Origin of the sequence: Aerosakkonema sp. BLCC-F183, assembly GCF_041929145.1 — a bacterium.
Lineage (GTDB): Bacteria > Cyanobacteriota > Cyanobacteriia > Cyanobacteriales > Aerosakkonemataceae > Aerosakkonema.
Map to the genome: position 1 here is coordinate 1 of NZ_JBHFNU010000061.1, position 115,343 is coordinate 115,343.

Annotated in this window: 98 protein-coding genes; 55 read left to right on the plus strand and 43 right to left on the minus strand. The window is 44.2% G+C overall.

All coding sequences use genetic code 11. The features are described 5' to 3' along the window. Positions 1 to 243: 243 nt before the first annotated feature. The 3 genes from ACE1CD_RS17275 to treZ (ACE1CD_RS17285) form a co-directional block, all read right to left on the minus strand. Positions 244 to 498: a type II toxin-antitoxin system ParD family antitoxin gene (locus ACE1CD_RS17275; RefSeq protein ID WP_374825696.1), complete on the minus strand. Its 255-nt coding sequence runs from the start codon at positions 496 to 498 to the stop codon at positions 244 to 246. A gap of 514 nt (positions 499 to 1,012) precedes the next feature. Next, positions 1,013 to 3,796 carry a malto-oligosyltrehalose synthase gene (gene treY / locus ACE1CD_RS17280; RefSeq protein ID WP_374825698.1) on the minus strand — a complete coding sequence of 928 codons (2,784 nt, stop codon included), beginning with the start codon at positions 3,794 to 3,796 and terminating at the stop codon, positions 1,013 to 1,015. Between the two features lie 54 nt (positions 3,797 to 3,850). Next, complete coding sequence (gene treZ, locus ACE1CD_RS17285; protein WP_374825700.1) at positions 3,851 to 5,701, minus strand: malto-oligosyltrehalose trehalohydrolase; 1,851 nt, start codon at positions 5,699 to 5,701, stop codon at positions 3,851 to 3,853. 848 nt (positions 5,702 to 6,549) lie between these two features. Here treZ (ACE1CD_RS17285) and ACE1CD_RS17290 point away from each other — a divergent pair. From ACE1CD_RS17290 to ACE1CD_RS17310, 5 genes are all read left to right on the plus strand, one after another. Continuing rightward, entirely contained in the window at positions 6,550 to 7,800 is a 1,251-nt protein-coding gene (locus ACE1CD_RS17290) for a glycosyltransferase (protein ID WP_374825702.1), read from the plus strand. Next, a complete protein-coding gene (locus tag ACE1CD_RS17295; protein ID WP_374825704.1) occupies positions 7,797 to 9,002 on the plus strand; it encodes a glycosyltransferase family 4 protein in 1,206 nt (401 codons plus the stop codon). Before ACE1CD_RS17290 ends, ACE1CD_RS17295 begins: the two co-directional genes overlap by 4 nt. A 326-nt stretch (positions 9,003 to 9,328) precedes the next feature. After that, positions 9,329 to 9,460 (plus strand): hypothetical protein, encoded by a 132-nt coding sequence (locus ACE1CD_RS17300; protein ID WP_374790072.1) that lies wholly within the window; start codon positions 9,329 to 9,331, stop codon positions 9,458 to 9,460. Between the two features lie 150 nt (positions 9,461 to 9,610). After that, positions 9,611 to 9,826, plus strand: coding sequence for a hypothetical protein (locus tag ACE1CD_RS17305; protein WP_374825706.1), 216 nt, complete (start codon positions 9,611 to 9,613; stop codon positions 9,824 to 9,826). 95 nt (positions 9,827 to 9,921) lie between these two features. Beyond that, positions 9,922 to 10,281 (plus strand): hypothetical protein, encoded by a 360-nt coding sequence (locus ACE1CD_RS17310; RefSeq protein ID WP_374790076.1) that lies wholly within the window; start codon positions 9,922 to 9,924, stop codon positions 10,279 to 10,281. Positions 10,282 to 10,750: 469 nt separating this feature from the next. On the opposite strand, the gene ACE1CD_RS17315 is transcribed toward ACE1CD_RS17310, so the two are convergent. Then, on the minus strand, positions 10,751 to 12,904 hold the full coding sequence (locus ACE1CD_RS17315) for a WD40/YVTN/BNR-like repeat-containing protein (protein ID WP_374825708.1): 2,154 nt from the start codon (positions 12,902 to 12,904) through the stop codon (positions 10,751 to 10,753). A gap of 88 nt (positions 12,905 to 12,992) precedes the next feature. Continuing rightward, positions 12,993 to 13,991, minus strand: a complete 999-nt coding sequence (locus ACE1CD_RS17320; RefSeq protein ID WP_374825710.1) for a hypothetical protein — start codon at positions 13,989 to 13,991, stop codon at positions 12,993 to 12,995. A 348-nt stretch (positions 13,992 to 14,339) separates the two neighbouring features. Between ACE1CD_RS17320 and ACE1CD_RS17325 the strand changes: the two genes are divergently transcribed. Next, positions 14,340 to 15,419 (plus strand): glycosyltransferase family 4 protein, encoded by a 1,080-nt coding sequence (locus ACE1CD_RS17325; protein ID WP_374825712.1) that lies wholly within the window; start codon positions 14,340 to 14,342, stop codon positions 15,417 to 15,419. Between the two features lie 20 nt (positions 15,420 to 15,439). Continuing rightward, complete coding sequence (locus tag ACE1CD_RS17330; protein ID WP_374790083.1) at positions 15,440 to 16,768, plus strand: flippase; 1,329 nt, start codon at positions 15,440 to 15,442, stop codon at positions 16,766 to 16,768. 58 nt (positions 16,769 to 16,826) lie between these two features. Here the strand turns inward: ACE1CD_RS17330 and ACE1CD_RS17335 are convergent, their stop codons facing one another. Genes ACE1CD_RS17335 through ACE1CD_RS17360 form a run of 6 tightly spaced genes read right to left on the minus strand, consistent with a single transcriptional unit; the run spans position 16,827 to position 22,694 of the window. Beyond that, complete coding sequence (locus ACE1CD_RS17335) at positions 16,827 to 17,777, minus strand: glycosyltransferase family 2 protein (protein WP_374825714.1); 951 nt, start codon at positions 17,775 to 17,777, stop codon at positions 16,827 to 16,829. Further along, positions 17,774 to 18,682 carry a class I SAM-dependent methyltransferase gene (locus ACE1CD_RS17340; RefSeq protein ID WP_374790087.1) on the minus strand — a complete coding sequence of 303 codons (909 nt, stop codon included), beginning with the start codon at positions 18,680 to 18,682 and terminating at the stop codon, positions 17,774 to 17,776. Before ACE1CD_RS17340 ends, ACE1CD_RS17335 begins: the two co-directional genes overlap by 4 nt. Positions 18,683 to 18,684: 2 nt before the next feature. Continuing rightward, positions 18,685 to 19,794, minus strand: coding sequence for a glycosyltransferase family 4 protein (locus ACE1CD_RS17345; RefSeq protein WP_374825716.1), 1,110 nt, complete (start codon positions 19,792 to 19,794; stop codon positions 18,685 to 18,687). Continuing rightward, a complete protein-coding gene (locus ACE1CD_RS17350; protein ID WP_374790091.1) occupies positions 19,784 to 20,911 on the minus strand; it encodes a glycosyltransferase in 1,128 nt (375 codons plus the stop codon). The genes ACE1CD_RS17345 and ACE1CD_RS17350 overlap by 11 nt, the downstream gene beginning before the upstream one ends. 15 nt (positions 20,912 to 20,926) lie before the next feature. Beyond that, positions 20,927 to 21,922, minus strand: a complete 996-nt coding sequence (locus ACE1CD_RS17355; protein ID WP_374825718.1) for a methyltransferase domain-containing protein — start codon at positions 21,920 to 21,922, stop codon at positions 20,927 to 20,929. Positions 21,923 to 21,977: 55 nt separating this feature from the next. Next, positions 21,978 to 22,694: an O-antigen ligase family protein gene (locus ACE1CD_RS17360; RefSeq protein ID WP_374825865.1), complete on the minus strand. Its 717-nt coding sequence runs from the start codon at positions 22,692 to 22,694 to the stop codon at positions 21,978 to 21,980. Positions 22,695 to 23,846: 1,152 nt separating this feature from the next. Between ACE1CD_RS17360 and ACE1CD_RS17365 the strand changes: the two genes are divergently transcribed. After that, positions 23,847 to 26,060, plus strand: a complete 2,214-nt coding sequence (locus ACE1CD_RS17365) for a GumC family protein (RefSeq protein ID WP_374825720.1) — start codon at positions 23,847 to 23,849, stop codon at positions 26,058 to 26,060. Positions 26,061 to 26,093: 33 nt separating this feature from the next. Here the strand turns inward: ACE1CD_RS17365 and glpK are convergent, their stop codons facing one another. Beyond that, complete coding sequence (gene glpK, locus ACE1CD_RS17370) at positions 26,094 to 27,593, minus strand: glycerol kinase GlpK (protein WP_374825722.1); 1,500 nt, start codon at positions 27,591 to 27,593, stop codon at positions 26,094 to 26,096. A 219-nt stretch (positions 27,594 to 27,812) separates the two neighbouring features. On the opposite strand from glpK, the gene treZ (ACE1CD_RS17375) reads away from it, so the two are divergent. The 6 genes from treZ (ACE1CD_RS17375) (at position 27,813) to ACE1CD_RS17400 (ending at position 38,033) form a co-directional block, all read left to right on the plus strand. Beyond that, positions 27,813 to 29,633: a malto-oligosyltrehalose trehalohydrolase gene (gene treZ, locus ACE1CD_RS17375; protein ID WP_374825867.1), complete on the plus strand. Its 1,821-nt coding sequence runs from the start codon at positions 27,813 to 27,815 to the stop codon at positions 29,631 to 29,633. Between the two features lie 400 nt (positions 29,634 to 30,033). Beyond that, positions 30,034 to 30,183 (plus strand): hypothetical protein, encoded by a 150-nt coding sequence (locus tag ACE1CD_RS17380; protein WP_374825724.1) that lies wholly within the window; start codon positions 30,034 to 30,036, stop codon positions 30,181 to 30,183. Between the two features lie 170 nt (positions 30,184 to 30,353). After that, a complete protein-coding gene (locus ACE1CD_RS17385) occupies positions 30,354 to 32,642 on the plus strand; it encodes an ATP-binding protein (RefSeq protein WP_374825726.1) in 2,289 nt (762 codons plus the stop codon). A gap of 54 nt (positions 32,643 to 32,696) precedes the next feature. Further along, entirely contained in the window at positions 32,697 to 33,137 is a 441-nt protein-coding gene (locus ACE1CD_RS17390; RefSeq protein WP_374825728.1) for a response regulator, read from the plus strand. Then, positions 33,134 to 36,937 (plus strand): GAF domain-containing protein, encoded by a 3,804-nt coding sequence (locus ACE1CD_RS17395; protein ID WP_374825730.1) that lies wholly within the window; start codon positions 33,134 to 33,136, stop codon positions 36,935 to 36,937. Before ACE1CD_RS17390 ends, ACE1CD_RS17395 begins: the two co-directional genes overlap by 4 nt. Before the next feature lie 7 nt (positions 36,938 to 36,944). Then, a complete protein-coding gene (locus ACE1CD_RS17400) occupies positions 36,945 to 38,033 on the plus strand; it encodes a response regulator (protein ID WP_374825732.1) in 1,089 nt (362 codons plus the stop codon). Positions 38,034 to 38,115: 82 nt separating this feature from the next. On the opposite strand, the gene ACE1CD_RS17405 is transcribed toward ACE1CD_RS17400, so the two are convergent. Next, positions 38,116 to 40,032 (minus strand): alpha-amylase family glycosyl hydrolase, encoded by a 1,917-nt coding sequence (locus ACE1CD_RS17405; RefSeq protein ID WP_374790109.1) that lies wholly within the window; start codon positions 40,030 to 40,032, stop codon positions 38,116 to 38,118. 335 nt (positions 40,033 to 40,367) lie between these two features. Here ACE1CD_RS17405 and glgB point away from each other — a divergent pair, with 335 nt between their 5' ends. Together glgB and glgX are read left to right on the plus strand one after the other, a co-directional pair. Further along, entirely contained in the window at positions 40,368 to 42,350 is a 1,983-nt protein-coding gene (gene glgB, locus ACE1CD_RS17410) for a 1,4-alpha-glucan branching protein GlgB (protein WP_374825734.1), read from the plus strand. Between the two features lie 539 nt (positions 42,351 to 42,889). Further along, positions 42,890 to 45,016 (plus strand): glycogen debranching protein GlgX, encoded by a 2,127-nt coding sequence (gene glgX / locus ACE1CD_RS17415; RefSeq protein WP_374825735.1) that lies wholly within the window; start codon positions 42,890 to 42,892, stop codon positions 45,014 to 45,016. Positions 45,017 to 45,365: 349 nt separating this feature from the next. Here glgX and ACE1CD_RS17420 read toward each other — a convergent pair whose 3' ends face one another. Beyond that, on the minus strand, positions 45,366 to 46,532 hold the full coding sequence (locus ACE1CD_RS17420) for a zinc-dependent alcohol dehydrogenase (protein WP_374790113.1): 1,167 nt from the start codon (positions 46,530 to 46,532) through the stop codon (positions 45,366 to 45,368). Between the two features lie 470 nt (positions 46,533 to 47,002). Between ACE1CD_RS17420 and ACE1CD_RS17425 the strand changes: the two genes are divergently transcribed. Next, positions 47,003 to 47,392 carry a nuclear transport factor 2 family protein gene (locus tag ACE1CD_RS17425; RefSeq protein WP_374790115.1) on the plus strand — a complete coding sequence of 130 codons (390 nt, stop codon included), beginning with the start codon at positions 47,003 to 47,005 and terminating at the stop codon, positions 47,390 to 47,392. Between the two features lie 5 nt (positions 47,393 to 47,397). On the opposite strand, the gene ACE1CD_RS17430 is transcribed toward ACE1CD_RS17425, so the two are convergent. After that, positions 47,398 to 47,814, minus strand: coding sequence for a hypothetical protein (locus tag ACE1CD_RS17430; RefSeq protein ID WP_374790117.1), 417 nt, complete (start codon positions 47,812 to 47,814; stop codon positions 47,398 to 47,400). A 181-nt stretch (positions 47,815 to 47,995) separates the two neighbouring features. Here ACE1CD_RS17430 and ACE1CD_RS17435 point away from each other — a divergent pair, with 181 nt between their 5' ends. The 3 genes from ACE1CD_RS17435 (at position 47,996) to mnmE (ending at position 50,277) form a co-directional block, all read left to right on the plus strand. Beyond that, a complete protein-coding gene (locus tag ACE1CD_RS17435) occupies positions 47,996 to 48,310 on the plus strand; it encodes a helix-turn-helix domain-containing protein (RefSeq protein ID WP_374790119.1) in 315 nt (104 codons plus the stop codon). Positions 48,311 to 48,528: 218 nt separating this feature from the next. Then, positions 48,529 to 48,792, plus strand: a complete 264-nt coding sequence (locus tag ACE1CD_RS17440; protein WP_374825736.1) for a helix-turn-helix domain-containing protein — start codon at positions 48,529 to 48,531, stop codon at positions 48,790 to 48,792. A 90-nt stretch (positions 48,793 to 48,882) separates the two neighbouring features. Further along, positions 48,883 to 50,277 (plus strand): tRNA uridine-5-carboxymethylaminomethyl(34) synthesis GTPase MnmE, encoded by a 1,395-nt coding sequence (gene mnmE, locus ACE1CD_RS17445; RefSeq protein ID WP_374825738.1) that lies wholly within the window; start codon positions 48,883 to 48,885, stop codon positions 50,275 to 50,277. A 326-nt stretch (positions 50,278 to 50,603) separates the two neighbouring features. Here the strand turns inward: mnmE and ACE1CD_RS17450 are convergent, their stop codons facing one another. Then, complete coding sequence (locus tag ACE1CD_RS17450) at positions 50,604 to 51,443, minus strand: sulfurtransferase (RefSeq protein ID WP_374825740.1); 840 nt, start codon at positions 51,441 to 51,443, stop codon at positions 50,604 to 50,606. A gap of 145 nt (positions 51,444 to 51,588) precedes the next feature. Further along, positions 51,589 to 52,023, minus strand: a complete 435-nt coding sequence (locus ACE1CD_RS17455; protein WP_374825742.1) for a DUF6220 domain-containing protein — start codon at positions 52,021 to 52,023, stop codon at positions 51,589 to 51,591. A 112-nt stretch (positions 52,024 to 52,135) separates the two neighbouring features. On the opposite strand from ACE1CD_RS17455, the gene ACE1CD_RS17460 reads away from it, so the two are divergent. From ACE1CD_RS17460 to ACE1CD_RS17510, 11 genes are all read left to right on the plus strand, one after another. Further along, on the plus strand, positions 52,136 to 52,831 hold the full coding sequence (locus ACE1CD_RS17460; RefSeq protein WP_374825744.1) for a LuxR C-terminal-related transcriptional regulator: 696 nt from the start codon (positions 52,136 to 52,138) through the stop codon (positions 52,829 to 52,831). 70 nt (positions 52,832 to 52,901) lie between these two features. Then, positions 52,902 to 53,945 carry a fused MFS/spermidine synthase gene (locus ACE1CD_RS17465; protein ID WP_374825746.1) on the plus strand — a complete coding sequence of 348 codons (1,044 nt, stop codon included), beginning with the start codon at positions 52,902 to 52,904 and terminating at the stop codon, positions 53,943 to 53,945. Between the two features lie 130 nt (positions 53,946 to 54,075). Continuing rightward, a complete protein-coding gene (locus ACE1CD_RS17470) occupies positions 54,076 to 59,124 on the plus strand; it encodes an ATP-binding protein (protein ID WP_374825748.1) in 5,049 nt (1,682 codons plus the stop codon). Positions 59,125 to 59,383: 259 nt separating this feature from the next. Continuing rightward, positions 59,384 to 60,595, plus strand: a complete 1,212-nt coding sequence (locus tag ACE1CD_RS17475; RefSeq protein ID WP_374825750.1) for an NAD(P)/FAD-dependent oxidoreductase — start codon at positions 59,384 to 59,386, stop codon at positions 60,593 to 60,595. Positions 60,596 to 60,942: 347 nt separating this feature from the next. Beyond that, a complete protein-coding gene (locus ACE1CD_RS17480; protein WP_374825752.1) occupies positions 60,943 to 61,737 on the plus strand; it encodes an SAM-dependent methyltransferase in 795 nt (264 codons plus the stop codon). A 50-nt stretch (positions 61,738 to 61,787) separates the two neighbouring features. Continuing rightward, the gene (locus ACE1CD_RS17485) at positions 61,788 to 62,975 is read left to right on the plus strand and encodes a cytochrome P450 (RefSeq protein WP_374825754.1); all 1,188 of its coding nucleotides are present in this window, start codon (positions 61,788 to 61,790) and stop codon (positions 62,973 to 62,975) included. A 23-nt stretch (positions 62,976 to 62,998) separates the two neighbouring features. After that, positions 62,999 to 63,859 carry a tetratricopeptide repeat protein gene (locus ACE1CD_RS17490; protein ID WP_374825756.1) on the plus strand — a complete coding sequence of 287 codons (861 nt, stop codon included), beginning with the start codon at positions 62,999 to 63,001 and terminating at the stop codon, positions 63,857 to 63,859. A gap of 74 nt (positions 63,860 to 63,933) precedes the next feature. Beyond that, positions 63,934 to 64,206: a hypothetical protein gene (locus ACE1CD_RS17495; protein ID WP_374825758.1), complete on the plus strand. Its 273-nt coding sequence runs from the start codon at positions 63,934 to 63,936 to the stop codon at positions 64,204 to 64,206. 114 nt (positions 64,207 to 64,320) lie between these two features. Beyond that, positions 64,321 to 64,704 carry a nuclear transport factor 2 family protein gene (locus ACE1CD_RS17500; protein ID WP_374825760.1) on the plus strand — a complete coding sequence of 128 codons (384 nt, stop codon included), beginning with the start codon at positions 64,321 to 64,323 and terminating at the stop codon, positions 64,702 to 64,704. A gap of 308 nt (positions 64,705 to 65,012) precedes the next feature. Then, a complete protein-coding gene (locus ACE1CD_RS17505; RefSeq protein ID WP_374825762.1) occupies positions 65,013 to 71,747 on the plus strand; it encodes an ATP-binding protein in 6,735 nt (2,244 codons plus the stop codon). Positions 71,748 to 72,300: 553 nt separating this feature from the next. Beyond that, positions 72,301 to 74,871 carry a glycogen/starch/alpha-glucan phosphorylase gene (locus ACE1CD_RS17510; RefSeq protein WP_374794201.1) on the plus strand — a complete coding sequence of 857 codons (2,571 nt, stop codon included), beginning with the start codon at positions 72,301 to 72,303 and terminating at the stop codon, positions 74,869 to 74,871. Between the two features lie 74 nt (positions 74,872 to 74,945). Here ACE1CD_RS17510 and ACE1CD_RS17515 read toward each other — a convergent pair whose 3' ends face one another. Both ACE1CD_RS17515 and ACE1CD_RS17520 read right to left on the minus strand, forming a co-directional pair. Then, complete coding sequence (locus ACE1CD_RS17515) at positions 74,946 to 76,055, minus strand: hypothetical protein (RefSeq protein ID WP_374825764.1); 1,110 nt, start codon at positions 76,053 to 76,055, stop codon at positions 74,946 to 74,948. 198 nt (positions 76,056 to 76,253) lie between these two features. Continuing rightward, entirely contained in the window at positions 76,254 to 76,421 is a 168-nt protein-coding gene (locus ACE1CD_RS17520; RefSeq protein WP_374794199.1) for a hypothetical protein, read from the minus strand. A 9-nt stretch (positions 76,422 to 76,430) separates the two neighbouring features. Here ACE1CD_RS17520 and ACE1CD_RS17525 point away from each other — a divergent pair, with 9 nt between their 5' ends. Then, positions 76,431 to 77,657 (plus strand): RNA-guided endonuclease InsQ/TnpB family protein, encoded by a 1,227-nt coding sequence (locus ACE1CD_RS17525; RefSeq protein ID WP_374825766.1) that lies wholly within the window; start codon positions 76,431 to 76,433, stop codon positions 77,655 to 77,657. Here ACE1CD_RS17525 and ACE1CD_RS17530 read toward each other — a convergent pair. The 5 genes from ACE1CD_RS17530 to ACE1CD_RS17550 all read right to left on the minus strand — a co-directional run bounded on the left by ACE1CD_RS17530 (position 77,635) and on the right by ACE1CD_RS17550 (position 82,286). Beyond that, positions 77,635 to 78,444: a hypothetical protein gene (locus ACE1CD_RS17530; RefSeq protein WP_374825768.1), complete on the minus strand. Its 810-nt coding sequence runs from the start codon at positions 78,442 to 78,444 to the stop codon at positions 77,635 to 77,637. The genes ACE1CD_RS17525 and ACE1CD_RS17530 overlap by 23 nt on opposite strands. A gap of 208 nt (positions 78,445 to 78,652) precedes the next feature. Further along, entirely contained in the window at positions 78,653 to 79,732 is a 1,080-nt protein-coding gene (locus ACE1CD_RS17535) for a DUF3419 family protein (protein ID WP_374825770.1), read from the minus strand. Then, on the minus strand, positions 79,710 to 80,450 hold the full coding sequence (locus tag ACE1CD_RS17540) for an iron-containing redox enzyme family protein (RefSeq protein ID WP_374825772.1): 741 nt from the start codon (positions 80,448 to 80,450) through the stop codon (positions 79,710 to 79,712). Before ACE1CD_RS17540 ends, ACE1CD_RS17535 begins: the two co-directional genes overlap by 23 nt. Positions 80,451 to 80,615: 165 nt before the next feature. Continuing rightward, complete coding sequence (locus tag ACE1CD_RS17545; protein WP_374825774.1) at positions 80,616 to 81,620, minus strand: fatty acid desaturase family protein; 1,005 nt, start codon at positions 81,618 to 81,620, stop codon at positions 80,616 to 80,618. Positions 81,621 to 81,788: 168 nt separating this feature from the next. Beyond that, positions 81,789 to 82,286: a DUF1648 domain-containing protein gene (locus ACE1CD_RS17550; protein ID WP_374794193.1), complete on the minus strand. Its 498-nt coding sequence runs from the start codon at positions 82,284 to 82,286 to the stop codon at positions 81,789 to 81,791. A 38-nt stretch (positions 82,287 to 82,324) separates the two neighbouring features. Between ACE1CD_RS17550 and ACE1CD_RS17555 the strand changes: the two genes are divergently transcribed. Then, positions 82,325 to 82,840, plus strand: a complete 516-nt coding sequence (locus ACE1CD_RS17555) for a GNAT family N-acetyltransferase (protein ID WP_374825776.1) — start codon at positions 82,325 to 82,327, stop codon at positions 82,838 to 82,840. Positions 82,841 to 82,919: 79 nt separating this feature from the next. On the opposite strand, the gene ACE1CD_RS17560 is transcribed toward ACE1CD_RS17555, so the two are convergent. Further along, positions 82,920 to 83,165 carry a hypothetical protein gene (locus ACE1CD_RS17560; RefSeq protein WP_374825778.1) on the minus strand — a complete coding sequence of 82 codons (246 nt, stop codon included), beginning with the start codon at positions 83,163 to 83,165 and terminating at the stop codon, positions 82,920 to 82,922. A gap of 199 nt (positions 83,166 to 83,364) precedes the next feature. Next, positions 83,365 to 84,279, minus strand: a complete 915-nt coding sequence (locus ACE1CD_RS17565; RefSeq protein WP_374825780.1) for a LysR family transcriptional regulator — start codon at positions 84,277 to 84,279, stop codon at positions 83,365 to 83,367. A 171-nt stretch (positions 84,280 to 84,450) separates the two neighbouring features. Between ACE1CD_RS17565 and ACE1CD_RS17570 the strand changes: the two genes are divergently transcribed. Continuing rightward, positions 84,451 to 84,735: a hypothetical protein gene (locus tag ACE1CD_RS17570; RefSeq protein ID WP_374794189.1), complete on the plus strand. Its 285-nt coding sequence runs from the start codon at positions 84,451 to 84,453 to the stop codon at positions 84,733 to 84,735. 115 nt (positions 84,736 to 84,850) lie between these two features. Here ACE1CD_RS17570 and ACE1CD_RS17575 read toward each other — a convergent pair whose 3' ends face one another. Next, complete coding sequence (locus ACE1CD_RS17575; RefSeq protein ID WP_374825782.1) at positions 84,851 to 85,513, minus strand: class I SAM-dependent methyltransferase; 663 nt, start codon at positions 85,511 to 85,513, stop codon at positions 84,851 to 84,853. A 371-nt stretch (positions 85,514 to 85,884) separates the two neighbouring features. Between ACE1CD_RS17575 and ACE1CD_RS17580 the strand changes: the two genes are divergently transcribed. Together ACE1CD_RS17580 and ACE1CD_RS17585 are read left to right on the plus strand one after the other, a co-directional pair. Continuing rightward, entirely contained in the window at positions 85,885 to 86,481 is a 597-nt protein-coding gene (locus tag ACE1CD_RS17580) for an HD domain-containing protein (RefSeq protein WP_374825784.1), read from the plus strand. Between the two features lie 35 nt (positions 86,482 to 86,516). Continuing rightward, the gene (locus tag ACE1CD_RS17585) at positions 86,517 to 87,614 is read left to right on the plus strand and encodes an ABC transporter ATP-binding protein (RefSeq protein WP_374825786.1); all 1,098 of its coding nucleotides are present in this window, start codon (positions 86,517 to 86,519) and stop codon (positions 87,612 to 87,614) included. A gap of 11 nt (positions 87,615 to 87,625) precedes the next feature. Here the strand turns inward: ACE1CD_RS17585 and ACE1CD_RS17590 are convergent, their stop codons facing one another. From ACE1CD_RS17590 to ACE1CD_RS17600, 3 genes are read right to left on the minus strand one after another with little or no spacing between them, the layout of a single operon-like run. After that, positions 87,626 to 91,612, minus strand: a complete 3,987-nt coding sequence (locus ACE1CD_RS17590; protein WP_374825788.1) for a response regulator — start codon at positions 91,610 to 91,612, stop codon at positions 87,626 to 87,628. Beyond that, the gene (locus ACE1CD_RS17595; RefSeq protein ID WP_374825790.1) at positions 91,605 to 91,994 is read right to left on the minus strand and encodes a hypothetical protein; all 390 of its coding nucleotides are present in this window, start codon (positions 91,992 to 91,994) and stop codon (positions 91,605 to 91,607) included. Before ACE1CD_RS17595 ends, ACE1CD_RS17590 begins: the two co-directional genes overlap by 8 nt. Then, entirely contained in the window at positions 91,985 to 92,203 is a 219-nt protein-coding gene (locus tag ACE1CD_RS17600) for a hypothetical protein (RefSeq protein WP_374825792.1), read from the minus strand. Before ACE1CD_RS17600 ends, ACE1CD_RS17595 begins: the two co-directional genes overlap by 10 nt. 236 nt (positions 92,204 to 92,439) lie before the next feature. Between ACE1CD_RS17600 and ACE1CD_RS17605 the strand changes: the two genes are divergently transcribed. The 4 genes from ACE1CD_RS17605 (at position 92,440) to ACE1CD_RS17620 (ending at position 96,110) form a co-directional block, all read left to right on the plus strand. Then, a complete protein-coding gene (locus ACE1CD_RS17605; RefSeq protein ID WP_374794182.1) occupies positions 92,440 to 93,603 on the plus strand; it encodes a GuaB3 family IMP dehydrogenase-related protein in 1,164 nt (387 codons plus the stop codon). Positions 93,604 to 93,914: 311 nt separating this feature from the next. Further along, positions 93,915 to 94,238 carry a thioredoxin gene (gene trxA / locus ACE1CD_RS17610; protein WP_190464556.1) on the plus strand — a complete coding sequence of 108 codons (324 nt, stop codon included), beginning with the start codon at positions 93,915 to 93,917 and terminating at the stop codon, positions 94,236 to 94,238. Between the two features lie 281 nt (positions 94,239 to 94,519). Then, a complete protein-coding gene (locus ACE1CD_RS17615; protein ID WP_374825794.1) occupies positions 94,520 to 95,587 on the plus strand; it encodes an LOG family protein in 1,068 nt (355 codons plus the stop codon). A gap of 328 nt (positions 95,588 to 95,915) precedes the next feature. Then, the gene (locus ACE1CD_RS17620; RefSeq protein ID WP_374825795.1) at positions 95,916 to 96,110 is read left to right on the plus strand and encodes a hypothetical protein; all 195 of its coding nucleotides are present in this window, start codon (positions 95,916 to 95,918) and stop codon (positions 96,108 to 96,110) included. Between the two features lie 198 nt (positions 96,111 to 96,308). Here ACE1CD_RS17620 and proB read toward each other — a convergent pair whose 3' ends face one another. The 5 genes from proB to ruvX all read right to left on the minus strand — a co-directional run bounded on the left by proB (position 96,309) and on the right by ruvX (position 100,528). After that, entirely contained in the window at positions 96,309 to 97,421 is a 1,113-nt protein-coding gene (gene proB / locus ACE1CD_RS17625; RefSeq protein WP_374794211.1) for a glutamate 5-kinase, read from the minus strand. Positions 97,422 to 97,711: 290 nt separating this feature from the next. Continuing rightward, positions 97,712 to 98,260 carry a YqeG family HAD IIIA-type phosphatase gene (locus ACE1CD_RS17630; RefSeq protein ID WP_374825797.1) on the minus strand — a complete coding sequence of 183 codons (549 nt, stop codon included), beginning with the start codon at positions 98,258 to 98,260 and terminating at the stop codon, positions 97,712 to 97,714. A 68-nt stretch (positions 98,261 to 98,328) separates the two neighbouring features. Next, positions 98,329 to 99,426 carry an endolytic transglycosylase MltG gene (mltG, locus tag ACE1CD_RS17635; RefSeq protein WP_374794178.1) on the minus strand — a complete coding sequence of 366 codons (1,098 nt, stop codon included), beginning with the start codon at positions 99,424 to 99,426 and terminating at the stop codon, positions 98,329 to 98,331. A gap of 9 nt (positions 99,427 to 99,435) precedes the next feature. Further along, positions 99,436 to 100,002, minus strand: a complete 567-nt coding sequence (locus ACE1CD_RS17640) for a DUF3727 domain-containing protein (RefSeq protein ID WP_374794177.1) — start codon at positions 100,000 to 100,002, stop codon at positions 99,436 to 99,438. 25 nt (positions 100,003 to 100,027) lie between these two features. Then, positions 100,028 to 100,528, minus strand: a complete 501-nt coding sequence (gene ruvX / locus ACE1CD_RS17645) for a Holliday junction resolvase RuvX (RefSeq protein WP_374794176.1) — start codon at positions 100,526 to 100,528, stop codon at positions 100,028 to 100,030. An 88-nt stretch (positions 100,529 to 100,616) separates the two neighbouring features. Here ruvX and ACE1CD_RS17650 point away from each other — a divergent pair, with 88 nt between their 5' ends. After that, positions 100,617 to 100,784, plus strand: coding sequence for a hypothetical protein (locus tag ACE1CD_RS17650; RefSeq protein ID WP_374794175.1), 168 nt, complete (start codon positions 100,617 to 100,619; stop codon positions 100,782 to 100,784). Between the two features lie 2 nt (positions 100,785 to 100,786). On the opposite strand, the gene ACE1CD_RS17655 is transcribed toward ACE1CD_RS17650, so the two are convergent. From ACE1CD_RS17655 to ACE1CD_RS17670, 4 genes are all read right to left on the minus strand, one after another. After that, complete coding sequence (locus ACE1CD_RS17655) at positions 100,787 to 102,091, minus strand: GNAT family N-acetyltransferase (protein ID WP_374825799.1); 1,305 nt, start codon at positions 102,089 to 102,091, stop codon at positions 100,787 to 100,789. A 364-nt stretch (positions 102,092 to 102,455) separates the two neighbouring features. Next, positions 102,456 to 102,896, minus strand: coding sequence for an HNH endonuclease (locus ACE1CD_RS17660; protein WP_374825801.1), 441 nt, complete (start codon positions 102,894 to 102,896; stop codon positions 102,456 to 102,458). Positions 102,897 to 102,905: 9 nt separating this feature from the next. Then, positions 102,906 to 103,166, minus strand: coding sequence for a hypothetical protein (locus tag ACE1CD_RS17665; RefSeq protein WP_374794172.1), 261 nt, complete (start codon positions 103,164 to 103,166; stop codon positions 102,906 to 102,908). 136 nt (positions 103,167 to 103,302) lie between these two features. Continuing rightward, complete coding sequence (locus tag ACE1CD_RS17670; protein ID WP_374825803.1) at positions 103,303 to 104,673, minus strand: NB-ARC domain-containing protein; 1,371 nt, start codon at positions 104,671 to 104,673, stop codon at positions 103,303 to 103,305. A 183-nt stretch (positions 104,674 to 104,856) separates the two neighbouring features. On the opposite strand from ACE1CD_RS17670, the gene ACE1CD_RS17675 reads away from it, so the two are divergent. After that, positions 104,857 to 106,197: a GTPase gene (locus ACE1CD_RS17675; protein WP_374825805.1), complete on the plus strand. Its 1,341-nt coding sequence runs from the start codon at positions 104,857 to 104,859 to the stop codon at positions 106,195 to 106,197. Positions 106,198 to 106,813: 616 nt separating this feature from the next. Here ACE1CD_RS17675 and ACE1CD_RS17680 read toward each other — a convergent pair. The 4 genes from ACE1CD_RS17680 to ACE1CD_RS17695 form a co-directional block, all read right to left on the minus strand. Beyond that, entirely contained in the window at positions 106,814 to 107,035 is a 222-nt protein-coding gene (locus tag ACE1CD_RS17680; RefSeq protein WP_374825807.1) for a type II toxin-antitoxin system VapC family toxin, read from the minus strand. Then, complete coding sequence (locus ACE1CD_RS17685; RefSeq protein WP_374825809.1) at positions 107,036 to 107,299, minus strand: hypothetical protein; 264 nt, start codon at positions 107,297 to 107,299, stop codon at positions 107,036 to 107,038. A gap of 216 nt (positions 107,300 to 107,515) precedes the next feature. Next, positions 107,516 to 107,812, minus strand: coding sequence for a type II toxin-antitoxin system RelE/ParE family toxin (locus ACE1CD_RS17690; RefSeq protein WP_374825811.1), 297 nt, complete (start codon positions 107,810 to 107,812; stop codon positions 107,516 to 107,518). Next, positions 107,805 to 108,038, minus strand: coding sequence for a hypothetical protein (locus tag ACE1CD_RS17695; RefSeq protein ID WP_374794164.1), 234 nt, complete (start codon positions 108,036 to 108,038; stop codon positions 107,805 to 107,807). Before ACE1CD_RS17695 ends, ACE1CD_RS17690 begins: the two co-directional genes overlap by 8 nt. Before the next feature lie 145 nt (positions 108,039 to 108,183). Here ACE1CD_RS17695 and ACE1CD_RS17700 point away from each other — a divergent pair, with 145 nt between their 5' ends. The 13 genes from ACE1CD_RS17700 (at position 108,184) to ACE1CD_RS17760 (ending at position 115,332) form a co-directional block, all read left to right on the plus strand. Beyond that, positions 108,184 to 108,402, plus strand: a complete 219-nt coding sequence (locus tag ACE1CD_RS17700; RefSeq protein ID WP_374825813.1) for an AAA family ATPase — start codon at positions 108,184 to 108,186, stop codon at positions 108,400 to 108,402. A 35-nt stretch (positions 108,403 to 108,437) separates the two neighbouring features. Then, positions 108,438 to 108,569: a hypothetical protein gene (locus ACE1CD_RS17705; RefSeq protein WP_374794162.1), complete on the plus strand. Its 132-nt coding sequence runs from the start codon at positions 108,438 to 108,440 to the stop codon at positions 108,567 to 108,569. Positions 108,570 to 108,662: 93 nt separating this feature from the next. Continuing rightward, positions 108,663 to 111,272 (plus strand): bifunctional aconitate hydratase 2/2-methylisocitrate dehydratase, encoded by a 2,610-nt coding sequence (acnB, locus tag ACE1CD_RS17710; RefSeq protein ID WP_374825815.1) that lies wholly within the window; start codon positions 108,663 to 108,665, stop codon positions 111,270 to 111,272. 60 nt (positions 111,273 to 111,332) lie between these two features. Next, entirely contained in the window at positions 111,333 to 111,575 is a 243-nt protein-coding gene (locus ACE1CD_RS17715) for a DUF433 domain-containing protein (RefSeq protein ID WP_374794160.1), read from the plus strand. Further along, positions 111,559 to 111,933, plus strand: a complete 375-nt coding sequence (locus tag ACE1CD_RS17720) for a DUF5615 family PIN-like protein (RefSeq protein WP_374794159.1) — start codon at positions 111,559 to 111,561, stop codon at positions 111,931 to 111,933. Before ACE1CD_RS17715 ends, ACE1CD_RS17720 begins: the two co-directional genes overlap by 17 nt. 174 nt (positions 111,934 to 112,107) lie before the next feature. Next, a complete protein-coding gene (locus tag ACE1CD_RS17725) occupies positions 112,108 to 112,524 on the plus strand; it encodes a XisH family protein (RefSeq protein ID WP_374825817.1) in 417 nt (138 codons plus the stop codon). After that, on the plus strand, positions 112,512 to 112,856 hold the full coding sequence (locus ACE1CD_RS17730; protein WP_374794157.1) for a XisI protein: 345 nt from the start codon (positions 112,512 to 112,514) through the stop codon (positions 112,854 to 112,856). The genes ACE1CD_RS17725 and ACE1CD_RS17730 overlap by 13 nt, the downstream gene beginning before the upstream one ends. Then, positions 112,856 to 113,197: a XisI protein gene (locus ACE1CD_RS17735; RefSeq protein WP_374794156.1), complete on the plus strand. Its 342-nt coding sequence runs from the start codon at positions 112,856 to 112,858 to the stop codon at positions 113,195 to 113,197. Before ACE1CD_RS17730 ends, ACE1CD_RS17735 begins: the two co-directional genes overlap by 1 nt. 18 nt (positions 113,198 to 113,215) lie before the next feature. Further along, positions 113,216 to 113,671: a DUF29 domain-containing protein gene (locus ACE1CD_RS17740; RefSeq protein ID WP_374794155.1), complete on the plus strand. Its 456-nt coding sequence runs from the start codon at positions 113,216 to 113,218 to the stop codon at positions 113,669 to 113,671. Between the two features lie 394 nt (positions 113,672 to 114,065). After that, positions 114,066 to 114,479 carry a XisH family protein gene (locus ACE1CD_RS17745; RefSeq protein WP_374825819.1) on the plus strand — a complete coding sequence of 138 codons (414 nt, stop codon included), beginning with the start codon at positions 114,066 to 114,068 and terminating at the stop codon, positions 114,477 to 114,479. After that, positions 114,467 to 114,808 carry a XisI protein gene (locus tag ACE1CD_RS17750; protein ID WP_374825821.1) on the plus strand — a complete coding sequence of 114 codons (342 nt, stop codon included), beginning with the start codon at positions 114,467 to 114,469 and terminating at the stop codon, positions 114,806 to 114,808. The genes ACE1CD_RS17745 and ACE1CD_RS17750 overlap by 13 nt, the downstream gene beginning before the upstream one ends. Before the next feature lie 25 nt (positions 114,809 to 114,833). After that, on the plus strand, positions 114,834 to 115,100 hold the full coding sequence (locus tag ACE1CD_RS17755) for a hypothetical protein (protein ID WP_374825823.1): 267 nt from the start codon (positions 114,834 to 114,836) through the stop codon (positions 115,098 to 115,100). Beyond that, positions 115,093 to 115,332, plus strand: a complete 240-nt coding sequence (locus tag ACE1CD_RS17760; RefSeq protein WP_374825825.1) for a type II toxin-antitoxin system HicA family toxin — start codon at positions 115,093 to 115,095, stop codon at positions 115,330 to 115,332. The genes ACE1CD_RS17755 and ACE1CD_RS17760 overlap by 8 nt, the downstream gene beginning before the upstream one ends. The last annotated feature ends 11 nt before the right edge of the window (positions 115,333 to 115,343 follow it).

Below are 115,343 nucleotides of genomic sequence, written 5' to 3' on the forward strand. Positions count from 1 at the left end.
TTGTTGTTTTTTTTGTTTGTGGTTGTTGGGGTGTCTGGTTTTTGGCGCTGGTTTTTAGTTGGGATTAAGCCCTTTTATAAAACATATAATAAGCGGGCTGACGCCCAACTACGTACCTGCATAGCAGCGCTAATCTTATAACTAGCAACTTGCGTTAATATCATCTTCGGTTACATCATTCGATAAAAAAATCATTTTATTATCTGCGTTTATCTGTTTACATCTGCGGTAAAAATTTAACCTCTAATTCCTACAGATAATCTTTCGCTCTAATCGTTCAAACGCAACTTCCAGAGGAAATTTTTCCCCTCGTTCCAATTGTGCCAGTCCGACATCTATTTTTTCGCGAGTTTCCTGTACCCACTGTTCGTAACCTCTGCTTTGTTCTTCCAACAAGCGTAATGCTGCCTCTATAGCCTGTTCTGGATTGGCAAAAATTCCCCGTTCAATTTGGGATTGGATAAACTGTTCTTGTTCTGGCTTGAGGGTAATATTCATCGCTTCTTGTTCCTGGTACTGAAATCATTTTCGCTAATTTTCTGCCATATAACCAGCTTACACGAATCAGATTTGTAGGTTAAGTTGAGGCACGAAACCCAACGTATTTGTTGGGTTGTGTCTTTTGGTTTTATGGTGAAAAATGTTTGTTGATGCAACAGATGTGTGCTAATTTTGTGCCATATAACCAGCTTAGACGAATCAGATTTGTAGGTTGGGTTGAGGCACGAAACCCAACGTATTTGTTGAGTTGTGTCTTTTGGTTTTATGGTGAAAAATGTTTGTTGATGCAACAGATGTGTGCGATGATGGTGGGTTACGGCACGGGAAGTTAAATTATTTGTTGAAAGTTTTGAATTTATCGCCCGTGCCTAACCCACCCTACGATTAGATAATTTTTGCTTATCAGTGCATTCGGTTGTATATTTGTAGGGGCGAAGCATTAGGGCGACTATCGATCGCTCAAAACCCTAGATTTTATATCCTAATGCTTCGCCCTCCCCTGACGCTGAGTTTAACTAATTAACAAAGCAACCGGGAAATGTTGCAAAGCTTGCCCAATTAATACTTTGCCATTAGATTGAATTGTTTGTGCAGTGATGGCATCTTTCCAGGCAGATGGCATTCCCTGCGGCAGTTCGATGCGAGTGTCTTCCCACACTTGTTCGCCAAGGGGAACTTCTTCTGGCTTTATCAGGCTGGTTAAAAAGCGGGGAGTGAGTGCGATCGCAACCTTATCTTCATATTTTCTCGCAAAAGCGACTACGCGATCGCTAAATTTTCCAGTCACCTCCAACGGGATATAATCACCTGATTGGAAAAGTTCGATATTCTCGTTTCTCGTCGCCAGAATTCTATTAATCAAAAACATCTTAATTCTAGCATTCGATCGCGTGGCAACTAAATCGGCAATTAAGCTCAGAATATCTTTCTCCGCCTTCTCTTTAATTTCTTTTAAAACCGCAACTCGCTCCTCAAAATTAACCGGACGGCGATTATCCGGATCGACGTGACTGAGATCCCAAAATTCCGTACCTTGATAAAAGTCTGGCACACCGGGAGCGGTTGCTTTCAGCAGCGTTTGGGATAGGGAGTTGAAGATGCCATACTGCGCGATCGTCTTTTGGAAAGGCTGAATTTCGGCGAGAAATTTCTCATCTTCCAAAACAGCATCAACAAAATCCATGTAAGCATTTTCGTAATCGGAATCCGGTCTTAACCATGCCGTGTGAACCTTCGCTTCCCGCACCGCTTTGATCGCAAAATTCTTCATGCGATCGTGATAGTCAGTCCCCTTTATTTCCCCGAAAGGATAAGTTCCGATCAGCGTTTGGTAAAAGAAGTATTCGTCATTCACATCCGGAATCAAGCGATTCTTCATTTTCTTTTTCTTGGCGCGATTCATTTCGCTCCATGCTTTCACTTGTTTTTCCCATTCTTCCGGTATTTCCGACAGCACATTAATCCTCGCTCGCACATCTTCGCCTCGTTTGGTATCGTGAGTTGCCGTAGCATTCATTTTATGAGGCCAAGTTTCTTGCTGCTTTTGATTGAACTCGTGAAAATCCGCAATTGAGATGCCAAATTGACCGGGATTGCCGCCAACTTCATTCAGAGATATGAGTCGGTTATACACATAAAAAAGTGTATCTTCTATCCCTTTTGCCATCAAGGGGCCAGTCAATTGTTGCAGCCGCATAACGAAGTGACGGCTCAGTTCCTTTTGTTCTGCTGTTAATGATTCTTCCTCTTCCAGCAGAAGTATCTTTTCGATAAAATTGAGTTCTTTTAGAAGCTGGGGTACGTGCCGTCTTGTTTCTTCCATCACTTCTTTGATATAGATGCGATCGGATTCTCGCAAACCATCTTGATTGATATAAGTTCGATAAACTGGGAACAGCGCCAGCACTTCCGAAAGCGCTTTTTGCAAACCGAAACGAGTAAAGTCATTGCCATATCGCGATTGACCGGATACTCGTTTCAGGAGTTGCGCCAGATTATCGACATCTCCTGCTAAGTTTCTTTCGACAATCAGCCGCTTTTTATCATAAAAAAGCTGTTCGTAATTGGTATTTGCCCTGGCAAATTTCTGGTAGATCTCAGTAAACTTCTCCTCATTCTCCTGTTGGCAGAATATGCCATTAATTTGGATCAAAAAGTCATAGCCGCTCGTTCCTTCGATCGGCCAGTATTCCGGCAAGTTTTCTTTCTGTTCCAGAATCTTTTCAACCGCAATGTAGATATCGCCTGTTTTTTCCCGAAGTCGTTTTAGATATTCCGTTGGGTCGTACAGTCCATCGATGTGATCGATTCGCAATCCGGTGAATTTTCCTTCTTCAACTAGATGGAAGATCAAAGCGTGGTTTCTGCGAAAAGCCTTGATTTCTTCTACTTTTACAGAAATCAGTTCGTTAACGGTAAAAAACCTTCTGTAGTTAATTTCTTCCGCACCCACTTTCCAGAAAGATAGGCGGTAGAATTGCTCTGATAGCAAACTATCCAGCGGGTTAAAGCTTTCTGGATTTCCCTTTTCGCCATTGAAGTATTCGATATTGCGATCGACAAAATCTTTAATAGCAGGATTCTCTGTGTAAAGTTCCCACAAAAGTCCTTTAGCAAAAGCTATCTGGTCGTATCTTTCCTTACCTTTGACTTCCGAAGGAATGTTTTTGATCAGATAAAGAATCCCTAGCATCTTGATAAAATCAGGATGCTGTCTGCCTCCCAATTCCCTTGCTAATTGTCCTAATCCATGCGTAATAAACTTGACATAAGATTCTATCCTGACGGGCAATTTTGTACTGTAGTAATTAACACTTAAACCTGTTTCGTCGTATTTAAGTTGAATCTCGCCATTTTCCAAAGCTTCTCCATAAAAACTTCCCATTAACGGGGCAAGCACTCGTCCTTTAATATCTTCATAAGGGTGATCCCAGTTAATATCGAAGTAATCAAAATACTCTGAATCGGGGCCATTTTCCAGCACATCCATCAGCAGCGAATTTTCGCTATCGTAAGCCATATGGTTGGGCACAATATCCTGCACCCATCCCATATTTTTGGCTTGCAATTCGCTGACTAGCGCTTCAAAATCTTCTCGCGTTCCCAGTTCCGGGTTGATTTGATTCGAGTCTACAACGTCATAGCCGTGCGAACTACCTTTTCTGGCTTTAAATATCGGCGAAGCGTAGATATCGGTAATTCCTAATTCCGCCAGATAATCAACAATTTGCGTTGCATCCTCAAAGTTAAATCCGGCATGAAATTGAATTCTGTAAGTTGCTGTAGGAATCCGCATGATAAATACTCCTAAATAATTTTCTTAGTAGGGTGGGCAATGCCCACCCCACAATCATTTAACTTCGTACACCACAAAACTTTGAGGTTTCATTATAACTTCTTTCCCCGCCTCCAAATTGTCAGGCAATGAAGCACCAGACCCCATCCACTTGCGATCGGAAGAATCCAAAATTTTCTGCCAGTTACCTACAGGCGGTGCAGCAGTAAAAGTAACATCTCCGAGATTGAAGTTTAGGATGGCAAATATCTGGCTGTCATCATTCCAGCGACGTAAAAACAAAATTTTGTCATCTTCGATACCAGATACCTCCAAACATTTCTTATCCAGCTTTTTGAGGGTGGGAATTGTCTGGCGCATCTGAATTAGTTGGCGGTGCAGTTCCCACAAAGCTTGGTGTTTTCCTTCTTTTCGCAGTTCCCAATTAAGTTTGCACTTGTTGAATGTGTCAGGACTTTGAGGGTCTTGCATTTCGCCTCGTCCTGCAAATGCTTTAAATTCTTCTGCTTTGCTCTTGCGGATTATTTCAATCAACTCCTCATCCGAATGACTGATAAAATAGAAAAACGGTGCTGATTCCCCGTACTCTTCACCCATAAACAGGAAAGGCACAAACGCAGAAAGGAAAACTGCACCTGCTGCTAATTTCAAACCTTCAAAAGCAACAAGCTGCGACAATCTTTCTGCCAAGACGCGATTGCCTATTTGGTCGTGCGTTTGCGAAAAAACGACAAATTTATATCCCGGTTCTTCTACAGAAGAACTACCGTGACGGCGTTTTCTGTGCGGTGCGTATTGCCCGGAATAGACAAAGCCTTCGCGGTAAGATTTTTCTATGTGGGATAATTTGCCGAAATCTTGGTAATATCGGTCATTTTCACCCGTTAGCAATGTGTGCAGCGAGTGATGAAAATCGTCGTTCCATTGTGCGTCTAAGCCATAACCGCCTATTTCTTTTGGTCGAATGGTGCGGACATCGTTTAAATCGCTTTCGGCGATGAGATAAAGTTGGCGACCTATTCGTTGGGAAACTTCGGCAACGGCGTCGGAGAGTTCCCGTAAAAACGGTCTGGCACCAAACTCTAGAATAGCTTGGATCGCATCCAATCGCAGACCATCTATATGATAATTCTCAAACCAATACAGGGCGTTTTCAATAAAATAGTTCCGCACGCCATCGCTGTATTGACTGTCAAAGTTCATGGCGTCACCCCAATCACCGCTATATTTTTTGGTGAAGTAGGGGCCAAAGTCTGCAAAGTAGTTCCCTTCTGGGCCAATGTGGTTGAAGACGACATCGAGTATTACCGATATGCCGTGTTGGTGACAGGCATCGATCGATTTTTTGAATGCTTCTGGGCCACCGTAAGAATTTTGGACGGCAAAGGGAAAGACACCATCGTATCCCCAGTTGCGATCGCCTGGAAATTGAGCGACCGGCATAATTTCGATCGCATTGATACCCAACTCGCGCAGATCTTTCAATCGCGGTATCATTCCCTCAAAAGTACCTGCATCGGTAAAAGTACCGACGTGCAGCTCGTAAATAATCATTTCCTCTAAGGGAACGCCAGACCAATTATTATCAGTCCAGGCAAATGTGCTGTGTTCGACAACTTCGCTGGGCCCGTGTACGCCTTGGGGTTGAAAGTGGGAGGCGGGATCTGCTCTTTCAATATTTCCTTCCAGTTTGTAATTATATAGTGTTCCGGGAGCGACACCCTCAACAGTGACTTTCCAGTACCCTTCCTCATCTTGCTGCATGGGAATAAGTCTTCTATCTGAAGAGAGAATTTGTACTGCTACCTCTTGGAGAGTGGGAGCCCATACACTAAATTCACAACGATCGTTGCCCACGTAATGGGAGCCTATTCTCACTCTTTGGGGGGATTGCTCTTGTGTCATAAAAATTGTGGGAATTTTAGATTAAAATTTTTCAGTTGGAAAAGCGGAAACTCAACAGTTTTCTTTACAGTAAAGAGACTTCTGAAAATCAGGCCGCATTTTCCGGTAGCTAACGGATTTGCCAGTAAATCGCACGATTAGCTGCCATGTGTCTACGATCGCATCATCCCACTTTGTAAGAAAGCGTCGTTCTCCCTCAAGATAGAGATCTGAGTGCAATAAATTTCTCTTTCCTGCTAAAATTCAACTGCGAACAAGACGCCCAGGCAATATACAAATAGGTTTCGCATTTCTTTGACTCTCCCACTATCCCCTAGTGTTTATATATACAGACTTGTCTTCTATCTCAATAAGTACTTATTTTGACGTTTAAGCTAGCCAGTCAGAGACAGGCAGAGTTAGAAGCAAAAAAAAGTCGGCTAATTCCTACTTTTAAGCTAAAGCAATTTCAAATAACTGTTTAATTCCCGTAATTCAAAGTCAGGGTGCGATCGCTACATCACTACTTATACTTAATTATACTTAGATCCGCACTCAGGGTATCTGCTTGGCCAACAAACGTCTGGCTTGATTATAAAGTTGATATGAAGACGGTGCAGAAATTTATAAATCCTTAGTGAAATCTCGTAGTTACCTATTCACTTATTCGGTAATTGCCACTAACCTATGTATTAACCCAGAAAGGAAAACATTTATATGGATACAAGTCGAAATGAGAGATTTACTTAAAGGCAGAGAAAATAACCTAGACTTGCAGACAAAATAAAAATTTACATCTATCCAAATACCGAAAGTTTAGGGCTTCCCAACCAATATAATCGCTCCTCCCTACATATCGGCACCTAATTATGATTAAGCCCGTTCTGACCGTTTTCTACCAGTTCAACCCTTGGCACAGCAGCATCGGCGGAATCCAAACTGTTATAAAAAATTTTGTTAAGTACGCTCCCAGCGAATTTGAGGTGCGGTTGGTAGGAACGGGCCACGAGGAGCAGCACCTACGTGTGGGTGAGTGGCACGAAGCAGAACTGGCGGGCAAGGCAATTCAATTCATGCCTTTATTCAATCTTAAAGATGACAATGTTAGAAAATTAATACCTACAACTATTAAGTACGCAGCTGCGCTGTTCGGTCGTAACCTAGCATCCGACTTCATGCACTTTCACAGGTTAGAACCGACATTAGCAGCGCTAAACTGGCCTGGAGAGAAAGCCCTTTTTATTCACAACGATATAAATAAGCAGATAAATTCTGCGGGTGGCAAAGATGCGATCGCATGGCGGTATTTTCCCGCAGCCTACTTTGCCCTCGAACAGCAACTGCTTGGCCAGTTTTCCCAAATCTTCTCCTGCAATACGGAATCGGCGCAATTATACCGTCAGCGCTACCCAGAGATAGCAGACCGAGTTAGCTACGTAAAAAACACAGTAGACAACGAAATTTGCTACCCCTTGACCTGGGACGAACGCCAGCAGGAAAGACGCCAGCTCGCTATTCGGATGGGGAAAACGGAAGATACGCAGTTCGTGCTATTTGCCGGTAGGCTGCATCCCCAGAAAGACCCGATCCTGCTAGTGAGATCTCTAGCCGCTCTCAACAATCCCAAAATTCACCTACTCATCGCAGGTGATGGAGATTTGAGAGCAGAAATACAAACAGAGATTTCGCGCTTGGGACTCTCTGAGCAAGTCACAATGCTCGGAGCAATAAACCAAGCCGAACTTGCACAGTTGCAGCGCCTTAGCAGTGTCTTCGTACTGACCAGCGCCTACGAAGGTTTACCAGTAGTCGTTCTCGAAGCACTAGCCTGCGGGACGCCAGTAGTGACGACCCGCTGCGGTGAAACCCCAAATCTACTTACCGCCCACAGCGGAGTGGTATGTGAGGAACGCACGCCAGTTGCAGTAGCCGATGCCTTGCGTCAAGTACTGCAAAATCCTGGCAATTTCCCAATCGAAGCCTGCGTCAAAGCCGCCGAACCATATAGCGCCAGCACTGTGGTGGGTGCCATCTACAACATTTTGCTACACCGCTGGCAACAGCGGAACTCATCCATTCGCCAAACGAATCAACAATCTTTGACAGGGGTTTCACTATGAGAATAGCTGTAATTGGTGCAAAAGGCTTGCCGGCAAAACAAGGTGGTATCGAGCATCACTGCGAAGAAATCTACACCCGCATGGTTGAAAAAGGCCACGAAGTCGATCTGTTCGCTCGCTCCTCCTATACTGGCTCGAATTCACTGCATACCTACAACGTTGGCGGCGTTCGCATCGTCTCCTTACCTTGCTTGAAAGCAGGCGGAATGGATGCGTTGCTGAGTTCCGCACTGGGAGCGATGGCTTCCCTTGGCAAAGAGTACGATATCATCCACTTCCACGCTTTAGGGCCATCCCTCTTCACCTGGCTGCCAAAATTTAGCACCAACGCCAAAATAGTCGTTACCTGTCACGGTCTAGACTGGCAACGCGCCAAATGGAATAAAGCTTGCAGTCATCTCATCAAAATGGGCGAACGCGCTGCCGTCCGCTTCGCCGATGAGATCATCGTCGTCTCAGAAGAACTCCGCTCCTACTTTAAGAAAACATACAACAGAGAAACAACCTACATCCCCAACGCCGCCTCAAACTTAGGAGAGTCAGACCCCAATTTTGCTTTCGGCACTTCCTTGGGATTGCAGCAACAGCGGTACATTATGTTTCTGGGCAGACTTGTTCCGGAAAAATGCCCCGACTTACTCATCAAAGCCTTCCAAAAACTCCAACCGCAGGGATGGAAACTTGCCCTTGTTGGCGGTAACAGCGATACTACGGAGTACTCGCAGCAGCTGGTCGATTTAGCAGCAAACAATCCCAACATCGTATTCACCGGTCAACTTAAAGGAGCCCATCTAGCAGAAATCATCCAAAAAGCTGGATTATTTGTACTTCCTTCTGAGTTGGAAGGATTACCCCTAGCGATGTTGGAAGCAATGCAGGAAGGTGTACCCGTAGTGGCGAGCGACATTCCCGTACACAAGCAACTGATCTCTAACAACCGGGGTGTGCTTTTCCCTGTTGGAGATTTACACTCCTGCGTTCGCAGCTTAGATTGGGCAATCCATCACCCACAGGAAATGGCGGTAATGGCTAGCAATGCCCAAAACTACGTAAAAGCCAACTTTAACTGGGATGGCATTACTGACGATACCTTGGGATTGTACAAAGCACTTTTGCACTGCGAAACCCCAGCACCAGTCCGCGAACGCAGATGGTCAATGTTGAGAAATATTCTCGCTAGGCTTAAGGTTAGTTGCGTCTAAGGTGTGTGTTAAACTGGCCGCGTATCTTTGCCGATTCAGATTAATGTATACTATCCAACTTGCGTCGGCATAAGTGTCGCTAGTTATTTTATCCTTTCCGTAATACCGATATAGTTCTCTAAATGTACTATTGAGCAGATTTTGACCTTTAGCAAGATTTACCCCTGTTAAAAAGGCGTACTGGATAATACCAGTACGCTTTCGTATTTTTGCTGACGATCGGCTGTTATGGATGGGATTTTAATTACCAAAACTTACTGATGCCAAATAAATTATTGTCTCATATTGTAATAATAGTAAACTGACTTAAACTCAGGGGAAACTATATGAAAGCATCTATAAAAAGGTTGATTTCCTTACCCTTGATGTTACTTTTTACCAGTTCTGCCTTCGTCGTTTTGGCAGTTTCGGTAGTCTTAATGGCAGCAGAATCTCTACTTTCAGAGGTATTGCCATAACATCCTACTTCTGGCAGATGACGATCGTCTCAAAGTTAGTTATGGGATGCAATCCTTCACAAGATCTTCACTTTTTTAACATTCAATATTAAAAAGCAGCTCGCTAGTAAGAGCTGCTACCTCAATCCTAGTAAAAACAAGGTTTCTGAGATGAAAGCTGCGATCGAACGACTGGCTTCCTTACCCTTAATGTTAATATTCACCGGTTCTGCCTTCGTAGTTTTGGCAGTTTCGGTAGTCTTGATGGCAGCAGAATCTCTACTTTCAGCAGTATTGCCACAAGCAAAAGAGCCAAAAAAAGATAGTTGCAACACAGGTGTAAGCCAAACAGGAGTAGCGTCAGAAGCATTCAGCAAAGCTATTTGAACAAAAATGTCTCTCCTGCGGCTTCTTTCTTACAGCAGATGTAGCTTATATAACAAAAAATCATCCTGATAGAAGGAAGTCTTAGGGATGAAAACATGAAAAGCGTAATTTTTGGCAGTTTATCCGTGCTGTTATTGTCTGCTGCTTTTGCACCAAACACACTAGCTCAACAAGCAGAAACTGCACGCTCCAGCGCAACTACAGGTAGTTCTGCTGCTACGACCTATAGAATCGAGCCTTTCAATCTGGCTTGGATGGCTTATCAAGGATACTTTCAGGCGCAGGGTATTCCCGCAGGTAGAACTTTGATCGCTGCTTTTAAGTCAGCAGATATTAGTGCCAGAGAGATTGTGCAAGCTGCCGCCAAGTCGGGTAGATTGCCATCCGAATTCTCGCCCGATAGTTCGTACTTGGGAGCGATGGAAATAACTTTGGGCAAAATAGCAGCTCGCTAGAAAAGTCAAAAGTTAAAAGTCAAAAGTCAAAAGTCAAAAGTCAAAAGGCAAAAGGCAAAAGTCAAAAGTCAAAAGTCAAAAGAAAATATTTCTTCTTTTACCTTACAAGGCTGTGACTGAGAACGGCCTTTTGACTTTTTGGGCTCCTAGAGCGCCAGTCCACTAGAATAAATTGACAAAAACAAGGAAATATGTATTGTGTAGGGGCGAAGCAAGAGGGCGACAGTCGATCGCCAGAAGCAACAATTTTTAAGGCAAACACTATAATGCCGACTTAAATGCTAGTTACAATATCGGAGCGAGATATTGGTATAGCCTAATTGTAGGTGACAAACATTTTTCTAGGGTGTTCGTAGGCAAAAGTTCCAACGGCACACTGAGAACGCCAGTAACTCTGGGAACGCTAAGAGAACTTTCTTTTGGCGTAAGAATCCCCAACTATAACGAAGTTTAGTTGGGGTGCGTTCAATTAACTACCCGGACTTCCGTAGTAGATACCATTGCCAGCAGTACCAATAAAGACCAAGCCATACTGCTGCCAACTCGCCTCCATTACCACCGGGCCATTACCAATGGGATTCTGCTGCGAACCGATACTCGTCCAAGTTTGTCCTTTATCGAGAGAACGGAAAATACCTTCTCCCACACCTGCAACTTTTCCATATACATAAAGTGCGGGAGTGGTACTTCCTGTCGGTGGCTTACCGAAGGCAAACAAACGTGCGCTTTCTACGGAGGGTAGCTTAGTAAAAGTATTGCCTCCATCTGTAGAGCGAAATAAACCGTTCCATTCCAGACTCAGCCAGACTTCACCTTTGGCACCAGGAACTGTTTTGAGCTTATCCAAAACCCATTCGCTCTTTGGCACCGATGAGTTGACAAGGCTGAAGGACGCGCCGCCGTCATTACTGCGATAAACTTTGCCGTCGCTGTAGTAATAAAACGTATTCCCATCTACTTTATCTGCGGCGAGAGGTTCGCCCCAATACCACGGCCCTTTGGGGCCATTGGGTAGTCCCGACACCGCACTCCAAGAAGCGCCGCCATCAGTTGTGCGTATAGCTTTACCTTCGCTGACGGCGACAACGAAGAGATTGGGATTATTAGCAGATAAAGCTAGGCGCAACGGCATCGTGTTCGCCGGAAATGAGGGAAACTTCTGCCAAGTCAATCCTCCATCGGTGGAAGTTGCGCCTGTAAAATTTGAATTCCATCTCGCACCGCCTACGCGCACTACGCGCAAAGGATCGCTCTCGCTGTAGGCAATACTAAAAGTATCCCGATTCGTGTGACTCCATTGCGAAATACCTGCCAATCTTGTGGAAGGATAAGCATTGAGTCCGTTATTGTGGTAAAATCCGTCTTGATCTGCTGTGCCACTCAACAAAACTCCTCCCTTCGGAGGCGCAGCTAAGGAGAAAACCACTAACTCTTCGTGTCCGGCTTCGTAGTTTGTCCAAATTACTGGATTGGCATTAATATTTTCAGTTTGCCAAATGCCGTTGCCGTCAGTTAACCATACTCTGCTGGGGACTTTTGGGTCAAATTCGATCGCAGATGTCCACACGGAAAACATATAGTCGTCCCACCAAGGAACGGTGTGCTTGAGAGATACTTTCATCTCTGTCCATGAGGTTCCGCCATCTGAAGTTCTATAGATTTTCGTAGATACTGACTGACCCAAAGCGACGATGACATCGTTGGGATTGCTGGGGTTGACAGCTAAAGCATTAAAGGAAGCTTCTTTGCTGTTCGGAGTAATGTTATTCCAAGTACCGTTGCTATATTTACTCACTCCAGATTGATGAGTTACGTACAAAATACCGTTGTTAGCAACTGCGATTCGCTGTCCTTGCTTTGGGCTGCCCTCGATTTTTTGCCAAGTAACGCCCGTATCGGTAGATTTGTAGATTCCGTCTCCATAAACATTAGCGTAGACCAATCCGGGCGATCGCTTGTCAAACACAATCCCCAAAATGCCAACACCTTCTGTCAGAGATGGCGAAAAAGAGGTAACTTTAGCCCATGTCGCACCAGCATCGGCGGATTTCCACAGCCCATCGTATCGCGAACCAAAAAAGATAATGTTTGAGTTAGCGGGGTTTACAGCTAATCTTATTCCTGCCCATCGATGATCTTCGTTACCCCCCATTGCTAAGTCTATGTTCAGTTTAGTCCAGGTTTTTCCGGCATCGGCGGACTTAAAGATTGTCCCTTTTAGCGGCAACTTTGGGTATTTCCCTGCTGCTATGTAGACTGTATTCGGATTGTTGGGATCGACTGCTAGTGCTTCTCCACCGTAGTAGTTTTCTTTGGATACGGGAAAGCTGTTATTTAATTGCATCCAGCTTTTATCTGTGGGATTCCAACGATAAAAACCGCCTACATCGGTGCGAATATAAACAAGATCTTGCTGTCGCGGATGGGGATAGACTCCGGTGACAAAACCGCCGCCGCCGATGGAGACGTTAGCCCAGCGATAGCCATTCTGCCCGGTAGTATACTTTGCTTGTGCGATCGCACTCGGTTGAGTTTGAGGCTGCGGCTTGCTGGCGGCACAGGTAGTGATAACGCCAAGACAAATCGGAATGACAGCCCATCGAAAATGTTTCAATAGCGCCATAATTTACTGAATATTATTGTGGAGTATCAACAACGTTAGCCGACAATTTTCGACTGCACTCACACCAGCACTGAAGTTTCGATCTCAATCAAACAGTACATCCGCTTTCTCGATATACGGCTATTTTGTTTCTGACTTCTGGTGCGAGGCGATCGTACTGATGCAAAACTTTGATCGGGCTGCCATCGTCGTTCCTTAAATATCCGTTGCTGTCAAACTGTAGTTTTTCCTCGTTGGTATAGTGCATGGTTAAGATCGGCCCGCGAAAATTATTGTAAAAATTCACTTTCTTAACTAAGCCTTGGTAAATGATGTAGTTATGCACGCCTTGATCGATTCCCCAAGAATGATATTTCAGTTGCACAAAGGAATCTATCATTGCTTTTAGGTAAGCCATTATAGCGTCTGTGCTGCCAATTGTTGTGCCGGAACAGGAAATACTTTTATCTGCTATCTTGGCAAGCGCATCTTCCCCAAACCCTTCCCTAATCCACTGTGCGTTCCCTTCGCTATCACCGATCGTTTTTTCTCCCTCCTCCAGAAAGCAATTCAAGCTACCATCCTCAAACTCAAAATCAAAGGGGTCGCCTTGAAATACGACATCCCTTACATCTGACAGCATCACATTAGCGTACTTTTCTCCGTATTTAGATAAATATAAGTAGTAAATCGCATATCTATTACATGACGGGACGTTTAGAAAATACTGAGCTACGCGAGCCTTGATTGAATCTTCGTTTTCTTTTGCTAACTTACTCACTCCTCTTAACAGCCAAGTATACAATCTATTGAAAGGATAAATATTTAGTAAAAGATAGGGATAAATTTTTTTATTTTGTTTGAGCTTTCCGCCTTGGCCGATGTAATAGGGCAGATTTATGTAAAACTCTTTAAAGGGATACATTTGTACGCCATATTCTTGAAGTAAGTCAATAGTTCTTTGGCTTAAATCGCAGTAAACCAAACAGATATCTCCTTGATAGCCCGTATTCTTGAGTGAAATGACGAAAGGCTTGATTTGCTCAAAATCATAAGTTTTTACGAATCCCAGTACCAAATTTTTCTTGTTCTTGTTAGTATTATTCATTGCCTTGTTAAAAGTAGGAAAGTTTTTATTTCAAACAATATAACACAAGCTTAACAGGTTGACACTGCTTTCCCGATAAGCGATCGCACATTGGCAGCGAGCGAGACGCGGAGTATCGCGATCGGGTAGAGTGGGCTGTAGAACTCTCAATCGCAGTGTCGGAAATTTTATTTTTTTTTAATCTAGAAAGGTGAAATATCCTGCTGGGATGGCTGAGGGGGTGGCGATGCGATCGGCTACAAAGAAAGGTGTGATTTAATATGAATTGTGCAAAAAAGAATCTATCAAAATAGGGATTCCCTAAAGATTGAAGATTTATGAAAAATTTGGCTTAAAAAGGAGAAGGCGTTGAAATATCATATAGCTCTAATTCGGGCGATCGACCTAGAAGGGATGGCGCGAGATGCCGAACAGCGTAAATGCCCCCGGCATATTATGTGGCAGCTAAGTCAACAGCTAGGTGCGACCATCCACAAACCAGCCGGAAATCCGGTACAACCAATAGATAAGATACGCGGGAAACTAGGATCGAACATTCCGGAACAGTGGGCTTTGGGTCGCGCACTGTCAGAGAAACTTACAAGCGACGATTTGATATTCTGTCCTGGGGAAGATGTCGGATATCCCGTCGCGGCACTTTGCGGTGCGAAACGCGATCGGCCCAAAATAGTCGTAATCGTTCACAATTCCGATCGACCCCGCACTCGTCTGTCCTTGAAACTGTACGGTTTGGCAGATAAAATTGACCTATTTATTACTCCGGCTCGCCTGCAAGCTGATTTCCTCCATCGTTACTTGAATTTGCCAGCAGAAAAAGTCTGGTTACTACCAGATCAAACAGATGTGAAATTCTTTACACCCGGTCCTGTTTCACCAGATAAGCGTCGTCCGATGGTGATGAGTGTGGGATTGGAACAGCGGGATTACGTAACTTTAGCAGCAGCGACAAAGGACTTAGACATCGATGTCAAAGTTAGCGGTTTTTCCACGGCAAAGCTAAAAGAAGAATACGCACGTCCGAAGTCGCGCAGATTTCCGAACGTTCTGCCGGAAAATATGTCCTGTCAGTTCTACGAATGGCCGGATTTAGTGCAACTTTATCGCGACGCCGACATAGTAGTAATTAGCTTGGTGGAAAATAAGTTTGCGGCTGGAATTCAAGTGATGCACGAAGCTTTAGCTTGTCGGCGTCCGGTGATTATAACCCGCACTCGCGGGATGAGCGAATACCTTGAAACTCCTGGTATTGTTACTACGTTTAATCCAGGGGATGTGGCGGGATTGCGAGAAGCGATCGTTCATCTTTTGAACAATCCGGAGGAGGCGAAAGCACAGGCGCAGCGCGGTCACGAATTGGTGTTAAAAGACCGCAATAGCGATCGCTTCGTGGAGGCGATCGCCAATCGATTAATTGAGATGGGATCGTAGAAGATTTTTCATAAATTAAAATGCTGAATAAATTGAAAGCAGCAATTGCAAAGCTCAGTCCCGAACTGCGTAGGATTATCGGCAGTGTAATCTGGTTGTCAGGCGATCGCATCTTACGCATGGGCGTCGGGCTAATTGTGACCGCTTGGATAGCTCGTTATCTAGGCCCAGATGGATTTGGTCTGTTTAACTACGCAACTGCTTTTGTTTCGCTATTTGGCGTGCTTGCCACTTTGGGATTGAATCAAATTGTCGTGCGCGATATAGTTCGCGATCCATCCCATAAAGACGAAACTCTTGGCACGACTTTTGTATTAAAACTCGCTGGTGGTATCCTCACAGTATTAGTAACAAGTGGAGCGATTAGCCTAGTCCGTCCTCATGACCCACTGACTCTTTGGATTGTGACAATTACGGCGTCAGTAACAATTTTTGATGCCTTCAATACGATTGATTTGTGGTTCCAGTCTGTAGTTAAATCAAAACATACAGTTATTGCCAAAAATACAGCCTTCGTTATCGTCACCGCGCTCAGAATTGCTTTGATTGAGATGAAGGCTCCTATAGTTGCCTTTGCTTGGGTACTTGTGGTGGAGAGCGCTTTGGGTAGCATAGGTTTGGCGATCGCGCACAAATTGGACGGACAAAATCTGCTCAGATGGCGTCCGAAATTCCAGCGGGCAAAAACTCTGCTCAAGGAGAGTTGGCCGTTAATAATTTCCGATTTAGCTATTATGATCTACGTGCGTATCGATCAGATTATGCTCGGTCAATTAATGGGCGATAAACCCGTCGGGATTTATTCAGCAGCCGTGCGAATAGCAGAAGTTTGGTATTTTTTTGCCAGCGCCATTGTCAATTCCGTAACTCCTGCAATTGTGCAAGCCAAACAGCAGAGTGAAACGCTCTATTACAACAAACTGCAAAAGCTGTTTAATTTAATGGTAATCATAACTTTCAGCATAGCCATTCCCCTGACGCTTATCTCAAAATTTCTCATTGTAGCTATATTCGGCGAAAAATATGCAGCGGCTGCTAGCGTGCTGTCAATCTACATTTGGTCAGCAGTATTTGGTTTTTTTGGGTGGGCAAAAGGAATTTGGATTGTGGCAGAAGGGCAGACAGTTTTTGCTTTAATTTCTACCTGTTGCGGCGCTACTATGAATATTATCCTGAATTTTTGGCTGATTCCGCTTTATCAAGAAGATGGTGCGGCGCTAGCATCGGTGATTTCCTATTCATTTACCGATTATGTGATGTGCCTGATTTATCCTCCGGCTAGAAAGCTAGGTTGGATAATGACCAATGCACTGACTTTCAATTTGTTTGCGAGAAGAAGCAGAGAATAGCAGACCTGTCTGGTCAATTCATGAATTGACTAGATAGGTCTGATGGTTAAGTCCCGATCTAAGCAGATCGACTGGTTGTATCCAAAACTTTACTTTTGACAAAATTCAACCCAGCCCTTACATAAATTTCCAGTTTTTCCGGTAACGTCACGGAAGAAAGATAACTTTGGACAAGTGGCTGATATTGCGCTTCGATACCTCCATTGGCTTGACAAACACCTATACCTGCCCCCATAAGACAATTAGTATAGTTATACAAGGATGGGAATTTCTCCCGTATCCAATAGGCGTGAAGAATTGAGATTCTGGCTGGTCGCAATTTGTCCTTAGTGGTAGCGTTAGCGTTATTACCGTGTATCCGATAAAAACCCAATTCTTTATACACGACAACGCCTTTACTCAGAAATAATGAAGGAAAGATTAGAAAGGTTTCGTTGAGCAAAGTTGACTGGTCTTTTTCGGGTATTGGTAAAATTTGTTGCAGGAGCGATCGCCTTGCAGAAATCCCGGAAGTAGAAGAGTAGGGAAAGTTTTTTCCCGGTTTGCCTTGTTTGGTTTTTTCTCGCAAATCGTACTCCTGAACTGCACCTGCATAGTTCTCAGGAATAGATTTATTGCCGGCAATATCCTTCAAATTGACATCCACAAATTTGAGGCGATCGAAACACCAACCTAAGTCTTCTCGATCGCCCAAAGCATTTACAACTTCTGCTACTTTTTCTGGCAAATAGAGATCGTCGGCATCCAAAAAACAGATAATATCGCCGCGACTGGCGGCAAATCCTGCATTGAACGCCGAAACTTGTCCGCCATTTGGCTTTAGCAATGGGATAATTTTATCCCCATAACTGGCGATAATTTCTCGCGAATTGTCAGTGGAACCATCATCCACCACAATTACTTCGGTGTGGGGATAAGTTTGCTTCAGTGCGCTGTCAATAGCATCTGGCAAGAAGCGTGCGTAGTTATGGTTGTTAATGAGGATGCTAACTAAAGGTTTATCCTTCATGTTTTACTTCCTTGAGGCTGTAAAAGTACCCACCACCAAGCGGCGTCCAAATCTTTCACAGATTTAATTGTATCGGGCAATGATTGCGTTGGCAGGGGTATACGTACAATATTTTCTTGGAGAATTGCAAAACCCGATCCTTGAACGATCGGATACCAAGATGGTAAGCGCAAGCGATTGCACCACCCATGAGTTTTCACGCATCGTCGCGACCAAGCTTCTTCGTCGTATTCCAAAAATTCCAGCCAATTTCCATCGACGGTGTTGTCATCTTTAATATGGAAGTGATCGCGCAAATCGACGATATGCAGGTGGATAGCTTCCGGTTTGGAAATCCGTCGCAATTCTTGAAATAGTTGCTGGGGTTCCCGAACGTGTTCCAGTACGGATTTGCTGTAAATTATATCTACGGAAGCATCGGGTAATGGCAGGTGTACGCCATCGTAATTAACGTATTCTAACCGACGCGCAATTTCGTTTAAATTGACATCGTTTAGATTGGCGGGAAGTTGTGGAAACTTGATGCGATCGGTCTCTATACTCCTCAAATAAATTACCAGTTCCTCGTATTCCTTCCCTTCCTGAAACGGAACCTTCATAAAAGGTTCTGTATCCACCATGAGCGATCGACTCGCTCCACCGAGTAGCATCAGAAAAGCAATATCGGGCGAGTTTCCCGTCCCCAACTCCAAACAGACTTTACCCTTGACAGGAAAGTTGCGATCGCCAATCAGTTGACTGTACCTTTCTAAGACACCAACTACTTGCGACGGAACGTGATCTGTCCCTCCTTCAAATTTATTTAAATTTCCTTTCAGCGATCGGACAAAATTACCTAACCAAGGCAGGTTATTCCATAGGAAACTGCGAACGTTAGTTTTAATCGTGGCAATTGTATTTGGCATAATTACTTATTCGCTGCAAAATTTTTCAAAACCTGTAATACGTTGTTAGCTATATGATTCCAATTCATGCGATTTTTCATCTTATCGCGTGCTTTCTCTGACATTGATGCCAACATAGAATTATCGGAGAGTAACGCGATGATGCGTTCGGCTAAAACGTCACGTGTAGGCTGAGGAATAACCACACCGGTCACTTCGTTATCGACAATTTCTGGCATTCCGTCTCGAGCAGAGACAATACAAGGAACTCCATAATTCATCGCCTCCAATAAAAAGACTGGGAAAGGATCGCAATAGGCAGGTGAAACTACTAAATCTGCGTTCAGAAACAAATCGCGCATATCCGAACGAGATGAAACATGACCGGGATTTTCAATACCATCCTCATTGAAGGTCATTTTTTTACCGACGATCGTCAACTTAGCATCGGGAAGTGCCTGTTTCACCTTTTTAAATGCAGCCAATAGTAAATCTCCTCCTTTTCTTTCAAAATCAGAACCGTTAAACAAAATTCGCTGACTGCCAAAGCTTTTCTCCCCTTCATAAGGTTCTTGAAAATTGGCGGAAGCACCTACAACTGTTATTTTTTCAGGTTCTATGCCGTAGTCTTCTATCAAAGAAGTTTTAACAACATTACTCATCGGAAAAATACGATCGGCGCGTGCATAAGCCTGACGTTCGCAGTCTAGCCAAAAATCAAGTTCTTTAGCGTTACTGAAAGGAGCCCAAGCCGACCAATTTTTCGCAGCCAGAGCCATAGTATAATCCAGGTACATCGCGTAAGGGATGTCGAATTTATCCCAAAATGGACAATACAAGGCAAATAGATGAAAAACTAAATCCGGTGTAAACTCAAGTTCTCTAATTTTCTGCTCCGTCTCTTGAGATTTTTTAATAAATGTTTGCTGATTTTTGCGAAAATATTTCTCGGCTGGCTTGAGGAGAAACTTAGGTAATAAGTTTTTGATTTTTTGCGATCGCCTAGTTTGGGTTAAATTACCTTGTGCTAAATACTCCAAGCGATCGACATGGACAGACATCGCTTTGAATAAAAGCTGATAGCGCTCTAAAAACAAGGCATCTCCAGTAACTAAAACCTTTTTAATTTCCATACTTTCGATCTCCCGAATGCGACCCAACCTGCAACACTTCTAAATACTGTGCGACAGCCTTTTCTAAAGAAAACTCAGCCGCCTTTTGTTGTAGCAATTTCGCATCTACGGGACGATCTAAAGTGCTGATAATTGCCTCTGCCATAGCTTCCGTATCCCCTACAGGTACTAGCTTTCCATACCGCCCATTCTCTAAAATCTCTGCTGGGCCACTTTTGCAGTCGGTAGAGACAGGGGAAGTTCCCGCCGCCATAGCCTCAATCAGTACAGTGGGTAGTCCCTCAAATAAGGAGGAAAGTACAAATACTGCCGATCGCGCCATGTAAGCGTAGGGATTCGCCACAAACCCAGGTAAAGCGACATTTTCCGCTACACCCAGTTCGCGCACCAAAGCCTCCAAGTAGGGGCGATCGATCCCCTCACCCAAGATTATCAATTTAGCCGGACGCTGGCTGTGTACTTTTGCAAAAGCGCGAATGAGTGTAGGAAAGTCTTTCTGCTTCTCTAAGCGTCCCACACCTAAAATTACTGGCGGCGAATCAGGCGCAAACCAAGGGTGTTGGGGGAATTCAGTTATTTTTTGGAAAAGCTCTGGGGTAACAACCGGATTGTAGATCGCTTTCATATTGTTTGCAGAGAAACCCAGATTCACCAAATCTTCTGCAACGCCTTGGGATACCGCCACAACTGCATCTGCCTGGGGGTAGAACCAGCGTGCCAAATAAGGGCCTATTCGTCTTTTTATACCTTGCGTTGTGATTTGAGATTCCCAGGAAAGAGTGTTATGTACGCTCACTACTATGCGGGTAGATACGCCAGCTAATTTGCGACTCCACAGAGCGATTAAATTAGTATCTTCAAAAGCGGTGAGTAGAGTTGTTGGTTGTGACTGGTGGAGATAACGTACAAAGGCAGGCATACTCAGTACCAGTCGTTTGTACCCCAAATTGACGACTCGCACCTCTGGCGGTATGAGAGCAACGAAAGGCCCTTCTGCCCTAACTAAAACTAAGTCTACATTTACACCGCGATCGACAAAACCCCCAATCAAGTTAACGATTACTTTTTCGGCTCCACCACCCGTGAGAGTGGGGTGAAAAATTGCCAGTTTGTCCACCCTTATTTCTCCTCTTTAATAATCAGGGGATACACCACCTCTAATGCCTTTATAAAGCTGGATCAATTCTCGGTCAGAAAGGACGCGATCGCTCTTTTTGCCCATAAAGTAATATCCCGATGCTGCATCGAATGTGCCCGGTTTGTCAACTAAGAAATAATCGAAGTATTTCCACCAAAAGGATGTAAACCGGGCGAACGCTGTCACCAATGCTTGTGCGGCTGTTGATTTGACAAAACTCAACAGAAAGTATTGATAAGCCCAAGCTAGTGCCATTCCCGGCCCGCAAACCACTCCACTAGAAACTTCTTCAAACTTCCGAAATAAACGGCGATGTCCTAAGTAGGTAAAGCGAGTAAAATCGTATCTGCCCATGTGAACTTGCTGCATGAATGGAGTTTCTGCATAAACTACGCCATTATCTTTGAGAACTCGGTAAATTTCTTCTACGCATCGTTGGGGATCGACAACGTGTTCCAGTACAGCTTGGGCAATTACGGCATCAAAGGAAGCATCGGCAAAGGGAATATCGTGAGCATCGCAGATTAATTGGGCTGTGGGGCCGAAAGAAACATCGCTGCCGACAATCTCTATTGATGGAACTGATAAGAGAGGTTCCATTCCTTGGCCTAATATGCCACCACCCAGGACGAGAACTTTGGGGGTTGGGCTTAGTTTTTGAACTTGAAGGGCAAACATTTCATAATTCTCTTTTGTCCTCAGATTGGCCGAAATTGCTGGCACTAAATTCATCAATAACCGTTGAATTTTTGTTTTCGGTTTGATGTTGAAAGTGGTACTTTCGTAATTAAGAAAATCTTTGAGGTTAAAAATACTGGCAGATTCATTTATTAAGACAGGTACGCCATCTATTACGGGAAATACGGTTTGGCATTCGTAATTGGTGCATTTTAATTTTTCGTTGGCTAAGACCAGTTCTGACTTGCAAACCGGACAGCGGAGCATTTTTTGTGTGGTTTCGGTTAGTTTTATTTGGCTATTTGTGGGCATATTCTCTCTCGATTCATTTGATTTAAAAGCAGGTGTGACAGGATTTATAATTAGGTTATGCTAAACTTTCTTGTTCTGGGTATTGGGCAAATAAACTCGGCTCTCGCGGTCGCATAGTCCTGGCAGAAAATGCGGCGGCGGAATAAAATATCCACAGGAGAGAGTTGACTTCTAAATTGGTACTTTCGGTGATGTTATACATAAAGAAATAGGTGACGTACAATAGCGGCCATAAATCTTCTGGGTCTTTAGTGAAACGCACCCAAGTAATTCCTCGGATGTAAGTTGATACCATACTGAGTACAAAAAACATCAGCCCCAGCAAGCCAAGTTCGGCAGCTACATTGATAAAGCCATTGTGAGCTTGGGAGACTCTGATGCGAAGGTAATCCCAAACAGCCTTTTCTCCTGCGCCACCGTCGGTGAAGAATGCTTGAAACCCGTAGCCTAACCAAGGACGTTGGCTAATGAGATTGATGGAAGCTTCCCAAATATATGTACGACCTGTGAGGGTGGGATCTTTACCCAGTTTAAATAGAAAAGGTTCCCAATTTTCCACCAAAAATGTCAGGACGCTGCCACCTATTAATATGATGGTAATTAAAAAAGGAACGAGTATAGAGCCGCTCGATCGCAAAGCTTTGTAGAGAGGGACAAGAGCGGTCAGGGTTAACATAATGAGCAAGGCGCTTTTGGAATTGGTAAGCTGAATCAGCAGAATCGCAATACCGAATACAGTCCACCATATGAAACGGTGTTTGCGACTGCCCAAGGCAACCAGTAAAATTGGTAGACCGTATGCAACCAGAAAGCGAGCAAAAATATTTTTCTGCAAAAAAGGCCCCCGCCAGCATCCCGCATTAAATCCGGTTTCTACTGCGGCTCCCCGGAATGCTAGGGAATACAATAAACTAAATACGGCGGCGATACCCACGGCGACGGCAAATATGCGGACTAGCTCTTTGACGCTAAAACGGGAAGCCAAGTACAGCCCAAACAAGGTTGTCAGCAACATTAATCTACCTTGTTTTTGGGATATGTCTGGAAAATCAGACCACATAAAAGAGCTAACAACAATTACCATCAAACCCCACATAAATGGGTCTCTTAAAGCCGGACGGATAACAGTTTTTAAGCGTGCTAGAAGTAGGCAAATAGTGGCTGCGTAAGTGAGATACCTTACTACTGAAAATATTTTGTCGAACGGGGAAGAAACTGAAGATTCTCCCGAATCGGAGCCATTGTAATAGCTTGCTATGCTTAATACTCCTGTGAAAACTAGCAAGGCGAAAATTGCTAATCTTTTTTCCAGTACTGGATTCACAACTTTAGCTGATGGTAAACGACTCTTAAACTCAACAATTTTTAAGATTATTTCTTGCTTTTTCAGTCCTGAGTCTGAGCTATAGGCCGGACAGCCGTCAGTCAGGAGTGGAATTATTCGGCACCACGATAACACAATATCGGGCAGCGTCACCAGGTACGCGCAATGGATTCTACCCACTCTGGGTGAGGGGGAAGCGAAGCTCGCACTGTAGCCTCTATGAGGTTGCTGAGGTTGCTTCTTATGTGTGCCAACAAAGGGGATAGACGGAGCGAACCCACGATCGATCGACTAAATTCTAGATTGACTGGATTAGACATCTCCTCCAAAAGAATCTCAAAGCGCAGGCAGGATGCCTACCCCACAATAATTTTTGAAGATGTCTATTGTACTGTATTCAGTTCGGACATATACAATAAAAGCATTACCAATGCAGTTAAAGTAGTTTTTCTCTAGGAATACGATCGCTCGCTACGCATAAATCAACTCATCTAGGCTGAGCCAAAAAGCTTACAGCCACAAGAATACCAGCATCCTACGGCGACCGTGCTATCTGTCCTTACCAAAAATTTCCAAACGTTCTCTCTCGATCGCACTTTTATGGAATCTACACAATACACCGAAGACATAGATCTTAAAAAATACTGGCTTATCCTCAGACGCCGCTGGCTGCCATCAGGTCTGGTATTTGTGCTTGTTGTTACACTCGCCACCGCAGCTGCGTTGATTAAAAAGCCCAATTACGAAGCCGCAGGAAGGCTTTTATTTAAAAAGAAAAATACGACTTCTTCGCTAGTAACCGAGGCGGGAGAAAAAATTGGACAATTGGATACTCTCAACATGATGAATACACCTGTGGATACAGAAGCCCAGGTACTTCTTTCGGTGCCAATTATCCAAAAGACGATCGAATCGCTCAACCTCAAAGATGCACAAGGTAACTTTATACCGCCCGCAGCCTTTTTAGTAGGGGTGGGTGTGAAACCAATTAAGGGAACTGATGTTTTGCAGGTTACCTATAAAAGCAGAGATCCCAAGCAAGCCGCAGATGCAGTTAACCAACTGATGAATGCCTACGTAGAGATGAATATACTCACAAACCGAGCTGAGGCGGTATCAGCTCGAGAGTTTATTGCTAAGCAGTTACCAAAAGTTCTCTCTACCGTTCGCGAAGCAGAAGCGGCTTTACGCAAATATAGAGAACAAAATAACATTGTGGCTTTGCAACAAGAAGCTATTATGGCTGTGGACGCTATCACCGGCATAGACAGACAACTTACCACGGCTCAGGCTCAGCTTGCAGATGCAACGGCGAGAGCTTCGGAAATTCAGAAAAAGATTAATTTGACTTCTCAGGAAGCTGTAAATCTCAGCTCTGCGAGTCAGTCTACGGGAGTTCAACAGACATTAGAAGAACTCCAAAAAGTGGAAGCTCAACTGACTCTGGAGCGAACTCGCTTTCAGGAAACGCACCCTCTGATAATTGACTTGGTTGATAAGAGAAATTCCCTCAAAGCTCTGCTACAGCAACGGGTAGGAGAAACTCTAGGCAAAGACATACCAGTATCTAACGGGAATTTACAATTAGGCGATGTTAAACAAAAACTGACTGAAGATCTTGTCGCTACAGAAGCGGAACGCTTGGGTTTGCTCAATCAAGTAACTAGCCTCAGTCGCGCCAGATCTGCTTACCAACAACGAGCTAGCGTTATACCCAAATTGCAACAGGGGGAAAAGGATCTAGAACGGCAAGTAGAAGCGGCTCAAGCTAGCTATCAGATTCTGTTAAAGAATTACCAAGAAGTACAAATTGCGGAAAATCAAAATGTCGGTAATGCTCGCGTGATTGAATACGCTAGCATTCCTGGAATGCCTGCTGATGATAAGAAAAAATTAATTATAGCTGCGGGAATTGTGGCAGGTGCAATGCTTTATGTAGTTACTGCTTTCCTTTTCGATTTGGCAGATCCATCGCTGAAAACTGCGAAAGAGGTGCGGGAAATATTCAAATATACCGTGCTGGGTATGATTCCTTCTTTTAAGAAGAAAATGCGGTTTCGCTTTGGCAAACAGGATGCGATCGTACCGCCACTTCCCGTTCAAGACTCTCCTCATTCCATTATCAGCGAAACTTACCGAATGCTTCAGGCTAACCTGAAGTTTCTCAGTCCCGATCGCCCTTTGAAAGTTATTGTCGTCACAAGTTCTGTTTCCAAAGAAGGCAAATCCACAGTTTCGGCTAATTTGGCGACAGCAATGGCGCAATTGGGACGCCGGGTGTTGTTGATTGATGGGGATCTGCATCATCCCATCCAACATCACATTTGGGATTTAACTAATGCGGCGGGATTGAGCGATGTAATTGTCGGTCAAACTGATGTGAAAACGGCTGTAAAATCGGTGATGGATAACCTCGATGTGCTGCCATCTGGAGTCATACCTCCCAATCCCTTGGCACTTCTGGATTCGCAGCGGATGACTTCTTTAATTGCAGATTTTTCCAGGGATTATAATTTCGTAATTATCGATACGCCTCCCCTGGTACTTGTGCCGGACGCTCTCAGTTTGGGTAAAATGAGCGATGGTGTTTTAGTAGTAGTTCGTCCGGGTGTTTTGGATGCTGTGAGCGCTGCTGCTGCTAAGAGCTTTTTGATGCAATCGGGTCAGAATATTCTCGGTTTAGTAGTCAATGGCGTGATTATCGAAAACGAACCCGACAGTTACTTCCACCACGCACGCGCATACTATCAGGAGTCTACCACCTCGAAAGCGCCTGCGTCGAGAACTGAGAACGTTAGTTCGCGATCGTCATAGCAGAGTCGGGGGAGAGTGGGGGAAAATTACCCATTACTCTGTCCAGTGTTTGGCTCTTTCTACTGCTTTTTGCCACTTTTTGTAGTTCGCTTGTGCTTGAGTGGCTCCTTCATCAGGGTGAAAAATTCGATCAATTTGGCGAGCGGCTGTTAGTGTTGTATAATCTTCCCAGAAACCTATTGCCAAACCAGCAGCAAAGGCGGCTCCTTGTGCGGAAGCATCGAGAATCACGGGACGTTCGACGGGAATACCTAAAACATCTGCTTGCAATTGCATTAAAAAGTTATTTTGACAAGCGCCGCCGTCTACTTTTAACATATTTATATTGGTGCCAATGTCTTGGTTAATGGCTTGTACGACTTCTTTGACTTGAAATGCGATCGCTTCTAATACCGCCCTCACCATATGCTCTCGCTGCACTCCGGCGGTAATGCCGAAAAATGCTCCCCTCGCCGTCATATCCCAGTGGGGCGCACCCAATCCGCTGAGTGCGGGAACGAAGTAAACGCCGTTATTATCGGCTACCCGTTGCGCCATCATTTCTGTATCGCTAGCGGCAGTAATTAGTTTAATGCCATCCCGCAACCATTGTATGCAAGCACCTGTGGTGAAGATACTTCCTTCAATGGCATAACCAACTTGATTTGTTTGTGTCCAAGCGATTGTGGAGAGGAGTTGATTGTGCGATCGCGCTATTTTATCCCCTGTATGAGCAACCAAAAAGCAACCTGTGCCATATGTGCATTTCAATAAACCGGGCCGATCGCATCCGTGAGCGAACAACGACGCCTGTTGATCTCCCAAAATAGCAGTTATCGGTATGGAATATCCTAATATTTCCGGTTGAGTGTAACCGAATAAACCCAAACTCGGCTGAATTTTCGGCAACAAATGAGCCGATATTCCAAATATTTCTAATAGTTTATCATCCCACTTTCTCGTTGTCAAATTCATCAACAAAGTGCGACTGGCATTGCTATCATCGGTGGCATGAACTTGTCCGCCTGTGAGATTCCACAATATCCACGCATCAATTGTGCCTGCTAAAATATTATTCAGGTCGATGGGTGGATATTCCCGTTGCATATATTCAAGTAACCAAGCTAACTTAGTTGCAGAGAAGTAAGCATCTAAAATCAATCCCGTGCGTTGATAGATATCTTCAGCATAACCTTGCTGTTTGAGGCGATCGCACATCGGTGCAGTCCGTCTATCTTGCCAAACTATGGCATTATACAACGGTCGTCCCGTCGTTTTATCCCACAACAAACAAGTTTCTCGCTGTACCGTTAGTCCTATGGCCGCTACTTCTGTTGCAGCTATTCCCGCTTTCTGCAAAGCAGTTTGCATCGCCCAACAGGTATCTTGCCAAATTTCTCTGGGGTCGTGTTCTAACCAACCCGGTTCCGGATAATATTGGGTCAATTCTTTGTATGCGGAATTGATGATTTTTCCGTTTTTATCAAAGATAATCGCTCTATTTCCGGTAGTGCCGAGATCGAGGGCGAGAATGTAGGATTTTGAATTGTTCATTAGAGGCTTTTGTTAAACGGATTGAATTGTAAGTGGGGTTGGGCAGAGTTCCGAAGGATATGCTTTCGGAATTATACCTAAAGAAAGAGGTTAAATATCTGTGTATTCGGGAAAATCGGCAAGAAAGTTTTCTGCGCCTGCGGTCTGATTGCTTGCCGATAACTTTGAAACGAGAATTCCTAAAAATATACTATGACACAAGAGCAAGCGGCATTGAGAATGAAAGTTGGCTCGAATTATCTGGGTAAGGGTCGTTGCGAATTTACTGTTTGGGCACCTTATCTTCAAGAGGTAGCTGTACAAATCATTTCACCAGAAGATCGCCTGATTCCGATGGTACAAGACGATCGCGGATATTGGAAAGTAACAGCTGAAGATGTTGACCCTGGCACGCTTTATTTTTATAAGCTGGAAGGTTCTCTAGAAAGACCAGATCCAGCATCGCACTTTCAACCGGAGAGCGTGCATGGGCCTTCACAGGTAGTCGATCGCAACACGATGCAGTGGAACGATCGCGAGTGGTCTGGCGTTCCCCTAGAGGAAATGATTATCTACGAACTGCACGTCGGTACGTTTACTCCCGCAGGCACTTTTGATGCCATTATTCCCCGACTCAAGGAATTGCAAGAATTGGGAGTGAATGCGATCGAAATTATGCCGATCGCGCAATTTCCAGGCAATCGCAACTGGGGCTATGATGGTGCCTATCTCTATGCGGTGCAGAATTCCTATGGTGGCCCAGAAGCATTAAAGGAACTCGTGAATGCCTGTCACCAGCAGGGTATCGCCGTAATTCTCGATGTCGTTTATAACCATTTTGGCCCGGAAGGAAACTACATCGGTAACTTTGGCCCCTTCTATACTGCAACTTACAAAACGCCTTGGGGAAATGCGATTAATTTTGATGATGCTCGCTGCGACGGTGTGCGTGATTTCTTTATCGAAAATGCGCTGTATTGGTTTGAAGATTATCACATTGATGCCCTACGTTTGGATGCAGTCCATGCGATTTACGATTTGGGTGCCAAACACATTCTCTACGAACTGTCGGAAAGGGTTGATGCACTTTCCGAACAGATGGGTAAGAAACTTTATCTAATTGCTGAAAGCGATTTAAATGATGTGCGGACGATCCGCGATCGCTCTTTAGGCGGTCATGGCATTCACGCTCAGTGGAGCGACGATTTCCATCACACCCTACACACATTGCTGACGGGTGAAAATATTGGCTATTACAAAGATTTTGACAAGTGCGAATATCTGGCAACAGCCATCAAGGAAACTTTTGTTTACTCCTGGAAATTCTCCCCCTTCCGACGGCGATATCATGGCAGCGATGCTACAGATTTTACCGGCCACCAATTTGTCGTTTGCATCCAAAATCACGACCAAGTAGGCAATCGAATGCTCGGTGAAAGATTGTCCAAGCTGGTTTCGTTTGAAGCTCTCAAATTAGCTGCTGGCACTCTCTTGCTTTCACCTAATGTTCCCCTCCTTTTTATGGGGGAAGAGTATGGAGAAGAAGCGCCTTTTCTTTACTTCGTCAGTCACACAGACCAAGCGCTAGTTGAAGCGGTAAGAAACGGCAGAAAGGAGGAATTTAAAGATTTTCACCTGGAAGGAGAGTTTCAAGACCCCTTCAGTTACGTGACTTTCTTTAAGTCTAAGCTGAAATGGCAAAAACGCCAAGAAGGGAAACACAAAGTTCTCTTAGAACTTTATCAGTCTTTAATTCAGTTGCGCCGGACGCTGACCGCTCTGAAAAAGCTAGACAAGCAAAATTTAGAGGCGTCGTGTAATGAAACAGATAAACTGGTGCAAATCCGTCGTTGGACTGATGAAAGTCAGGTATTTTATGTGCTGAATTTCAACGACAAAGAAGTTAGTTTTAAAGCTGCTGCTAACAGCGGTAATTGGAACAAGGTTCTAGATTCTGCTGATGAAAAGTGGATGGGTACTGGTTCCACTTTACCAGAACTATTTGCAGGGGAGGAGCAATTGACAATTCAGCCACAGAGTTTCGCACTATTTAGTTTGTAGTGGGGAGTAGGGTGCGTTACGGCACCTTACAATACTTTTAGGCTATTTGGGGTTTATGGTAAAAAATTTTCGCTTTTATTCACAGATGAATGCGATCGATTGGTTAAGATCGATGGGTTAAGGCACGGTTCTAACGATCGGTTTTTTCCGCTCAGTTATCGCCTGTGCCTAACCTACCCTACACTTGAATATAATTTTCAGCTGCAAACTGCTATATACCGCGCATTGAAATATGATATTATACAATAAGTTTCGATTGCTGACAATATTTAACCCCTAAAAATATTCAGATTGCCGAACCAGTACAGGCATAGTTGTTTTGCGTTTGGTTGTGTAGTGTACGGTTGCTACGGAGCGTAATTTACTGTACAGAGATAAGTAACTGGAGTTAAAATAGTTTATGAATGAAAATGAGCAAAAACTTTATGTAAATTGGCTTTTAGGGAAAAGAGGCGATCGCTTTGCAGGCAGCACGGCGAGTGGAGTCTATATCGGTTTGCGATCGCACAACCGTAGAAGTTTCCGTCCTCTACGGTGTCCGTATCAGTAAATATACGTAAATCGAACGAAGATATTTTAGTTAATTTTTGGGATCTTATTTATAATTAATACAGGTGAAAATTAATTGAGCCCTTGCTGTCAACAAAACTTTAATCATACAAGATGAATCATAGGAGAGCGATTAATTAGCTTATGTTGTCGAAAATAGGAGAAAATGATATGAAATTAACGGAGTTTATTACAGCTAACAATGTTAATTTAAATAATTGCGATCGCGAACAGATTCATCTTCCCGGTTCGATTCAACCTCATGGGGTTTTGTTTGTTCTCTCGGAGCCAGATTTGCAGGTGGAACAAGTCAGTAACAACACCGAGATATTTCTAGGCATTTCCCCAGATTCCCTGTTAGGCCAAAATCTCGCCATTTTGTTTGATGATGAACAAATTGGCAAAATCAAAAACTGCCTCAACGGCGATTTTGAAAATATTAATCCGCTAAAATTATCTGCTAAATTCGGCGATATAACTATTGAATTAGATGGGATTATTCATCGCGCAGATAGGGGGAAAATAATTTTAGAAATCGAGCGAACGGATAATCTAGAAGACCGCAGCTTTTTTGGCTTTCACAAACTGACAAAAAGTACGCTCACCAAAATGCAAAAAGCAGCCAATTTGCGAGATTTATGTACAGTTATTGTGGCAGAAATTCGCAAGATTACAGGTTTCGATCGCGTTATGGCTTACCAATTTGATGCCGATGGAGCCGGTACAGTAATTGCGGAAGATAAACCAGATGAATTGGAACCATATTTAGGATTGCGTTATCCGGATTCTGACATTCCCAAACAAGCGAAGCACTTATACACTCTCAATTGGTTGAGGTTAATTCCTGATGTTAATTACCAACCTGTCCCGATTGTCTGTCATACCCAAGATGGAGACAATTCTCCCCTCGACTTAAGCTTAAGCGTGCTGCGGAGCGTGTCTCCCATTCACATAAAATATCTCAAAAATATGGGAGTGGGCGCTTCTATGTCAATCTCCATAATTAAAAATAGGAAACTGTGGGGATTAATTGCTTGTCACGATCGAAAACCTAAGTATATTCCCTATTCTATCCGGACTGCTTGCGAATTTTTGGGGCAAGTGATGTCCTTAGAAATAACTGGCAAAGAAGATTATGAAAATTTAGATTATAAAATTCGCATCAAGTCGATGCAGTCCCAATTAATTGATGCGGTTTCCCAATCAGAAGATTTTACAGAGGTTTTGCTGGAAAACAGCACCACCTTATTAGGAGCGGTAGGTGCAGAAGGAGCCGCTATCTGTACGGATAAGGAGATAATTAGAATTGGTAAAAGTCCCGAAATAGTGCAAATTCAGAATTTACTGGCTTGGTTGCCAGAACGGTTCGAGCGGGACTTATTTGTGACAGATTCTTTACCTAAAATTTATCCCAAAGCTAAAAATTTTCAGGCAGTTGGTAGCGGTTTATTAGCTCTAGCAATTAGTAAAATCCGCCAAAAGTACATCCTGTGGTTTCGTTCCGAACAAATTCAATTGGTAGATTGGGCTGGCAATCCGAATAAACCCAATCGAATTGAGTCAGATGGCAGCTTAACTATTTTTCCCCGCAAATCTTTTGAGAAATGGCAAGAAACCGTTTACGGTAAGTCTTTGCCTTGGCAACCTTGGGAAATTGATGGCGCACTGGATTTGAGAAGCGCCATTGTGGGAATTGTCATGCAAAAAGCGGACGAATTAGCTGCGATTAACTTGGAATTACAACGCAGTAATAGCGAATTGGATGCTTTTGCTTATATTGCTTCTCACGACTTAAAAGAACCTTTGCGGGGTATTCACAATTACGCAACTTTTCTGCTGGAAGATTATGGGAATATTCTCAATGCGGAAGGAACGGAAAAACTGGGAACTATGGTGCGCCTCACCAAGCGGATGGAAGATTTAATTAACGCTTTGTTACATTTTTCCCGATTGGGACGACAAGAGTTGAATAGGGAGCATATCGATTTAAATAATTTAGTACAAATTGTAGCCGATCTGCTTCGCATTAGCAGTGACAAGAATCATTTTTTGATTCAAATTCCACAGAAACTACCGATGGTGCAGGGCGATCGCATTTTAATTGAAGAAGTTTTTACAAATCTAATTACGAATGCTTTGAAATACAATGAAAGTCCAGAAAAGTTGGTAGAAGTAGGTTTTCTGGACAACCATCCCCCAAATGTAAAGAATTTTATGGAAAATTCTCCAAATCAATTCTGGACTATCTACGTGCGAGATAATGGTATTGGGATTAGGGAAAAGCATTTAGATAGCATCTTCCGGATTTTCAAACGCCTGCACTCTCCTGGCAAGTACGGCGGCGGCACCGGTGCGGGGCTAACTATTGTTAAGAAGATTGTAGAGCGACACGGTGGTACAATCTGGGTAGAATCTAACTACGGGGAAGGCAGTACCTTTTATTTCACATTACCAAAATGAGCTTAAATTACTTAATGAGTCTTACAAAATGTTAAATATGCTAAGGGGAGAAAAATGATTTTAGTTGTTGAAGATAGCGATGAAGATTTTACCGCCTTGGAAAGGGTGTTAAAACAATCGTTATGTAAAACTGCGGTTCATCGGGTGCGGGATGGAGACGAAGCAATTGATTATCTCTATCGCCAAGGCCCTTACGCCAATCCGGAACAGTCACCCCGTCCCTCGGTAATTTTGATGGATTTGAATTTACCCGGAACTGATGGAAGAGATGTGATTCAACAAATCAAGCAGGATAATACTTTAAAAATTATTCCAGTTGTGGTGCTGACTTCTTCGTCTAATCCCAAGGATGTTAGAGATTGTTACCAGAACGGTACGAACAGTTATATGCTCAAGCCAATGGGACTGGAACAATTAAAATGTACCATAACAGATTTTTTGCATTATTGGCTTGAATTGGCAATTATACCAGATAGTAATATTAATCAAAAATGAGCGAGCGAAAAAGTGTTTTAATGATTGATGATGCGGCAGAAGATAGAACTGCTTATCGTCGCTTTTTAGAAAAAGCAAACACATATAAATATCGCTTTATAGAAGCTGAATTGGTGGCAGAAGGTTTGAGCTATTGTCAAGAGGAACTACCTGATGCGATTCTGCTAGATTTTGTACTGCCCGATGCAGATGGAGTGGAGTTTATCGAGCAACTGAAGTTACAAAAAAATTGTTCCCAGTTACCGATAATTATGCTCACCGGACAGGGAAACGAAGAAATTGCTGTCCAAGCGATGAAAAGCGGGGCGCAAGATTATCTCGTGAAAGGGAAATTAACGGCGGAAGTTCTCTGTCGCTCCGTTCGCAATATAATTGAAAAATTTGAATTAATTTATACATTAGAGAGACAACAGGAACAGGAACGATTAATTGCAGAAATTTCTCTGCGAATTCGTCAATCCTTAGATATACAAAACGTGCTGGATCGAACGGTAGTGGAAGTACGGCAGCTATTGAAGGCAGACCGAGTTTTAGTTTACCAGTTCGCTCCGGATATGAGCGGTAAAATTGTGGCGGAGTCGGTGTTGCCTCAATGGAACAGTTCTTTGAATGAGGATATCAAAGATACTTGCTTTCAGCAAAATAAGGCGGTAGAATATCAGGTGGGTAAAAAACGTGCGATCGCAGATATTTACACCGCCGGATTAACCGATTGCCACATTGAGCTTTTAGAAAAATTTGAAGTTAAAGCAAATTTGGTCGTACCGATTTCGATCCAACGTCAAATTTCGGAAATAACTGCTGGGGAAATTCCCCTAGATTCCCAACCATCATCTTATCTTTGGGGGTTACTTGTTGCTCATCAATGTTCCGATACCCGTGACTGGAAAACGTGGGAGTTGCATTTTCTCGATCGCTTAAGCGTACAAATTGCCATTGCCATTCAACAAGCTAGCGCCTTAGCGCAAGCAAAATTTGAACTGGCAGAACGACGCAAAGCCGAAATCGCCTTGGCACAACTCAACGTCGAATTAGAGCAAAGAATTGCCCAACGTACTGCCGAACTGACTTTAGTTAACAAGAATCTTATTCAAGAGATTGCAGAACATCAAAAAACAGAAGCAGCGCTGAATTTACAAATCGAACGTTTGAATAAAGTTTATCAATTAGTAGCTGCACTCAACAAAGCCAATACCCTAGAAGAGATCTATCAAATTGGCTTGGAAGGGATACAACAAGCTCTTAAAGCGCCTTGTGCTACGCTCATGAGCGTAGGTGCAAACCAAATTTTCTGCCATGAAGCTTATGCTGCCCAAAAACATAGCTGTCACAAACACATAGCAGCTTATTTTGAATCTTTCCCGGAACTGCTCAATGCTGAGAGAATGGTGCTTTGGAATCGTCAAGAGCGGCAGGGAATTACGCCGGAAATGGACGAGACGGGCACAAATGAAAAAATTCAAGCATCTGCCTGTTTTCCACTGCGTTATCAAAATAATTTCCTGGGCAAAATAGTCGTTTTATACACTACAGACCATCTGTTTACTAAAGACGAAATTAGATTGGCTAAAACTATCGCCACTTACGTCGCTACTACTTTAACGCGCAAGCAAGGAGAAATCGCTTTACAACGCAGCGAATCTCGCTTCCGGCGTTTGTTTGAATCTAATGTAGTTGGTATTGGTTTTGTCAGTATAGATGGGCAAATTATCGATGTAAACAATCATTTTTTATCCATGCTGGCTTACACCAGGGAAGATTTACAAGCAGGTAGATTGCAATGGGATAAGATCGCACCACCAGAGTTTGCGGAAGCCGATCGATATGTACTCGAAGAACTTCGGTCTACAGGCTCCCTGCTACCGCAAGAAAAAGAGTATCTCACTAAAGATGGTCGCCGCGTCCCGGTGTTGTTGGGTGCTGTGCAGTTGGAGGACGATCCGAATCAAGCAATTGCTGTGGTGTTGGATATTAGCGATCGCAAACGCGCAGAAATCGCCCTCCAAAAACAGTACGAACGGGAAAACTTGATTTTGACAATTACCCAACGCATTCGGGAAAACTTAGACCTAGAAACAATTCTGAATACCGCCGTAGAACAAATTCATCAAGTTTTGCAAGCCGATCGCGTCTTAGTTTATCGAGTTTTTCCTAATCGCAGCGGTAAAGTAATTGCTGAAAGTATCAGCCCGGTTTGGACTGGTCTTTTAAATCGGACTTACTCTGAAGAACTATTTCCACAATACCTATATGAAAGCTACCAATCCGGAAAAATATTTGCCAATTCTGACTTGGTAAACGATACCTATAGTGATTGTTTAAAAGATTTCATAAAAACGCTGCAAGTGCGATCGCAACTGGGCATTCCCATTATTCAACAACAAAAATTATGGGGTTTGTTAGTTGTCCACCAGTGTGCTTATGTTCGGGAATGGGAAACTTGGGAAATAGAATTAATAAAGCAACTGGCAGAGCAATTAGCGATCGCCATTCAGCAATCCGAACTATACCAACAAGTGCAATTTGAATTGGCAGAAAGAGAACGAGCTTTAGCAGAACAAAGAAAAATCAAAAAGGAATTGGAGGAAAGCAATAAAAATTTAGCAATCCTCAATAGCCAATTAGCTCGCGCAACTCGCCTCAAAGATGAATTTCTGGCTAACATGAGTCACGAATTGCGAACTCCTCTCAATGTGATTTTAGGAATGTCGGAAGGATTGTTAGATGAAGTTTACGGTTCTTTGACAGACCGACAGCGAAAAGCGATTATTATGCTGGAAAAAAGCGGTCAACATCTGTTAGATTTGATCGAAGATATTCTCGACCTTTCTAAAATAGAATCAGGCCAACTCGAATTGCAAATTACAAGAGTGCCTATACGGAATTTGTGCGATTCTAGTATAGCTTTTGTGCGCCAATTAGCCCAACATAAAAATATTAAATTAATTACAGAAATTACGGGCGATATCGATGAAATTCCGGTAGACGATCGGCGAATGCGCCAAGCTTTGATCAATTTGCTCACCAATGCCGTAAAATTTACTCCAGATCGCGGTCAAGTAACCCTAGAAGTTTATACCAGCCAAACTACGCAAACGATATCTTTTAAGGTAAAAGATACTGGCATTGGCATTGCCGAACAAGACATTGGCAAACTTTTTCAATCCTTTGTTCAAATTGACAGCAAATTGAACCGTCAATACGCCGGTACCGGCTTGGGTTTAGCTTTAGTGCGGCGCATTGTGGAAATGCACGGTGGCCAAATTTCTGTAGTCAGCGAACTCGGTCGAGGTAGCGAATTTACAGTTTTGTTACCCTACCAAGGCAATCTCAACGTCGAGCGAGATTTATCTATATTACCGAGAAACGATGCTCAGCGAAACTCAGAAATTATTAAGACTGGTTTAACTGCAAAAAAATCTCTATCTCCTTTGATTTTGTTGGTAGAAGATAACGAAGAGAATATCGAAACATTTGTTAATTATTTCCAAGAAGAAAACTATCAATTTGAGGTCGCTCGTAATGGCTTAGATGGCTTAAATTTAACCAAAAAACTTCAACCTCAATTGATTCTTATGGATATTCAAATGCCACAAGTAGATGGATTAACCGCCATTCAAATGATTCGTGACGAGGGGATAAATATTCCCATCATTGCCTTAACTGCCTTAGCCATGCCAGGAGACAAAGAAAAATGCTTAAGTGTCGGTGCAAATGAATATTTAACTAAACCTGTGAGATTAAAAAAATTGAAAAACCTCATCGATCGATTTGTTTATCCAGATGTCACAACAGAGTAAGATGGCCATGAATAAAACCCCGTCCATAATAGTAGTAGATGATGAGCAACATAACTTTGATGTTATCGAAATCTTGCTCTTTAAAGAAGGATACGATCTTCGTTACGCTTCCAGCGGTGACGAAGCAATTCGTCAACTGGAAGCGCAGCAGGCTGATGTCATATTGCTTGACGTTATGATGCCTGTATTCAACGGATTTGAAGTTTGCCGCACGATTAAAGCAAATCCCAAATGGCAGCATATCCCCATCCTCATGGTGACAGCACTAACTGCGAAAGAAGACTTAGCGAAAGGTTTAGAAATGGGTGCGGATGACTTCATTAGCAAACCAGTCAGTGGCATAGAATTGCGAGCCAGAGTTCGTTCTATGCTGCGGATTAAACATCAATACGATATGCTGCAAGAATTGCTGCAAGTTAAAGAAGCATCTCTGCAATTAAGAGAAGACATGGCATATGCGATCGTTCACGACCTTCGCAATCCTTTAGCAAGTATTTTGTTTGCTTGCGATATTTTGTCAATGGCCGATCTCGATCTAAAGCAAAAGAAAAGAGTCGATCGAATTGTTAGTTCCGGACAACGTTTAAAGTTCCTCATCGATAACTTATTAATCATGGCAAAAATCGATGCAGGGAAATTGGTACTTAACTGCACAGAAGTAGATTTATATAATATTGCTAAAGATGTTATTTCTGAATTTCAACAAATTGCTAATCAGAATCAAGTAAAATTAATTGCTCACCTGCCAAAACCGGGAAAAATATTTCACTTGGATGATTCTCTAATCCGAAGAGTTATCGATAACCTCCTCTCCAACGCCATCAAGTTTTCTCCCTCAAAAGGTCAAGTGGAACTAAAAATTGATTATCTTTCGGAAGAAAAATTTCAAATTCAGGTGAAAGACTGGGGCAAGGGAGTTAGTGAAGAATTGCGTCAGTCTATATTTGAAAAATACGAAGTCGGAGAATTGGCTAAAGGAGTAGCTCAAACTGGCTTGGGGTTATCATTTTGTAAATTGGTAGTAGAAGCGCATGGCGGTCGCATTTTCGTAGAAAGCAATCAGCCCAAAGGAGCAATTTTTACAGTGGAAATTTGACATTATAATAACATCGTAAAAAGGTTTCATCAAATGTTAATTACTGAAAATCTGAGAAGGTGGGCTTTTGCCCACCTTACTATTACCAAGCCCAAGCATCGCGCCATTTGACTGTGCCTTCACTGGCGACAAACCAGCGACGACCGACAACATTTTCTCGCAATGGCGATGTACCTTCGCGCAACATCGCGTACTTGTAAGAAATCAGTTTGCCGGCACTTTCATTAAAAGCAATTTCGCCAAACCAAGTGTTTTCGTTGATATATTCCAACTCGAAACCTTTGGCGATATCCCAGTTGCCTAACTCAGGACAATCACCGATGACGATAATCCTTTCACCGGGTTGAGTATTGACGCCGTTCAGTTGCACCCGCACGATCGTTTGTCCTTTGACTCGCTCTGCAACGTGACTGATAATAATCACTTCCTTCGACTCTAGATGCAAGTCATGCAAACACCCATCTTTAACTTCAAACTTGCGCCGCGATAAAACATCGGTATGTTCTCCATCGGGCAAATCTGTTTGTACCGATTCAATTGTCACAGGTTCGCCCTTATTCATCGCCACAAAACAGCGGTTTTCCCGATAACGTCGCACGTAACAATAAACATCGGGAGTCAGGTATTTTTGCCACTGACTCCCCAGAGAAATTGCCGGATTCAACCGCCGCAAACCAGATAGCAACCGTACATCCCGATAGACAGGCGTTTCCATATCCCAACTTTCCATCATCGGGCGATTGTAAGGATCGTTGCCACCATTTGTATCGTCGTGAAGATACTGTTCCGTGCCGTAATAAATGCAAGGAATACCGCGACTTGTCATAATCAAATCTATTGCCAATCGCAGCATATCCGGATCGGGATTCAGCGACTGAAACCGAGGCATATCGTGATTATCGATAAAGGTAATTAACTCGGTTGCCCCGTTGTAGCGAGAATCCATACTCAGGACATCTTGTATGAGATGAAATCCTCCTTCTGCTCCTTGCGCCAAAGCTGCCCGAATCGCTACGCAAAGACCAAAATCGAGAATTGTCATACCAGAGCAGTTGGCAAATTCGAGCGATCGCTCATTTCTGGGGTCGTTATAAATCCACTCCCCAAACACAAAAATATCCGGTTTGTGGTTTTGGATATCGGCGTTAAACTCCTGCCAAAACCAAATCGGCATATGTTTAACCGTATCCACCCGCAACGCATCGACACCTCGATCGAGCCATTGCTTAATCGCCGATTTGATGTAATTTCGATACTCTGGATTGTTTTCGTTGAAGGTTGCCAAACCTGCCAATTCGCAGTTTTGTACCTGCCATTCGTCTTCCCAGTTAGTTACTTCACCATAGTGGTGATACCAGTTATTTTTATCATCGTTGAAATCCGCAATCTTCACCCCGTCATCGTAAAGTTCGCCCTTCTTACCGCTGAAATCCGGATTGCTGTGGTTACACACAATATCCAGAATAAATTTCATCTTCCGTTTGTGCAATTCAGCAATCAACCTGTCAAAAGTTGTGTCCTTGCTTTCTTGGGTTTTGTTCAAAGAAGGATCTTCATCTTTTTTGATAAAGCGAGGATTAATTCGCTTGAAATCTTTAATCCAGTAGCCATGAATGGCGGCGCTATTCACAAATAATGCTTCCACTTGCTCGAACAGGGGAGTCAGCCATATCGCCGTGACTCCCAAGTTCTTTAAATAATCGAGTTTGTCGATAATTCCCTGTAAGTCTCCGCCCCAATATTTTCCCCAATCTTGTCCTTCTGGGTCGTAAAGTTCTGGGTTTGGCCCTTCGCTGTTTTCCGGATCGCCATCATGGAAGCGATCGACAACGATGAAATAAATAGTTTCTTGGCGAAATTCAATGTCTCTAGTATACAGAAACTCCAAATCTATATCAGTCTCTGTTTTCTGTTCGGTTACTAGAGTATCAATTTCTTTGTATTGATCTCCTACCTCATATTGAACGGTCGAACGTTGAGACGGCGGGGTTGATACCATAATATTCCTTTATATGGCTGTAGAAAGTATTTGGGTTGGCTTTTAAAGAAACACATTCTTGTGCGAGTATTACCTATTTTAGGGGGATTTATCTTGTATCTTAGGGTAGATATAATTTATTCCTCAGCCCAAATTTACGCTCATCCTTAAGCGGGATGTTTTTTTTCTAAATAGGAGAACTTACGCCCCAGATGAAACCATACTCAAATTTTCCTAAAAAATAGCATAAATACTACTTTTGAAAGAAAGCGATCGCTATCTGCAAATAAACGCGAACCGACCCAGTAAGCGTAATGCAAAATGGAATTACTCAAAAGATCGCGATGAGGTAAAACATGGTCGCAACTCAATTAGGAATCAGCACCGACCTGACATTATTCACCGAAGATGACGTTTATCTCTTCAACGAAGGCTCTCACTTCAACTTGTATGACAAATTGGGTTCTCACCCAATGACGCACAACAATGTGCAGGGAACCTACTTCGCAGTTTGGGCTCCCAACGCCGTTTATGTCACCGTAAAAGGTGATTTTAACGATTGGGGTCGCGATCGCAATCCGCTGAAAGCAAGAGGACTAACCGGTATTTGGGAAGGTTTTATTCCCGGCGTCAAAAAAGGAGATGTTTACAAGTACCACATCGTTTCCCGCAGCGGTTATGAGGTAGAAAAAGCAGACCCTATGGCGCTTGCTTACGAAATACCTCCCAAAACCGCATCTGTCGTTTGGGATAGCGAATACACTTGGAACGATCGCGAATGGATGGCAAAGCGCCGCCAACGCAATACCCTCAATGCGCCCATTTCCATTTACGAAATGCACATCGGTTCCTGGATGCGAGTACCGGAAGACGGAAATCGTTCGCTTTCCTATCGGGAACTCGCCCCCAAACTGACAGAATACTTGCAAAAAATGGGCTTTACTCACGTAGAATTTCTGCCCATCACAGAACATCCATTCTTCGCTTCTTGGGGCTACCAAGCTACCGGTTACTTCGCCCCCACCAGTCGTTACGGAACTCTGCAAGAGTTCATTTATCTGGTGGATTATTTGCACCAGAACGATATCGGCGTTATCTTAGATTGGGTGCCTTCCCATTTCCCTACAGACCAATTTGCCCTATCCTATTTTGATGGCACTCATCTCTACGAACACGCCGATCCGCGACAAGGATATCACCCGGATTGGAATAGCGCTATCTTCAATTACGGACGCAACGAAGTCAAAAGTTTTCTCATCAGCAGTGCATTCTTTTGGTTAGAAAAGTGCCACATTGACGGATTGCGAGTCGATGCGGTAGCTTCCATGCTTTACCTGGATTATTCTCGCAAACATGGCGAATGGGTAGCAAATCAATACGGCGGACATGAAAATTTAGAAGCAATTTCCTTTATCCGTCGTTTCAACGAAGCAATTTACGATCGCTTCCCCGATGTCATGACTATAGCGGAAGAATCAACTTCTTGGTCGATGGTATCTCGTCCCAGCTATTTAGGCGGTTTGGGATTCAATTACAAGTGGGACATGGGATGGATGCACGACACCCTCAGCTACATGAGTCAAGACCCCATCCACCGCAGATATCATCATCGCCTGCTTACTTTCAGAATGCTGTATGCGTACAACGAAAACTTCATCTTACCGCTTTCTCACGATGAAGTCGTACACGGCAAAGGGTCGCTAATTGGTAAAATGCCGGGAGACTATTGGCAGAAATTTGCTTCTTTGCGATCGCTCTTCGGTTATATGTACGCCTCCACCGCCAAAAAGCTACTATTTATGGGTGGCGAAATCGGTCAATGGAGCGAATGGAACCACGACACCAGCTTAGATTGGCATTTGTTAGGTTATCCCACCCACGCCGGTTTGCAAAAATGGGTGGCTGACTTGAACAAAATTTACCGAAAAGAACCGGCACTTCACGAACTCGACTGCGACCCCAATGGTTTTGAGTGGATTGATTGCAACGACTCCGAAAATAGCGTTGTCAGCTTAATTCGCAAAGGAAGTTGGGCGCTGGAAACAGAGGAATCCGAAGCACCTTCCGATCCAAATTCGTCAAAATCGATCGTCTTGGTAGTGTGCAATTTTACTCCCATACCTCGTTACGATTACCGAATTGGCGTTCCCACAGATGGCTACTGGAAAGAATTGCTCAATAGCGATGCTGGGGAATACGGTGGTAGCGGAGTCGGTAACTTCGGCGGTCAAAAAGCGCAGGAAATTCCCTGTCACGGACGACCCTATTCTCTCAATCTGATTCTACCGCCCTTGGGTGTTGTCTTCTTTAAAAACGAGCGAGCGATCGAACAAGATTAGCACTTAAGCAGCAGTCCCAAATGTAGGGTGAATTCATAAATTTACCCTACATTTCCGGCTGCTACGTCAGCCCTGAAAATTAAACACCGAAAAGTCCTTTCTCTTTCTCTTGACAAGCCAACCTGAATATGGTCAACCACTTTTGTATTCACAATTACAACTTGGCTGACAATAATTACTTCTTACGATAGAACCGAAAAAAAATATCGAGAGTTAAATTAAGTACAACTCATCGTTAGAACAAAAGGTTAGTCATCAACGGTCATTCTATCTCAGAGATTTTAATTATTAAACAGAATGAGCGTTTGCTCGTGTAGCCATCTCTGAATAGATTGTCTCTTTTCGTTGCTACCCTACAACTCGATTTGTTTCCTTCGCTTAAATTTTCAGTGCTTTATCCATAAAATAATCGCAAATTTCACCTTTGCAATTTCAGATTGAAAAATATTCTTCAATTTGAAATTGCAAATCTGAAATTTCAACTTCTTCATGCGCTAGCTGATTCTATCTGACTATCTTTTTTTCGTGAGTTTGCAAATATGCACCTAGAAGTCTGGCCCGGAAATGTATATCCTTTAGGTTCCTTTTGGGATGGCAAAGGCACAAATTTCGCCTTATTCACCGAAAACGCGACAGCTGTAGAAGTTTGTCTGTTTGACAAAGATGGCAACGAGAAACGCATCCCTCTGAGTGAATACGACAACCGCGTTTGGCACTGCTACATACCCGGAGTAGCGCCGGGACAACGTTATGGCTTCCGAGTGCATGGCCCCTACGATCCATCGCAAGGTCATCGCTTCAACCCCAACAAACTTTTGATCGACCCTTATGCAAAAGCGATTGACGGCGATGTCGTCAACGGGCCAGAACTGTTTGGCTACTCTTGGGAAGACCCAGCCCAAGACCTCTCTTTCAGCGAATTAGATAGCGCCCACCTCATTCCCAAATCGGTTGTAATCGACGAATCTTTTGATTGGGAAGGCGATACACTCCTGCGAACTCCCTTCCACGAATCGATTATTTACGAAGTCCACGTCAAAGGCTTCACCCAACTGCAACCGAATATGCCGGAAGAACTGCGCGGTACATATGCCGGACTCGCCCATCCTGCCAGTATCGCCCACCTTCAGTCATTAGGAATTACAGCAGTAGAACTGATGCCGGTGCATCACTTCCTAAGCTATCCCGGACATCTGCTTGATAAAGGACTGAAAAATTACTGGGGTTACGATTCCATCAATTACTTTGCCCCCTACTCCGGTTACAGTTGCGATCGAACTCCGGGGGGTCAGGTACGGGAATTCAAGGAAATGGTAAAGGCGCTGCACAAAGCCGGAATTGAAGTCATTTTGGATGTCGTTTACAACCACACCGGCGAAGGCAATCACAAAGGCCCCACCTTGTCGTTTCGCGGCGTAGATAACGCCGCTTACTATCAACTCTCGCCAGACGATCGCCGCTACTACATGGATTTTACTGGATGCGGCAATACCCTCAACGTCGGACATCCGCAAATCTTGAAATTAATCATGGATAGTCTGCGCTACTGGGTATTGGAATGTCACGTCGATGGCTTCCGCTTTGACCTTGCCTCCGCACTGGCACGCGAACTATTTTATGTGGATAGTCTGGCATCTTTCTTCACCATCATCCACCAAGACCCAGTACTCGCCGATGTGAAACTGATTGCCGAACCTTGGGATGTAGGAGAAGGCGGCTATCAAGTGGGTAACTTCCCCCTGTTGTGGTCGGAGTGGAATGGCAGGTATCGGGATGTCATGCGCGACTTCTGGCGCGGTGAGGATGGTAGTTTAGGAGAATTCGCTTACCGCTTGACTGGTAGTTCTGACTTGTACCAGACGAATGGGCGCAGTCCTTATGCCAGTATCAATTTTATTACCGCCCACGATGGCTTTACTCTCTACGATTTGGTCAGCTACAACGAAAAGCACAACGAAGCGAACGGAGAAGGGAACGCCGATGGCGAAAGTCACAACCGTTCTTGGAATTGCGGGGTAGAAGGGGAGACCGATGACCCGGAAGTGTTGGCGTTGCGGGAACGACAAAAGCGGAATTTCTTGGTGACGCTGTTCCTCTCCCAAGGCGTACCGATGCTAGTTTACGGCGACGAAATGGAACGCACCCAAAAGGGTAACAATAATGCCTACTGCCAGGATAATGAAATTTCTTGGATAAATTGGGAATTTCCACAGGAAAAAGCCGAGCTGTTAAATTTCGTTCGCCAGCTGATCTTTTTCCGCCGCAAGCATCCGGTATTCCAGCGACGCAAGTGGTTTCAAGGCAGACCCATCCACGGTAGGACTATCAGCGATATTGTCTGGTTCAATCCCGATGGTAGCGAGATGAGTGACGAACAGTGGAATGATGGTTTTGCTAAGTCAATTGGCGTTTTCTTGAACGGCGAGGAAATTCCCAGAGTTGGACGCCAAGGTCAGCGCATCATGGATGAAAGCTTTCTGTTGTTCTTTAATGCCTACTGGGAAACGATCGAATTCAAGTTACCGGAGGGTATAGAAAACAGAGAGTGGCAGGTTGTCATCGATACTAAGGAGTCCGATTTCATCGAAGATGGCCCTATTTTCACAGATGGTAAAGCTGTACCGGTGACCGGGAGATCGATCGTGCTGTTGCGGCGTCTACCCTAGAAAAAGTCAAAAGTCAAAAGTCAAAAGTCAAAAGTCAAAAGGTAAGAGGGAAAAATATTAATTCTCCCTCAGCCTAGAAACCCGGTTTCTTTAAGAAACCGGGTTTCTTTTCGGAAACCGGGTTTCTTTTCGTGCTTATCCGAAGCGCTATACTATGCTTCCAGAACTTGGCGGATGCGGCGTTCTAGACGATCGAGATCCAAACTTCCCACTTCATCAGTTATTTAATCGTAGTTATTTAATCGTAGGGTGGGTTAGGCACGGGCGATCTAAAAGTCAAATAGTTTTTATTCTCACCACAAAAACGAGAGAGCCAACACGTATTGAAACAAATGTTGGCTCAATCTGCTTAAGGTTTGAGTACAATTTTGATGCAGTTGTCCTGCTTGTGTTTGAAAATTTCGTAGCCGTGCGGTGCTTGGTCTAGGGGTAGACGATGGGTAATTACAAAAGATGGGTCGATCTTACCACTTTGGATGAGATCGAGTAACGGACGCAAATATCGATGAACGTGGGTTTGTCCCATTTTAAAGGTCAAGCCTTTGTTCATGGCAGCACCCATCGGCACTTTGTCGATAAAGCCGCCATAAACGCCGGGAATTGATACAGTACCACCTTTGCGACAGGCGACGATCGCTTGTCTGAGAACATGAGGGCGATCGGTCTCCAATCGCACGGCTTGTTTGGCTTTATCGTACAATCCTTCTAGCCCCATACCGTGAGCTTCCATTCCCACTGCATCCATCACCGCATCGGGACCGCGACCGCCCGTCATTTCTTTGAGGGCTTCACCAACATCGATTTCCTCAAAGTTCAACACTTCTGCCCCGCTGTCTTTTGCCATTTGCAAACGTTCGGGAACGCGATCGATCGCGATGACTCGTTCTGCACCCAGCACATAAGCGCTTCTAATCGCGAATTGGCCAACTGGCCCACAGCCCCAGATGGCGACAGTATCACCGGGCTGAATATTGCAGTTTTCTGCTGCCATATATCCGGTAGGAAAGATATCGGTCAGAAACACGACTTGTTCGTCTGTCAATCCATCCGGAATCTTGAACAATCCGACATCGGCAAAGGGAACGCGAGCGTATTCTGCTTGACCTCCTGCGTAGCCACCCAACATATGCGAGTAGCCGAAAATACCGGATGGGGAATAACCCATAATTTTTTCCGCTATCCAGGCGTTGGGGTTGGTGTTATCGCACAGAGACGTTAACTGCCGTTGACAGAAGAAACAGCCACCGCAAGCAATGGGAAAGGGAACGACTACGCGATCGCCTATTTTGATATTCTTGACTTCACTACCTAATTCAACGACTTCTCCCATGAATTCATGCCCCAAGATGTCGCCTTGTTCCATCGTGGGGATGTAGCCGTCATAAAGGTGTAGGTCCGAACCGCAAATCGCCGTTGTTGTGATTTTAACAATGGCATCACGCGGATTGATGATTTTGGGATCGGGTACGGTTTCGACTCCCACTTTATTGTTGCCTTGCCAGCAAACTGCTTTCATTGTTTTTTCCTTTGTTGTTTGTTGCTAGTGCGATCGCTTATCGTTTTAGGCTTTAACGTCTTTAAGATGGTTCATGAAGCGCGGCAAGTTCTCAAACGTTATGCCACAAATTTGTCCAAATAGCGACTTAGTTAGAGTTATAGTTGAACGCTCATTACTCCTAATCTTTCAATAGTCTTAATTTCTATAGATTTCGCTCTGACAAAAGTAGTAGTTCTCAACAGTCCGAGCTTTGTATAAAAAAATACTTGTTTATTTAACATAACTGAGTGACTCGGCCAGAAACCTGGGTTTCTTTGCGTAAACTTATAAGGTCGGGGCAATTATTTAGGACTTCCACAGCAGCCCTGAATGTAGGGACAATTTATGAATTGCCCCTACTAGATATAGCGATCGGCAATTTTTCCAAAAAAATGTGTAATAATAACATATTCTTACGGGAATCCGTAAATTTTTAGGTAAGGTGAAAAATGGCCGATGAACATAGCGAAGTATTAGCAGCCAACGAAGCTTTTTATCGAGCTTTTGAAAAAAAAGACATCGAAGCGATGAGTGCGGTTTGGTCGCAGGGAATTGCCACAGTTTGCATTCATCCCGGACGCAAGGCGCTCAAAGGATGGAAAGAGATTCGCTCTTCTTGGGAAACTATATTTAAAAACACTCAATACATAGAAATTGACACAAATATTGTCACCACAGAGGTTCGCAACAATATCGCTTACGTCATCCTGGTAGAAAATGTTTTGCAAGTTAACTCTGGGAGAAAAGTCCAAGCCAAATCAACCGCTACCAATATATTTGAGTTTATGGGTGGCAAGTGGTATCTAATACATCACCACGGTAGTCCTTTGATGGGTTGATAGCCTCAAACTGCTAATGCTTCTGCTATTCGCACAGCTGTCCTCAACAGATGCCAACTGTTTTTCAATGTATCCCAAATTCGATCGGCCATCTCTAATGGATAAGGGAATTGCAGCATATCGTACTGGATAATATCTCTCAGCCGCTCCCATTCCCCAAAAGTTTGGCAATTGTCAATTAGCCGTTCGACTGCCTTTTGCCAGCGCTCGAAAATCCGGTAGCTGAAAAATGAACAGCACACCTTTCCGTCTACATCCCAGTACGACACGCACACTTGATGCTTCAGACAGCGTACCTTTTTCACTTCCTTGAGGGGAATGCCGAAGTCTTTTAGCGCTACAGCCGCCTCACTTTTCGATATGTACCATTCGATCGGGTTGATTTTCCCGGTAGCAATCAAGCTTTGGCTTTTGCGGGACATGATGATGCTCTCTCTTTTCCTTCTGGCCTTTATCTTTATTCGCTTCATCTTATGCGCTAGCGCGAATATTTTAATTCTACGCTATAGCGAAAGGGAAAGGCAATACTTTTGACATAGAATGTATAAACTAAGTTTAGATACGCCTATATCGATCAAGGTTAAAACTGGGAGCGAGCGAAGAGTGGAACAAAGTTCAGGTCGTTATCGATTCAACCGTGAGGGAATCCTGCGTGTTGGAGAGATTCTTCGCGGTGCCAGAGAAACCAAGCGCTGGAGTCTCCAAGAGTTGCAGAATTATTGCGGACTTCCACCAAGCACATCCAGCGACATTGAAAATGGGTGTGTAACAAAAATTCACGCCGATACGCTGGAAACCTTGCGGGTAGCCTTAGAACCCCAAAATCCCCATACAGGTAGAACTTATACACTAGGGGAATTGTATGAATTGATGCTGGTTAAGGAAGAAATACTAAACGGCGTCAAAGGGAAAAGATAAAAAATTGGTATCGTCTGCTCAATTGCGCTACACGATCGCACTTAGGAGCCTTAAAAATATATTTTATACAGTATGCTGTATAACGTAAATGTCTCAGTGACCTAAAATGAATAAATGAGTTAAATAACCCTACTTTGATTTAGTTAGAGACTGTGGGCAAAAGTCAAGTGAGGCAAAGTTCAGGTCGATATCGATTCAACTCTCAGGGAGTCCTGCGTGTGGGAGAGATCCTTCGTAACGCCAGAGAAATCAAAGGCTGGAGTCTCCAAGAATTACAAGGTTATTGCGGCTTGCCAGCCAGTACAGCCAATAGCATTGAGAATGGGTTTGTCACTAAAATCCAAGCCGACACCCTAGAAACGTTACGGGTAGCTTTAGAACCACAAAATCCTGAGACGGGCAAGACTTATACGCTGGGCGAACTGTATGAATTAATGCTGGTGAAGGAAGAAATCACCAACGGCGTCAAAGGCAAAAAGTAGAAGCTTGGGAATCGTCCGATCGATCGCACTTAGCAACCTGGGACTGCTACCCTAGCCAATAGAGTACCAGTCCGAAGTTAAACGAGTAGAATGTCCCAGACATTGACGACAGGCACAACGATCGCAGCTCTAGCCACAGCAATTGTCCCCCAACAGGGCAGCGTCGGCATCGTGCGAGTGTCAGGTACTCAAGCAATCGCGATCGCACGCGCCCTCTTCCACGCGCCAGGGAGTCAACCGTGGGAAACTCACCGCATCCTCTACGGTTACATCCGCCATCCTCAAACGCAGCAGCTAGTGGACGAAGCTTTGTTGCTGATCATGAAAGCGCCCCGCTCCTACACCCGCGAAGATGTGGTAGAGTTCCACTGTCACGGCGGCATCATCGCCGTACAGCAGGTATTGCAGCTGTGTGTAGAACAAGGTGCCAGATTAGCACAACCGGGAGAATTTACCCTTCGCGCCTTCTTAAACGGGCGTTTGGATCTAACTCAGGCAGAAAGTATCGCCGATTTGGTGGGTGCTAAATCGCCCCAAGCTGCCCAAACTGCCCTCGCCGGATTGCAGGGAAAATTAGCCCAACCGATCCGTCAGTTGCGCGTGACGTGTTTGGATATATTGGCAGAAATCGAAGCCAGAATCGATTTTGAGGAAGATTTGCCACCTTTGGATGAAGAAGCGGTGAAAGCTCAACTAAAGCAAGTTTTGGCAGAAGTAACTCGCATTTTAGCAACAGCCGATCGGGGAGAACTGCTGCGTACTGGTTTGAAAGTGGCAATTGTCGGGCGTCCGAATGTGGGCAAATCCAGCTTGCTGAACGCTTGGAGTCGCAGCGATCGCGCGATCGTCACCGACTTACCCGGCACCACCCGCGATGTTGTAGAATCGCATCTGGTAGTGGGTGGCATTCCCATACAAGTCCTCGATACCGCCGGAATCCGCGAAACCGCTGACGTGGTAGAAAAGATCGGGGTAGAGCGATCGCGTCATGCTGCTTCTCATGCCGATTTAGTATTGCTGACAATAGACGCCCAAGCAGGTTGGACGCCTGATGATGAAGAAATTTACCTACAAGTGCAGCATCGCCCCGTAATTTTAGTCATCAATAAAATGGATTTAGTCGCAGAAGATCGATTAAAACTGCTGCAATCTAAAATCCAAAATCCAAAATCCAAAATCCTCACAGCCGCCGCCCGCAACCAAGGTATTGATGCGCTAGAAAAAGCGATTTTAGCAGCAGTTCAATCCGGCGATATCCTGGCAGCTAACTTAGACTTGGCAATCAATCAACGTCAAGCAGAAGCCCTGACAAGAGCGCAAATTTCCCTACAGCAAGTGCAAGCGACGATTGCCGATCGACTGCCGCTTGATTTCTGGACAATTGATTTGCGCGGTGCTATTCAAGCACTAGGAGAAATTACTGGCGAGGAAGTTACAGAATCGGTACTCGATCGAATATTCAGCCGATTTTGTATTGGTAAGTGATATCAAATCCGCGTTAGCTACACCCTTTATCTTCTTCCTCTTCTCTTCGCGCTCTTCGCGTCTTGGCGGTTCGTTTAAAAAGGGGGTAATCAACCCGGATTTAGTATGATTGCGAAGATTTCGGGTTTATGGTGAAAAATGTTCATCTTGTTACAGATGAGGGTAATGGTGGGTTACAGCACGGGAATTTAATTATTGGTTGAAAAACCTGAATTTATCGCCCGTGCTTAACCCACCCTACGATTCAATAAATTTTTCCGATCGCCACAAAAACTGAATTCCTGAAACCCTTGATTGTAAACACTTCTTCCCCGACGCCAGACGCCCTAGCTATACCTCTGGATCTCTACTTGAGGAAGGCGACTCCACTCATTCCACGAGCCATCGTAATTCCGAACGTTCGGATAGCCTAGTAGATACTTTAAGACAAACCAAGTGTAGCCAGAACGCCCACCGATCGCACAATAGGGAAACACCTCCTTGTCAAAGGTAATTCCTTTGCTGTTGTAAAGACTCTGCAACTCGTTGAACGATTTGAAAGTTCCATCCTCGTTGAGAGTCAGCAGATGTTCGATATGCACCGCGCCGGGAATATGTCCAGCGCGTTCGGTTTCTGTCGGCGATCGATCGAAGAAGTATTCGCCGGTGTATTCTTTAAGGGTACGAACATCTAACAACACCCGATCCGATCGCTCGATCGATGCCTGGACTTCCTCATGCAACACTCGTAAACTGGCATCTGGCGCTTTTGCAGAATATTCAACTGGTGGAAACGTCGATAATTCTGTTGCTACTGGGCGATTTTCTGAGTTCCACTTCTGATATCCACCATTGAGAACTCGCACATTTTCATGTCCGAACACTTTCAACAGCCAGAAGATCCAAGCGCCCGTACCTGGGTAGCTACCGTAAGCAATTACCATTGTGTCATTAGTTATACCCGATCGCGACATCAGTTTCTCAAAGGATTTTGCATCTAAATTTATGCTCAAATTTGGCAGCAATAAATCTGTAAAGATATTCCAGAACACAGCCCCAGGAATGTGTACATCTTTGTATGGCTCTGGACTCATATCCACTTCGATAATACGAACATTCGGATCTTTGAGATGATTTTCTAACCACTGAGTATCGACTAAAACTTCAGGATGAGCATACTGAGACATGAGTTTTCTCCACAAATGAAATTAAAACATTGAGTTATAGCAACCGCGAAGGCGTCATGAAAATTCTTAATACCTGAAACCCTTCGACCGACGCCTTTCTTCCCTCTCCCTCTTTCCTAGCCCCGACGCCCGACGCCCTAGCCCCCTAGCCTTGACGCTCCAAAGCTTCCTCAAGGCTGGGATTTAGAGTGCGCCAAACACGATGAACTAAGTTTGTGGAAGCAGAAAACAGCGCAAAACCAATTAAGGGGTGAAGTACTCCTAAAGGCAGCGGAAATTTCAGGTGAATTGTCAGAAATTGCAGCCCCAGTAGGATTGGCAGACTTACCGCAAGGCGACGCACCTGGGGCGAAAATGGAATCCAGTATGCCCACACCAGCAGAATTAGAGATAAGCCACTGTAGCCTCGTACCAGCCAAACATGGGCGTTCCACCACTCAGGGTTATAAAAGTACGCCAATCCAACGGTCAATACTTGTGCGATCGCGCAGAGATTGAACAACACTGCTAGGATGTAAAAGAACTTCTGACTCTGGCGTTGTGATGCTTGTACGCCATCAAAACTAGAACTTACAGTCATGCGAAAAATATCCTTTAAGCTGGATGGTTAGAGGATTTACCTCGACTGAAACTAAGGTAGAATGTGCTACCTAACTCCGCCTAGACCTCGATCGAGTACACTTTGCTCTGCTATGGCTGACTTGCAATCTTTATTTCAAAGCGTCACTCAAGCCAAAGACGAACAGGAATTGCGATCGCACATTTCTACTCAAGTGGGCCAGTATTTCGCCGCCAAACGATCGGGATTATTTTTTTTCGACGCGCTTCCTGAGAAAATACGCGATCGCAATCTTCAAAAGTTGATGGAATTGGCGTTATCTACCGAACACAATCCCGTTTTGCGTTACCTAGTGGAACGACACACCCCCGTTCACGAAGCTTTGGTCGTATCTCCTTCATCATGGCGATTGATTTGTCCGCGTCCAGACCACTGGCACGTTATGGCGGGCCCAATTGTGAGCCAAGGACAATTAGTAGGTGCAATTGGCTTTACCCGCGTGCGAGAAATGCCTTCATTCGATACGCAAAATTTAATGGATTTGAGTGCGCTTTGTCTGCATCTCTCGACTTGGGTAGCAACAGTGCGATCGTCACAGCAAATCTTAAAGACAAATCGCCTCACTAGCCGGGAATTGCAAATTGCCGAACTCGTTGCCCAAGGGCGAACAAATGCAGAAATCGGTGCTGAACTTTGGATTACTGAAAATTCAGTTAAACAAGCTTTAAAGCGGATGTTCCGCAAGCTTAATGTTTCCTCTCGAACTCAGATGGTCGCTCAACTTTCTGCAAACTCAAAACTTTTATCTCCTGACAGCAAAGCTGGTTAATTTATTTTATGCTGTCAAAGCAAATCAAAAATTAAAAATCCCAAATCCTGTGACTTTATCGCGCTGAAAAATGAACGATCGAGAAATTTGGCAAACTACCAATCTAAATGCGATAAAACAGCGGCTCGACAAAGTACGTTCCGCTCGCCCAGGCTGTTTTTTTGTGCAGCAATCGGGCAATCAATACATCAAGGTAACGAAAACCAAATCTACAATAACTCTTGGTTTTAGCGACAGTTTTAATTCCCCAGCAAACTTGATTCAATCCGAACTCGACTGCGATCGACCTCTCAATTTAAAAAGTTTGTACACGCAAGCAATGATGTTGAGTTTAGTATGGAATAGTACGCCACAGAGAATCTACATAGCTGGGTTAGGTGGTGGGATAATTCCCTTAGTTTTACACCACTATTTTCCAGAAGCAGTTATTGAATGTGCTGAAATCGATCCGGCAATACTCCAAGTAGCCACGAATTTTTTTGGCCTGAAATTGGACGAACGTTTGAGCGTAGCTATTCAAGATGGACGGGAGTATCTTGCCCAACAAAATGCAAATATTAAATACGATATCATTCTCAGCGATGTTTTTTTAGGTACGGGTTATAGTCCCTACAGATTAGCAACGCAAGAATTTTACGAATTGTGTCTGCAACGATTGTCAGGGCAAGGTGTGGTAGTAGTAAACTTGTTTCAAGATGATGCGTTTTTTGCGGATAAGTTGCTTACAATTAAAAGTGTGTTTGAGCAAGTTTATGTTGTGTTATCATCTAAAATGGGCAATGCGATCGTCATCGCAAATAACGGCGATATACGGCAAAAAAGAGAAGTAATGGCTAAAGCTAAAAACTTAGCAAATCGCTATCAATTTGAATTTCCTTTGGCCGAGAGAGCTTTAGAAGTGAAAATGGGTACACAGTTACAAGAATACGTACCAAAATTAGAAAAAGCACGAGTGCTTTTAGATGATTTTCCACCATCAGATTATTTTGGCAATCTTCCTGCTGTCAATCCTGCTATTGCTAGAACTGGAGGAAGTCGTTTTTGTATGTGTGGGTCTGGAAAATTACAGAATGATTGTCACGGCCAAACCAATCTAAAAATTATATCGACGTAAAGTCGCCGGCATAAATATACACTCCCCGATTTTCAGACACTTAAGTAAATTGACATATTACTAGATCGGTTGCAAAATCGTGATTAGTTGCTGCCAACCAAATATTTTCGATCGAGCGGAGTAAATAAATATGAATCGAGAGCGGGAAGCGTTAGTTGGACGGCAGCTTCTGGCGGGCGGAGGCGAAATGGGGGCATTAATTCGCTCCTATGATTGGTCGCTTACAAAGCTAGGTGCGATCGAATCTTGGTCTGGAAGCTTAAAAACTGCCTTAAGCATTTGCTTGAACTCCCGCTTTCCGATGGTAATCTGGTGGGGCAAAGAACTGATCTTGCTCTACAACGATGCGTGGCGACCGATTCTGGGCACTAAGCACCCCAACTCGTTAGGCAAGCCCGGTGAGCAAATTTGGTCGGAGATTTGGGATATTATTGGCGCACAGCTTAACAGCGTACTGGAAACCGGTGAAGCAACTTGGTCAGATGATACCTTGCTATTGGTCGATCGCTTCGGTTATATCGAAGAAGCATATTTTACCTATTCTTACAGTCCGATCTTTTTAGAGAGCGGGGAAGTAGGCGGCGCGTTTACAGCCGTGACCGAAACAACTCAGCGAGTGATTGGAGAACGAAGACTCAGTACCCTGCGAGAACTGGCAGCAAATACAGCAGAAGCCAAGTCGGTAGAAGATACCTGTCGCGCTACTTGTACAACTTTGGCAAATAACCCCTACGATATTCCCTTTGCACTACTGTACTTGGTCGAAGGTGAAGGAAAACAAGCTCAATTGGTGGGAACAACGGGAATTGCCGTCGGAACACCTGCCAGTCCGGAACGGGTGGACTTAACCTTGGGAAACGATCGCTGGAAACTATCTCAAGTTCAGAGAACGAATGAAGCGCAATCGATCGACGATTTAACCATCCAATTTGGCTTTCTCCCAGGTGGCGCGTGGGAAGAACCATCTCGCTGTGCGATCGCCCTACCCATTGCACAATCCGGTCAAAAACAACACTTAGCTGGATTGCTAGTTCTCGGTATTAGTCCGCGACGAGAATTTGACGATAAATATCGCGGCTTTTTTGACTTAGTTGTCAGTCATGTTGCCACTGCGATCGCAGATGCCTCTGCTTACGAGGAAGAAAAAAAACGAGCCGAAGCACTAACAGAACTCGATCGCGCTAAAACCGTCTTTTTTAGCAACGTCAGCCACGAATTTCGCACCCCCCTCACCCTGATGTTGGGGCCGTTAGAAGATTTGTTAAGCGAAGACGAACAATCTTTGCGATCGAACGAACGCGAACAGCTACAAACAGTTCATCGCAATTCCCTCCGCTTGCTCAAGCTAGTCAATACCCTACTGGATTTCTCCCGCATTGAAGCCGGACGCATTCAAGCAGTTTACGAACCTACCGATTTATCAGCTTTTACCGCCGAGTTAGCCAGTGTGTTTCGTTCTGCGATCGAACGAGCGGGAATGCAGCTTGTTGTCAACTGTCCTCCCTTACCCTCACCCGTGTACGTAGACCGAGAAATGTGGGAGAAAATCCTTCTAAATCTGCTCTCCAACGCCTTCAAATTCACCTTGGCAGGTGGCATTACTGTGGCGTTGCAATCGGCTGACGATCGCGTCCAATTAATCGTAAAAGACACAGGTATCGGCATCCCAGCAGATGAAATTCCGCATTTGTTTGAACGTTTCCATCGAGTACCGGGAGCGAGAGGACGCACATTTGAAGGATCTGGTATCGGTCTTTCCTTAGTGCAAGAATTAGTCAAACTGCATGGTGGTGAAATTAATGTCACAAGTGCAGTAGATCGAGGTACTTGCTTTGTCGTTTCCATTCCGATAGGAACAAGTCACCTACCAAGCGATCGCATCAGTGCAACTCGCACTCTAGTTTCTACAGCAACAGGCGCGGCTTCTTACGTCGAGGAAGCATTGCGCTGGCTCCCAGAAGATAATTTTGGATTGCCGATTTTAGATTTTGGATTGAATAACACCGCTTCAAACTCCCAAAATGTTGAAGTCGATGGGCAAACCAACAATCCAAAATCCAAAATCCAAAATCCAAAATCCAAAATCCTTCTGGCTGATGACAACGCCGATATGCGGAACTACGTCAAGCGGCTCTTGAGCCAGCAATATGAGGTGGAAACCGTTGCTGATGGTTTGGCTGCCTTAAATGCGATTCGCGATCGTCCTCCCGACTTGGTATTGACCGATGTAATGATGCCGAGACTGGATGGATTTGAGCTACTGCGATCGCTACGTACCGACCCGAATACTCAGGACATTCCTATCATCTTACTATCGGCTCGTGCTGGAGAAGAATCCCGCATCGAAGGGTTGGAAGCAGGAGCCGATGATTACCTAATTAAACCTTTTTCTGCTCGCGAATTGCTAGCGCGGGTAGAAGGAACGTTAAAACTGTCTCGCCTGCGGCAAGAAGCAGCCCAACGAGAGCAGCAGCTCCGAGTGGAAGCCCAAACTGCACAGGAAGATCTGGAAAATGTTTTGGCAAATATTAATGACCTATTTTATACACTCGATCGCCAGTGGCGCTACACCTATGTCAACGATCGCGTACTGGAAACAGTTGGTCTGCGTAGAGAAGATTTATTAGGCAGAAGTATTTGGGAAATATTTCCCGATCTGAGCGGCAGTCGATTCGAGACAGAAGTACATCGGGCTGTAGCACAGCAAACAGATGTTCGCTTTGAGTTTTTTTATCCAAGTTGGCATCGGTGGTTTGAGAGTCATATATACCCTTCATCGGAAGGAATTGCACTATTTGTAACCGATATTACCGCTCGCAAACAAGCAGAAGAAGCTTTGCGTCAAAGTGAAGAACGCTTTCGCATCAGCCAGGAATTGTCACTTGATGCTTTTACCTTGCTGCGAAGTATCCGCAATGAAGCCGGAACGATCGTCGATTTTGAGTGGATTTATGTCAATCCCAAAGCAGCAGAAATTCTCAAGCGTTCTGCTAGTCAATTAACAGGTCAACGCTTACTGGAAGTTCTCCCAGGTAACAAAATGAATAGCGAACTGTTTGAACGATACGTGCGAGTGGTGGAAACTGGAGAGCCACACGATATCGAACTTTGTTACGAAGCTGACGGAATTATCGGATGGTTCCGCAATATGACCGTCAAGTTAGAAGATGGTATAGCAATCTCTTTTAATGACATCACCGATCGCAAACAGACAGAAGAAGCATTGCGAAAGAGCGAAGAGCGTGCGCGACTGGCAATTAGGATCGGTCAGCTTGGCATTTGGCGCTACGACCCCACCACTAACCTCGTCGAACTGGACGAACGGATGCGTCAAATTTGGGGTGAGTCGGATGATGCGATCGCAATTCCCCTAGCGAGAGTGATGGAACGCATTCACCCCGACGATCGCGAAAAAGTCGCAAATGCTATTAATGCTGCACTCGCTCCCAACTCTTCCGGTACTTACGACATTGACTATCGGATTGTCTGGGATGACGGAACTGAGCGATGGGTATTCGCTAACGGACAAGTGCAATTCGAGGGAGAGGGATTATCCCGACAACCTGTTGGCTTCTTGGGAACTGCGATCGATATCAGCGATCGCAAACAAGCTGAAGAATCCCTACGTCAGAGCGAGGAACGCTATCGCTATTTAGCTGAATCGATTCCGCAATTGGTGTGGACTGCCAACGCCGAGGGAGTGCTGCTCGATCTCAATCAACGCTGGATAGATTTCACAGGTTTAACGCTGGTACAAGTGCAAACTGAAGGTTGGGAAGCTGTTATTTATCCCGAAGATATACCTATTCTCGATCGAAATTGGGCTTTCGCTCAACAAAATGGCACTTACTATCAAGCTGAAGGTCGGATGCGACGGGTAGATGGAGTTTATCGCTGGCATTTGCATCAAGCAGTACCTCTGAAAAACGATCGAGGTCAAATTGTCAAATGGTTTGGTACAGCAACGGATATTGAGGATCGAAAACAACTAGAGCAACAGCGCGATCGCATTCTCCAACAAGAACAAGCTGCACGGGAGGAAGCGGAACAAGCCAATCGCATCAAAGATGAATTTTTGGCTGTGCTGTCCCACGAGTTGCGATCGCCTCTCAATCCGATTTTGGGGTGGGTAAAACTGTTGCAAACTCGCGAGTTTGACTCAGAAGGAATCAAAAAAGCACTCACCACGATCGAGCGCAATGCCAGATTGCAAACTCAACTGATTGACGATTTGTTAGATGTTTCTCGGATCTTGCGAGGTAAGCTCAACTTAAATATGTCTCCGGTTAACCTAGTCACTGTAATTGAGGGAGCAATGGAGACTGTGCGTTTAGCCGCAGAAGCAAAAGAAATCCAAATCCGCACCATCTTGGATCGTTCTGTAGGAAAAGTGTTGGGAGATTCCGGTCGTTTGCAACAAGTCATCTGGAATCTGTTATCGAATGCGGTCAAGTTTACTGCCTCTGGAGGACAACTTGATATTCGTCTAGAGTGCATCGATACTCAAGCTCAGATTACTGTTACTGACACAGGTAAAGGGATTAACCCTGATTTTCTCCCTTATGTATTTGATTATTTCCGTCAAGCTGATAGTTCGACTACTCGCAAGTTCGGTGGCTTAGGCTTGGGGTTAGCTATTGTGCGCCATTTGGTAGAACTTCACGGCGGCACGGTTTGGGCCGAAAGTTCTGGTGAAGAGAAAGGCAGCACTTTTACAGTCAGAATACCGCTCATCAAGAAAGAATTAACTTCCACAACAAACAACAATCCCTCTGTCTCCGATTCTCTCCAAAAAGATCGCATCCTGACGGGTATTCGCATTTTAGTTGTAGACGACGAGGTAGATACCCGTGATTTTTATATATTTGTGCTAGAACAAGCTGGAGCCAGTGTAATTGCCGCAGCATCGGCAAAAGAAGCACTGCAAGTATTAGCAGAGACCGAACTGGATATTTTGCTCAGTGACATCGGTATGCCAGAAATGGATGGCTATATGTTGATGCGTCAAGTCAAAGCATGGCAGACAGCACACAACAAACAGATTCGAGCGATCGCACTGACTGCTTATGCAGGCGAAGTCAACGAACAACAAGCTTTGAAAGCGGGGTTTCAAAAGCATATTTCCAAACCTGTCGATCCACAAGAGTTAGTTAGGGTAGTTGCAGCTTTGATTGATTAATAGTGTCTCGCGCTATCGATCTACTACGATTGATATCAAATCCTGGTTATTTACCCCCTTTCTATTTTTCCTCTTCTCTCCCCTGCCCCCCTGCCCCCCTGCCCCCCCGCACCCCTGCACCCCTGCCCCCCTGCCCCCCTGCCCCCCTGCCCCCCTGCACCCCTGCCCCCCTGCCCCCCTGCACCCCTGCCCCCCTGCCCCCCCTGCGCGTAACAAGTAATGCTAAAGTAAAGCGATCGGCAATTTTCGATGACTTTGGATGAACAGTTTTGATGTGGTAGTTGTTGGTGGTGGGCCTGCTGGCGGTCACTGCGCTCGTTTGTTGGCCAAAGCTGGGTGGCGAGTTTTGCTGGTAGAACGGCACGAAAGTTTCGCGAAAAATATTTTTTCTAGTGCTGGTACTCCTCTAGAAACATTACCAAAGTTTGGCCTGCCGGAAACAGTAGTTGGCAGCTTTTGGCACCAGCTTGCGATCGTTACTACTAATAAACATGGCGTTTGGTCAAGCGATCGTCCTTTGGGTGCGGTGTTGGATTTTGCGAAGTTGCGAGACTTTTTAGCTGAAGATGCGATCGCTTTTGGCGCTCAAGTATGGATGGGCTGTCGCTATGTTAAACATACCAGCACTGACGCCGAAGTTTTGGTGGAACTGCAATTTAAATCTGAAACTGAAAAAATAACAGTGCGTACCAAAGTTTTAGTTGATGCCACTGGCCCAGCTAGAGCGGTAATGCAGCCCAAGTCCGCCGATCGCCCCGATCTGATTAGCGGTACGGGAATTGAATATTTAATCGAAGTGAGCGATCGCGACTATGCGCCTAATGCGGAAACCCTGACTTTCTTTTTGGGTTATAAGTGGATGCCGAAGGGATATTCTTGGATTTTTCCTATGTCGAAAAATCAGTTAAAAGTTGGCGCTGGCATCCTCAATCTGGAATCGGAAGTAATGCACAAAATGCAGCCGCTCAAATATTATATCGATCTGATAATTAAAGAATATATTCAAACTCAAGATTATCGTCTTGTTGATGTTCACGGTTCGACGCTTAAATACAGTCGCGGTTTGCAAGATATTTATTATCAAGATAATGTTATTGCGATTGGCGATGCCGTATCGACTGTGAATTTTTTGGGTGGGGAAGGCATCAGGCACGCTCTACATGGAACGGAAATTGCTGGCGATTATATTGACCAATATTTACATCAAAAAATCACTGATTTTCGAGGTTACCGTCAAGCCATGTATAAAACATTTTATCATACCTGGAAAGTGTCCGAAACTCTCGGCATCAAAAAATATTTGCAAGACAGCGACGCTGCGATCGATCGCACGATCGACTATTTAAATTTATTAACCGCCCAGGATTTAGTTGCGATCCTGTTTTACTATCAATTTGGTAAATTATCAAAAGTGTTTTGGGCCCGATTGTGGTTCAAATGGCAATCGTTTTGGCATAGGTCTAGGGATTAGGGAAGAGAGAAGAGGGAAGAGGGGGAGAGCGGGGGAGCGGGGGAGCGGGGGAGCGAAAGAATTAATATTTTCCCTTTTCTTTTTGACTTTTGACTTTTGACTTTTGACTTTCCCGACGCCCTAGAGCGTCAGTCCAGTAGAATAAATTGACAAAAAGGACGAAATATGTGTTATGTAGGGGCGAAGCATTTGGGCGACAATTTATGGCACAAAACCCAAGATTTTCTGTCCAAATGCTTCGCCCTGCCAGGGTCTAAAGCTAAAACATATTATGTTGCTTTTGTCAACATCTTTTACTGGACTGGCGCTCTAGTCCCTAACCCGACGACACAAAAGGAGTTTTTAATTTGCAAACAGGTTCTTTAACAGTAGTCGGTACTGGCATTCAACTGGTCGGTCATCTGACTTTAGCAGCGCAAGCTCATATTGTGCAAGCGGAGAAACTATTATTCGCCGTAGCTGACCCAGTGACCGCCAAATGGTTGCGATCGCTCAATCCCACCGGCGAAGCTATACCTTATAATACCGATCGCACTCGCAGAAAAGAAACCTATCGCGAGATGGTCGATCGCATCCTCACCGAAGTGCGCCAAGGTTTGAATGTGTGTGCTGTTTTTTACGGACATCCCGGTGTATTTGCCGATCCAGCCCACGGAGCGATCCGACAAGCCCATCAGGAAGGCTTTCGGGCGCAGATGCTACCGGGGATTTCCGCAGAGGATTGTTTATTTGCTGACATCGGTCTCGACCCTGGTGTCAACGGATGCCAAAGTTTTGAAGCGACCGATTTCTTGATTCGGCGGCGTAAATTCGATCGCACCAGCGCCCTGATTTTATGGCAAATTGCCACGATCGGCAATCTCGGTTTCTATCAAGAAGGAGGACATATACACGGATTAACCGTCTTGGCAGAAGTTTTGCAGACACATTATAGTCCTGAGTGGCAAGCGATCGTCTACGAAGCCGCCGTTTATTACCCAATTTGCGAACCGGTTATCCAGCGCGTTTCTCTATCCAAACTACCAGAAGCGAAAGTTACTCCGGTTTCGACCCTTTACGTACCTCCATTTGGCCCAGCACCGCTCGATCGCGAAATGATGGCGCGTTTGAGAATGGGGAAGAGAGGGGGAGCGGGAGAGTGAGGGAGTGGGAGAATAAATCTTTTTGTCTTTTCCTTAATCCAAAATCCAAAATGTTTGACAATCCCGAATTTATCGCCAACCCTTACCCAACTTACAGCGAACTGCGATCGCACAGCCCAATCCATTGGGTTGATATTTTGGGCGGAGCTTGGCTATTACCACGTTATGACGATGTTGTCAATGCTTTGCGCGACCCGCGTCTTTCCGCCCAACAAAGCGACTTGTTTTTTGCCGATTTTCCCCCTGAAATGCAAGGAGAATTTGCCGAATTCAATCGCATTTTTGGGATGTGGTTGCTATCTCTTGATGGTGTGGAACACAATCGCGTCCGTAAGCTGATGAACAAAGGGTTTAAGATGGCGCTGCAAAATCTGCGACCCCGGATTCAAAAAGTAACCGATTTGCTGCTCGATCGCGTGCAAGCTACCGGAGAATTCGACTTGATGCGCGATTTTGCCCTGCCTTTCCCCATGCTGGTGATGGCGGAAATGCTGGGGGTAGATGCCCAGGATCGAGATGATTTCATCTCCTGGTCGGAAGATATTCTCATCATAGCAGATGCGCCGCAAGTTACGCTGGAATTGGCACGCCAAGCTCAAAAAAGTTTGATAGCTCTCAACGAATATTTTCGTACTATCATTGCAGAACGGCGTCAGAATCCGGGCGAGGATTTGATTAGTTTTTTGATTCACGCCGAAGAAGATTCTGTCCTGACAACTGACGAAGTTATCGCCCAATCTTCCCAATTAATTGCGGCTGGATATGCTTCGATTCGCAATTTTTTGGGCAATGGAATATACTTGTTGTTAAAGCATATTGACCAATTGAAAATCTTGCGTAACAACCCATCTTTAATGCCAAATGCTTTGCGAGAATTGTTGCGTTATGAAAGTTCGGCTCAATTTGCCACTCGTTTTGCTAGGGAAGATTTCTTTCTGTACGATCGACTAATTAAAAAAGGCCAAACAGTTATCGCTTTAATCGGTTCCGCCAATCGCGACCCGGAGAAATTTCCCAATCCCGACGTTTTGGATATCACTCGCAACGCCGACCATCACCTCGCCTTCGGCTACGGCGCACACGCTTGTCTGGGCGCTACCCTCACCTACATTCAAGCGGAGATTGCTTTCCTGACTGTAATTCAAAGAATGCCGAATTTACGATTGGTTAACGATACACCAGAATGGAATCCCGGCTTGCTTTTTAGAGGATTTAATTCGCTACCGCTAACTTTTTGAAGACTTATCCCCCAATCTCGATTATGAACCACTCCCATACAATCCCTATCGCCCAAAACCCCAACAATGCCAAAGCTTTTGCCCAACGAGGTGAAAGCTACCGTCAGATGAAACGCTATCCGGAAGCATTGGCAGATTTTAACCGAGCGATCGCACTTTCGCCAAATTACGCTTGGGCTTACGCACACCGAGGCGTCGTTTATCGGCGGTTGTTGCGTTATGAGGAAGCATGGGCAGATTTTAACAAAGCGATCGAACTCAAACCGGATTATGCTTGGGCTTATGCTTATCGGGGCGTTATGTGCAGTATTGCCAATCGCTATGCTGAAGCAGTGGTGGAATTCGATCGTGCGATCGCACTTGATGAGACGATCGGTAAGTATTGGGGTAACGAACGCGGTTTTCCCCTCATGCGACTGGGACGGTACGCCGAAGCAATGGAATGTTACGAGCAAACCTTGACAGCAAGACCGAATGACCCTCTTGCTGTCTATTGCATTGCTGTTAACCAGACTCTTTGGCAAGGATTGGCAAAAGCGCAAACCGAAATCGATCGAGCGCGGACTGTCTTGCAGTCAATGGTGGATGCAGAAGAAACCCGGTTTTTCAAAGAAACCGGGTTTCTGTCTAACTCCGACGAAACTGCCAATCCAAAATCCCAAATCCAAAATCTAAAATGGTACGGTGGTAGCGATATCGCCCTTTACGCATTGGGCGGTTTGGCTGCATTGGCGGGGGACTTCGACAAAGCATTGAACTATTTGCAAGCAGCTATATCCGTTGAATACGACCTCAACGTCGAGATGGTGCGTAATGACCCGGCTTGGTTTAATTTGCACAGCGATCCCCGTTTTCAAGTCTTAACTAATTGCAAAAATCGTTGAGATTGAAGCTTAATAGTGGTATAACTCAAGCAATACAGTCAAAAAATTTGCACCTACCTAAAGAGGGACTAATTTTGACCAAGCTATACGAGTTATTGACCGATTTGGCCACCAACCCCCAGAAACAGGCTGCATTTGCCCAGTCTCCCAGCGCCGTAATGGATGCGGCGGGGTTAAGTGAAGTCGAGCAAGCCATTGTCAAGAGCGGCGAAAGAGCTAAAATTATGGCTGCTTTTGCAGAAGAACTGCCTGTATTGTCGATGATTCATCGAGAACCCGATCCCGATCCTTCTCCCGATCCAGACACAACACCCGATCCAGACACAACACCCGATCCAGAGGTTTAAAAAGGCTTGAGATGATAGTAACTTAACCTTTGGTGCTTTGATGGCTGTAAAAACAGCCGTTCAGCGATTTAGCACCTCCACAATTGAGTCATTAGCAAGGTGTAGATAATTATTATGGCAGAGCAAGAAAACTTAAGGATTGTCAAGCAAATAGTCGGTGAATATACCGAAGGCGAACTCCCAACTCCGCCAGAAGAACTTTTGGCAGAGAATGTAGAATGGATTGTGTCTGGATCGATTGATGACCCTTTTGTCGGTCACTATCACGGTCGCGAAAAGGTTAAAGAGGTTTTTGCCAAATTCAGTGAGTTAACAGAAGTACAAAGCGGCTATAAGATCGAAGACTACATTACCCAAGGCGATAAGGTGATCGTTAAAGGGCATGAGCAACTCCGTTTCAAGCACAGCGGTCGTGTTGTGGAAGGCAGCTTTGCATATTTCGTTACTTTGAAAGATGGCAAAATTGTTAAATTTCATGCCATCTATGGTTCTCCGTAGATAACAGATATATCCAAATTTAATTGTTCAAAGCAAAATCTTCGGTGCAGACCTACTTCTGATGCTTGAGAAAGCGATCCAGCAAAGTAGGTAACTGCACATTTTTCTATAACAGGGTGTTTCAGAAACAGTCAGTAGGTGAATGTGAATAAACTTGGAACCGGGCAGGCAAGATCCCCATTTTACAGGAAAGCTAAAATAGTTTTGGCTGGGCGTCTTGCCTTTGTATTAAAATAACTTTTCGTCAGATGTTTAGATAACTATTTTTACTTTATTTACTTACACTTAAGTTAATTTTGGAACAAACTATGATAAATATAGCATTTTCAGGCTACCAAATAACCAAAAAACTCCACGAAAGCGATAACTCCTTGGTTTATCGCGGACTTCGCCAACTAGATAAACAACCAGTTATCCTCAAGATCCTCAAGGAACTTTACCCACCGCCGGAAAAAATTGCTTGGTTCAAGCGAGAGTATGAAGTCATTTGTAACCTGAACCTAGCTGGCGTAGTAAATGCCTACAGTTTGGAAAGAGATGGCAACCGCTGGGTGATGGTATTAGAAGACTTTGGAGGGATATCTCTAGCCCAGTTAATGCAAGCAGAAGAAACCTCTCCCCCAAGCCCTCTCCTACAAGGAGAGGGGAGAAATCTTCCGCTTCCCCCCTTACCTCGTAGGGAAGCGGGGTTTGGCGAGTTAGGTTCTTTGGCAGATTTTTTAACAGTAGCTGTTCAGATTAGCGAGATTTTGGGTCAAATTCACCAGCAGCATATTATTCACAAAGATATTAACCCAGCAAATATTATTCTGAATCCAACTACCGGGCAAGTAAAACTTATTGATTTTGGAATTTCTACAGTTATTTCGCGAGAAAATGCCACTTTTCGCAATCCAAATGTCTTAGAAGGAACGCTGGCCTATATTTCGCCAGAGCAAACCGGACGTATGAACCGTCCCATCGATTATCGCACAGATCTTTACTCGTTGGGAGTCACATTCTACCAGTTACTAACGGGCGAGTTACCCTTTCCGATAGAAGATGCGATCGAATTGGTGCATTGCCATATTGCCAAAGTTCCCTTACCGCCGCACCAACTAAAACCAGAAATTCCCCAGATAATTTCACAAATCGTCCTCAAATTAATGGCAAAAAATGCCGAAGACCGCTACCAATCCGCCTACGGAATGAAAGCAGATTTAGAGCAATGTCTGCATCAATGGCAGCAGAAAAAGCAAATAGCTCCCTTTCCTCTAGGGCGTGCCGATGCTTCAGATCGCTTTCAAATTCCCCAAAAATTGTATGGGCGAGAAAAAGAAATAGAAACCTTATTGGCATCCTTCGATCGCGTTAGCTTAGGAGCCAGCGAATTAATGTTGGTGGCAGGATATTCCGGGATTGGTAAATCAGCTTTAGTACAGGAAGTTTATAAACCCATCACTGGCTCGCGAGGGTATTTTATTGCCGGGAAATTCGATCAATTTCAACGCAATATACCCTACGCCTCCCTTATCCAAGCATTTCGTTCTTTAATCCTACAGTTACTAACAGAAAGTAAAGTCCAAATAGACGCTTGGCGTGAAAAGTTGCTGCTTGCCTTGGGTTCAAACGGTCAAGTGATGATAGAAGTAATCCCCGAATTAGAATTAATTATCGGACAGCAACCGCAAGTACCTGTTTTAGCACCAGCGGAAGCAGAAAATCGGTTTAATCTCGTTTTCGGGAAATTCATAAAAGTATTTACTCAACCACAACATCCCCTCTGCATTTTCTTGGACGATTTACAGTGGAGCGATGGTGCTTCGCTGAAATTAATTGAACGTTTGATGACGGCGGCAGATAGTAAATATCTGTATTTAATTGGAGCCTATCGGGACAACGAAGTCAGCGAAGCACATCCCCTCATGCTGACGTTGGCAGAGATCGAGAAGGCTAATGCAACGATCGATCGCATCTTCCTTTCTCCACTAAAATTGTCCGATGTTAATCAGTTAATAGTAGATACCCTTCATTGCGGCTCGGAGACAGCTTTACCCCTAGCAAAATTAACAGTTGCTAAAACAGGCGGTAATCCTTTCTTTATCAATGAATTCTTAAAAGCTCTCTATGCAGAAGGATTAATTTCTTTTGACTATCAGCAAGGCAGTTGGCAATATAATTTACCGGAAATTAAAAACCGGGGCTTTACTGATAATGTAGTTGAACTGATGGCAGGAAAAATTCAAAAATTGCCAGAGCAAACACAAGCCGTGTTGAAACTGGCCGCTTGTATTGGCAATCAATTTGACCTCCAAACTCTAGCAGTAGTCTATGAAAAATCTCTCCGAGAAACAGCAGGCGATTTGTGGCAAGCAATTGCAGAAAATTTAATCTTACCTTTAAGCGATACTTACAAACTATTAGACCTCGATCTGCAAGATTTGGTCGGTCAAGTAAATGTTGAATATAAGTTTGCCCACGATCGTATCCAACAAGCAGTTTACTCCCTTATTCCTACGGAAGACAAGCAAGCTTTTCATTTGCGAGTAGGAGAATTGTTACTGCAAAATACACCGGCAGATAAGCGCAAGCAAGAAATATTTGAAATAGTCAATCAACTCAATCAGGGTAGAGATTTGATTCAGCAACAAGCAAAGCGATACGAACTAGCTGAATTAAACTTGCTGGCAGGACAGAAAGCAAAAGCCTCCGCAGCTTATCAGCCAGCATTTAATTACTTGCAAATAGGCATTGAATTGCTGAAAGACGAGTCAAGCTGGAAGCGGCAGTATGACCTGACTTTGGGGCTATATGTACAAGCTGCCGAAGCAGGGTATTTGAGCGGAAACTTTGAGGATATGAGACGATTGGCATCTGAGGTGCGAAACCATGCTAAAGCTCTACTCGATAAAGTGAAAGTCTATAAAGTTGAGATTCTGGCTCATCTTGCCCAAAACAAACTAATGGAAGCGTTGCAAACCGCTCTTGATGTACTGAAATTGTTGAGTATTACATTTCCAGAACAGCCAAGTGAATCAGATTTTATGCTTGCGTTACAAGAAGTTAATTCAGTTTTGGGTGAAAAACAAATTAAAGCTTTGGTCAATTTACCAGAAATAACCAATCCAGAAAAAATGGCGGCGATAGATATTATGAATTATTTAAATTCTATCAGCTATAAAGCCGCTCCTCAATTGTTGCCGTTATCTGTGTTTAAACAGGTCAATTTGTCTATAAAATACGGGAATGCGCCTGAATCTAGTTATGCTTATGCCTGTTATGCAATGATTCTTTGTGGCCTAATGGGAGACATTGATTCCGGCTATGCTTTTGGTCAAATAGCCTTAAATATATTAGAAAAGCTTAATGTTAGAAATCTCAAAGCAGGTACGTTAAACTTAGTTTACTGCACTACAAGCCATTGGAAGGAACATCTCAAAGCTGGTTTACAACCTTTACTGGATGGCTATCAAAGCGGACTAGAAACAGGTGCTTTAGATATGGCTAGCTATTGTGCTTTAGCACGCTGTAACCAGTCTTATTTTATGGGCAAGCAACTGAATAAATTAGAACGAGAAATGGCTTCTTATAGTAGCGTTATCAGCGAATTAAAGCAACAAACTATCGCTAATTACAATGAAGTGTGGAGACAGTCCGTACTGAATCTAATTGGGCAAAATGAGAATCCAATCCAGTTGATTGGTGAAGCTTACAACGAAGAAAAAATGCTGTCTGTTCACTTGGCAGCAAAAGATCGCTCGGGGGTTTATTACTTATCTCTCAATAAATTAGTTCTTTGCTATTTATTTGGTGAATACTCGCAAGCTATTCAAGTTGCAGCTAGAGCAGAAGAGTATTTAGACGGAACCATAGGAATGATACCTTTCTACCAATTCCATTCTTGGGATTCCCTAGCTCATCTCGCTGTATTTCCCGATGCTGACGAACCAGAAAAAGAACGCATTCTCGCCAAAGTCGCCGCCAACCAACAAAAATTAGAAACATGGGCTAATCATGCGCCCATGAACTACCTGCACAAATTCTATCTAGTCGAAGCCGAACGCGCCCGCATTTTAGGTAAATACGGCGACGCCAGAGAATATTACGACACAGCCATTGAATTAGCCCGCGAAAACGAATACCTCAACGAAGAAGCCCTCGCCAACGAACTCGCAGGCAAATTCTATCTAACCAGAAACCAAACTCATTTTGCCCGCCACTACCTGCAAAACGCTCGCTACCTCTACCAACAATGGGGTGCAGCCGCCAAAGTCAAACATTTAGAAACCCAATATCCAGAATTCTTCACCGCCGCCTCAACCACTTCTTCCCCCACCAAAACCACCATTTCCACTATCACCACCACAGGCGGAACAACTTCCGGTCAACTAGATTTAGCCAGCGTCCTCAAAGCTTCCCAAGCCATATCCGGCGAAATCCTCCTCGATAAATTGCTCGCCAAACTAATGAAAATCCTGATCGAAAATGCAGGCGCACAAAAAGGATTTCTCATTCTCCCCGCCCCAAAACAATCAGAAAGCGAAGCAACTAACTGGGTAATCGAAGCATCCGGAACAGTCGATGCTGACGAAGTAACCACCCTGCAATCCATCCCCGTAGACTTAGTAGATTCCTCCACCGGAATTCCCCTCCTCAGTACCGCCATCGTCAACTACGTCGCCCGTCGCCAAGAAATCGCAGTTCTCGACAACGCCGCCGAAGAAATCCAAAATCCCTCCTCCCAAATCCAAACTCGTAACGACCCCTACCTCCTGCACGCCAAACCCAAATCTCTTCTCTGCATTCCCCTCCTCAATCAAGGCAAACTCAGCGGCATTTTATATCTCGAAAATAACCTCACCACCGGCGCATTTACCGCCGACAGATTGGAACTCTTAAAACTTTTATCTTCCCAAGTAGCCATCTCCATAGAAAACGCCAAACTCTACCGAGAAACTACCGCCCTCAACGAAGAACTGAAAACACTCGACAAACTCAAAGACGACTTTTTAGCCAACACTTCCCACGAACTCCGTACCCCTCTCAACGGCATCATCGGCATCGCCGAATCCCTCATCGACGGTGCCGCCGGACGCCTCAACGACAAGCAAACTGCCAACCTTTCAATGGTAGTTGCCAGCGGCAGAAGATTGGAACGTTTGGTCAACTACGTCCTCGACTTTTCCCAACTCAACAAAGGGAAAATGGAACTGCAAACAAAACCCGTCGATTTCCGCCAAATCGCCGAAATTGTCCTCACCCTTTCCAAACCGCTTTTGGGTGAAAAATTCCTCCAACTCAAAAACGAAATTCCCGCCAATCTCCCCCCCATTGAAGGCGACGAAAATCGCCTCCAACAAATCATGCACAACTTAATCGGCAACGCCATTAAGTTTACCGCCGCCGGTTCGGTCACCGTTTCCGCCATCCAGAAAAACGGTATGGTCGAAGTAACAGTTACCGACACCGGTATCGGCATTCCCCGCGAAAAATTTGCCGATATCTTTAAATCTTTCGAGCAAGTTGACGCCTCCATTTCCCGCGAATACGGTGGCACTGGATTGGGCTTAAGCATCACCAAACAACTGGTAGAATTGCACGGCGGCACCATCTGGCTAGAATCGGAAATCGGCAAAGGTTCCAGCTTCACCTTTACCCTCCCCACCAGCAGCCAAACACCGGAAATAACCGCTCAATTAACGCAAGAAATTACCAAAGTGCGGGAAGAAGTCGCAGCGCCGCGATTGGTGCCTGTAGAAGTATTACCTTCCCAAGCCGATTTTACCATTTTAGTGGTAGATGACGAACCGATTAATTTGCAAGTAGTCACCAACCACTTATCTATGTACAACTACAACATCATCCAAGCTATCAGCGGTGCCGATGCTTTAGAAATTGTGGAAACACAGCGCCCCGATTTGATAGTTTTGGATATCATGATGCCGAAAGTATCCGGTTACGAAGTTTGCCAAAAAATTCGCGAACACCACAGCGTCAACGAATTGCCCATTTTAATGCTAACTGCCAAAAATCAAATCGCCGATTTGGTACAGGGTTTTAGTGTGGGCGCTAACGATTATCTCACCAAACCAATCTCCAAAAACGAACTGATCGCTCGCATTCAAACTCAAATCAAATTGTGCAATTTGGAAGCATTACGCCAAAGCGAAGCGCGAGAAAGAGAGAAAGCCCGTCAGTTAGAAGAAGCCATGCAAAAGCTGCAACGCACCCAAGCCCAACTCATCCAAACCGAAAAAATGTCCAGTTTGGGGCAGCTAGTCGCCGGCGTCGCCCACGAAATCAATAACCCCACCAACTTTATCTACGGCAATATCATTTATATCAAACAGTACAGCGAACAATTGCTCGATCTTGTCACACTTTACCAGCAACACTATCCCAATCCCACCGCCGAAATTGCCGAAGCGCTTTTAGACAACGAAATCGAATTTTTAAGCGAAGATTTGGAGAGAATTTTGTCCTCAATGCAAAACGGTGCCGAACGCATCCGCAAAATAGTTTTGGCACTGCGAAACTTCTCCCGACACGATGAATCCGAGACCAAACCTGTGAATATTCACGAAGGTATTGACAGTACCTTGATGCTGTTGCAGTCTCGCCTGAAACCAGAAGGCGGACGTTTGGAAATCAACGTCATTAAAGAATACGGCAACCTACCCAAAGTGACTTGTCAAGCTTCACAAATCAACCAAGTATTTATGAATATTTTCGCCAATGCCATTGATGCTTTGGAAGGATACAGTAAATTTCAAGTCGCGCATCTGAAAGAATCGCACCCAATACCCACCATTCGCATTCGCACAGAACAAACTACCCCCAACGCGATCGCCATCCGAATCAGCGATAATGGCCCAGGTATGATACCGGAGGTAGTTGACAAAATCTTCGATCCGTTCTTCACCACAAAACCTGTAGGGTCTGGCACCGGCTTGGGTCTGTATATCTCCCACTCGATCGTTGTAGAATCTCACAGCGGTCAACTCAGTTGCATTTCCATACCCGGACAGGGGTCGGAGTTTGTTATGGAAATTCCGATTAAGTGAAAGAGGGGAACCCCACCCCCAGCCCCTCCCCGTCTACGGGGAGGGGAGCAAGCCCCGACGGTCTACGGGGAGGGGAGCAAGCCCCGACGGTCTACGGGGAGGGGAGCTAGAGCGTCAGTCCACTAGAATGAATTGACAAAAACAACGAAATATGTATTGTGTAGGGGCGAAGCAAGAGGGCGACAATCGATCGCCAGAAGCAACAATTTTTATGTCCTCTTGCTTCGCCCTGCCGAGGTTTCTATACAAATACACATCTTATTTCTTTTGTCAATCTCTTTTACTGGACTGGCGCTCGACGCCCGACGGTCTACGGGGAGGGGAGCAAGAATGAGTGGGGGAGTGGGAGAACGAGATACCGAGCAGAAATTCGTGATTTTGACTTTTGCCTTTTGACTTTTGACTTTTGACTTTTGACTTTACGCACTGTATGTGTAAATCGTTACCGAAAAAGGCAGGCAATATAGAGAAAATATGATTTTCGATCGATTTTGGGTCAACAAATTCTATACTCACAGGCAGCCAAAATCTAAAATCCTAAAGGATAAGAGCTATGCAAACTGTACCCAATCCAGTCCTCGAATGTAAGCCGATTATACAAGTAGAAGACGATCGCACGGGATTGAGCATTGAAGCGCTCAAACGAGGGTTCTTGGATAACCTTTTCTACGTACAAGGCAAGTTTTCCGGGATTGCCACCAAAAACGATTGCTACATGGCATTAGCTTACACAGTACGCGATCGCTTATTCAAACGCTGGGTAGACACGGCCCAGAGTTACACGAAAAACGGTTCGCGGACAGTTTGTTATCTTTCCGCAGAATTCCTCATGGGCCCACACCTGGGCAACAACCTGATCAATTTGGGTATCTACGACCAAGTTAAACAAGCCATTGAAGAATTAGGACTCGACTTCTACGAATTACTCGAACAAGAAGAAGAACCCGGACTGGGTAACGGCGGTTTGGGGCGATTAGCTGCGTGTTACCTCGATTCGATGGCCAGCTTGGAGATTCCCTCTCTAGGTTACGGCATTCGCTACGAATTCGGTATTTTCGAGCAAAAAATTCAAGATGGCTGGCAAGTCGAAATCACTGACAAATGGTTGCGCTTCGGCAATCCGTGGGATGTCGCCCGTCCGGAATGGTCAGTGGAAGTGAAACTGGGCGGTCATACAGAATCTTATGTTGACGAGAACGATCGCTATCGAGTCCGCTGGATTCCCTTCCAAGTTGTCAAAGGCATCCCCTACGACACACCGATTTTAGGATACAAAGTCAACACTGCCAATACCTTAAGATTGTGGGCAGCCGAAGCACCGGAATCCTTCGATTTTGAAGCCTTCAACTCAGGCGATTACGTAAAAGCCGTCCAAGCCAAGATGACTTCGGAGAACCTCTCGAAAGTCCTCTACCCCAACGACAACGTATCCCAAGGTAAAAAATTGCGGTTGGCGCAGCAAATCTTTTTCGTGTCATGTTCCCTACAAGACATGATTCGGATTATGAAAGGGCAAAAGATTCCCTTGGAAAAATTCCACGAAAAATTTGTCATCCAACTCAATGATACCCATCCTTCGATCGCCGTCGCCGAATTGATGCGATTGTTAGTGGACGAATACGGAATGGAGTGGGAACAAGCTTGGGAGATTACTACCAAAGCTTTCGCTTATACCAACCATACCCTCTTACCAGAAGCCTTAGAAAAATGGCCTCTGGGCTTGTTTGGGGAACTACTGCCCCGACACCTGCAAATAATTTATGAAATTAACCGTCATTTCCTCGACGATGTGCGGATCAAGTTTCCCGATGATTTCGATCGACTGAAACGAATGTCCCTCATTGACGAAAGCGGGGAACGCTACATCCGCATGGCTAATTTGGCTTGCGTGGGTAGCTTTGCGATTAATGGCGTGGCGCAATTGCACACCGAACTGCTGCAAAAAGATGTCTTGCACGACTTCTACGAAATGTACCCAGAGAAGTTCAACAACAAGACAAATGGCATCACCCCGCGCCGTTTCATGGTATTGAGCAATCCCCGACTGTGCGAACTGATTGACAGCAAGATTGGCAATACCTGGATCAAAAATTTGCACGAACTTCGCCAATTAGAAAGTTTTGCAGAAGATGCAGAATTTCGCCAGAAATTCCGGCAAATCAAACAAGCAATCAAGCAAGATTTAGCTGAATATATCAAAGCCAAAAACGGGATTGATGTCGATGCCAATTCCTTGTTTGATATTCAAGCCAAACGCTTCCACGAATACAAGCGCCAGCACTTAAATGCGCTGCACATCATTACCCTGTACAACCGCATCAAGGCGAATCCGAATATTGATATTACACCGCGCACTTTCTTATTCGGAGGTAAAGCAGCCCCCGGTTATTACATCGCCAAGTTGACTATCAAGTTAATCAATTCGATCGGTGAAGTAGTCAACCGCGACCCCGATGTCAGAGGACGGCTGAAAGTTGTGTTTCTGGAAGATTACAGCGTTAAATTTGCCCAACGAGTTTATCCGGCGGCGGATTTATCGGAACAAATTTCCACAGCCGGAAAGGAAGCTTCTGGAACTGGAAACATGAAATTTGCTCTCAACGGGGCGCTCACTATTGGCACTTTAGATGGCGCGAATGTGGAAATCCGCGAAGAAGTAGGAGCGGAAAATTTCTTCCTGTTTGGATTGACCGCAGAAGAAGTGTATGCCAAAAAAGCAGAGGGCTACAACCCGATGTATTATTACAACAGCGACCCGGAATTGAAATTGGCGATCGATCGCATTTCTTCCGGCTTCTTCTCCCACGGCGATACCAATTTGTTTAAACCTTTGTTGGATACCCTATTGTATCGCGATGAATATATGCTTTTGGCAGACTATCGTGCTTATATAGAATGCCAAGAACAAGTCAGTCAAGCTTACCGAGATGCGGAAAACTGGACGCGAATGGCCATCCTAAATGTAGCGCGGATGGGCAAATTTTCTTCCGATCGATCGATTAGGGATTATTGTGAAGATATTTGGCAAATTCAACCAATCAAAATTGAATTGTCAGAATATCTGCAAACAGATGTCGATCGATTGAAGATAATCAACGAAGAGTCATTTGCGCTCGGTCATTAGACATCTCCAAAATAGTAGAGACGTTGTATACAACTTCTCTACTATTGTTCCAGGTAAGATACCTTTTCCTACCATTACTGAAGCTTAAACCCTTTAGCGGCTAATTGCTGGCGGAGACTTTGAATAATTACATAATCCAGCGTATTCTCGCCACCATTGACATTAGCTTGGCGCTGTTTTATGACATATTCGTCACGTTTTTGAGATAAGTCGCGGATTGTAGCTTGAATTCTCTCTCTTTCCGCTTTCTTTCTCGCTACATATTCGCGTTTTTGCCCTAAACTCATACCCCGCATAACTGGCGGCAAAGCATCATCTGATAATTGTTCAAGGGTAACGATACCTCGATCGAGAGCATCAATTAAATCCCAAGAAGCGTTATTATAATATTGAGAAGCTTTGGAGATACCGCGAGATGCTATATTTTCAGCAGAGTTACGGTCTTCAATAGCCTGACGTTCTTGTCCTGCTGCTCCTCTCGCACCATAGGGAATGTAAGTTTGATTGAGTTGAGCATTCAAAGCAGCAATTTGCTCATCGTAAGGCGACTTAATAAATTCAATCTTTTTGTCTTGGTTAATATTGAAGTGACTGCCTTTTGCTAAAGTAGCTCCCGAAGCCCAAAGTTGTCGCTCCTGACTTTCCGCCGAACCGCAGTAGATCGTATTAACGAGTATATCGCCATTCACAGCGAGATTCACAGCTTGACTCCAACGTACCGGCCCTTGATCGAATGGTTCGTTACCCGCAATAAAAATAACGCGAAAATCTTCTTTGTCTTTACTCCAGTTTAATTGCTGCATCGCCGATCGAATTACCCAACCAGCATATTCTTGACCGCCGTTAGTTTGAATACTAAATAGCTTTTCGGAAACCAAATCTAACTCAGAAGTAAATCCTGTTAAGAGTCTCACAAAACCTTCTTGGGAAGGTAAACTATCGTTACCGTAATGGTAGAGAGCGACTTCTAACTCCGGTACTTCGCCATCTTTGGTTACTTTAGACAAAGAATTAACAATTTGCCAGATTTGCGTGCGCGTTTGGTCGATCAGTCCATCCATGCTATTGCTAGAATCGAGCAGGATCGCCATCTGAATTTTCGCTTTAGCAAAAGCTTTGATAGGAAAACACAAGATGCTCAAAGTTAGAGCTGTAGCGAATAAAATGCGAGTGAGTTTTGGCATGGCTTTTTCCGAGTCCTTATCGTTATAGCTAGGGGTTAGCTAGATTCGTAGGTTGGGTTGAGGTACGAAACCCAACTAAAGAAGCTAAGCTACATTTAGATTCGTAGGTTGGGTTGAGGTACGAAACCCAACTAAAGCGTTGGGTTTCGCTGCACTCAACCCAACCTACAAAGAAGCTACAAAGAAGCTAAGCTAAATTTAGCCGATCGATCTCTCTGTTGCCAAAAATGTAACGAAATCTCTACGACAACGCGAGAGTCCCCAGGCGAGAGCGCTAGCAGTCTGGAGAGGGATAGCGACTAAAGATGGGGGTTCGATGCCTCCATCTTTAGTAATTTGATGGTATAATTGTTCGATATTCTTCACAATTTAAAAATGCCTCAAGTCCTCACGGTTAGCTGTAAGCTCGAAGTTACACCAAGTCAAGTTGAAAAACTTGATGCGGTACTTCGGGCTTTTGCAAGTTGCTGTGAGTATGTAAACAAAAACACCAACCAAAAACTGACCAACCAGATAGCCGTACAATCCTTAATTTACAAGGAAGCACGAGATTATTCGGGAATGTCTGCTCAGATGACCATCCATGCTATTCGCAGGGTTTGTGCTAATCGCAAGACTGCCAAGCAACAAAATCGCCCAGTCAAAGGGTTTGCTCCGACCAGTGCTACTTATGATGCTCGAACTTTCACTTTTCGCGAGAAGGATTGGACGGTTAGCTTGACGATGGTTAAAGGCAGAGAGAAATTCCCTCTGCACATCGGCAACTATCAGCGTCATTTGCTTGCTGGGACAAATCCTAAATCGGCAGTGCTGGCAAAGCGCAAAGATGGTACTTATTACTTGCAAATTCAGCTTGAATCCGAGCCACCACAACCCGAAAAGACTCTTCAGGTCTTGGGGGTCGATCTGGGACGCACAGACATCTGTGTTACCTCTGAAGGGGAGAAGTTTAACGGAGAACAGATAACTCAAGTTCGAGATCGATACGCCCGTGTCAGAGCTTCGTTGCAACAAAGGGCGTCCAAAGGCACTCGTAGTAGTCGGCGTAGATGTCGGCAACTTCTGCAACGGTTGAGTGGACGCGAACGAAGATTTCAGACACAGGTAAACCATGCCGTCAGTTACCGACTCATCCAACACGCCAAAAAAACCAGCCAAACCATTGCTTTGGAGAATTTGACCGGGATTAGGGAGCGTACTAACCAACAACCTCGCTCTCAAACTCAAAGGCGTAGGAGTAATAGTTGGGCGTTCTACCAACTTCGCCAATTCCTCACTTATAAAGCCGTAAAGTTTGGCGTGAATCTGGTGTTTGTTGACCCAAGATACACATCCCAAACCTGTCACAAATGCCTGCATATTCATCCAGTTAGAGGTGAATCGTACAGAAGTGGCAAAAAGTTTAGATGCGGTCATTGTGGTTGGATTGGCGATGCTGACGAGAATGCGGCTAAAAATATTTCTAGTTTGGGGCTGATTTTAGACCAGCCTAGAGGTTCAGGACTTGCTTGTTCGCTAGAGCAGCACGTTCTAGGGCTACTGAAATCTCCGACCGAGCGTGTAAGCAGATCGGGGAAGTTTAAATATCGCTTGTTAAAATAAAACGCCAATCGCATTTATCCATACCGTGACTGACTACACTAGCAGTTGCAGTGGGAAAGATGGCTTCAGTTACAAGCGCTTGTGCCAAATCGTCATTTTCTGGCACGCAGAACATATGCACATACCCAGGTACAGGCTGCGAAATGCCTGGGGATGCGATCGCACCCCACTGGACGTGCAGCAACGGTAAGTATTCTGCGGTACTTTGCAGTTTTAAATCTTTTATCCCTCGCAGCGAGAGATAGGAAATATTGCCGCGATGTTCCACAAGTAGGGATGAGCAACGGCGCATATTTTCTGCATCCAAGCTGTATATTAATAGTGTAGCTGTGTGGCGAAATTTTACCGGACTAAATCTTTCCAGAACGCTAACCAGACGATTGGGAGTGCGATCGCCCTTATTCATGGAAATAGTATATCCGCGATCGCAACGAGAAATATTACCATCGAGGGCGTGGCGCAGCAATCGCAGGGAAAGGTGTTGACGTTGGTAATTTGGGTGAACTTTCAAATCGCACAGATACCAAGCCGGACGAACTTCCTCGCCTTGACAGTAGGGAACTTGGCGCAGCACACCCGTCCCAACACCTGCAACGCAGCGATCGGAAACATCGACAGCGACGTAGTAATTTACTTCACCCAAGCGATCGAAAAAAGCAAAATAATCTTTGCCGTGGTCGATTTGAAAAAAATCATCCCCCAGCGGATAAATAGCAGCTTGTTCGATCGCCACAATACCGGGTTGAAAATGCGATCGTTCCTCATATGCAATGCGGTGAATTTTCATTATACATCTCCAAAAATTCTTGTGGGGCAGGCATCCTGCCTGCCTTTGAGATTCTTTGTTGGAGATATCTATTAGACCTCTGGCAAAAGTCCTGCTGCGAATAATCTTAACTCACTGATTTGCCATCCACTATATCTGTGTTCATCTGTGTTCATCTGTGGATATCTGTGGTAAAAAAAATCCCATACCTTAGACGTTGGCAAAAAATCTATTCCTTCACCCCAACAACAACTTCTCGATAAAAAAACGAACGATCTGATGTCAGTAACTCGGCACTAAACTGACGATCGACTAAAACAAAATCCCCCATAACGGCTGCCAAATCGAGATCGCCATTGAGTCGTCGTCCAATTAGCATACCACCCGGTTGCAAACAACTCACAGCACTTGTCAACATAGCGTGTAAATCGGATAAAGGCATCCAGTCAGAAATATTAGAAAACTGAATCAAGTCAAATTTATTTTCCTTTGCCAATTGCGGCATTACCTCAACAAATGCACCTTGATGCAGTCGCAGTCGATTAGTTCCCAAAGAACGAATTTTCGCTTGTACAGATGGCTGCAAATAAAGGGGAACTCCATCCACTCCATCAGCGTAGCGATCGCCCCAAACTTGCGTCAAAAAGTAATTTCCCTTCGCCACAAATCGCTGCAAAGCAATTGCAAACATATCCGCAAAATGCTCGCCGAAACTGCGTTCCATCGAATAGTTGACCGCAGCTTCTCCAAAAGTGCGTGCCAGTTTTCCTCTCTCAAACACAGTCTCAAAAATAGTTCGCCACCGGGGATGTGCGATCGCATTTTCTGGAGAAGTCAGCGCATCTATTCCATCAGCGGCAAAATGGGCGGACAGTTCCCGAAATAACTGCTCAAAACGCCCGACGCGATTGACACCGAAGCCAATTTGTGCTATTCGCGCATCCCAAAACACCCGCGTAGTTTCTGGAAGTTGCGATCGCAATTGTGCGTAAATGGATATGCGATCGTCCTCAGTCGCCGTTAAATCTGCCCCAATTAACTTTAACTGATTGTCGAGAGATAGATACAATAATGCCTGTCTGCGTAACTCCACCAGATGCAGTTGGGCGGGATTGAGATCCACAGCTTCCACCTGCGCCACAGCAGAACTGGAAAGCAAACTGAGTGCTGTACAGCCACCGGAAGCAATCAGCAACACGCGCAACGGATGACCTTGTTTTGCAGCTAAATGCTCGATAACTCGCAACTCAATTGTAGGGTCTTCCCGCACTTGGGAAAAAGCAATTTCAGAGGGAGGGCTGCAAATCACGATAAAGACTCCAAAAATAGTGTGCGCCGAGAACGAGTCCTTGTGCAACAAGAACGCGAGAACGCGACTCATGCCAAGCTGGTTCTGCTAATATCAGTAAATCTCTAGCGTGTTCGGTGTCGAGTTTTTCGTGTACTGCGTAGTGGGATTGGCTACCGGGAGTCGTCCAAGCGCGATCGCAAACGGTATGTGCGATCGATCCGCTGATGCCCACGTATAGGTATTCGATGATACCCAACATTGCCGCACCAGCTTCGACCGGTTGCGTTAAGCAGTAAGTCAGAATAGACTGATTGAATGCCAGGACGTTTGTGCTGCAAGGGATTTCCAATTCGGTGGCAGTTGCACCCAACGCACAGAGATATTGACGAAATGTGTATTTATGAGAACGCAAACATTCTCCGTGTCCGTGTTCCTCCGCCACATTTTCTGCCAAGGGTAGTCGCGCCTCCAGCAGCGGTGTCCGCGCCAACACAGCTGCAAGTGCTTGGGAAAAAGATTCGACTGCAAATCGAAATGGTAGTTGACTGCGGCGAAAGGCGTCGCGGGATGTGGAGTTGCTTTGCATCCATATTATATAAGGATGGCGACGAAAATCGTAAACTGCTGCCACTTGCAACACGGCGGCTTCTAAGGTGGGAATTGCGATTAAATCTTCCCAAATTAGGGAGGGTGCGATGGGAGAATTTTTAATGGCAAATATTGTGTCCGGTAGCATTGGGAGTGAAAGAATTATGTTTTGGATTGTCTGTTGGCATCGTTAGTTAAAATTTAACCGCAGATGTAGGCAGATGCACGCAGATGCACGCAGATAAGATCGCGAATTTTTTAGGTTACGGATGTTAGGGGAAAGGATACGATCGCTATTTCTATTGTTTCGAGGTCACAATTGGTTACTGATCGCAATGCTACCGACTTTGGTGCGGCGAAAACTGGCAATGACGAAATCGCGCACAAAGGCGAAGTAGGAAGGGATGTAGGGTGCGCCGCGCCACGTTAACTCTTGTTTGAGTTCTTGATGCAAACGCGGTAAATTGTACCAGGGGACTGCTGGATATAAGTGGTGTTCTAAATGATAGTTTTCATTACACATGAAGAATCGGGTGATGGGATTGGTGAGAATGGTGCGCGTACCTCTAATCAGATCCGATTCGTCTTCTAATAAAGTGTGTTGACTCATACCGCGAATGTTGACCATTGTGTTAATAAATAACATGGGAATCAGCCAACCGTGAATTAGTAGCGATTGGGGAATGGGGGATAGCAACACTGCTGTTACCAACAATCCCAGCAAAGCAAGTTCGATCGCAATCCAAATTCGATCTTTTCTCTGACCTTGCCGAAATCCCAATATCGGAATCGCGATGATATATACTGGATAGCCAATTAACAACCTTCCCCAGTACATAAGGAAGACCAACCAGTTCCACTGGGTATAATTTTTGTAACGATCGGGATCGCCTTCTAAACCTAAATCCTTGTGATGCTTGAGGTGCAGGACTTTGTAAGCTGAATAGTTTTGCAGTACTGGCAAAGCGCACAGGATACTTAAAATTCTGTTCCAATGTGGGTTATTTGATAGTACGCCATGCACTCCTTCATGTGTAAATAAGCTGATGCCGTGTAAAGAAGCAGCCGCGAGAAGATAGAATGGCAGGCAGGCAATGTAGCGCCAAGGAGTTGCGATCGCCTCAACTAGCAGAAATATACCACCAACGGCAATTATATAGAAAAAGATAAATATCGCTAACCGATAGCGATGGCTGCCGATGCGATGCAACTCTTTGAGTAGGAGGACATTGATTGGCGGCTTTTCTAAATAGTTAATCCCAGACTGGACGGGGACTGGCTGTAAATCTTCTGGTAAGGCAGTTAGTTTGCTTTCCATATCAGAAACGGTCAGATACCGAATACTCTACTCTACAGTTCGATCGTGCTACAGTCTTTTTTGTCTGACGCAGGTTATGTGCAGCTTTTTCAATTGGCAGTTTTTTTAGCGTAGGGTGCGTTAGCTTCTGCGTAACGCACCTTCCAGTCGTGTCCAAAATGCGGTGCATCATCGATTCTGATATGCTTGCCAGAGATAATACCCCACAGTGGCAAAAATAACCAAAATAATCACCAACAAAAATCCTATATTCAGCACAAACTCTTGCCGTATTGCTGCCTGGATAATTTGCCATTCAATAAATGCAAATAACCAGATAAGTTGCATTTTCAGCCATTTCATCAGACGCAAAGCCATCTGATATTGTCTGTAAGCATTTTGCTCTGTTATCGGTACGGGATAATTAAATGTATGGGGAAAAAGATTTACTATTGTCAACGAGACATAAAACAATAAGCTGAGGCTCGGAAAAAGCAAGATAGTCAACTTGCTACCCATCCCATCTACCTTGCCAAACACATCAAAATGAATGGGAATAATATCGGGTATGGCAGCCCAATTAACGATGAGGTATATGATGTTAAAAGCTATTCCGGCAAAAGCGACTATTTCGAGCGCTCCATCTAGAGGCGATCGCGGTATATTTAAAACAGGTCGCGAAGTCATATTTTCCTCAAAAATTAGGTTGGTACAACAATAATATTATGGTCAATTTTTCGAGCGAAACAAACAACGATACAGTCAAAATTCGGTCAGTTGTGACCGCTGCTTTCGGTCGTCCAAATGAAGCTCTACTCGTGGAAACGATCCGCAACTCCCCGAATTTCATTCCCGAACTCTCGATCGTCGCAAAAGAGAATGAAAATGTGCTGGGTCACATTTTATTCAGTCCTATTACTATTGAAGCACAAGGACAGATAAGTAGAGCGATCGCACTCGCACCCTTAGCCGTCACACCTGCACATCAGCATCAAGGTATTGGCACCCAGTTGGTACATACTGGTTTATCAAAATGTCGGCAATTAAATCACAGTATAGTCGTTGTTCTTGGGGAACCGCAATATTATCGCCGCTTTGGTTTCCAGACAGCCAGTCAATTCGGCGTGCAAGCACCTTTCCCAGTTCCCGATGAAGCGTTTATGGTGCTGGAACTTCAACCAGATGCGCTGAAAAATATCAGCGGAACCGTGCGATATCCAACTTACTTTGATGAAGTTTAATGCACAAGCGAGCGGTTTCACCAGTCCGGCCAACCGTTTTATCTTGGTAATTTTTAATCTTATCTTGCCGCCAAAAAAATTAGGGAAAAGTCGCCGCTAAGCGGCGACTTTTCCCTAATTTTTCATTTTCTATCATTGCTCTCAACGCCTTACTTTTAGCTATCAAAATCTTACTTTTATTTCTCAGATTATGACTTTGAGATTTAGTTTTACTAGCATTGCTTATCAGAGCATCAAAGCTACTTTCCAGAACTTCATAGTCAATCACAAGCTCCTGATATAGATTTATGAGTTCCTCGTGCATGGTTGTTAATTGCTTATTCATATCAGCCATCTCCTGTTTTTAGGACACCTGTAAAGCCGAGCAATCTTTAAGGGCTACAGGCATTATAGTTACCATTAACTCGCAACGAGCGAATTATACATATCTATATTATAGGACATAAAAAATAATTTTTAATCGCAATTTAAACAAAAAGAGATATCTAATTTTGATTGATGAGACCGCAACCTATCCTTTCCCATCAAACCGCAGTTTTTTGAGCAAATCGACCTTTATTCCTAAGCGCATCTAAAAACGCATAAACCGCTGGAGAATGAAGCGCATTTGCCAAAATAGCTACCCCAATTACCCTTTCTAAATGCGCCGGCAAACTGCACACTCCCACACCGGGCGGTACGGGTTCGGCAGCAAGACGAGGGAGAATAGCGGCTCCCAAACCTTGTTGAACCATGCTGACAATAGTTGAATCTTCCCTGATTTCGTAAGCAATATTGAGGGGGTATTCTGCAATGGACAAACATTTGCGAGTCAAGGCATTGCAGGGAGGTATGGAACTGACAATTAATGGATATTTAGCTAACTCTTTCCAAGTAACTTGGTTATTTCTCAATTTAGTTGTTGGTGGCAGCAGTAGAATGTAATCATCTCGCAGAATTTCCCAAGTTTCAAATTCATTGCTGGTGGGTAAATAGGTGAAACCAATATCGGCATAACCTTCGCGCAAAGCTTGTTCGATACTTGGGAAAGTGTCGTTTTCAGTAATACTGATGGTGATATTGGGAAAGCAGTGGCGAAATCGGGCGATCGCTGTTGGTAGGATGTGAGTTGCGACGCTGCGAAAACAGGCGATCCGCAGGCTACCCCCTTCTAAGCCTTTTTCTAAGTTGGCTTCTTTGCCGATTGCTTCCACTAGCTGTAGCACTTTACGCGCATGGGCTGTGATGCGATCGCCAACTGGGGTGAGATGGGCCCCGTGACGCCCCCTGGAAAGCAACACCACACCTAAATCTTCCTCCAGAGAAGCGATCGCATGACTGACTGCCGACTGGGATATCTGCATATGCAGCGCTGCTGCGCTGAAGTTGCCGCAGTCTGCCACTGCAACTAACACACGAAGCTGGGAAAGCTTCATATTGCTTGTATTGCCTTCATTCATAAAGGTTGTGCAAGGGGTTTGCTTCTTCGCAAAAGCCGCAAAATTATTTTACCTCTCTATCTATCGATTTTATTCATACAAGCTATGCAAGTTCTGTATGGTTGTTTAATTGCAACAAGGTTAGAGTGAAATTAAGCTAATAAACTGACTCTTACTTATAGGGAGATTTGTATGAAATTAGCTACACCTTTTTTCCACGATCGACAAAGCTACTTAAGGGATAATACGGAGAGCGAACTGAAAGAAGCTACTCCCAACAAATTCTTATTTCTTAACAAAATTTGGCAGGCTCTGCTAAAAGTTATTGTGAATGGAAACGAGCTGCAAGTTTGGCATAAGAGCGATCGCTCTGGTCATAGCGAATGGCACGCTTACGATCCAGCTACAGGTCGTCATGTTTCTGCCTCTTCCGACACGGAAATGCGGATTTGGATCGAGGAGCAATATTACCAATAATTAAGAAATTTGAAGTTGGCCTGTGGGAAAATACACAGATGAGCGCGGATTATTTTGTATCGCTATATCCGCGCTATCCACATCATACTAATAGGGGATTTTGCCTTCGCGAGCCTTATCGCTTCAGCGCTAAGCTCAATCCATCGCCGATGGGAATGAGACTGAGGAAAACTCGTTCGTCACGAAGCAATTTTTCATTGTAAGCTCGCATAATCTGGGTAATTTTATCTGGATCTTGAGGATAGGCAACTCGTCCGTACCACAAGACATTATCAACTGCAATCAAACCACCGGGACGAACAAGTTGGAGCGATCGCTCATAATAATTTTCATAATTTGCCTTGTCCGCATCGATGAACGCAAAATCAAACGTCGATGCCTGTCCATCTGCTAATAAACGATCCAAGGTGTCCAGCGCAGGTGCTACTCGCAGATCGATCTTATCCGCCACCCCAGCTTGCTGCCAATAGCGACGAGCTATTGATGTGTGTTCCGCGCTAATATCGCAAGCAACAATCTTGCCATCTGGAGGCAGTGCCAAAGCCACAGAAAGCGAGCTATAACCAGTAAAAACGCCCACTTCCAGCGTTTTCTTCGCTCCCATCAATTGCACTAATAGCGCTAAAAACTGACCTTGTTCTGGCGCAACCTGCATTACGGCACCAGGATGATTGGCCGTTTCTTCTCGCAGACGGCGCAGAATGTCTGGCTCCCGTAAAGAGGCAGATAACAGATAATTATAGAATTGAGCGCTCAAGCCAAGGGTATTTCCTGACATCGTTAGTTTAGAAATCGACAACCCCTACACCTTATCAAAAACTTGGGTTTAAAACCCCGTCCTTCTAGGACGGCTTTATATTAGGTTCTGGCAACAAGCGCAACCATACTTCTAACTAACTCGTTCGCGAGTCATGCCTCTATGTTCTGCTTCTGACTCTAGTTGTTTAATTTCATATTCTGTCATGCGTATATCAATCCTTTTTGTTTTCATTTTGTCCGGTCAAATGGCTATACACTTAATATAATGAAAGTCTTATGCTTAATATAATTTTTTCCAATTTGCACGAGGAATATATTTAATAGCATAGCCTATTGTTAATTGTCGAATTAGTAAGGTAGAATCAAGCAAAAATCAAACAAAAAATTGCAATGGTTCTTTCCGAACGCTTCACAGAAGCACTCGTTTTTGCCACCGAACTGCACGCGAACCAAGTCCGCAAAGGCAGCGGCGTTCCTTACATTTCCCATTTGCTGGGTGTCGCTAGCATAGCCTTGGAATATGGGGCGAATGAAGATGAAGCCATTTCTGCCCTTCTTCATGATGCCATTGAAGACCAAGGCGGTGCTGCCACACGAGAAGAAATTCGTCGCCGTTTTGGAGATACCGTAACTGAAATTGTGGATGGTTGCACAGACGCCGATACCACACCCAAACCCCCTTGGCGACAGCGCAAAGAGGATTATATTGCCCACATTCCCACAGCTGAGCGATCGGTGTTATTAGTCTCGGCATCCGATAAACTGTATAATTCCCGGTCAATTTTGAAAGATTATCGAATATTGGGCGAGTCAGTGTGGGGGCGCTTCTACGGAGGTAGGGAAGGCACTCTTTGGTATTATCGCGCTTTAGTGGAGGCATTTCGCAAAGTTTGGTCATCGCCTCTGATTGACGAATTGGAACGAGTGGTATCAGAATTGGAATATCTGGCTAATGGAGCATTAGACAGCGGGCATAAAAATAACTAATTACTGCTTCTCAATTAATAAATATCAATTACCAAATGGCAAACGTTAAATTAGAAAAAATAACGAGACGGTTTAATAACTCTACCGCGATCGCAGATATTACTTTTGAAGTTCCCGATGGGGAATTTTGGGTATTGGTAGGGCCATCCGGTTGCGGCAAGTCTACGATTTTGCGAACAATTGCCGGATTGGAAACTGCCACCAGCGGTAATCTTTATATTGGCGATACTTTGGTGAACGATATCCCACCCAGGCAAAGAGATGTGGCGATGGTATTCCAAAATTACGCCCTTTATCCGCATATGACGGTGGCGGAAAATCTGGCTTTTGGGTTGCAAATGCGAAAATTTGACCGGAAAACAATGAGAGAAAGGGTGGAAAAGGTGGCGCGATCGCTCGATATTTCTCACCTGTTAGATCGGAAACCCAAACAGTTATCGGGAGGACAGCAACAACGGGTAGCCTTGGGAAGGGCGATCGCACGCGAACCGAAAGTTTTTCTATTAGATGAACCTTTATCTAATTTAGATGCCCAATTGCGAGATGATACGAGGGCAGAGTTAAAACAATTGCACCAGCGCGTAGGAATTACTACTATTTACGTTACGCACGACCAAGTTGAGGCGATGACGCTAGCTGACAAAATTGTCGTGTTGAATCGAGGTAAACTTCAACAAGTTGGCGAACCGCAAACAGTTTATGCGCGTCCCGCCAACAGAACGATCGCGACATTTTTGGGTAGTCCGCCCATGAATATTTTGTCTGCAACTTATGGGGGAGATAGATTGAAGTTAGGCGAGCAATTTTTACCCTGTCCGGCAATTATTCGCGAAAATTTACAACTCAGAGAAGGACAAAGTTTGGATTTGGGTATGCGGGCAGAAAATATCAGAATGGGGGCTCTTAAAGAAAACGATCGCTATCCGCTTTTTGTGGAAATAAAGGTGATAGAACCGCTGGGAAGGGAGACTTTAATTCGTGCTGTTTTAGCGGAGTCGGGAGTGCAGTTGAGTTTTTATGCAGCGCCAGAATTGAGTGTGCGTGTGGGCGATCGCATCCCCATACAACTCGATCTCGATCGGTTGTTTGTGTTCGATCCCGCTACCGGCGATACTCTCTATCCTTTACTTTGAATTTCTGCTATTTACTCTTTTGCAGTCAATTTTATAATTGTTTCAAACTCGAAGTTGTCTACTAAATCGTCAAGAGCTTGCGCCAGCAACGTATATTCTGGGGGAATTTGTACAATCAACTCTGAAACCATTTCATCGCTGCATTGTGCGGCAGCATAGTGTAGTTGTGCCACCCACAACTCTGGCATTTGGGAAAAGTAATGTTTAAAATCTTCTGGCGTCAAATTTTTCTGTGTTCTGCGGTTTCTGTCTTGTGTTTCGGATATTTTATCTTCGTAAAGATAGGCGACTTCTAGATATTGACTTAATTTTTCTAGTAAGATTTCTTCTCGAAATGGCTTGCCGATAAAATCATTACAACCTGCTGACAAGATACTTTGCCGATCGTCCTCAAAAGCGTTGGCAGTAAGAGCAATAATTACTGTCGATCGCTCCTGTCCGATTTCTCTTGATTTAATATATTTAGTGGCTTCATAGCCATCCATGACTGGCATTCGCATATCCATTAAGATCAGGTTTGGCTGCCAACTTTCCCACAATGCGATCGCATCTCGACCGTTTTCGGCTTCTCGCACCAGAAAGCCAATCGACGTTAATAATGTCACTAAAACCATCCGGCTTTCAAAGCGATCGTCAGCTACTAAGATGCGATATTCCGGTTGATTGGGTGCCAAAGCAATTACCTTGCTCTGTGGCCGATCTGCCTTAATTTTACTGGCGTCAGCGAGCGTTATTTTAATATAAAAACTAAATGTGCTGCCTTTACCTATTTGGCTGCTGACGCTAATATCTCCTCCCATCAGCTGTACGAATTTGCGGCTAATCGGTAAACCCAATCCAGTCCCTTGCTGAGATTTTCGACCTGTTGCTGTTTGCCCGAACGGTTCAAACAAAAGATTAATTTCTTCTGGCGCAATGCCGGGGCCAGTATCCGATACTTCAAAGTTTATGATGATTTGTTCGGACTCGTTATTCGAGATTCCTAATTTTTTGACAAATTCTTCCAGATTAATAGCTGATACCCGCAGCTTTACACAACCCTCTGTAGTAAATTTGATGGCATTACCCAGAAGATTAATTAAACAAGAGCGCAATTTACCTTCATCGCTTTTCACATATTCTGGAATATCCGCAGCGATTTCAAAAATTAACTGTAAGCCTTTGGATTCCGTTCTTAAACGAAACATTTTTTCCAAGCTTTCTAACAGACGAATCAAGTCAAAGAAATTTTCGTGCAACGTAATTCTGCCTGCTTCGATTTTGGACATTTCCAACACATCGTTGATCAAATCCAGCAGATGTTCGCCAGCACGATTGATAATTGCCAGATATTGCTGATGCTCTGCGGATATGGATGAGCTACGATTCATCACTTGGGTAAAGCCGAGAATGGCGTTGAGCGGGGTACGCAGCTCGTGGCTCATATTCGCCAAAAATTCGCTTTTGGCGCGGTTAGCTCCATCTGCGGCCAATACAGCTTGTTGCAGCGCTGCCGACTGTTTCTCAGTCTGCTGGAGCAATTCTGCCTGCTGCAAAGCGACTCCCAACTGATTGCCAATTTGCACTACAACATTGATTTCTGCTTCTTTCCACTGGCGAGGGCCAGAATTTTGATAAACTCCCAACAAACCCCATAGTTTATTGTTAGAAAAAATAGGGACAATTATGTAGGCTCTGGCTTGAAATCGCTCCAAAAGGTTAATGTACGGTGAGGGAAACTCAGCTTGGTAAATGTCTGGGATGCAGAGGTAATTTACGCTTTGGCTGTAGGTAGGTGAAGTTTCTTGCTGGTAACTATCTCCCAAAGATGCGTCCTTATTGCACAAAGCTTTTACAGTGCAACGACTGTCTTGTACGGTATTTTTAGCAAAATTGGGGTCGTTGTGTTGTTGTCGCAGCAAAGAAATCCACTCGCTTCCCACCGACTCGGCGACAAATTCGCCCGTCCAGTCAGGATGGAATTGATAGACGACGATGCGATCGCAATCGATCAGAAGTCGCAATTCTTGAGTTGTAGCGGTGAAAATACTTTCGATATCCAAAGTCTGCCGCATACGTTCAATTACTCTGGCGATCGCTTTCTCTCTTTCTGCCATCTGGCGCAGGGTTTCTTCTACTTGTTTGCGTTGCGTGATATCGCGTCCTTCTGTCACCAGTAACACCACATTTTGGTTGGAATCAAACACTGGTTTGATCGAAAAATCGATTGTGGCGATTGTGTTCAATGCACCCAAAATTTCTACTTCGTAGCGGACGATTTCCCCTTTGGCAGCGCGTGCGATCGCTTCTTTTAATTCCTCCTGTTTTGGTTGCAGGGAAGCAGCTTTCTTTTGCCGACCTTGGGAGCGCTTTAAATTATTGCCCCCACCAAGCTCACTTTTGCGATCGCCTTTTTCTTTGGGATTTTTTCTCGGTTCCATCCACCATTTTACCTCCCAAAACGGACGTCCCAGCAGATCCGATCGCTTCGATGCCGTGAAGTCAAGCGCTGTTTGATTTACATCCAGTACGGTGCCATTCGGTTGCAGTACCCCCGTGAATTGGAAACTAGAATTAAAAATAGCGCGAAAGCGTTGTTCGCTCTCACGCAGAGCTACTTCTGCTTTGTGGCGAGCGCCAATATCAAAAATTACCCCATCCAGCCATATAATTTTGTCGTTTCCATCAAAAATTACCTGACCTTTTTCGTAAACCCAAGCAATGCTACCATCGGCTTTAATTATTCGGTATTCGATGCAGTAAGGCTGTTTATTGCTGATACCTTCCCGGATAGTTTTTTTAACTTTAACTTTATCTTCAGGATGAACGATACTGTCAAAGGAGCGCACTCGCTCGTTAATAAAATCGCTGGGCGGATAACCGGAAATTTCTAGAATTGCATCGCTGATAAATACCATCGTCCAATCGGAATTGCAAAGACAGCGGTAAACAGCACCAGAAATGTTGCTAACTAAAGTTCTCAACCATTCTTCTCTTTCTCGCAGTGCTAGCTCTGCGTACTTGCGCTCTCGCGCTTCGATCCCCAAAGATACCAAATTCGCGATCGAGCGAGCGAAATTCTTGTCTTCCGGCGTCCAATGACGAGCAAATCCAACGTGTTCAAAACATACAACTCCTGCCGTTTTTCCCTTTACTCTAATCGGCATATCCAACATAGATGCAATACTTAATGGCGTTAGGTAACACGAAGAAAATTCTTTGGTTCTGGGATCGGTGTGGGCGTTTTCTGCTGCGATCGGTCCCTCTTGCTGCAAAGCTTGAAAATATGCCGGATAGTCTGTCTCTAACAGTTCAATTCCTTCGCCATGTCGGTTGTGACTTTTTTCAAATAAATCAAGGCACTGTATTTTTGTAGCCCTTTCGTTGTACAACCATACGCTAGAACGTTCAAGCCCAATGTTTTCAGCGCAAGCTTCTGTAATTTCTGCTAAAGCTGCTTTTAAATCTCCCTGATTTAGGGCTGGACTTTGGGCTAATTTTGTCAAAACTAGGTTATGGTTGCTCAATGCGATCGCCCTTTGTCGGACTGCTTCCTCTGCACGGATGCGCTCCCGAACTTCCTGTTCCAATTGCGCTTTTTGTTCCCGCAATTGTTTTTTCTGACGTACAATCATAAGTTGGTTTTCTACGCGGGCTATGACTTCTCGATCCTGAATTGGTTTGGTGATGTAGTCTATGCCCCCAGCACTAAAAGCTTTCACCTTATCCAATACATCATCGAGAGCGCTCAAGAAAATTACCGGTATTTCGCGGGTAATTTCGTTGGCTTTGAGCTGCTGGCAAACTTCATAGCCATCCATATTTGGCATCATAATATCCAGCAAAATTAAATCGGGCGGATCGGAAATGGCTACAGTTAAGGCAAATTTTCCATTGATGACTCGCCTAACTTCATAACCGTGAGATGTGAGTATACTCGACAGAAGTTGCAGGTTTTGCGGTACATCATCAACGATTAAAATATCTCCCCTAGTTTCTTGAGTGCGATCGCTAAACATTGCTTCTTAAATCTATTATTCGATCTAGACGAAAATCTTGAACTTTTTTGGCTAGCGCTTCAGCTAGACCTATATTTTCAGGAGGAATTTCTTCTAGCAATTTCCCAATTTCTTTTTCTCTAGCAGAGATAGCTGCCGCGTGCAATTTAGCTACCCATTCAGCAGGCATTTGCGCGAGAGCTTCCTTTAAATTAGGTATGCTACTCGATCGACAATTGTTCTCAGTATTTTCTCGTAAATCACCTCCGGTCGAGCTAAGTTCTTTATTTAAAGATTTTGCTTCTTCGTACAGATATAACACACCCAGATATTGACCCATCTTTTCAAAAATTTCTGACTCTTGGAAAGGTTTGCGGACAAAATCGTCGCAACCTACTGACAAAGCAAGGCGACAGGCATTTGGTCTTTTTGCCGAGTGCCGCGATAGATGACTGTTGCAGCACCTTGATGAATAACTTCTATCAGCTCAGCTCGTAGCCAGGAATTACAATCTTGCATTTGGTGAGAAATCTTTTGGTGAAAGTGAAAAATTATCGCCCAAATGCGATCGCTCCTATAGAGTAAGAAGAGGCTATAAATCTTGGATTTCAAGAATTAAGAATGTCCTAACTCACGAGAGCGGTTGCGATAAAATTGCGATCGATTGAGTTAGCCGAACCTCCTTGTCTCGGTTGCCGCCCTTTGCCTGGGAGCGATCGCACTCGCCCCAAAAGCAGACTCAGGAGCCACTTTTGGACAAACCAACTTTAACTCAAGCCGATCGCCAAAACACAAATTCCCTCGCAATTTGATACCCTAGCTTAAATAGTCTTGGGAACAAGTCGAGCGTGGAAATTCAAATTGGGCGAGGTAAGACAGCTCGCCGAGCCTACGGTATTGATGAAATTGCGCTAGTGCCGGGGACTAGAACCCTAGACCCCAGTTTGGCAGACACTCGCTGGCGCATTGGCGGCATAGAGCGAGAAATTCCGATTATTGCCAGCGCGATGGATGGGGTGGTAGATGTCCGCATGGCAGTCTTGCTATCCCAGCTGGGAGCGATGGGCGTCCTCAACCTAGAGGGAATCCAAACCCGCTATGCTGACCCTGAGCCAATTTTAGACCGCATTGCTTCAGTCGGCAAAGATGAGTTTGTGCCACTGATGCAGGAACTTTACGCACAACCGATCGAACCAGATCTGATCGAACGCCGGATACAGGAAATTAAAAACCTTGGGGGCATCGCCGCCGTCAGCGCCACTCCCGCAGGCGCAACTAAGTACGGTTCGATCGTCGCCAAAGCAGGAGCAGACCTATTTTTCGTGCAAGCTACAGTCGTGTCCACCGCTCACCTTTCGCCGGAATCGGTGACACCGCTTGACTTAGCTGAATTTTGCCGCCAAATGCCCATACCGGTAATTTTGGGTAATTGCGTCACTTACGAAGTCGCGCTTAGCTTAATGAAAGTAGGCGCAGCCGGGATATTGGTGGGCATTGGCCCAGGCGCTGCTTGTACCTCTCGCGGCGTTTTGGGTGTAGGAATTCCGCAGGCGACTGCCGTTGCCGACTGTGCGGCAGCTCGCGACGACTATTATCGGGAAACCGGCAATTATATTCCAGTAATTGCCGATGGCGGTTTGATCACCGGCGGCGATATCTGCAAGTGCATTGCCTGCGGTGCTGATGGGGTAATGATCGGCTCACCCTTTGCCAGAGCTAAAGAAGCACCCGGACGCGGTTTTCATTGGGGTATGGCTACCCCCAGCCCTGTTTTGCCTCGCGGCACCCGCATTCGGGTCGGCACCACCGGCACTGTCGAGCAAATTCTGCGCGGGCCAGCCGGACTCGATGATGGCACCCACAACCTGCTAGGCGCACTAAAAACCAGCATGGGTACTTTGGGAGCCAAGGATATCAAGGAAATGCAGCAGGTCGAAGTGGCGATCGCTCCCTCTCTGTTAACCGAAGGCAAGCTTTACCAAAAAGCTCAACAATTAGGTATGGGTAAGTAAATTTACTTAACAAATTTACTTGAGAAATTTTCCGGGGCAGCTTGCTAAATCCCTGGAAAAAGCGAATCTGTCGCATACAATAGAAATAGCGGAGACGCATGTTTCCGTTCACTCCTCACACCACACTCCGCCCGGACTGAAGTTCGGGCGGTTCCTTATTTTAGGTAGATTTCCCCAAGCAGCCGACAGCTAATCGATTATTGGGTATAAAGCTAAAAAATGTCTATACTTTAGGATGAAAAGAACCTTTCCTTGGGTTATGGTAGAATTCCGAAGGAATTAAAGATAATATTCAGCAAGGAAGACAAGGAATGTCAGCAGCTGCACAAGTTACAGACGCTACGTTTGAACAAGAAGTAATTCAAAGCGAAATTCCGGTTTTAGTAGATTTTTGGGCTCCTTGGTGCGGTCCGTGCCGGATGGTTGCGCCTGTCGTCGATGAAATTGCAGACCAGTACAAAGACCAGGTGAAGGTCGTCAAACTAAATACCGATGAGAATCCTAATGTGGCCAGCAAATATGGAATCCGCAGCATTCCCACGCTGATGATTTTCAAAGGCGGTCAGAGGGTTGATATGGTCGTCGGCGCAGTTCCGAAAACTACTCTCTCCAACACTTTGGAGAAGTATCTCTAATCGAAAAGCGCTCGCTCGCCCGATCGTTTGAATAATGCTATTTGGGCGATTGGCTAAATCGCCAAATATCCAATTGCCAAAAATGCTGTTATCGTCCGGTTTTATGGCATTTTTCTCCGGAAATACGCTCTTATCAGTCTATCCCTCCCACCAGCCCAAAAGTGCTAAGTAAAATAAGCTTTGTCTTGTCAGCGTCTTGGATAAATTAGGATCTAAGGCGCTTTTTAATCCAATCGCTCTAATCTCGCTAGAATAGAGTACCCGCCAGTGCGAAAAAAATTATGACTATGACACCCTCGTTCAACGCACACGAATCTCTCCCGGCAGACCTGGCGGAGTTAGTTGAACGGCTACCGACGCTAAGACACAAAAAATGGGTTGAGCAATCGCTAGCTACGCTCCTGCGAATTGCTGGGAGTGAGATCGATCGTCTGGACTGGAAAATTCTCACAGCTTCTTTACAAGACCTAGAGCGAGGATTCCAGACATTCTATCCCTATAGGCACGTTCGTAAAGTCACTATCTTCGGTTCGGCTCGCCTCTCATCGGATAGTGCGGAATACCAGATAGCTGTTGACTTTGCTCGTCGCGTCACCGCTCTGGGATTTATGTTGATGACAGGAGGAGGCGGCGGCATCATGCAGGCTGGGAACGAAGGCGCTGGTGCTGAAAAATCCTTTGGGCTGAATATCAAACTCCCGTTTGAGCAGGAAGCAAACCCATTCATTGCGGGTGACCCAAAACTGATTCACTTTAAATACTTTTTTACCCGCAAACTGTTTCTCTTGAGAGAAAGCGATGCTGTAGGTCTGTTTCCCGGTGGTTTTGGCACCCAAGATGAAGCTTTTGAGTGCTTGACACTCTGTCAAACAGGCAAGTACGGGCCAGTACCTCTAATTTTGATCGATCGCCCAGGCGGAGAGTATTGGAAAGACTGGGATGCCTACATTAACAAGCACCTGGTACAGCGCGGTTTAGTGAACCCGGAAGACCGCAGCGTTTACACGATTACAGACAATTTGGATGTAGCTTGCGAAGCTATCACCAGTTTCTATCGCGTTTACCACTCCAGTCGGTATGTCGGCGACCAATTCGTCATTCGCCTCAAATCTGAGCTTAAAGACGAGGATGCCGAGCGGTTAAACGAAAACTTCAGCGACATCTTAGTCAAGGGACGGATTGAAAAAACTAAAGCTTTCCCCCAAGAAGCAGGGGATGAAACCTTTGACTTACCTCGGCTTGCTTTGTACTTCAATCAACGAGATTTCGGGAGATTGTACCAGCTGATTGCGGCTATTAACCAGCTGGATATTCCTGCACCGGAAACCGAACATCCCGAACTCAAATAATTCTGTAGGGTGGGCACTGCCCACCTATTTTTTGGCTATTCGATCTCGGTAGCGATCGCATCACGTATTCTCGGTTGCCCATCGACTCATCACCTCAATCTGCCTTAAAAGCTACCTTTTTTTCAGTATCATTGCGTAACAACGGTCTACTGGTATCACCGTAAAATTACATAACCAAAGTAAAAATTGCACCATACATTCCGCGATCGTCACCAAGACAACAGCCTGTGAATTTTGGCATCTTGATATCAATCGCCCTAAAATGGGACTCTAGATAGATGCACTAACCGCAGCATCTTTTCCAAATTTTCTATATTGTTTTCTGTTTATGACTTCAAAACACGGCACAGTTAAATTCCCTCTCTGGCAGTATCTCAACCAGCCCTTATTCAGTTCTACAACCAAACTGGAATTGAATCCCCGTCGCTTCTGTTATGTTTACAGAGTGAAACTTCTCGAACGCTGCTTGGCTAAAGAGTGCCGGTCAGAAGGTCGCCGTCCCAAGTCCACTACCGACGACTAACCGCTACAAACTTTGGCAATTAAAAATTAAAAATTTAATCTCAAGCCATCAGCCAAAAGATTGCAGATGCGATCGATTGGCTTTAGTTTTGTGACGCGAGATTTATCTGAGGTGAATGCTTGTAGCCGGCTGCGCCAACAGACTAATTAAGAGAAATCGCTTTTAAGTTTAGATTTTTAATTTTTAATTTCCACCGCACTAACTACTCAAGACCAGGTTATCTCGATGAACGACTGTTTCGGCACCTACATAACCGAGAATTGTCGGTATTTCTGCTGATTGACGACCTATAATCTTCTGTAGCTCAGTGCTGCTATAGTTTACGATTCCCCTAGCGATTTCGCGGCCTACCCCATCGCATAACAGCACGGCATCTGAGGCGTGGAACTCTCCCTTAACTTCCGTAATCCCAGCCGCTAGAAGGGATTTCCCCGCCTGAGCGATCGCCGCTACAGCCCCGTTGTCCAAGTAAAGCTGACCGACGGGTACCAAAGCGTGGGCAATCCAGCGCTTGCGGGCTTTATTTGGTTGGGGTTGCGGTTCAAAATGGGTGCCTAAAGCTTCTCCTTGCAAAATTTTGGTGATGTTGCGAGGCGACCTACCTTCGGTAATTACAGTTCTGACACCAGCCGCCGTAGCAATGCGGGCGGCAGCAATTTTGGTGACCATACCACCAGTGCCCCACGGAGAACCCCGATCGCCAGTTTCTACCTGTAATTCTGCGAGTTCGTCGATTTCCTTGACAAGATTAATCGGTTGTGCATCTGGATTGTTACGGGGATCGGCTGAATAAAGGCGATCGACATCTGTTAATAAAAACAACCAATCTGCCTCCAACAAGCTGGCGACTCTGGCAGAGAGAGTATCGTTATCGCCAAACTTCAACTCGTCAATTGCCACAGTGTCATTTTCGTTCACCACTGGGATAACGCCCAGGCGCAGCAGTTCTTGGAACGTATTGTAAGCGTTAAGATAGCGGCTGCGCTGCATCAAATCGCTGCGAGTCAGCAATACCTGCGCGATCGGCTGTTCCAGAGAAGTGAACAAATCATCGTAGATCCGCATCAAGCGTCCCTGCCCCACAGCTGCCACCGCCTGCTTCAAGGCCATACTGCGCGGTCTTTCCCGCAGTCCCAGACGAGCGCAGCCCACCCCCACCGCTCCCGATGATACCAGTATGACGCGGTGTCCCGATGTGCGAAGGTGAGTGAGGGTTTCGATTAAAGCGGCGATGGTAGAAAGGGCCAGATTCCCCGTAGACGGATCGGTGAGGCTGGATGTGCCAATTTTGACTACTATTATTTCAGACATAGCGATCTCACATTGTAGACTTTCTTGAGCCATTTGTGCTTGCCGATCGCTAATCGTTGATGACAGGCGTTTCAAGGGCCAGCCAATCCCAAATCCTTGCATCGAGTGACCGATCCAAAATTTTAAAGCGTCAGCCGTTTCCGGGTGGAAGGCTGACGCTTGTAGAGGTATTCACAGTGATTTATGGTTAGGGTCTTTATCTCGGCTGACCCCATTTCAACCAATATACACAATGCCACGATTTTCAAAAAAATCAGAATTTCATAATAATTTTTTTATGTTTCCCTTTGTCAGGGTTTGTAATGCTGTTTTAAGTTTTGTTGCTTTGCTGACAAAGTTGCGCCCAGGATTTGAGAAAGCCAAACTTCCAGATTCCGTACCGGGTAGGACTGCACAGCTTGACCGGAATCGACGATCGGATCTACCAAGATGGTGAACATACCCAGACGATTGCCAGCCAGCACATCTGTAAACAAGCGATCGCCCACCATCCCCACCTGTTCCACCCCTAAATTCATCTGGGCGACAGCTTGTCTTAATTTCCGTCGCGAAGGCTTGCTAGCACTGTGCAGATAAGGCAAATTCAAAGAGCGGGCAATTCCGCCAATGCGAGTTTCGCTGAGGTTATTGCTCACCAGCCACATCTGGGCCACTTGTCTGATTTCATCTACCCATAGCCGGAGTTCCTCAGAAGCCTGTTGTACCTTCATAGGTACGAGAGTTTCATCCACATCCAATACCAGACCCTTGAGGTTATATTGTTCTAGCATTTGCGGTGTCAGACTCAAAATTGAGCCCTCCAGAACTAGATCGGGCTGTAGGTGAGCTACCCAAGACATAAGCGATAGTGAAGTGACTGGTGAAAAGGCGATTGGGAACAAAAAACTATAAATCAAAAGTTGCCATTTTAATTTTTAATTTTTAATTCCTCTTGACGTCGGGCGGCGCGTTGTTTTCGGATTGCCACAACAGCGGCTTCGTGTTCTGCCAGGGTGCGACTGAACACATGACTGCCATCGTAGCGAGCCACAAAAAACAGATATTCCGTATCTTCAGGATTGAGGACTGCTTTGAGACTGGCCAATCCGGGACTGGCGATCGGAGTCGGCGGCAGACCTCGATTGAGATAGGTATTATAGGGAGAAGGCGTCCCAACTTGCTTGAACGTTAAAGGTCGATCTGCGGTTTGCTGAATATTCAATCCGTACTCAACCGTTGGGTCAGATTCCAGTTTCATACCCTGGCGCAAACGTCGGATAAAAACTCCGGCAATGCGAGGGCGTTCCACAGGAAGCACCGCCTCTTTTTCTACGATACTGGCTAGAGTCGCCCACTGGAGCAGGCTGTACTGGGTTCGGTTTGGGTCTTTTTGATAGACCGGCAAAGCTAATTCCTCAAAGCGTTTGAGCATTGTGTTGATAATGCTTTGAGGCGTTATCGAACCCGTTGCTGCTACCTGATAGGTATCTGGGTACAAAAAGCCTTCCAAGTGAGGTATGGCGCTGGGTAGCCAGGGAAAGCGATCGCGAGGGATCTGGCTGGCGGCAGCTAAAAAATCTTGGGCTTTGAAAAAGCCTTGAGATTCAAAATAAGCTGCCATCTGCTTGCGCGACCAACCTTCCGGAATAGTGAAGCTACGCTGTAACTCTTTGCCTGTAGTAACTTCCGCCGCTATTTCTGGCAGCGACTGCGTGGGGGATAACTGGTAGGTACCTGCCTTAAACCCCGGCTTGTTTTGCACGGACAACCAACGCGCCCACAAGTTCCAAGCTTGCGCCGAACGAATCAAACCGGCAGACTCCAAATCCCGGCCAATTTGGGAACTAGAAGTTCCTGGCGGAATACGAATTTGCACCCATTTTTTGGATTCCGGCGGTGCTGTGGCGGGTACTGCTCCCTGCGGGGGCCCAGAAGCCCAACTCCACCAAGCCCAGCCTTGCCAAGCGCTTCCTAGCAGCACCGCTGGGAATAGGGCAAGATAAAACAACCACTTGGAGAGGCGCATAGCTTTACCTTATTCCAATTCATCGAACAATTGTTCTTCTAGCATTGGCTGCACCCTTTGAAATTCTTCTGGGGAAAGTAACTCGGCTTTACCCCCTTGAGTCAGACGACCAAAGAATAACAGCGGATCGAGGGGTGTGTAAATGGCGTATTCCTGTTCCTCGTGGTAAAAACTGGCCAGGAACTGCAACTCTTCTGGCTGTTGCTGGGATATTTCATCCTCAATTTCCAGGGTGAGAATTTCTTCTTCGTCCACTTCTGGCAATTCACCGGCTACGGTCAGAGAGAATGCGGTGTGCTTGAGAACGAGGTCTTGCTCTGCCAGGACAGCTTGGGCAGTAGGAAAGATTTTGTTAATGCTCTCGTCGTCTTCTATGAGAGTTGCTGCCTCTTCCTCCTCGAAATCTTCATTCCAAGCAAAAATTTCTACTGGTGAGTCAACGGGTAATAAGAGAACGTACTCTTTCCCCTCAACTTCCAGAAACCGCTCGATGTAACAGGCTAGTTCGCGTCCCGCTTCATCCTTGAGGATGACGGGTTCGTCTTGAGAATATCCATTTTCTTTCTGTTTAGACATTAGAAGGCTCCAAGCAAGGGGAGTGCTATTTCCGCGTGCGACGCTCGTCCAACCATTGTTGCAAAATTATGGACGCAGCAATCCGATCGATCGAACTTTTATGGCGGGATGGGGATTTTTTGGCCCCTTTTAACATTTCTTCCGCCTGAAATGAGGTTAGTCGTTCGTCAACATACTCTACAGGCAATTGCAAGGCTTTGCCGACGCGCTGGGCAAATTTCTGTACTTGTCGAGCTTGAAAACCTAAAGTTCCGTTCATGGAATAAGGTAAGCCAATGACAAGGACTTCTGCCTGTCGATCGGCTACAAGTTCCCTCAAATGCTGCACATCCCGCTCGAACGATTTGCGCTCGATCGTGGTCAGACCTGTGGCAATCAGACCGATGCGATCGCATCCGGCTACCCCTATGCGCTTGCTACCGACATCCAATCCCAGTGCTGATATCGTCCCCTGTTGAGTGTTTTTCGTTATGGCCGCAGGGGGGCAGGGGGGCAGAGGGGCAGGGGGGCTATTTTCATCATTCATCCTTTATCCGCTGGGTATTGTTAAGTTTGAGTTCTGTCTTAAAACCTAGTAGCATATCAATATTGTACAGCATAAGCCTGACAAAAATATGTCAAAGCGACTAGATTTAAGACTGCCAGAGGAAGATATTGCGCTACTTGAGGCATACTGCAAGGCAACCGGAGCTACAAAAACGGGAACGGTTAGAATGCTGCTCCAGATTCTCAAAGATGAACATTTGTTAGCGATTGTTAGAAAAACGCTCACTGTTGATTAACCCTAGCAAGAAGGTTTTTCTTGGTGAGTTTCGCCGCCATCGACGTTGGATGAGTTGCCAGAGGAACCGTTGCGAGATACTTTAAAAGCGACGCCTCCGACTGTTTCCGAGGCAGATTCCGATTTTGACCCTGGTTGCCCGGAAACGTTCGATGCTAAATCAGTTCTTGCCGATTCTGGCATTGCTAGCTGCCGCGATCGCAACCAAGACATTCTTCCCGGTACTGGTTGGCGAGAGCGCTGCAAACCTTGCAGCACTTCAGACAAGGGCAGTCCTTCTAAGGATACCAGTTTCGATTCCCGCAGCTTATGCCAAACGGAACGAGACATCAGGAGGGTATGTTGCACTCGTTCAGCGCCGAGTTGTTCTAGATATTCTTCTCGTTCTGGTTGGTAGTCGGCTGAAGCTAGTTGCAAAGATTGGGGCGGGAAATCTTGGGCGATGCGGGCCATCTGGGCTAGCAATTCCGGATAAAGCCAGGTGTAGGCGGGATGAACCGTCAGTTGGGCGGTGTGGGGCACGGAACCGTTGCGGCTGAGTTGGATTTGAAAATAACCGATCGCTGCTTTGCGCTGCGTTTCAAACACGTAGCCGCTTACTACTTCGGTTTGGCCAAACCATTGTTTCAATCCTTCTATTAAAGCGCCAAAGAAGCTGGTTTTGAAGTCTTGGACGTGGCGATCGAATACTTGCCGCACCAAAGGGGGCATGGATGCGGTATCGAGTTGATAGAGCAGTTGGGCATCGGCGTTGCTGACCGGCAATAGGTTAGGTAAATCCGGTTCTCCTTGTTGCAGTTCTTGGAGTATATCCGGTGCGATCGCCCAATAAGTCATTTGGGCTAAGGGCTGAAAGCCATTTTGTCGATACAGAGCCAGTGTCGTTTTATCGTGAATATTTACTTCTAGCAACCAAGTGCGTGCTTCCCAAATCGTCTCGAAGCAGTAGCGCAGCAATTGGGAACCTATGCTTTGGCTGCGTGCTTTTGGGTCAACCACCACCTGTTCTACTCGCCAAGTACTGCGCGTGCGATTAAACGGGGATATTTGAATTGTGCCCCGAACTTGCTGCTCTTGTTGGGCCACATAAGCGCAGAACTTATACTGGAACGGGTTGGGAAACCAACTCAACAACTTGAATAACCAGTACCAGCTGCGAACCCTTTGCAGCTGCCTTTTTGTGTCAGCACAGCAGCTGTGGTCTTCTGCCTCACACGCCTGTGTAAAAATCTGTTCGAGCGCTTCCAGATCCCGGTATTGGACTGGACGGATGACAACTTTTGGCTCTTGGGCGTTAAATTCGGTCATGTGAAGACGGGTTCGCGGAGGTATCAGTTTCAGTGTACCACTCGACTCGTAAAGCGGGTTCTTTAACAGGAGAACCGCTCTCACGATATCTTTAGGAATATTTTTCACCCGCTCCGCTTAAAAAGCAATTGCTAGTAGCGGCGGTTATTGTTACGATCTTAACTGCTTTCGCTGCTTTTTACTTGCGAATTTTCCCTGGAAATTGTATATTTTTATCGAGATTGGCTAAGTATTATTACTCGCTCGAAAACTACGTACCATTACACAAGTTAAGTAATTCCAGAAACCCGTACACGCCCCGAACGGGAGGAAGAAGAGGTAGAAAATAACAAGGCTTCATAGCGGATTTATTGGGATGATTCTGTTAATCGTTGATTCGTTTTAAAGCTGGAGGGGAAGGGTATCTGTTAACATCAATTAAAAGTTGTGTTTCCAGGATGCGATCGCTCTGATTAAACTGAAATATTCTCTCTGTTACTTCCCCAATTTCCGTCAAAGGTTGAATTGTTGCACCCTCCAAACGGAAATGTTCGCTCCAGCGATCGCGTCTGGGATTAAAAAATCTCACCAGTTCACCTGTCCGCCAAATAATCGAACCTAAATCTGTGCCTTTATTGAGATTGCAATATAAACAAGAGTATGCTAAGTTTTCCGCCGTCGTTTCGCCACCGTGCTTGATACTGATAATGTGGTCAAATTGACAACCGCCGCTATCTTCTTCAGAAATTAAACAATATTCACACAGACAATCAGCCCGTTGAGTTACTAATTGTTTCAGTTCTTTAGTTATGTAGATACGAGACATAAGCTTTATCTATTGCGCTACTGATTGAAGGTATTTATGAGCTTTAGCTTTAGCCAATCGAATGATATGCTCGACAACCAATAATTGAGCAATTTCGTTTTTTTCTTGCTCAGATATTTCGCCAATTTTAGCGCGTTCAACTAAATCTTCTATCTGTTCTTTTGTTGCTTCGGAAAATTGAAATTTAGCCATACTTTCTGGAGTTGTGCCTTTGGCAATAAAATCAATGAATTCATCATAGATTTTCTGAGTTTTAAGTAAAGCAGTCATTGTTACCTTGTCAACAGTGATGAGATGGAGTTATATTGACATTATATAACAATCAACCAACCTTAGCTAATAACTAAATAAATGATATGCCTAGCGCAGATCGATCGCACTTCATTCGCCACACTTTAAATAAGTATTATTTTTGACAATAAATCCTCACATATTCTCGAAAAACAGGAGATAAATCAAACAAAACTTTCTCCCCTTCTATTGATTTAACTAAATAGCGTTTTTGCAAAGATTGTAACCCATTGATAAAATCTGTTGATGACAAAGCTAAAGCGTCTCTTAAATCCTCTCTTGACACGGGTTGATTAGATTTACTCAATTCTAAAACAATTTGTTGCTCTATAGGTGATAGTCGATCGAACAATTCACCTAACCGAAATTTCATCTCTTCCGTTAACAGCAGAGTGTCTTCCCTTAAAAAATCAGATACTTTACCACCAAAAATACTTTTGATCGTACTAACAATATCTTTCAAATAAACAGGATTGCCTTCATATAGATTGAGCAACGCTAACCAGCTTTGCTCATCTTTCAATCCCCAATTTTTCAGGATGTCCGTATTATCTAAACCTTTTAAATCTAAACATTTAACAGGATATAACTGCTCATCTAAACAGAGCATTTCTTGGCATTGTTCTTGACCGATTAAGATTAAACTACTTTGATGTTCGATTTCGGTCATCATGGTAAAAAATGTTTTGTAGTCTTTATATTCAGTTTTGTAGTTTCCTGCCAATTGTCCGCTAGTAAATAAGTCTTGCACATCATCAAGTACGATCAAACATTTTTGCTGGCGGAGAAGGTTGAATAGTTGAGTTAATTTATTGTCAGTTTGAATAAGTTCGGAATTGATCAGTGTGAAAATATCGGTGATAATTGTATCTAAAAAAGGGGATAGTTTGATGCTTTTCCAGATGATGACATCGAATTGTGATAGATTTAGGTCAACGAACTGTTTAACGAGGGTGGTTTTACCGATACCGCTGAGTCCTAAAACCGAGATGAGACGGGGGTTTTGGGTGGTTAACCAGCGGGAGAGGGTTTGGAGTTCGAGAGTGCGATCGTAGAAATGGGTGATTTTTGGTGCTAGGGTTAGGTCGTGATATGATTTTTCTGTCAGATTAATTTGATTGTCTTTATTAGAATTACTATTATTTTTTTGATTTAATGGGCATACATTAAAACTACTATTGTTGCCTATGCAAATTACCTGTGAAGAATTAGGCCAATTAAACGAATTTTTTAATCTCTCTATTGTCGAACAGAAATTTGATTTATTAATATCTTCTCCCAATTGGTTAGATAAAATTTTATATAATTCACGGCTAACATTGCCGATATGATTTTCACTATGATAACCAAACTCTTTTGCGATTTCAGCGTAAGTTTTACCTTCCCAAATTCCTTGAACTACATTCTTTTGTAAGTTATTGAGATGGTTTCCTGTTTGCTTGAACACTAACTGATCCACCCATTGTAAAATTTCCGTTACAGGCATAGATGCTAGATTTAGTGAGGATTTCAGCCATTATAGCTTAATTTCACGGCAGAATATCGAGGGTTTTCGAGGGTTTTTGTTAGATTTTTTTACAAAAGACAGAGGGAAATCAAGTTTTTTTGTGTGGCAGGGTTCCGAAACAATACTTTACTGTATGTCAAAAAGGGTACTCATACATCAGATATGACTATTAAAATTGCTGTAGCTGGACACGCCAATTTCGGTAAGACAACCCTCATTAGAACTTTAATGCGAATGGACGTTGGCGAAGTTAGGAATTCACCAAATGTTACCATAGAAGGGGAATTTTATTACTACAAGGGACTTCAAGCAACTTTTATTGACACTCCAGGCTTTCAACACGCCGATCTTGTTTCATTATATTTAGAGGGAGTATCATTACCGGAAGAATATATAAAAGAATTAAAATATGATTTTAAAGCTATAGATGTAATTAAACGAAGTGATGTTGTTATTTATTTAGGTAATTTAAGCGATGCTGCTAAGGATTCTGATAAAACACTAATTGATATTATTAAAAGAATACAACCTAAAGTTGTAGGTGTTTTAAATCAATATCACAAAAACTTACTAGGCAGTAATTTAGAAGAAGTTGACAACCTTTGTCTTCAATGGACTGAAGTGTTGAATCAGAAAGGTATTGCTAATGTTATAGTTTTTGATGCTCATTGGGATAAGCGTTCTAAAGAGAAAAAAATTTATGATGCTATTTGTGAGATTCTGGATGATAGCCAAAAAGCAGAGTTTTCAGAAAGATTAAATAAATTTAAAGTACGTCAAACAAAAATTAGAGAGGAAGTTTGTGAAACCTTAGCTGAAAGTGTTGAAATTTGGCAAGAAATTAGAGTCTCCGGTAAGAAAGGTGAATCTCTATATCGAGAAATAGAATGTCGAGAAAAAATTGCAAGAGCAATATACAAAGAAACAGTAAAATTTATTGCCTATGTCAGCCAATTATATGAAGTTGCTGCTGAATATCCAACCGATTCCGCAGAAAATTTGATATTCAAAACAAAGGAGATATTGAAAACACAAGAAATAATTTCTATTCCTGGAAGATTAGGAATGACTACGGGTTTAGCAGCAGTTTTTGGTACTATTGGTGCTATTGTTGGAGGACTTGTAGGTGCTGTAATTACAGGGGGCTTAAGTGGTGGTTTAGCTACAATCCCAGGTGGAATTGAGGGAGCAAAAATATTTGGCGCAATAGGAGCAAGTTTAGGAAGTTTAGCGGTATTTTCTGATAGTGACGATCGAGTAAATATAACCATAACATCAGCACAGATTGAGGATAGCGTTAAAAATTTATTAGCTATTGTCTGGGGACTTGAGCATAATGGTTTTGGTCGGGGGAAAAATTTGTCTGAAGATGAGGCTAAAGATATGAAGAGTCAGATTGAAGAATTACACGCTAAACAAAAAATTGATGATTGGACTAAAGTAAATCGAGGCATAGTTATCAATTATTGTAAGAATATTCTCAATGATTTAGAAAATTATTAATTTGTTTTGATATGTGATATGATGGAGATAAGTGCAATTATTACGGTTTGGATTTGCGATTAGGAATAATAATTTCCCTGCTGAGATCTTGCACCTGTTGCAATAACCCGACGGGGGTTAAAACCCCCGTCTAATAGCGAAAGTCCACTAAAGTGGACTGGGAGAAGATTTCAGTCCACTTTAGTGGACTTTCGCTGTTAGCAAGGGAATTTATTCCCTTGCGGGTTTTGCTTGTAGGTTTTGAGACTAACTGACAATGCTGCAAGTGCGATCGCCTATCTCATAGTTTACATCAAACCCAAAAAGTTATCGATGAGATAACTAACTTGACATAAAGTACGAGCAACTCTTCGCTTTAACTACTTCCGATCGCACTGCATTAGGAATAATAATTTCCCTACAGAGATCTTGCACCTGTTGCAATAACCCGACGGGGGTTAAAACCCCCGTCTAATAGCGAAAGTCCACTAAAGTGGACTGAAATCTTCTCCCAGTCCACTTTAGTGGACTTTCGCTGTTAGCAAGGGAATTTATTCCCTTGCGGGTTTTGCTTGTAGGTTTTGAGACTAACTGACAATGATGCAAGTACGATAGTTATGGATAATTATTAGGATTTTCAATCATCAAACTGATTGCGTATTAATGTTGCATCTGTAATGCTAATACTTCCACTGCGCGATCGCCGCGTAATTGCAGCAATAATTTCGACACCAGTTATTGCGGCAATAAATACCTCATTATTTAAAGTTGGGTCGAATAGCCCTAAAACCCAAGCCGAGCCAATTTCGCTAATATAACGCTTGACCAAGGCGCTACTATCGATGAAGTAAATTGCCATTTAACGCCGTTCCTCAATGATAGTTTCAGAAACAGCTTTTCCCTCCACCTGAATTAATTTTCTCTCCTCGATCGGTTGATATGCAGGATGCTTAATCTGCTTCACTAATCCAGAATTAATCAAAGCTTGGTGAAATGCTGCTTTCTTAGTACTTTCTTCTCGCTCGGTCAGATATTTTTGAATTGTTTGATTAAGTTGCTGAATCTCTTCTATTTCAAGTGTATCAAGCTGTTCAATTATCTGATTCAAATTTTTTGTGGCCATAATTTTTGGGCTAAATAGTTGTAAATTTTTATTTTATGTGCTTTGATAGAGTAATTATATCATAAAGATGTGCAGAGTGCGATCGAGTGCGATCGCCTATCTCATAGTTTACATCAAACCCAAAAAGTTATCGATCAAACAATTAACTTAACTATCTGACGCACCCTACGAAGTTTTTGGTAAAGGTTGAATAGGTGCGATCGCAAATATTAAAACTTACTCGTATACGTCGCGGCGGTGAGCAATTACAACCACAATAACTCGACCTTCATCTTCTTCACTATTGATATCAACATCAGTAACAACATTATCTTTAATATAATAAACCACACGATAGTCACCAACACGATAGCGGTAATAACCAGCAAAATTTCCTTTCAAAGGTTTAATATTTGGATGATTGAGAGGATCTTCTTGCAGTCGCTCAAAGCATCTAGCAAGCTTTTTCGCTAACGGGAGATTAGCAGAAGCATAAAACTGCTCTGCTTCAAGTGATAACTGTACTCTATACATCGTCTCGTACTTTTTGCCAGTCAGTTACCCTTCCCGCAGCAACATCTTCTTTCCCCCGTTCAAAAGCTGCAACAAAACCGGGAATTTCTAACAATTCCTGAGTTGCTTCGTTACTTTCCCGTTCTGCTAAATAAGCTAAAAAATCAGCAGCAACACGCAATCGTTCAGGGGATAATCGATCGACGTATTGTTTGACCTGTTGGCGAATCTCGTTAGTGGTGTTCATAGACAATTGCAGTATGGGCAATATCACTTACCCATTATAACCTGCAACTTCTGTTTTTGGAAGTGAGTGCGATCGCACTCCCCTATCACCAAGCATAGATTATGGTATAATTTTGATATTGATTCTTTCGTTGGTTAATTAATCAATGCTAACTTACATTAAAATCAATGGCTTCAAATCATTTCATAATTTTGAGATGGAATTTACAGCTTTAACTGTAATTGCCGGAGTAAACGCATCAGGTAAAAGTAATTTATTTGATGTTTTACAACGTAAGCTGAATTTAACAAAAGTAATTGAATATTTACAAACTGGCGATCCTAAAAATGCAATCGGAGCTTTATTGAATCGGCAATTCGTGTAGCTGGAAATCAGAAAACTCAACGTCGCCGTCGAGAATTGACTATTGGTGAATTATATCAGCCGATCGCACAACAAATAGAATTAAACAAACTGAATAGTTTACCTTATTATCAAAAGTTTAAAGAAGCTGTCAGAAATATTTTTACCGAATTAGGTTATTTGCATTAAATAGCCAGCAAACAGTTATCCCATAACACTTTCAGACCCTAAATAGCGATAGACTAACCAATATAGCTAGGAAATCCATGAGGAGAACAATAGATGTTGTCAGCTTACCGTCAACAGGTTGCTGAAAGAGCGGTTTTAGGAATTCCGCCGCTACCATTAAACGCACAGCAGACTTCGGAGTTATGCGAACTGCTGAAAAATCCGCCATCCGGGGAAGAAGAGACATTGTTGGATTTGCTGACAAATCGCGTTCCTCCGGGTGTGGATGCAGCTGCTTATGTGAAAGCGGGATTTCTCACTGGTGTTGCAAAGGGCGAAATCACTTGTCCCCTGATTACTCCCCAATCAGCAGTTTACCTGTTGGGTACGATGTTGGGTGGGTACAATGTGCAATCCTTGGTGGATTTGCTCAAATCTCACGATAGCTTAATTGCAGGGGCAGCAGCCACAGCTTTAAGTAAGACATTGTTGGTGTTTGATGCTTTTAACGATGTCCTGCATTTGTCAGATGTCAATCCTTATGCTAAGCAGGTAGTGGATGCTTGGGCGGAAGCGGATTGGTTTATCGGGCGTCCCCAATTGCCGAAAACGATTACGGTGACGGTGTTTAAGGTTCCCGGCGAAACGAATACCGACGATTTGTCCCCTGCTCCTCATGCTACCACTCGCCCGGATATTCCGTTGCACGCTACCGTGATGTTGGAATCGCGGATGCCGGGGGCGTTGCAAACTATTGCACAATTGAAGGAAAAAGGGTATCCTGTCGCTTATGTGGGGGATGTTGTGGGGACTGGTTCTTCGCGCAAGTCCGCGATCAATTCGGTGTTGTGGCATATTGGGGAAGATATTCCTCACGTTCCCAACAAGCGATCGGGAGGATATATATTAGGAAGTGCGATCGCTCCTATCTTCTTCAATACTGCCGAAGATTCCGGTGCATTGCCGATCGAATGCGATGTTACCAAAATGGAAACTGGAATGGTAATTACCATTCATCCCTACACCGGAGAAATTACCAACGAAGCAGGCGAAGTTATCTCCAATTTTACCCTCAAACCAGATACAATTCTCGACGAAGTAAGAGCAGGCGGACGCATTCCTCTCTTAATCGGACGCACTCTCACCGATAAAACTCGCGCGGCATTAGGATTAGAACCGAGTACCGTTTTCACCCGTCCAAAACAACCCACAGACACTGGCAAAGGCTACACTTTAGCACAAAAAATGGTCGGCAAAGCTTGCGGATTACCCGGTGTTCGTCCCGGTACATCTTGCGAACCAATTATGACCACAGTTGGTTCCCAGGATACCACAGGCCCGATGACAAGAGATGAGTTAAAAGAACTCGCTTGTTTGGGATTTAGTGCAGATTTAGTCATGCAAAGTTTCTGCCACACCGCAGCATATCCCAAACCAGTTGACGTAAAAACTCATAAAGAATTACCCGATTTCATGGCACAACGCGGCGGTGTTGCATTGCGTCCGGGAGATGGAATTATTCACTCTTGGTTAAACCGAATGTTGTTACCGGATACGGTAGGAACTGGTGGCGATTCTCACACTCGTTTTCCATTAGGAATTTCCTTCCCCGCAGGTTCTGGTTTAGTAGCATTTGCAGCTGCTTTGGGCGTGATGCCTTTGGATATGCCGGAATCAGTTTTAGTGCGATTCAAAGGTGAATTGCAACCCGGTGTAACTCTGCGAGATATCGTCAACGCGATTCCTTATGTAGCAATTCAAAAAGGATTGCTAACTGTGGAGAAGAAGAATAAGAAAAATGTCTTCTCCGGGCGAATTATGGAGATTGAAGGTTTGCCAGATTTGAAAGTCGAGCAAGCTTTTGAATTGACCGATGCAACTGCCGAACGTTCTTGTGCTGGTTGTACGATTAAGCTGAGTGTAGAAACCGTTTCCGAGTATATCCGTTCCAACATTGCGCTATTGAAAAATATGGTAGCGCGAGGTTATCAAGATGCGCGTACTATCATGCGCCGCGTGGCGAAAATGGAACAATGGTTGGCAAATCCAATATTATTGGAAGCTGACGCGGATGCAGAATATGCAGAAATCATCGAAATCGATTTGAACGAGATTAAAGAACCAATTGTTGCTGCACCAAATGACCCGGATAATATTAAATTATTGTCCGAAGTTGCTAACGACCCAGTGCAGGAAGTATTCGTTGGTTCTTGCATGACAAATATCGGTCATTATCGCGCTACTGCCAAAGTTTTGGAAGGCGAAGGTGCGGTGAAAACTCGGTTGTGGATTTGTCCGCCAACTCGGATGGATGAACAGCAATTGAAAGAAGAAGGTTACTACGGCATTTTCGGTGCTGCTGGTGCGCGTACAGAAATGCCCGGTTGCAGTCTTTGTATGGGTAATCAAGCGCGAGTTGCTGACGCTACAACGGTGTTTTCAACTTCTACCCGAAATTTCAATAATCGCATGGGTAAAGATGCGCGAGTTTATCTAGGTTCGGCTGAATTAGCAGCAGTTTGTGCGCTGTTGGGAAGGATTCCAACGGTGCAGGAATATCTGGATATTGTGGCGAAGAAAATTCATCCTTTAGCTGGCGATTTGTATCGGTATTTGAATTTCGATGAAATTGCTGGTTTTGAAGATGAAGGAAGAGTGATTGCGTTGGAAGATATGCCTAAGATTGAGGATATTTTGGGTATTCCGGCGGGTGCGTTGAATTAGAATGATGGTAGGGTGGGCAAAAGCCCATCCTACTAACCCATTACAGCTAAGGTTAATACCATGAAACTAGACCGCATTACCAGCGATCCCAATCGCATGAACGGACAACCCTGCATTCGTAACCTTCGTCTTACCGTTCGTCGCGTCATCGAGTTACTTGCAACTTATCCCGATCGAAATGAACTACATCAAGAGTTTCCAGAATTGGAAGATGAAGACATTCGGCAATCTCTGATTTTTGCATCCTCCTATCTAGATGATCGCATCATTGAACTACCTAATCCCTATGAAACTGTTGCTTGATCAAGGTTTGCCACTTTCTGCGGCAAGATTGTTACGTGATGCAGGAATTGACACAATTCATGTTGGTGAAATTAATCTATCCGCCGCTGAAGACGGAGAAATTATTCAAAGGGCAAGAGAGGACAATCGGGTTGTTGTAACACTTGATGCGGACTTTCACACATTGTTAGCCCTTGATGAAGCGGTTTCTCCATCAGTGATTCGCATTAGAATTGAAAGGTTACGTGCCCAAGCATTAACTGAGTTGTTGCTAAGAACTATTAGTGAATGTGAGGAGGATCTACAACAAGGTGCGGCAGTAACGATTGAGACACGAAGAATTCGTATTCGCCATCTGCCGTTGTTGCCTGATGTCTAACAAAAATATTGTGCAATGAATTGGTTAATTTATTATGTTGCTAAATAGGATATTAGGCATTAGACGAAAACTACATATTTATCTAAAATAAATACATTAGGTTAAATTAGGTTATAATATTAGAGGTGCGTTTGCTCTATTATTTTATACTTCTTAGTTAAAAATTTGATTCTGATGCCAGCAAAAGATACTTACCATGATGCGGTTAAAAATGCTTTAATTAAGGATGGCTGGACGATTACTGCCGATCCTTATACGATTAAATATGAAGAACTACAGTTATTTGCCGATTTGCTAGCGGAAAGAGTGGTAGAAGCTCAACGAGATGGAGAACAAATTATTGTGGAAATTAAAAGTTTCCTCAGTCGCTCCCAGATGCGTGACTTTGAATCGGCATTAGGTCAGTATATTGTCTATCGTACTTTATTAAAATATATTCTGCCTGGGTCTAAAATCTATTTAGGGATTGGGCAAGATATTTATCAATCATTTTTTGCCCAAAAAGCAATTAAACTTGTAGTTGAAGAGAATAACATTCTTTTAGTTGTCGTTAATCTCAATAAGGAGGAGATTGTCCAATGGATAAGTTAAGTCATTATCGGAACTCAATCAAAAAAATTCTCACAGAATATGAAGAATTAGCTTCAAAAACTCCTAATCCTCCAGGGGTTGACAGTGTATTAGCTTTTGATGAGGGAAGAGATCAATACCTTTGGTTTCAAACTGGTTGGCATGAAAGTAAAAAAGTTAGGGCTATCACTGTTTACGTGCGGATTAAAAATGAGAAAATTTGGATTGAGGAAGATTGGACAGAGGAAGGTATTGCCACTGAATTATTAAGGGAAGGAGTGCCTCAGAGTGATATTGTTTTAGCTTTTCATTCTCCTGAGATGAGAAAGTTTACAGAGTTTGCTTTAGCCTAATGAAAAAGATAACTCCCTATCAAAATGCGATCAAGCAAATTTTAACTGAATACGAACGTATTTCAGCACAAGTCCCTGTCCCTGATGTGGATGAAGTGTTAATGTTTGATGATGAAAGGAAACAATATCTTTGGTTTAATATTGGGTGGAAGCAAGGGAAAAGAGTTAAAGGAATTTCTGTCTATATTCGGATTAAAAATGAGAAGATTTATATTGAGGAAGATTGGACAGAGGAAGGAATGGCAAATGAGTTATTGAGGTTAGGTGTTCCCAAAGAGGATATTGTGTTAGCTTTTCAACCTCCAGAGGTGAGAAAGTTTACTGATTTTGCTATCGTATAAATTAAGAGGAGATTAGCTATGAGTCAAGGATCGATCGCAACTCCAAAAAATCTCTACGATCGCGATTTTTATCTGTGGATTCAAGCAACTGCTCAACAGTTAAAAGAAGGTAAATTTAATGAAATAGATATTCCTAATCTGGTAGAAGAAATTGAAAGTATGGGCAGAAGTGAGAAGCGAGAATTGAAAAGCCGTTTAATCGTGCTTTTAATGCACCTCTTAAAATGGCAATATCAGCCGGAAAAGCGCAGTGAAAGTTGGCGTAGCACCATCAGCGAACAGCGTATTTGTATTGAAGAATTATTAGAAGATAGTCCCAGCTTGCAACCTTTAATTTCTGAAGTGTTTGATGATTGTTATCAAAAAGCACGTTTGAAAGCATCGGAGGAAACAGGGATTAAGTTAAACTTTTTCCCTAAAGAGTCACCTTTTACTTTAGAAGAAACTTTGCAAGCTAGTTTGTTAAATGACTAAATTCAGATGAACAAATACCTACTTTAGCTTGCTAAATATAGCAAATGCGATCGCATTGCTGGTTTTGAGGATGAAGGAAGGGTAATTGCGTTGTCAGATATGTCTAAGATTGAGGATATTTTAGGTATTCCGGCGGGTGCGTTGAATTAGAATGATGGTAGGGTGGGCAAAAAGCCCACCTTATTTTGAACGAACCGCAGAGACGCAGAGCACGCAGAGCGAAGAGGAGAGAATAAAAGGGGTAATGGTAGGGGATTTGGTATTACAGGATGAGTTAGCAGGTGAATGAATTTATGGAAGTTGAATAATGTAAAGGTTGATTGAAATACTGTGAGGTATAATATTGGAGTGGGGTTTTGTAACTCACTCTATATTTTTTAGATATTTGATTCTAATGCCAGCAAAAGATACTTACCATGATGCGGTTAAAAATGCTTTAATTAAGGATGGTTGGACGATTACTGCCGATCCTTATTTTATCATATACAAGAAATTAAAACTCGTTGCCGATTTGGGTGCTGAACGTCCATTTTCAGCAGAAAGAGAAGGAGAAAAAATTGTTGTTGAGGTTAAGAGTTTCCTTAGTCCATCCTTTATTTACGATTTAGAGCAAGCCCTTGGTCAGTATATCCTTTATCGCAACTTTCTCAAAAGAACTGCACCTGATAGGCAAATTTATTTAGCAATGAGTCAGCGTATTTATAAGGTTAATTTTGATGAAACTTTCCAAATCGTTGTTGAGGAAAATCAGCTAAAACTAATTATTGTAGATACAGATAAGGAGGTTATCACAAAATGGATAAATTAAGCCATTATCGGTCACTGATTCAGAAAGTTCTCACAGAGTACGATCGACTTTGTTCTCAAGTTGCAACTCCCGATATGGAAACGCTATTAGCTTTTGACGAACAAAGAGATCAATATATATGGTTTCAAGTCGGATGGACTCCAGAGGAGAGAATAAAAGGGATTACAGTTCATATTCGGATTAAAAATGAGAAAATTTACATTGAGGAAGATTGGACAGAGGAAGGAATGGCAAATGAGTTATTGAAATTAGGCGTTCCTAAAGAGGATATTGTGTTAGCTTTTCAACCTCCAGAGATGAGAAAATTTACTGATTTTGCTATCGTATAAATACGATTAATTAGCAGGTGAAGCAATGGAATTTTACACAGTGGTACTCAGGCAGAGTGCGGGTTATTGGGTGGCTTTGTGTTTAGAAAATGGATTAGTAGGGCAGGGAAGCAATCCAGAAGAATCTATTAGTAAACTTAAAGAGGCTATAGAATCTTTTCAAAAAGTTTATGAAACAGAAACAAATGTTTATAAAGCTCCAATTTCTATAGAAGAGTTACATGAATTTTTGACGGTTGAGGGCGAGGATATTAATTCAGATATTTATGAATTAAGGAAAGTTTATGCCTAAAAATATACCTTCCCTTAAACCGAAGCAGTTAATCAAGATTTTGGAGAAAAATGGCTGCACATTCTATAGAGAGGGAAAAGGGGATCATTGTTTATATGTTCGTGAATTTGGGGATATCCGAAGAGTTGTCCCTATTGATATGGGTGCAGGGGAGATGTCGCCTGCTTATGTATTGCGAATTTTTAGGCAATTTGGGTTTACTGATGAGGAGATTATAAACCTTCTAGGGTGAACTAAATTTAC

What these genes read in the sequence shown, in the direction of transcription:
- ACE1CD_RS17315 (WP_374825708.1), bottom strand. Translation starts at nt 12,904, where the DNA reads ATGGCGCTATTGAAACATTTTCGATGGGCTGTCATTCCGATTTGTCTT.
- ACE1CD_RS17585 (WP_374825786.1), top strand. Translation starts at nt 86,517, where the DNA reads ATGGCAAACGTTAAATTAGAAAAAATAACGAGACGGTTTAATAACTCT.
- ACE1CD_RS17320 (WP_374825710.1), bottom strand. Translation starts at nt 13,991, where the DNA reads ATGAATAATACTAACAAGAACAAGAAAAATTTGGTACTGGGATTCGTA.
- ACE1CD_RS17730 (WP_374794157.1), top strand. Translation starts at nt 112,512, where the DNA reads ATGGATAAGTTAAGTCATTATCGGAACTCAATCAAAAAAATTCTCACA.
- acnB (WP_374825815.1), top strand. Translation starts at nt 108,663, where the DNA reads ATGTTGTCAGCTTACCGTCAACAGGTTGCTGAAAGAGCGGTTTTAGGA.
- ACE1CD_RS17745 (WP_374825819.1), top strand. Translation starts at nt 114,066, where the DNA reads ATGCCAGCAAAAGATACTTACCATGATGCGGTTAAAAATGCTTTAATT.
- ACE1CD_RS17760 (WP_374825825.1), top strand. Translation starts at nt 115,093, where the DNA reads ATGCCTAAAAATATACCTTCCCTTAAACCGAAGCAGTTAATCAAGATT.
- ACE1CD_RS17475 (WP_374825750.1), top strand. Translation starts at nt 59,384, where the DNA reads ATGAACAGTTTTGATGTGGTAGTTGTTGGTGGTGGGCCTGCTGGCGGT.
- ACE1CD_RS17555 (WP_374825776.1), top strand. Translation starts at nt 82,325, where the DNA reads ATGGTCAATTTTTCGAGCGAAACAAACAACGATACAGTCAAAATTCGG.
- proB (WP_374794211.1), bottom strand. Translation starts at nt 97,421, where the DNA reads ATGTCTGAAATAATAGTAGTCAAAATTGGCACATCCAGCCTCACCGAT.
- ACE1CD_RS17565 (WP_374825780.1), bottom strand. Translation starts at nt 84,279, where the DNA reads ATGAATGAAGGCAATACAAGCAATATGAAGCTTTCCCAGCTTCGTGTG.
- ACE1CD_RS17525 (WP_374825766.1), top strand. Translation starts at nt 76,431, where the DNA reads ATGCCTCAAGTCCTCACGGTTAGCTGTAAGCTCGAAGTTACACCAAGT.
- ACE1CD_RS17490 (WP_374825756.1), top strand. Translation starts at nt 62,999, where the DNA reads ATGAACCACTCCCATACAATCCCTATCGCCCAAAACCCCAACAATGCC.
- ACE1CD_RS17620 (WP_374825795.1), top strand. Translation starts at nt 95,916, where the DNA reads ATGACTTCAAAACACGGCACAGTTAAATTCCCTCTCTGGCAGTATCTC.
- treY (WP_374825698.1), bottom strand. Translation starts at nt 3,796, where the DNA reads ATGCGGATTCCTACAGCAACTTACAGAATTCAATTTCATGCCGGATTT.
- ACE1CD_RS17640 (WP_374794177.1), bottom strand. Translation starts at nt 100,002, where the DNA reads ATGTCTAAACAGAAAGAAAATGGATATTCTCAAGACGAACCCGTCATC.
- ACE1CD_RS17460 (WP_374825744.1), top strand. Translation starts at nt 52,136, where the DNA reads ATGGCTGACTTGCAATCTTTATTTCAAAGCGTCACTCAAGCCAAAGAC.
- ACE1CD_RS17400 (WP_374825732.1), top strand. Translation starts at nt 36,945, where the DNA reads ATGAATAAAACCCCGTCCATAATAGTAGTAGATGATGAGCAACATAAC.
- ACE1CD_RS17500 (WP_374825760.1), top strand. Translation starts at nt 64,321, where the DNA reads ATGGCAGAGCAAGAAAACTTAAGGATTGTCAAGCAAATAGTCGGTGAA.
- ACE1CD_RS17675 (WP_374825805.1), top strand. Translation starts at nt 104,857, where the DNA reads ATGACTATTAAAATTGCTGTAGCTGGACACGCCAATTTCGGTAAGACA.
- ACE1CD_RS17545 (WP_374825774.1), bottom strand. Translation starts at nt 81,620, where the DNA reads ATGGAAAGCAAACTAACTGCCTTACCAGAAGATTTACAGCCAGTCCCC.
- ACE1CD_RS17450 (WP_374825740.1), bottom strand. Translation starts at nt 51,443, where the DNA reads ATGTCTCAGTATGCTCATCCTGAAGTTTTAGTCGATACTCAGTGGTTA.
- ACE1CD_RS17455 (WP_374825742.1), bottom strand. Translation starts at nt 52,023, where the DNA reads ATGACTGTAAGTTCTAGTTTTGATGGCGTACAAGCATCACAACGCCAG.
- ACE1CD_RS17735 (WP_374794156.1), top strand. Translation starts at nt 112,856, where the DNA reads ATGAAAAAGATAACTCCCTATCAAAATGCGATCAAGCAAATTTTAACT.
- ACE1CD_RS17405 (WP_374790109.1), bottom strand. Translation starts at nt 40,032, where the DNA reads ATGGTATCAACCCCGCCGTCTCAACGTTCGACCGTTCAATATGAGGTA.
- ACE1CD_RS17695 (WP_374794164.1), bottom strand. Translation starts at nt 108,038, where the DNA reads ATGAACACCACTAACGAGATTCGCCAACAGGTCAAACAATACGTCGAT.
- mnmE (WP_374825738.1), top strand. Translation starts at nt 48,883, where the DNA reads ATGTCCCAGACATTGACGACAGGCACAACGATCGCAGCTCTAGCCACA.
- ACE1CD_RS17630 (WP_374825797.1), bottom strand. Translation starts at nt 98,260, where the DNA reads ATGTCTTGGGTAGCTCACCTACAGCCCGATCTAGTTCTGGAGGGCTCA.
- ACE1CD_RS17485 (WP_374825754.1), top strand. Translation starts at nt 61,788, where the DNA reads ATGTTTGACAATCCCGAATTTATCGCCAACCCTTACCCAACTTACAGC.
- ACE1CD_RS17330 (WP_374790083.1), top strand. Translation starts at nt 15,440, where the DNA reads ATGCTGAATAAATTGAAAGCAGCAATTGCAAAGCTCAGTCCCGAACTG.
- glgX (WP_374825735.1), top strand. Translation starts at nt 42,890, where the DNA reads ATGCACCTAGAAGTCTGGCCCGGAAATGTATATCCTTTAGGTTCCTTT.
- ACE1CD_RS17655 (WP_374825799.1), bottom strand. Translation starts at nt 102,091, where the DNA reads ATGACCGAATTTAACGCCCAAGAGCCAAAAGTTGTCATCCGTCCAGTC.
- ACE1CD_RS17395 (WP_374825730.1), top strand. Translation starts at nt 33,134, where the DNA reads ATGAGCGAGCGAAAAAGTGTTTTAATGATTGATGATGCGGCAGAAGAT.
- ACE1CD_RS17355 (WP_374825718.1), bottom strand. Translation starts at nt 21,922, where the DNA reads ATGCCCACAAATAGCCAAATAAAACTAACCGAAACCACACAAAAAATG.
- ACE1CD_RS17385 (WP_374825726.1), top strand. Translation starts at nt 30,354, where the DNA reads ATGAAATTAACGGAGTTTATTACAGCTAACAATGTTAATTTAAATAAT.
- ACE1CD_RS17295 (WP_374825704.1), top strand. Translation starts at nt 7,797, where the DNA reads ATGAGAATAGCTGTAATTGGTGCAAAAGGCTTGCCGGCAAAACAAGGT.
- ACE1CD_RS17305 (WP_374825706.1), top strand. Translation starts at nt 9,611, where the DNA reads ATGAAAGCTGCGATCGAACGACTGGCTTCCTTACCCTTAATGTTAATA.
- ACE1CD_RS17275 (WP_374825696.1), bottom strand. Translation starts at nt 498, where the DNA reads ATGAATATTACCCTCAAGCCAGAACAAGAACAGTTTATCCAATCCCAA.
- ACE1CD_RS17365 (WP_374825720.1), top strand. Translation starts at nt 23,847, where the DNA reads ATGGAATCTACACAATACACCGAAGACATAGATCTTAAAAAATACTGG.
- mltG (WP_374794178.1), bottom strand. Translation starts at nt 99,426, where the DNA reads ATGCGCCTCTCCAAGTGGTTGTTTTATCTTGCCCTATTCCCAGCGGTG.
- trxA (WP_190464556.1), top strand. Translation starts at nt 93,915, where the DNA reads ATGTCAGCAGCTGCACAAGTTACAGACGCTACGTTTGAACAAGAAGTA.
- ACE1CD_RS17345 (WP_374825716.1), bottom strand. Translation starts at nt 19,794, where the DNA reads ATGGAAATTAAAAAGGTTTTAGTTACTGGAGATGCCTTGTTTTTAGAG.
- ACE1CD_RS17670 (WP_374825803.1), bottom strand. Translation starts at nt 104,673, where the DNA reads ATGCCTGTAACGGAAATTTTACAATGGGTGGATCAGTTAGTGTTCAAG.
- ACE1CD_RS17470 (WP_374825748.1), top strand. Translation starts at nt 54,076, where the DNA reads ATGAATCGAGAGCGGGAAGCGTTAGTTGGACGGCAGCTTCTGGCGGGC.
- ACE1CD_RS17715 (WP_374794160.1), top strand. Translation starts at nt 111,333, where the DNA reads ATGAAACTAGACCGCATTACCAGCGATCCCAATCGCATGAACGGACAA.
- ACE1CD_RS17755 (WP_374825823.1), top strand. Translation starts at nt 114,834, where the DNA reads ATGGAATTTTACACAGTGGTACTCAGGCAGAGTGCGGGTTATTGGGTG.
- ACE1CD_RS17335 (WP_374825714.1), bottom strand. Translation starts at nt 17,777, where the DNA reads ATGAAGGATAAACCTTTAGTTAGCATCCTCATTAACAACCATAACTAC.
- ACE1CD_RS17570 (WP_374794189.1), top strand. Translation starts at nt 84,451, where the DNA reads ATGAAATTAGCTACACCTTTTTTCCACGATCGACAAAGCTACTTAAGG.
- ACE1CD_RS17680 (WP_374825807.1), bottom strand. Translation starts at nt 107,035, where the DNA reads ATGGCAATTTACTTCATCGATAGTAGCGCCTTGGTCAAGCGTTATATT.
- treZ (WP_374825867.1), top strand. Translation starts at nt 27,813, where the DNA reads ATGAAAGTTGGCTCGAATTATCTGGGTAAGGGTCGTTGCGAATTTACT.
- ACE1CD_RS17300 (WP_374790072.1), top strand. Translation starts at nt 9,329, where the DNA reads ATGAAAGCATCTATAAAAAGGTTGATTTCCTTACCCTTGATGTTACTT.
- ACE1CD_RS17690 (WP_374825811.1), bottom strand. Translation starts at nt 107,812, where the DNA reads ATGTATAGAGTACAGTTATCACTTGAAGCAGAGCAGTTTTATGCTTCT.
- glpK (WP_374825722.1), bottom strand. Translation starts at nt 27,593, where the DNA reads ATGAACAATTCAAAATCCTACATTCTCGCCCTCGATCTCGGCACTACC.
- ACE1CD_RS17650 (WP_374794175.1), top strand. Translation starts at nt 100,617, where the DNA reads ATGTCAAAGCGACTAGATTTAAGACTGCCAGAGGAAGATATTGCGCTA.
- ACE1CD_RS17340 (WP_374790087.1), bottom strand. Translation starts at nt 18,682, where the DNA reads ATGCCAAATACAATTGCCACGATTAAAACTAACGTTCGCAGTTTCCTA.
- ACE1CD_RS17505 (WP_374825762.1), top strand. Translation starts at nt 65,013, where the DNA reads ATGATAAATATAGCATTTTCAGGCTACCAAATAACCAAAAAACTCCAC.
- ACE1CD_RS17590 (WP_374825788.1), bottom strand. Translation starts at nt 91,612, where the DNA reads ATGTTTAGCGATCGCACTCAAGAAACTAGGGGAGATATTTTAATCGTT.
- ACE1CD_RS17430 (WP_374790117.1), bottom strand. Translation starts at nt 47,814, where the DNA reads ATGTCCCGCAAAAGCCAAAGCTTGATTGCTACCGGGAAAATCAACCCG.
- ACE1CD_RS17310 (WP_374790076.1), top strand. Translation starts at nt 9,922, where the DNA reads ATGAAAAGCGTAATTTTTGGCAGTTTATCCGTGCTGTTATTGTCTGCT.
- ACE1CD_RS17465 (WP_374825746.1), top strand. Translation starts at nt 52,902, where the DNA reads ATGAACGATCGAGAAATTTGGCAAACTACCAATCTAAATGCGATAAAA.
- ACE1CD_RS17750 (WP_374825821.1), top strand. Translation starts at nt 114,467, where the DNA reads ATGGATAAATTAAGCCATTATCGGTCACTGATTCAGAAAGTTCTCACA.
- ruvX (WP_374794176.1), bottom strand. Translation starts at nt 100,528, where the DNA reads ATGAATGATGAAAATAGCCCCCCTGCCCCTCTGCCCCCCTGCCCCCCT.
- ACE1CD_RS17515 (WP_374825764.1), bottom strand. Translation starts at nt 76,055, where the DNA reads ATGCCAAAACTCACTCGCATTTTATTCGCTACAGCTCTAACTTTGAGC.
- glgB (WP_374825734.1), top strand. Translation starts at nt 40,368, where the DNA reads ATGGTCGCAACTCAATTAGGAATCAGCACCGACCTGACATTATTCACC.
- ACE1CD_RS17540 (WP_374825772.1), bottom strand. Translation starts at nt 80,450, where the DNA reads ATGCTACCGGACACAATATTTGCCATTAAAAATTCTCCCATCGCACCC.
- ACE1CD_RS17685 (WP_374825809.1), bottom strand. Translation starts at nt 107,299, where the DNA reads ATGGCCACAAAAAATTTGAATCAGATAATTGAACAGCTTGATACACTT.
- ACE1CD_RS17660 (WP_374825801.1), bottom strand. Translation starts at nt 102,896, where the DNA reads ATGTCTCGTATCTACATAACTAAAGAACTGAAACAATTAGTAACTCAA.
- ACE1CD_RS17530 (WP_374825768.1), bottom strand. Translation starts at nt 78,444, where the DNA reads ATGAAAATTCACCGCATTGCATATGAGGAACGATCGCATTTTCAACCC.
- ACE1CD_RS17665 (WP_374794172.1), bottom strand. Translation starts at nt 103,166, where the DNA reads ATGACTGCTTTACTTAAAACTCAGAAAATCTATGATGAATTCATTGAT.
- ACE1CD_RS17510 (WP_374794201.1), top strand. Translation starts at nt 72,301, where the DNA reads ATGCAAACTGTACCCAATCCAGTCCTCGAATGTAAGCCGATTATACAA.
- ACE1CD_RS17425 (WP_374790115.1), top strand. Translation starts at nt 47,003, where the DNA reads ATGGCCGATGAACATAGCGAAGTATTAGCAGCCAACGAAGCTTTTTAT.
- ACE1CD_RS17560 (WP_374825778.1), bottom strand. Translation starts at nt 83,165, where the DNA reads ATGAATAAGCAATTAACAACCATGCACGAGGAACTCATAAATCTATAT.
- ACE1CD_RS17420 (WP_374790113.1), bottom strand. Translation starts at nt 46,532, where the DNA reads ATGAAAGCAGTTTGCTGGCAAGGCAACAATAAAGTGGGAGTCGAAACC.
- ACE1CD_RS17740 (WP_374794155.1), top strand. Translation starts at nt 113,216, where the DNA reads ATGAGTCAAGGATCGATCGCAACTCCAAAAAATCTCTACGATCGCGAT.
- ACE1CD_RS17390 (WP_374825728.1), top strand. Translation starts at nt 32,697, where the DNA reads ATGATTTTAGTTGTTGAAGATAGCGATGAAGATTTTACCGCCTTGGAA.
- ACE1CD_RS17720 (WP_374794159.1), top strand. Translation starts at nt 111,559, where the DNA reads ATGAAACTGTTGCTTGATCAAGGTTTGCCACTTTCTGCGGCAAGATTG.
- ACE1CD_RS17380 (WP_374825724.1), top strand. Translation starts at nt 30,034, where the DNA reads ATGAATGAAAATGAGCAAAAACTTTATGTAAATTGGCTTTTAGGGAAA.
- ACE1CD_RS17575 (WP_374825782.1), bottom strand. Translation starts at nt 85,513, where the DNA reads ATGTCAGGAAATACCCTTGGCTTGAGCGCTCAATTCTATAATTATCTG.
- ACE1CD_RS17290 (WP_374825702.1), top strand. Translation starts at nt 6,550, where the DNA reads ATGATTAAGCCCGTTCTGACCGTTTTCTACCAGTTCAACCCTTGGCAC.
- ACE1CD_RS17725 (WP_374825817.1), top strand. Translation starts at nt 112,108, where the DNA reads ATGCCAGCAAAAGATACTTACCATGATGCGGTTAAAAATGCTTTAATT.
- ACE1CD_RS17580 (WP_374825784.1), top strand. Translation starts at nt 85,885, where the DNA reads ATGGTTCTTTCCGAACGCTTCACAGAAGCACTCGTTTTTGCCACCGAA.
- treZ (WP_374825700.1), bottom strand. Translation starts at nt 5,701, where the DNA reads ATGACACAAGAGCAATCCCCCCAAAGAGTGAGAATAGGCTCCCATTAC.
- ACE1CD_RS17615 (WP_374825794.1), top strand. Translation starts at nt 94,520, where the DNA reads ATGACTATGACACCCTCGTTCAACGCACACGAATCTCTCCCGGCAGAC.
- ACE1CD_RS17700 (WP_374825813.1), top strand. Translation starts at nt 108,184, where the DNA reads ATGCTAACTTACATTAAAATCAATGGCTTCAAATCATTTCATAATTTT.
- ACE1CD_RS17550 (WP_374794193.1), bottom strand. Translation starts at nt 82,286, where the DNA reads ATGACTTCGCGACCTGTTTTAAATATACCGCGATCGCCTCTAGATGGA.